General features: G+C 65.5%; 109 protein-coding genes and 1 riboswitch (2 of these 110 only partly in view). Of the genes, 37 read left to right on the forward strand and 72 right to left on the reverse strand.

What is annotated here, in order from left to right:
- On the reverse strand, window positions 1-1,122 hold the 5' portion of the coding sequence (locus ACTXG5_RS23270; protein ID WP_445164557.1) for an LGFP repeat-containing protein. Its footprint begins 1,245 nt before the window's first position; only the first 1,122 of its 2,367 coding nucleotides appear in the window; its start codon is at window positions 1,120-1,122; the stop codon falls past the left edge of the window.
- 594 nt (window positions 1,123-1,716) lie between these two features.
- On the reverse strand, window positions 1,717-2,877 hold the full coding sequence (locus tag ACTXG5_RS23275; protein ID WP_445161032.1) for an acyl-CoA dehydrogenase family protein: 1,161 nt from the start codon (window positions 2,875-2,877) through the stop codon (window positions 1,717-1,719).
- A 146-nt stretch (window positions 2,878-3,023) separates the two neighbouring features.
- On the opposite strand from ACTXG5_RS23275, the gene ACTXG5_RS23280 reads away from it, so the two are divergent.
- Together ACTXG5_RS23280 and ACTXG5_RS23285 are read left to right on the forward strand one after the other, a co-directional pair.
- Window positions 3,024-5,693, forward strand: a complete 2,670-nt coding sequence (locus ACTXG5_RS23280; RefSeq protein WP_445161033.1) for an adenylate/guanylate cyclase domain-containing protein — start codon at window positions 3,024-3,026, stop codon at window positions 5,691-5,693.
- Between the two features lie 353 nt (window positions 5,694-6,046).
- Window positions 6,047-6,379 (forward strand): hypothetical protein, encoded by a 333-nt coding sequence (locus ACTXG5_RS23285; protein WP_445161034.1) that lies wholly within the window; start codon window positions 6,047-6,049, stop codon window positions 6,377-6,379.
- A gap of 285 nt (window positions 6,380-6,664) precedes the next feature.
- On the opposite strand, the gene hflX is transcribed toward ACTXG5_RS23285, so the two are convergent.
- The 6 genes from hflX to ACTXG5_RS23315 form a co-directional block, all read right to left on the reverse strand.
- Window positions 6,665-8,104: a GTPase HflX gene (gene hflX, locus ACTXG5_RS23290; protein ID WP_445161035.1), complete on the reverse strand. Its 1,440-nt coding sequence runs from the start codon at window positions 8,102-8,104 to the stop codon at window positions 6,665-6,667.
- Between the two features lie 46 nt (window positions 8,105-8,150).
- Window positions 8,151-9,017, reverse strand: coding sequence for a diaminopimelate epimerase (gene dapF, locus ACTXG5_RS23295; RefSeq protein WP_445161036.1), 867 nt, complete (start codon window positions 9,015-9,017; stop codon window positions 8,151-8,153).
- A 57-nt stretch (window positions 9,018-9,074) separates the two neighbouring features.
- Window positions 9,075-10,016: a tRNA (adenosine(37)-N6)-dimethylallyltransferase MiaA gene (gene miaA, locus ACTXG5_RS23300; protein WP_445161037.1), complete on the reverse strand. Its 942-nt coding sequence runs from the start codon at window positions 10,014-10,016 to the stop codon at window positions 9,075-9,077.
- Window positions 10,013-10,708, reverse strand: a complete 696-nt coding sequence (locus ACTXG5_RS23305) for a hypothetical protein (RefSeq protein ID WP_445161038.1) — start codon at window positions 10,706-10,708, stop codon at window positions 10,013-10,015. The genes miaA and ACTXG5_RS23305 overlap by 4 nt, the downstream gene beginning before the upstream one ends.
- Before the next feature lie 80 nt (window positions 10,709-10,788).
- The gene (locus ACTXG5_RS23310) at window positions 10,789-11,745 is read right to left on the reverse strand and encodes a DMT family transporter (protein ID WP_445161039.1); all 957 of its coding nucleotides are present in this window, start codon (window positions 11,743-11,745) and stop codon (window positions 10,789-10,791) included.
- A 412-nt stretch (window positions 11,746-12,157) separates the two neighbouring features.
- Window positions 12,158-13,060, reverse strand: coding sequence for a DMT family transporter (locus ACTXG5_RS23315; RefSeq protein WP_445161040.1), 903 nt, complete (start codon window positions 13,058-13,060; stop codon window positions 12,158-12,160).
- A gap of 243 nt (window positions 13,061-13,303) precedes the next feature.
- Between ACTXG5_RS23315 and ACTXG5_RS23320 the strand changes: the two genes are divergently transcribed.
- Entirely contained in the window at window positions 13,304-14,662 is a 1,359-nt protein-coding gene (locus tag ACTXG5_RS23320; protein WP_445161041.1) for a DUF349 domain-containing protein, read from the forward strand.
- Here ACTXG5_RS23320 and ACTXG5_RS23325 read toward each other — a convergent pair.
- From ACTXG5_RS23325 to recA, 4 genes are read right to left on the reverse strand one after another with little or no spacing between them, the layout of a single operon-like run.
- Complete coding sequence (locus tag ACTXG5_RS23325; RefSeq protein WP_445161042.1) at window positions 14,659-15,288, reverse strand: Rv2732c family membrane protein; 630 nt, start codon at window positions 15,286-15,288, stop codon at window positions 14,659-14,661. The genes ACTXG5_RS23320 and ACTXG5_RS23325 overlap by 4 nt on opposite strands.
- Window positions 15,276-16,802 carry a tRNA (N6-isopentenyl adenosine(37)-C2)-methylthiotransferase MiaB gene (miaB, locus tag ACTXG5_RS23330; protein ID WP_445161043.1) on the reverse strand — a complete coding sequence of 509 codons (1,527 nt, stop codon included), beginning with the start codon at window positions 16,800-16,802 and terminating at the stop codon, window positions 15,276-15,278. The genes ACTXG5_RS23325 and miaB overlap by 13 nt, the downstream gene beginning before the upstream one ends.
- Before the next feature lie 44 nt (window positions 16,803-16,846).
- Window positions 16,847-17,368 carry a recombination regulator RecX gene (gene recX / locus ACTXG5_RS23335; RefSeq protein WP_445161044.1) on the reverse strand — a complete coding sequence of 174 codons (522 nt, stop codon included), beginning with the start codon at window positions 17,366-17,368 and terminating at the stop codon, window positions 16,847-16,849.
- Complete coding sequence (recA, locus tag ACTXG5_RS23340) at window positions 17,334-18,374, reverse strand: recombinase RecA (protein WP_445161045.1); 1,041 nt, start codon at window positions 18,372-18,374, stop codon at window positions 17,334-17,336. The genes recX and recA overlap by 35 nt, the downstream gene beginning before the upstream one ends.
- Before the next feature lie 165 nt (window positions 18,375-18,539).
- A riboswitch (cobalamin riboswitch) is annotated at window positions 18,540-18,677 on the forward strand.
- A 43-nt stretch (window positions 18,678-18,720) separates the two neighbouring features.
- Between recA and ACTXG5_RS23345 the strand changes: the two genes are divergently transcribed.
- The gene (locus ACTXG5_RS23345; RefSeq protein WP_445161046.1) at window positions 18,721-19,398 is read left to right on the forward strand and encodes a (2Fe-2S)-binding protein; all 678 of its coding nucleotides are present in this window, start codon (window positions 18,721-18,723) and stop codon (window positions 19,396-19,398) included.
- Window positions 19,399-19,505: 107 nt separating this feature from the next.
- Here the strand turns inward: ACTXG5_RS23345 and ACTXG5_RS23350 are convergent, their stop codons facing one another.
- The gene (locus tag ACTXG5_RS23350; RefSeq protein WP_445164558.1) at window positions 19,506-19,700 is read right to left on the reverse strand and encodes a DUF3046 domain-containing protein; all 195 of its coding nucleotides are present in this window, start codon (window positions 19,698-19,700) and stop codon (window positions 19,506-19,508) included.
- Between the two features lie 23 nt (window positions 19,701-19,723).
- Window positions 19,724-20,890, reverse strand: coding sequence for a glycosyltransferase (locus ACTXG5_RS23355; protein ID WP_445161047.1), 1,167 nt, complete (start codon window positions 20,888-20,890; stop codon window positions 19,724-19,726).
- Window positions 20,891-20,939: 49 nt separating this feature from the next.
- On the opposite strand from ACTXG5_RS23355, the gene ACTXG5_RS23360 reads away from it, so the two are divergent.
- Window positions 20,940-21,371, forward strand: a complete 432-nt coding sequence (locus ACTXG5_RS23360; RefSeq protein ID WP_445161048.1) for a limonene-1,2-epoxide hydrolase family protein — start codon at window positions 20,940-20,942, stop codon at window positions 21,369-21,371.
- A 47-nt stretch (window positions 21,372-21,418) separates the two neighbouring features.
- Here ACTXG5_RS23360 and pspM read toward each other — a convergent pair whose 3' ends face one another.
- The 4 genes from pspM to pgsA form a co-directional block, all read right to left on the reverse strand.
- Complete coding sequence (gene pspM, locus ACTXG5_RS23365) at window positions 21,419-22,237, reverse strand: phage shock envelope stress response protein PspM (protein ID WP_445161049.1); 819 nt, start codon at window positions 22,235-22,237, stop codon at window positions 21,419-21,421.
- A gap of 18 nt (window positions 22,238-22,255) precedes the next feature.
- Window positions 22,256-23,086 carry a phage shock protein PspA gene (gene pspA / locus ACTXG5_RS23370; RefSeq protein WP_445161050.1) on the reverse strand — a complete coding sequence of 277 codons (831 nt, stop codon included), beginning with the start codon at window positions 23,084-23,086 and terminating at the stop codon, window positions 22,256-22,258.
- Window positions 23,087-23,220: 134 nt separating this feature from the next.
- The gene (gene clgR, locus ACTXG5_RS23375; RefSeq protein WP_445161051.1) at window positions 23,221-23,559 is read right to left on the reverse strand and encodes a transcriptional regulator ClgR; all 339 of its coding nucleotides are present in this window, start codon (window positions 23,557-23,559) and stop codon (window positions 23,221-23,223) included.
- 57 nt (window positions 23,560-23,616) lie between these two features.
- Entirely contained in the window at window positions 23,617-24,207 is a 591-nt protein-coding gene (gene pgsA / locus ACTXG5_RS23380) for a CDP-diacylglycerol--glycerol-3-phosphate 3-phosphatidyltransferase (protein WP_445161052.1), read from the reverse strand.
- Window positions 24,208-24,263: 56 nt separating this feature from the next.
- Between pgsA and ACTXG5_RS23385 the strand changes: the two genes are divergently transcribed.
- Window positions 24,264-24,782 (forward strand): amino-acid N-acetyltransferase, encoded by a 519-nt coding sequence (locus ACTXG5_RS23385; protein ID WP_445161053.1) that lies wholly within the window; start codon window positions 24,264-24,266, stop codon window positions 24,780-24,782.
- A gap of 14 nt (window positions 24,783-24,796) precedes the next feature.
- Here ACTXG5_RS23385 and ACTXG5_RS23390 read toward each other — a convergent pair whose 3' ends face one another.
- Window positions 24,797-27,304 carry a DNA translocase FtsK 4TM domain-containing protein gene (locus tag ACTXG5_RS23390; RefSeq protein ID WP_445161054.1) on the reverse strand — a complete coding sequence of 836 codons (2,508 nt, stop codon included), beginning with the start codon at window positions 27,302-27,304 and terminating at the stop codon, window positions 24,797-24,799.
- Window positions 27,305-27,402: 98 nt separating this feature from the next.
- On the opposite strand from ACTXG5_RS23390, the gene ACTXG5_RS23395 reads away from it, so the two are divergent.
- From ACTXG5_RS23395 to ACTXG5_RS23410, 4 genes are all read left to right on the forward strand, one after another.
- The gene (locus ACTXG5_RS23395) at window positions 27,403-27,864 is read left to right on the forward strand and encodes a DUF2834 domain-containing protein (RefSeq protein ID WP_445161055.1); all 462 of its coding nucleotides are present in this window, start codon (window positions 27,403-27,405) and stop codon (window positions 27,862-27,864) included.
- A gap of 64 nt (window positions 27,865-27,928) precedes the next feature.
- Window positions 27,929-28,243, forward strand: a complete 315-nt coding sequence (locus tag ACTXG5_RS23400) for a putative quinol monooxygenase (protein WP_445161056.1) — start codon at window positions 27,929-27,931, stop codon at window positions 28,241-28,243.
- Entirely contained in the window at window positions 28,240-29,061 is an 822-nt protein-coding gene (locus ACTXG5_RS23405; protein WP_445161057.1) for a mycofactocin-coupled SDR family oxidoreductase, read from the forward strand. The genes ACTXG5_RS23400 and ACTXG5_RS23405 overlap by 4 nt, the downstream gene beginning before the upstream one ends.
- 5 nt (window positions 29,062-29,066) lie before the next feature.
- Window positions 29,067-29,939 (forward strand): SAM-dependent methyltransferase, encoded by an 873-nt coding sequence (locus ACTXG5_RS23410; protein ID WP_445161058.1) that lies wholly within the window; start codon window positions 29,067-29,069, stop codon window positions 29,937-29,939.
- Between the two features lie 18 nt (window positions 29,940-29,957).
- On the opposite strand, the gene ACTXG5_RS23415 is transcribed toward ACTXG5_RS23410, so the two are convergent.
- The 9 genes from ACTXG5_RS23415 to ACTXG5_RS23455 form a co-directional block, all read right to left on the reverse strand.
- A complete protein-coding gene (locus ACTXG5_RS23415; RefSeq protein ID WP_445161059.1) occupies window positions 29,958-31,634 on the reverse strand; it encodes a ribonuclease J in 1,677 nt (558 codons plus the stop codon).
- Between the two features lie 7 nt (window positions 31,635-31,641).
- Window positions 31,642-32,544 (reverse strand): 4-hydroxy-tetrahydrodipicolinate synthase, encoded by a 903-nt coding sequence (dapA, locus tag ACTXG5_RS23420; protein WP_445161060.1) that lies wholly within the window; start codon window positions 32,542-32,544, stop codon window positions 31,642-31,644.
- A 173-nt stretch (window positions 32,545-32,717) separates the two neighbouring features.
- On the reverse strand, window positions 32,718-33,473 hold the full coding sequence (gene thyX / locus ACTXG5_RS23425) for an FAD-dependent thymidylate synthase (RefSeq protein ID WP_445161061.1): 756 nt from the start codon (window positions 33,471-33,473) through the stop codon (window positions 32,718-32,720).
- 63 nt (window positions 33,474-33,536) lie between these two features.
- Window positions 33,537-34,589 (reverse strand): restriction endonuclease subunit S, encoded by a 1,053-nt coding sequence (locus ACTXG5_RS23430; RefSeq protein ID WP_445161062.1) that lies wholly within the window; start codon window positions 34,587-34,589, stop codon window positions 33,537-33,539.
- Window positions 34,586-35,983 (reverse strand): class I SAM-dependent DNA methyltransferase, encoded by a 1,398-nt coding sequence (locus ACTXG5_RS23435; RefSeq protein ID WP_445161063.1) that lies wholly within the window; start codon window positions 35,981-35,983, stop codon window positions 34,586-34,588. Before ACTXG5_RS23435 ends, ACTXG5_RS23430 begins: the two co-directional genes overlap by 4 nt.
- On the reverse strand, window positions 35,983-37,209 hold the full coding sequence (locus ACTXG5_RS23440) for a winged helix-turn-helix domain-containing protein (protein WP_445161064.1): 1,227 nt from the start codon (window positions 37,207-37,209) through the stop codon (window positions 35,983-35,985). Before ACTXG5_RS23440 ends, ACTXG5_RS23435 begins: the two co-directional genes overlap by 1 nt.
- A gap of 42 nt (window positions 37,210-37,251) precedes the next feature.
- Entirely contained in the window at window positions 37,252-37,953 is a 702-nt protein-coding gene (locus ACTXG5_RS23445) for a cell division protein DivIVA (RefSeq protein WP_445161065.1), read from the reverse strand.
- A gap of 101 nt (window positions 37,954-38,054) precedes the next feature.
- Window positions 38,055-38,540: a dihydrofolate reductase gene (locus ACTXG5_RS23450; protein WP_445161066.1), complete on the reverse strand. Its 486-nt coding sequence runs from the start codon at window positions 38,538-38,540 to the stop codon at window positions 38,055-38,057.
- Complete coding sequence (locus ACTXG5_RS23455) at window positions 38,537-39,337, reverse strand: thymidylate synthase (RefSeq protein WP_445161067.1); 801 nt, start codon at window positions 39,335-39,337, stop codon at window positions 38,537-38,539. The genes ACTXG5_RS23450 and ACTXG5_RS23455 overlap by 4 nt, the downstream gene beginning before the upstream one ends.
- 98 nt (window positions 39,338-39,435) lie before the next feature.
- On the opposite strand from ACTXG5_RS23455, the gene ACTXG5_RS23460 reads away from it, so the two are divergent.
- The gene (locus ACTXG5_RS23460; RefSeq protein WP_445161068.1) at window positions 39,436-40,185 is read left to right on the forward strand and encodes a dienelactone hydrolase family protein; all 750 of its coding nucleotides are present in this window, start codon (window positions 39,436-39,438) and stop codon (window positions 40,183-40,185) included.
- Here ACTXG5_RS23460 and ACTXG5_RS23465 read toward each other — a convergent pair.
- From ACTXG5_RS23465 to ACTXG5_RS23480, 4 genes are read right to left on the reverse strand one after another with little or no spacing between them, the layout of a single operon-like run.
- Window positions 40,182-41,411 (reverse strand): glycosyltransferase, encoded by a 1,230-nt coding sequence (locus ACTXG5_RS23465; protein ID WP_445161069.1) that lies wholly within the window; start codon window positions 41,409-41,411, stop codon window positions 40,182-40,184. The genes ACTXG5_RS23460 and ACTXG5_RS23465 overlap by 4 nt on opposite strands.
- Before the next feature lie 5 nt (window positions 41,412-41,416).
- Window positions 41,417-42,523 (reverse strand): acyl-CoA dehydrogenase family protein, encoded by a 1,107-nt coding sequence (locus ACTXG5_RS23470; RefSeq protein ID WP_445161070.1) that lies wholly within the window; start codon window positions 42,521-42,523, stop codon window positions 41,417-41,419.
- Entirely contained in the window at window positions 42,520-43,713 is a 1,194-nt protein-coding gene (locus ACTXG5_RS23475; RefSeq protein ID WP_445161071.1) for an acyl-CoA dehydrogenase family protein, read from the reverse strand. Before ACTXG5_RS23475 ends, ACTXG5_RS23470 begins: the two co-directional genes overlap by 4 nt.
- On the reverse strand, window positions 43,710-44,492 hold the full coding sequence (locus ACTXG5_RS23480) for an SDR family oxidoreductase (RefSeq protein WP_445161072.1): 783 nt from the start codon (window positions 44,490-44,492) through the stop codon (window positions 43,710-43,712). The genes ACTXG5_RS23475 and ACTXG5_RS23480 overlap by 4 nt, the downstream gene beginning before the upstream one ends.
- Before the next feature lie 135 nt (window positions 44,493-44,627).
- Here ACTXG5_RS23480 and ACTXG5_RS23485 point away from each other — a divergent pair, with 135 nt between their 5' ends.
- A complete protein-coding gene (locus ACTXG5_RS23485) occupies window positions 44,628-44,957 on the forward strand; it encodes a PE-PGRS family protein (protein ID WP_445161073.1) in 330 nt (109 codons plus the stop codon).
- 21 nt (window positions 44,958-44,978) lie between these two features.
- Here ACTXG5_RS23485 and ACTXG5_RS23490 read toward each other — a convergent pair whose 3' ends face one another.
- Both ACTXG5_RS23490 and ACTXG5_RS23495 read right to left on the reverse strand, forming a co-directional pair.
- Complete coding sequence (locus tag ACTXG5_RS23490; RefSeq protein ID WP_445161074.1) at window positions 44,979-48,206, reverse strand: carboxyl transferase domain-containing protein; 3,228 nt, start codon at window positions 48,204-48,206, stop codon at window positions 44,979-44,981.
- Window positions 48,203-49,726 (reverse strand): class I adenylate-forming enzyme family protein, encoded by a 1,524-nt coding sequence (locus ACTXG5_RS23495; protein ID WP_445164559.1) that lies wholly within the window; start codon window positions 49,724-49,726, stop codon window positions 48,203-48,205. Before ACTXG5_RS23495 ends, ACTXG5_RS23490 begins: the two co-directional genes overlap by 4 nt.
- Window positions 49,727-49,931: 205 nt before the next feature.
- Here ACTXG5_RS23495 and ACTXG5_RS23500 point away from each other — a divergent pair, with 205 nt between their 5' ends.
- Together ACTXG5_RS23500 and ACTXG5_RS23505 are read left to right on the forward strand one after the other, a co-directional pair.
- Window positions 49,932-50,756 (forward strand): alpha/beta fold hydrolase, encoded by an 825-nt coding sequence (locus ACTXG5_RS23500; protein ID WP_445161075.1) that lies wholly within the window; start codon window positions 49,932-49,934, stop codon window positions 50,754-50,756.
- A 48-nt stretch (window positions 50,757-50,804) separates the two neighbouring features.
- Window positions 50,805-51,638 carry a thioesterase family protein gene (locus ACTXG5_RS23505; protein ID WP_445161076.1) on the forward strand — a complete coding sequence of 278 codons (834 nt, stop codon included), beginning with the start codon at window positions 50,805-50,807 and terminating at the stop codon, window positions 51,636-51,638.
- Window positions 51,639-51,725: 87 nt separating this feature from the next.
- Here ACTXG5_RS23505 and ACTXG5_RS23510 read toward each other — a convergent pair whose 3' ends face one another.
- From ACTXG5_RS23510 to dapB, 4 genes are read right to left on the reverse strand one after another with little or no spacing between them, the layout of a single operon-like run.
- Complete coding sequence (locus tag ACTXG5_RS23510) at window positions 51,726-52,217, reverse strand: SRPBCC family protein (protein ID WP_445161077.1); 492 nt, start codon at window positions 52,215-52,217, stop codon at window positions 51,726-51,728.
- Between the two features lie 16 nt (window positions 52,218-52,233).
- A complete protein-coding gene (locus tag ACTXG5_RS23515) occupies window positions 52,234-52,635 on the reverse strand; it encodes a flavodoxin family protein (RefSeq protein ID WP_445164560.1) in 402 nt (133 codons plus the stop codon).
- Window positions 52,636-52,685: 50 nt separating this feature from the next.
- A complete protein-coding gene (locus ACTXG5_RS23520; RefSeq protein ID WP_445161078.1) occupies window positions 52,686-53,150 on the reverse strand; it encodes a hypothetical protein in 465 nt (154 codons plus the stop codon).
- Entirely contained in the window at window positions 53,147-53,884 is a 738-nt protein-coding gene (gene dapB / locus ACTXG5_RS23525) for a 4-hydroxy-tetrahydrodipicolinate reductase (protein ID WP_445161079.1), read from the reverse strand. The genes ACTXG5_RS23520 and dapB overlap by 4 nt, the downstream gene beginning before the upstream one ends.
- A gap of 112 nt (window positions 53,885-53,996) precedes the next feature.
- Here dapB and ACTXG5_RS23530 point away from each other — a divergent pair, with 112 nt between their 5' ends.
- Complete coding sequence (locus ACTXG5_RS23530; RefSeq protein WP_445161080.1) at window positions 53,997-55,355, forward strand: HNH endonuclease signature motif containing protein; 1,359 nt, start codon at window positions 53,997-53,999, stop codon at window positions 55,353-55,355.
- A 6-nt stretch (window positions 55,356-55,361) separates the two neighbouring features.
- Here ACTXG5_RS23530 and ACTXG5_RS23535 read toward each other — a convergent pair whose 3' ends face one another.
- The 3 genes from ACTXG5_RS23535 to ACTXG5_RS23545 form a co-directional block, all read right to left on the reverse strand.
- A complete protein-coding gene (locus ACTXG5_RS23535) occupies window positions 55,362-55,691 on the reverse strand; it encodes a DUF1330 domain-containing protein (protein ID WP_445161081.1) in 330 nt (109 codons plus the stop codon).
- The gene (locus ACTXG5_RS23540; RefSeq protein WP_445161082.1) at window positions 55,691-56,101 is read right to left on the reverse strand and encodes a hypothetical protein; all 411 of its coding nucleotides are present in this window, start codon (window positions 56,099-56,101) and stop codon (window positions 55,691-55,693) included. Before ACTXG5_RS23540 ends, ACTXG5_RS23535 begins: the two co-directional genes overlap by 1 nt.
- 191 nt (window positions 56,102-56,292) lie before the next feature.
- Entirely contained in the window at window positions 56,293-57,297 is a 1,005-nt protein-coding gene (locus tag ACTXG5_RS23545) for an AraC family transcriptional regulator (RefSeq protein ID WP_445161083.1), read from the reverse strand.
- Window positions 57,298-57,432: 135 nt separating this feature from the next.
- On the opposite strand from ACTXG5_RS23545, the gene ACTXG5_RS23550 reads away from it, so the two are divergent.
- Both ACTXG5_RS23550 and ACTXG5_RS23555 read left to right on the forward strand, forming a co-directional pair.
- A complete protein-coding gene (locus tag ACTXG5_RS23550; RefSeq protein WP_445164561.1) occupies window positions 57,433-58,041 on the forward strand; it encodes a TetR/AcrR family transcriptional regulator in 609 nt (202 codons plus the stop codon).
- A 217-nt stretch (window positions 58,042-58,258) separates the two neighbouring features.
- Window positions 58,259-58,597, forward strand: coding sequence for a hypothetical protein (locus ACTXG5_RS23555; RefSeq protein WP_445161084.1), 339 nt, complete (start codon window positions 58,259-58,261; stop codon window positions 58,595-58,597).
- A gap of 12 nt (window positions 58,598-58,609) precedes the next feature.
- Here ACTXG5_RS23555 and ACTXG5_RS23560 read toward each other — a convergent pair whose 3' ends face one another.
- Entirely contained in the window at window positions 58,610-59,698 is a 1,089-nt protein-coding gene (locus tag ACTXG5_RS23560) for an NAD(P)H-dependent amine dehydrogenase family protein (RefSeq protein WP_445161085.1), read from the reverse strand.
- 5 nt (window positions 59,699-59,703) lie between these two features.
- Entirely contained in the window at window positions 59,704-60,729 is a 1,026-nt protein-coding gene (locus ACTXG5_RS23565) for a Rieske 2Fe-2S domain-containing protein (protein ID WP_445161086.1), read from the reverse strand.
- A 204-nt stretch (window positions 60,730-60,933) separates the two neighbouring features.
- Here ACTXG5_RS23565 and ACTXG5_RS23570 point away from each other — a divergent pair, with 204 nt between their 5' ends.
- Window positions 60,934-61,512 carry a TetR/AcrR family transcriptional regulator gene (locus ACTXG5_RS23570; protein ID WP_445164562.1) on the forward strand — a complete coding sequence of 193 codons (579 nt, stop codon included), beginning with the start codon at window positions 60,934-60,936 and terminating at the stop codon, window positions 61,510-61,512.
- A gap of 52 nt (window positions 61,513-61,564) precedes the next feature.
- Here ACTXG5_RS23570 and ACTXG5_RS23575 read toward each other — a convergent pair whose 3' ends face one another.
- The 5 genes from ACTXG5_RS23575 to ACTXG5_RS23595 form a co-directional block, all read right to left on the reverse strand.
- Window positions 61,565-62,641, reverse strand: a complete 1,077-nt coding sequence (locus tag ACTXG5_RS23575) for a PDR/VanB family oxidoreductase (RefSeq protein ID WP_445161087.1) — start codon at window positions 62,639-62,641, stop codon at window positions 61,565-61,567.
- Window positions 62,642-62,661: 20 nt separating this feature from the next.
- Window positions 62,662-64,434, reverse strand: coding sequence for an SDR family oxidoreductase (locus ACTXG5_RS23580; RefSeq protein WP_445161088.1), 1,773 nt, complete (start codon window positions 64,432-64,434; stop codon window positions 62,662-62,664).
- A gap of 3 nt (window positions 64,435-64,437) precedes the next feature.
- Entirely contained in the window at window positions 64,438-65,358 is a 921-nt protein-coding gene (locus tag ACTXG5_RS23585; protein ID WP_445161089.1) for a metal-dependent hydrolase, read from the reverse strand.
- A 99-nt stretch (window positions 65,359-65,457) separates the two neighbouring features.
- Complete coding sequence (locus tag ACTXG5_RS23590) at window positions 65,458-66,921, reverse strand: flavin-containing monooxygenase (RefSeq protein WP_445161090.1); 1,464 nt, start codon at window positions 66,919-66,921, stop codon at window positions 65,458-65,460.
- Between the two features lie 59 nt (window positions 66,922-66,980).
- Complete coding sequence (locus ACTXG5_RS23595; RefSeq protein ID WP_445161091.1) at window positions 66,981-67,496, reverse strand: Lrp/AsnC family transcriptional regulator; 516 nt, start codon at window positions 67,494-67,496, stop codon at window positions 66,981-66,983.
- 67 nt (window positions 67,497-67,563) lie between these two features.
- Between ACTXG5_RS23595 and ald the strand changes: the two genes are divergently transcribed.
- Window positions 67,564-68,679 carry an alanine dehydrogenase gene (gene ald, locus ACTXG5_RS23600; RefSeq protein ID WP_445161092.1) on the forward strand — a complete coding sequence of 372 codons (1,116 nt, stop codon included), beginning with the start codon at window positions 67,564-67,566 and terminating at the stop codon, window positions 68,677-68,679.
- A gap of 3 nt (window positions 68,680-68,682) precedes the next feature.
- Here the strand turns inward: ald and bla are convergent, their stop codons facing one another.
- From bla to ACTXG5_RS23630, 6 genes are all read right to left on the reverse strand, one after another.
- Window positions 68,683-69,579, reverse strand: a complete 897-nt coding sequence (gene bla, locus ACTXG5_RS23605) for a class A beta-lactamase (protein WP_445161093.1) — start codon at window positions 69,577-69,579, stop codon at window positions 68,683-68,685.
- Between the two features lie 6 nt (window positions 69,580-69,585).
- The gene (locus ACTXG5_RS23610; protein WP_445161094.1) at window positions 69,586-70,614 is read right to left on the reverse strand and encodes a nitronate monooxygenase; all 1,029 of its coding nucleotides are present in this window, start codon (window positions 70,612-70,614) and stop codon (window positions 69,586-69,588) included.
- Window positions 70,615-70,618: 4 nt separating this feature from the next.
- Window positions 70,619-71,986 carry a M16 family metallopeptidase gene (locus ACTXG5_RS23615; protein ID WP_445161095.1) on the reverse strand — a complete coding sequence of 456 codons (1,368 nt, stop codon included), beginning with the start codon at window positions 71,984-71,986 and terminating at the stop codon, window positions 70,619-70,621.
- Window positions 71,967-74,243, reverse strand: coding sequence for a polyribonucleotide nucleotidyltransferase (locus ACTXG5_RS23620; RefSeq protein WP_445161096.1), 2,277 nt, complete (start codon window positions 74,241-74,243; stop codon window positions 71,967-71,969). Before ACTXG5_RS23620 ends, ACTXG5_RS23615 begins: the two co-directional genes overlap by 20 nt.
- Window positions 74,244-74,578: 335 nt before the next feature.
- Window positions 74,579-74,848 (reverse strand): 30S ribosomal protein S15, encoded by a 270-nt coding sequence (rpsO, locus tag ACTXG5_RS23625; RefSeq protein ID WP_313861104.1) that lies wholly within the window; start codon window positions 74,846-74,848, stop codon window positions 74,579-74,581.
- 129 nt (window positions 74,849-74,977) lie between these two features.
- The gene (locus ACTXG5_RS23630) at window positions 74,978-75,949 is read right to left on the reverse strand and encodes a bifunctional riboflavin kinase/FAD synthetase (RefSeq protein WP_445161097.1); all 972 of its coding nucleotides are present in this window, start codon (window positions 75,947-75,949) and stop codon (window positions 74,978-74,980) included.
- 142 nt (window positions 75,950-76,091) lie between these two features.
- On the opposite strand from ACTXG5_RS23630, the gene mntR reads away from it, so the two are divergent.
- Entirely contained in the window at window positions 76,092-76,784 is a 693-nt protein-coding gene (gene mntR / locus ACTXG5_RS23635) for a manganese-binding transcriptional regulator MntR (protein WP_445161098.1), read from the forward strand.
- A 5-nt stretch (window positions 76,785-76,789) separates the two neighbouring features.
- On the opposite strand, the gene ACTXG5_RS23640 is transcribed toward mntR, so the two are convergent.
- From ACTXG5_RS23640 to ACTXG5_RS23650, 3 genes are read right to left on the reverse strand one after another with little or no spacing between them, the layout of a single operon-like run.
- Window positions 76,790-76,957 carry a hypothetical protein gene (locus tag ACTXG5_RS23640; RefSeq protein ID WP_445161099.1) on the reverse strand — a complete coding sequence of 56 codons (168 nt, stop codon included), beginning with the start codon at window positions 76,955-76,957 and terminating at the stop codon, window positions 76,790-76,792.
- Window positions 76,958-76,960: 3 nt separating this feature from the next.
- On the reverse strand, window positions 76,961-78,214 hold the full coding sequence (locus ACTXG5_RS23645; protein ID WP_445161100.1) for an acyl-CoA dehydrogenase family protein: 1,254 nt from the start codon (window positions 78,212-78,214) through the stop codon (window positions 76,961-76,963).
- Between the two features lie 37 nt (window positions 78,215-78,251).
- Complete coding sequence (locus tag ACTXG5_RS23650; protein ID WP_445161101.1) at window positions 78,252-79,442, reverse strand: lipid-transfer protein; 1,191 nt, start codon at window positions 79,440-79,442, stop codon at window positions 78,252-78,254.
- Window positions 79,443-79,609: 167 nt separating this feature from the next.
- Between ACTXG5_RS23650 and ACTXG5_RS23655 the strand changes: the two genes are divergently transcribed.
- Window positions 79,610-80,443 carry an SHOCT domain-containing protein gene (locus ACTXG5_RS23655; RefSeq protein WP_445161102.1) on the forward strand — a complete coding sequence of 278 codons (834 nt, stop codon included), beginning with the start codon at window positions 79,610-79,612 and terminating at the stop codon, window positions 80,441-80,443.
- A gap of 9 nt (window positions 80,444-80,452) precedes the next feature.
- On the opposite strand, the gene truB is transcribed toward ACTXG5_RS23655, so the two are convergent.
- From truB to ACTXG5_RS23670, 3 genes are read right to left on the reverse strand one after another with little or no spacing between them, the layout of a single operon-like run.
- Window positions 80,453-81,349 carry a tRNA pseudouridine(55) synthase TruB gene (gene truB, locus ACTXG5_RS23660; RefSeq protein ID WP_445161103.1) on the reverse strand — a complete coding sequence of 299 codons (897 nt, stop codon included), beginning with the start codon at window positions 81,347-81,349 and terminating at the stop codon, window positions 80,453-80,455.
- Window positions 81,346-82,026, reverse strand: coding sequence for a 4'-phosphopantetheinyl transferase PptT (gene pptT, locus ACTXG5_RS23665; RefSeq protein WP_445161104.1), 681 nt, complete (start codon window positions 82,024-82,026; stop codon window positions 81,346-81,348). Before pptT ends, truB begins: the two co-directional genes overlap by 4 nt.
- Window positions 82,023-82,997 (reverse strand): metallophosphoesterase family protein, encoded by a 975-nt coding sequence (locus ACTXG5_RS23670; RefSeq protein WP_445164563.1) that lies wholly within the window; start codon window positions 82,995-82,997, stop codon window positions 82,023-82,025. The genes pptT and ACTXG5_RS23670 overlap by 4 nt, the downstream gene beginning before the upstream one ends.
- A gap of 151 nt (window positions 82,998-83,148) precedes the next feature.
- Between ACTXG5_RS23670 and ACTXG5_RS23675 the strand changes: the two genes are divergently transcribed.
- Window positions 83,149-83,733 (forward strand): DUF3558 domain-containing protein, encoded by a 585-nt coding sequence (locus tag ACTXG5_RS23675; RefSeq protein WP_445161105.1) that lies wholly within the window; start codon window positions 83,149-83,151, stop codon window positions 83,731-83,733.
- Between the two features lie 95 nt (window positions 83,734-83,828).
- Window positions 83,829-85,535, forward strand: a complete 1,707-nt coding sequence (locus ACTXG5_RS23680) for a CocE/NonD family hydrolase (RefSeq protein WP_445161106.1) — start codon at window positions 83,829-83,831, stop codon at window positions 85,533-85,535.
- On the opposite strand, the gene ACTXG5_RS23685 is transcribed toward ACTXG5_RS23680, so the two are convergent.
- Window positions 85,494-86,054, reverse strand: coding sequence for a DUF1802 family protein (locus ACTXG5_RS23685; protein WP_445161107.1), 561 nt, complete (start codon window positions 86,052-86,054; stop codon window positions 85,494-85,496). The two genes, ACTXG5_RS23680 and ACTXG5_RS23685, sit on opposite strands and share 42 nt — an antisense overlap.
- A complete protein-coding gene (locus ACTXG5_RS23690) occupies window positions 86,051-86,320 on the reverse strand; it encodes a DUF2277 domain-containing protein (protein WP_445161108.1) in 270 nt (89 codons plus the stop codon). Before ACTXG5_RS23690 ends, ACTXG5_RS23685 begins: the two co-directional genes overlap by 4 nt.
- A 241-nt stretch (window positions 86,321-86,561) precedes the next feature.
- Between ACTXG5_RS23690 and ACTXG5_RS23695 the strand changes: the two genes are divergently transcribed.
- Both ACTXG5_RS23695 and ACTXG5_RS23700 read left to right on the forward strand, forming a co-directional pair.
- Window positions 86,562-87,833 (forward strand): PPE family protein, encoded by a 1,272-nt coding sequence (locus tag ACTXG5_RS23695; protein WP_445161109.1) that lies wholly within the window; start codon window positions 86,562-86,564, stop codon window positions 87,831-87,833.
- 145 nt (window positions 87,834-87,978) lie between these two features.
- On the forward strand, window positions 87,979-88,401 hold the full coding sequence (locus ACTXG5_RS23700) for a hypothetical protein (protein WP_445161110.1): 423 nt from the start codon (window positions 87,979-87,981) through the stop codon (window positions 88,399-88,401).
- A gap of 16 nt (window positions 88,402-88,417) precedes the next feature.
- On the opposite strand, the gene ACTXG5_RS23705 is transcribed toward ACTXG5_RS23700, so the two are convergent.
- Together ACTXG5_RS23705 and ACTXG5_RS23710 are read right to left on the reverse strand one after the other, a co-directional pair.
- Complete coding sequence (locus tag ACTXG5_RS23705) at window positions 88,418-89,347, reverse strand: histone deacetylase family protein (protein ID WP_445161111.1); 930 nt, start codon at window positions 89,345-89,347, stop codon at window positions 88,418-88,420.
- A gap of 181 nt (window positions 89,348-89,528) precedes the next feature.
- Window positions 89,529-90,662 carry a glycerate kinase gene (locus tag ACTXG5_RS23710; RefSeq protein ID WP_445161112.1) on the reverse strand — a complete coding sequence of 378 codons (1,134 nt, stop codon included), beginning with the start codon at window positions 90,660-90,662 and terminating at the stop codon, window positions 89,529-89,531.
- A gap of 336 nt (window positions 90,663-90,998) precedes the next feature.
- Here ACTXG5_RS23710 and ACTXG5_RS23715 point away from each other — a divergent pair, with 336 nt between their 5' ends.
- From ACTXG5_RS23715 to ACTXG5_RS23730, 4 genes are all read left to right on the forward strand, one after another.
- A complete protein-coding gene (locus ACTXG5_RS23715) occupies window positions 90,999-91,859 on the forward strand; it encodes a hydroxypyruvate isomerase family protein (RefSeq protein ID WP_445161113.1) in 861 nt (286 codons plus the stop codon).
- Window positions 91,856-92,749, forward strand: a complete 894-nt coding sequence (locus ACTXG5_RS23720) for a 2-hydroxy-3-oxopropionate reductase (protein WP_445161114.1) — start codon at window positions 91,856-91,858, stop codon at window positions 92,747-92,749. The genes ACTXG5_RS23715 and ACTXG5_RS23720 overlap by 4 nt, the downstream gene beginning before the upstream one ends.
- The gene (gene gcl, locus ACTXG5_RS23725) at window positions 92,746-94,539 is read left to right on the forward strand and encodes a glyoxylate carboligase (RefSeq protein ID WP_445161115.1); all 1,794 of its coding nucleotides are present in this window, start codon (window positions 92,746-92,748) and stop codon (window positions 94,537-94,539) included. Before ACTXG5_RS23720 ends, gcl begins: the two co-directional genes overlap by 4 nt.
- Before the next feature lie 76 nt (window positions 94,540-94,615).
- Window positions 94,616-95,395: an IclR family transcriptional regulator gene (locus ACTXG5_RS23730; protein WP_445161116.1), complete on the forward strand. Its 780-nt coding sequence runs from the start codon at window positions 94,616-94,618 to the stop codon at window positions 95,393-95,395.
- Window positions 95,396-95,444: 49 nt separating this feature from the next.
- Here the strand turns inward: ACTXG5_RS23730 and ACTXG5_RS23735 are convergent, their stop codons facing one another.
- The 3 genes from ACTXG5_RS23735 to ACTXG5_RS23745 are packed head-to-tail and all read right to left on the reverse strand — an operon-like array spanning window position 95,445 to window position 98,050.
- Complete coding sequence (locus tag ACTXG5_RS23735) at window positions 95,445-95,750, reverse strand: PE family protein (RefSeq protein WP_445161117.1); 306 nt, start codon at window positions 95,748-95,750, stop codon at window positions 95,445-95,447.
- A gap of 21 nt (window positions 95,751-95,771) precedes the next feature.
- The gene (gene pyk / locus ACTXG5_RS23740; RefSeq protein WP_445161118.1) at window positions 95,772-97,007 is read right to left on the reverse strand and encodes a pyruvate kinase; all 1,236 of its coding nucleotides are present in this window, start codon (window positions 97,005-97,007) and stop codon (window positions 95,772-95,774) included.
- A gap of 17 nt (window positions 97,008-97,024) precedes the next feature.
- Window positions 97,025-98,050 (reverse strand): 2-dehydropantoate 2-reductase, encoded by a 1,026-nt coding sequence (locus ACTXG5_RS23745; protein WP_445161119.1) that lies wholly within the window; start codon window positions 98,048-98,050, stop codon window positions 97,025-97,027.
- Between the two features lie 187 nt (window positions 98,051-98,237).
- Here ACTXG5_RS23745 and ACTXG5_RS23750 point away from each other — a divergent pair, with 187 nt between their 5' ends.
- From ACTXG5_RS23750 to ACTXG5_RS23770, 5 genes are all read left to right on the forward strand, one after another.
- Window positions 98,238-99,329 carry a Re/Si-specific NAD(P)(+) transhydrogenase subunit alpha gene (locus ACTXG5_RS23750; RefSeq protein ID WP_445161120.1) on the forward strand — a complete coding sequence of 364 codons (1,092 nt, stop codon included), beginning with the start codon at window positions 98,238-98,240 and terminating at the stop codon, window positions 99,327-99,329.
- Complete coding sequence (locus ACTXG5_RS23755; protein WP_445161121.1) at window positions 99,326-99,640, forward strand: NAD(P) transhydrogenase subunit alpha; 315 nt, start codon at window positions 99,326-99,328, stop codon at window positions 99,638-99,640. The genes ACTXG5_RS23750 and ACTXG5_RS23755 overlap by 4 nt, the downstream gene beginning before the upstream one ends.
- Entirely contained in the window at window positions 99,637-101,025 is a 1,389-nt protein-coding gene (locus ACTXG5_RS23760; protein ID WP_445161122.1) for an NAD(P)(+) transhydrogenase (Re/Si-specific) subunit beta, read from the forward strand. The genes ACTXG5_RS23755 and ACTXG5_RS23760 overlap by 4 nt, the downstream gene beginning before the upstream one ends.
- A gap of 106 nt (window positions 101,026-101,131) precedes the next feature.
- Window positions 101,132-102,307 (forward strand): NAD-dependent formate dehydrogenase, encoded by a 1,176-nt coding sequence (locus ACTXG5_RS23765; RefSeq protein ID WP_445161123.1) that lies wholly within the window; start codon window positions 101,132-101,134, stop codon window positions 102,305-102,307.
- A gap of 327 nt (window positions 102,308-102,634) precedes the next feature.
- Window positions 102,635-103,345 (forward strand): GntR family transcriptional regulator, encoded by a 711-nt coding sequence (locus ACTXG5_RS23770; RefSeq protein ID WP_445161124.1) that lies wholly within the window; start codon window positions 102,635-102,637, stop codon window positions 103,343-103,345.
- Here ACTXG5_RS23770 and ACTXG5_RS23775 read toward each other — a convergent pair.
- Window positions 103,309-104,775 (reverse strand): OFA family MFS transporter, encoded by a 1,467-nt coding sequence (locus tag ACTXG5_RS23775; RefSeq protein WP_445161125.1) that lies wholly within the window; start codon window positions 104,773-104,775, stop codon window positions 103,309-103,311. The two genes, ACTXG5_RS23770 and ACTXG5_RS23775, sit on opposite strands and share 37 nt — an antisense overlap.
- 248 nt (window positions 104,776-105,023) lie before the next feature.
- On the reverse strand, window positions 105,024-106,253 hold the full coding sequence (gene frc / locus ACTXG5_RS23780; protein ID WP_445161126.1) for a formyl-CoA transferase: 1,230 nt from the start codon (window positions 106,251-106,253) through the stop codon (window positions 105,024-105,026).
- 563 nt (window positions 106,254-106,816) lie between these two features.
- Here frc (ACTXG5_RS23780) and ACTXG5_RS23785 point away from each other — a divergent pair.
- On the forward strand, window positions 106,817-108,031 hold the full coding sequence (locus ACTXG5_RS23785) for an OFA family MFS transporter (RefSeq protein ID WP_445161127.1): 1,215 nt from the start codon (window positions 106,817-106,819) through the stop codon (window positions 108,029-108,031).
- Window positions 108,032-108,356: 325 nt separating this feature from the next.
- Here the strand turns inward: ACTXG5_RS23785 and frc (ACTXG5_RS23790) are convergent, their stop codons facing one another.
- The 3 genes from frc (ACTXG5_RS23790) to ACTXG5_RS23800 form a co-directional block, all read right to left on the reverse strand.
- Window positions 108,357-109,613, reverse strand: coding sequence for a formyl-CoA transferase (gene frc, locus ACTXG5_RS23790; RefSeq protein WP_445161128.1), 1,257 nt, complete (start codon window positions 109,611-109,613; stop codon window positions 108,357-108,359).
- An 81-nt stretch (window positions 109,614-109,694) separates the two neighbouring features.
- The gene (gene oxc / locus ACTXG5_RS23795) at window positions 109,695-111,419 is read right to left on the reverse strand and encodes an oxalyl-CoA decarboxylase (RefSeq protein ID WP_445161129.1); all 1,725 of its coding nucleotides are present in this window, start codon (window positions 111,417-111,419) and stop codon (window positions 109,695-109,697) included.
- Window positions 111,420-111,590: 171 nt separating this feature from the next.
- Window positions 111,591-112,580: a LysR family transcriptional regulator gene (locus tag ACTXG5_RS23800; protein WP_445161130.1), complete on the reverse strand. Its 990-nt coding sequence runs from the start codon at window positions 112,578-112,580 to the stop codon at window positions 111,591-111,593.
- 170 nt (window positions 112,581-112,750) lie between these two features.
- On the opposite strand from ACTXG5_RS23800, the gene ACTXG5_RS23805 reads away from it, so the two are divergent.
- Together ACTXG5_RS23805 and ACTXG5_RS23810 are read left to right on the forward strand one after the other, a co-directional pair.
- Complete coding sequence (locus tag ACTXG5_RS23805; protein ID WP_445161131.1) at window positions 112,751-113,272, forward strand: PAS domain-containing protein; 522 nt, start codon at window positions 112,751-112,753, stop codon at window positions 113,270-113,272.
- 34 nt (window positions 113,273-113,306) lie between these two features.
- A protein-coding gene (locus tag ACTXG5_RS23810; RefSeq protein WP_445161132.1) for an enoyl-CoA hydratase crosses the window boundary here: on the forward strand, window positions 113,307-113,889 show its 5' portion. 167 nt of this gene lie beyond the right edge of the window; only the first 583 of its 750 coding nucleotides appear in the window; it begins with the start codon at window positions 113,307-113,309; its stop codon lies off the right edge, out of view.

Below are 113,889 nucleotides of genomic sequence, written 5' to 3' on the forward strand. Positions count from 1 at the left end.
CTTGGCGCGGTTCCACGAGATCTTGCCGCCGGTGAACTTCTGCGAGATCACGTCACCGTCGACGGCCTGATCGCCGACCGGCGCGCCCAGTTTTCCGGTGGGACCGCGCAGCTTGTCCCAGGCGGCCTTCATGGCGCCGCGCACGACGTAGGCGCCGTGGTCGGAGGTCCAGAAGATCACCGGCTTGTCGGCTGCCGAGAACGTGACGATCCGGCTGTTGGGAGCGATGCCGCCGTCGGACTCGTTGGCGATCGGGAAACCCAGTTCGCTGCTGACCGGGCCACCGAGGGCCTCGTACTTCGTCAGGATGTCGCTCTCGACGGCGTTCGCGCCGGTTGGCGGGCTGAAGAACACCTTGCCGCCGGCGAAGTTCTGGGCGAGTCCGTCGCCACCGATGGGGTATTGCCCGCCCTGTTTGGCGCCCAGCGGACCATTGACGCCGCCCGCCGCGCGCCACGCCATATTGATGGCAGCGGTGGGATCAATCGCTACCTGCAGGCCCTTCAGTTGTTCGGCCAATCCCGCTGGCTCAGTGGCGAATTCCTTGGTTTTCCGGTTCCAGGAGATCTGGCCGGCGCCGAACTTCTGCGAGGACACCTCGCCGTTGTAGGTTTCGTCTCCGACCGGGGCACCGAGCACACCACCCGAGCTGCCGAGCCTGTCCCAGGCGGCGTTCAGGGCGCCGCGCACCACGAACGCGCCATGGTCGGGCGTCCAGAAAATCACCGGTTTGTCGCTGGCGGAGAACGTCGCCACCCGGCTGTCGGGACCGGCCAGACCGGGCACCTCGTTGATGGTCGGAAATCCCAGATCGCTACCGGCCGGCCCGCCCAGCATGTCGTACTTTTCCAGGATCGGGCCGTAAACGAAGTTCGCACCGGTGGCCGTGGTGAAGAACATTTTGCCGCCGTCGAAATCGCACCCAAAGCCGTCGCTGACGGGATAGACGTCGCCCTTCCGGGCTCCGAGCGGTGACGTGTCGCCACCGGCCTTGCCCCAAGCGGCCATGATGGCGGCTTCGGCATCGCCGATCGGAGACGCTGAGGCGGTTGGCGCAAGCAGTACGACGGCCAACGCTGTGGTCGCCACGCTGATCAGCGCCCGCCCGGCGAGCCTGCGCAATTGACCCCTCTTCCCGTTCACCAAGCCTCCCAGCCGACGGATATGCCCTTATGTATGGCCATGCCCGTGCCCTGCGGACCCTGCGACGGTTGGTACCCCAAACGCGGGTTACGAACCCCACCAGGATTCGTATTATCGCCGGGCTCGCATAACTGTGCTCTAGCGAACAAGAAATGCGAAGGCAATTCGCGAATATTACGAGAACGGATACCGCTCTGATGTCGAAATGATGCCGGGCGACGACCGTGTCGCGACCAATCATGTCCTGGCTCGCGCGGTGTGGGGATTGCCCTGCAGCTCATGGCAGACCCGCTGCCGTCACACGCCGAGGGGTGAGTGATCACGCGCTCCACGTCACCGAAACACATGCGCCGACCGTACGCGAGGCCATCCGGTGGCCGGCTATCCACTCGAGCAAAGGAGCAATTCATGGGCATCGACTATTTTGCCGCAAACCCAAGCAATGACAGCGTAAGACGACTAGTTGCGCTTCGTTCGTGTCACGATCGCGCTTGTCACCACGATTCGATATTGCGTGACAGCAAGATTGGTTGACCACCGGCGGCGCCGGCCGATGAGGCTGCGATCCCGCGGCTAGACCCCGAGGCCGCGCCCGATGATCTCCTTCATGATCTCGGTTGTGCCACCGTAGATCGTCTGTACCCGGGCGTCGAGATAGGAACGAGCGACTGGGTATTCGCGCATATAGCCGTAGCCGCCGTGCAGCTGCAGACAACGGTCGATCAGGTGCACTTGCTTTTCGGTCGAGTACCACTTGGCCATTGCCGCTTGCTCGGCCGTCAGCTTCTTGTCCAGATGCAGCCGGAGGAACTCGTCGACCATGATCCGCACCACGGTGGCCTCGGTCGCCAGCTCGGCCAGCACGAATCGGCTGTTCTGAAAACTGCCGATCGGCTTGCCAAAGGCTTTGCGTTCCTTGGTGTATTGCACTGTTTCGTCGAGCACCTGCTGCATCGCCGCGACCGCCATGATGGCAATCGAGATCCGTTCCTGCGGCAGGTTCTGCATCAGGTAGATGAAGCCCTTGCCCTCGTCGCCCAGCAGGTTTTCGGCCGGAACCTTGACGTCGGTGAAGGACAACTCTGCCGTGTCTTGTGCGTCCAGCCCGATTTTGTCCAGATGGCGGCCGCGTTCGAAGCCCTCCATGCCGCGTTCGACAACGAGCAGCGAAAAGCCCTGCGAACCCTTTTCCGGATCCGTCTGGGCCACCACGATCACCAGGTCGGAGTTGATTCCGTTGGTAATGAAAGTCTTTGATCCGTTGAGCACATAGTGATCGCCCTGCTTGACCGCGCGGGTCTTGATGCCTTGCAAATCGCTGCCGGTGCCCGGTTCTGTCATAGCGATCGCGGTGATCAGCTCACCGCTGCAGAACTTGGGTAACCAGCGTTGCTTCTGCTCCTCGGTGGCCAACTCCAGCAGATACGGCGCCACGATGTCGTTGTGCAAACCGAAGCCGATCCCGCCGTAGCGCCCGGCGGCGGTTTCCTCGGTGATGATCGTGTTGTACCGGAAGTCGGAATTGCCGCCGCCGCCGTACTCCTCGGGCACCGCCATGCCAAGGAAGCCCTGCTTGCCGGCCTCGAGCCAGACACCACGGTCGACGATTTTCGCCTTCTCCCACTCGCCGTGGAAGGGCGCGACATGGCGATCGAGAAAGCCCCGGTAGGACTCGCGGAACAATTCGTGCTCGGGTTCAAATAGTGTGCGCTGGTACCTGATTGCACTGCTCATCAATAACCTCCGGCGAACGGGAACTCTGCGGCCCAACATATACCAACCAGACGGTTGGTCGGCACGTAGCCCCGGGTCGACCCAGGTCCAAGTCTTGAAAGTCAATCGCAGTTGGCCCCGTGGAAGAGGGCTCGGTGTGACATCCTGTGCGGGTGTCCGCAGAGGGCCCGCCTTCTGGGGTTGTGACGTTTCTGTTCACCGATGTCGAGGGTTCGACACGTCGGTGGGAGAACGACGCGAATGCCATGCGTGCAGCGTTGGCCGCCCATGACGAGGTGTTGCGCTCTGCGATTGAGACGCACGGCGGTTTCATGTTCAAGCACACCGGCGATGGGGTGTGCGCGGCGTTCAGCTCCCCGAAGTCGGCGGTGGACGCCGCTGTAGCCGCTCAGCGAGGGCTGGGGTTGCCGGTGCGGATGGGGCTGGCAACCGGCGAGGCCGAGCTGCGCGACGGGGATTACTTCGGTGCGGTGCTTAACCGCGCTGCGCGGGTGATGGCCGCCGGGCACGGCGGTCAGATCCTGTTGACCGAGTCGACGGCGGGTCTGCTCAGCGGCGTTGATCTGGTGGATTTGGGGCCGCGGCGGCTGCGGGACCTGCCCATCCCGGTCGAGATGTTCCAAGTCCGGACAGCAGGGCTACGCACAGACTTTCCGCCGTTGCGGGCGCTCGACACCAGTCCGGGGAACCTACGGCCTGCGACCACGAGCTTGATCGGGCGCGAGTCGGAAGTCACCGAGCTGCAAGCCGCGGTGAAAGCTCATCGGTTGGTCACGCTGACCGGGGTAGGTGGGGTCGGCAAGACCCGTCTGGCGTTGGAAGTCGCGGCGCGGCTGGCCGATGAGTTTCCCGATGGTGTTTGGTTTTTCGAGCTGGCCGCAGTCACCGACCCCGCAGCAGTGCCGGACGCGGTGGCCGCCGTGCTGGGCATCACGCAACAACCCGGCAAGACGGTAATCGAGTCGGTCGCCGCCGCACTGGAGGGCAGAGTCCGGCTGTTGGTGATCGACAACTGCGAGCACCTGCTCAATGCCGCAGCCGACCTGATCGAGGCCACCTTGATGCGTTCGGCGACCGTCCGTGTCTTGGCTACCAGCCGCGAAGGACTGGGTGTCGCCGAGGAGCAAGTACGCCCGGTGCGCTCGTTGGACTCGGCGGGAGTCAACTCTGCGGCGGTGAGCCTGTTCATCGAACGCGCGCAAAGCATTGCGCCCGGATTCTCTCTGGTCGACGGCGATGAGGCCGCTGCAGTCACCGAGATTTGTCAGCGCCTGGACGGGATTCCGTTGGCTATCGAACTGGCGTCCTCGCGGATGGCGTCGATGACCGTGAGCGAAGTGCGTGATCGCCTTGATCACCGGTTTCGGTTGCTGGTCGGTTCGCGGCGCGGGCTGGAGCGCCACCAAACGCTGCGCCACGCAGTGGCGTGGTCGTATGACCTGCTCGCTGATGCCGAAAAGTCTTTGTTGGCAGGGTGTTCGGTGTTCGCTGGTGGTTTCGATCTCGAAAGTGCTCGTGCGGTAGCCGGATACGATGATGATTACGCTGTTCTGGATCTACTCGACATGCTGGTGCGCAAGTCGCTTCTCGTCGTCGACCGGTCTTCGCGGCGGACCCGATTCTTCATGTTGGAGACAATCCGCCAATTCGCCGAAGAGCAATTGATTGCCTCCGGCGCAGCCGAAGAGGCCCGCGCCGCCCATGCCCGGTACTTCTCGCAGCGAGAAACCGACGTCGTGGCGCTGTGGGACAGTCCCCGACAACGCGAGGCCTACACCTGGTTCGCCACCGAACTGGCCAACCTGCGCACCGCGTTTCGCTGGGCCGCCGACCACCGCAACCTCGACGACGCCGCCACCATCGCCACCTACGCGGCATTCGTCGGGAACCTTGTCGAAAATTACGAGCCTGTCGCCTGGGCTGAAGAGTTGATCGACGCCGCCCGCGCTGCCGATCACAGCCGACTTATCTTTCTTTACGCCGTGGCGACACAGTGCTGGTTGGTGGGGCGTATCGAGGAGGCCGTCCGGTATAGCGACGCCGGACAGGCAGCGATGCTTGCGGGCCGCGGTGGGGGCCCTTTCGGCTTCGACGCCATGATGGCTAATCCGTATCTAGCTATCGGACGGCCCGATCGGGCGGTCGAGTGGTGCCGTGCCCAGTTCGATGGCGGGCGCAACCCGCACATCAACGTCACGGCGTTCCTGGTCATGGCATTGACGATCGCGGGTCACGAGGATCAGGCAATGGCCGCCGCGGACGGCCTACCCGAGGCCGCCGAAGCCACCAGCAACCCGCACGCACACTCGTTGGCGCTGATGGCCTACGGCTTCGCTTGGCGCAACGCCGATCCCGACCGCGCCCTGGAAGCGATGCACCGGGGCCTGGTGGTCGCCCAGGACAGCGGCAACAGATTCAACGAAAGCCACCTGACGGCCAACCTCGCCCAGCTAGAAGTCGAACGTGGCGATCCGCTGTCAGCGCTCGATCACATCGGTTTGGCGATGCGCCACTTGTACGATTCCGGCAACATCGTCACTGTCCGTTCGCCGCTGACAAACCTTGCAATCTTCCTCGACCGGCTCGGACGCCGCGAAGCGGCGGCCATCATTGCCGGTTTCGCGTTCAGTCCGCTGACCGCCGCGTCGTTTCCCAATATCAATACCGCGATCGCGCACCTGCGCCATGTGCTCGGCGAGGACGCTTACGCATCTCTCGCCCGGGAGGGTGAAGTGATGAGCACCGCGGCGATGGTGACCTATGCCTACGACCAAATCGACCAAACCCGAGCGCAACTGAAGGCTGTCTCGAAATAGACGACATTTGTGACTCGCGGAAGTTCGTCTCCAATACACGTCTATCGGGTGACCGGGTCTGATCCGCTGATGTACGAGGTGGGACTGCGCTGCGTGTGAAATCCTGTGAGGGTGTCCGCGGCAGCCGCCCCCTCGGGGGTGGTGACGTTTTTGTTCACCGACGTTGAGGGGTCGACCCGTCGGTGGGAGGCAGACGCGGATTTGATGCGGAAGGCCCTCGCCGCACATGACGAGGTGTCGCGCTCGGCGATCGAGGGCACGGGGGCTGGTTGTTCACGCACACGCTCTGGTCGCCCTGCGTATCGTCAAAGCAACCCATCCACGGTCCCAACCAATTACCGAAGGGGATCGCCGTGAAACAGCCCGAACTGACGCAACTCATCGGTCTGCAGGACGGCGACGGCGACCGAGTGTTCATCTCACGCCTAGACCGGCCCGACGGCTCCCGCGGCTACCTGCTCGCCATTAGGTCCGGAGAAGTGCACGGCGGTGTGTCTCTCACCGCCAGCGATCTGGACCGGCTGAGCGCTGTCATCCGGCGCGAAGTGGGCGAGAGGGATGGCGATCTAATGGCCGAATTCAGGTTCTTCGCCCGGGCGATCTGGCTCCTCATCTTTTGCGCACTGATGTCGCTCCTCTTATTTGCAGTCACCGGGCCATTGTTTGCATACCCCTGGTCGAACTGAGATAGGGGACGATCCGCAACTTCCACAATGCGGGCGACACCACGACGCTCCGCGTCCCGCTGGCTAGCCTCGCCGCTCTTTTCGACCGGCTCGGACGCTACGAACCGGCGGCCACTATCGCCGGGTTCGCGCTCAGTCCCCTCACCGTAACGGGGGTCCCCGAAATCACCACCGCGATCACCCACCTCCGCGATGTCACACGGCCGCTCTCCTGCCTGGCAGCTGCCCCCAGGCCGACCTAGCGTCACCTTCCGGCGGGTACGGAGACCTCGTCGCCCGCTGTAGCTAGTCCGCGGCGAATTGCCGCAGGCTCGCAGCCAGCGCCACCGGAACCCGGGCCCTGATCCGCGTCCCCTCCGAGTTGTGCTCGGCCTGCTGGACGCGACCGTCGGCGTGCACGCGGGCCACCAAATCGCCGCGGTCGTAGGGAATCACCACGTCCACCGCGGTGTCGGTGGGAGCGGCAAGCTCGGCCATCCGCCTGCGCAGTGCGTCGATACCGTCACCGGTACGCGCGGAGACAAACACCGCACCGGGCAGCCCGTGCCGAAGCTTGGCCAGCATCAGATCGCTTGCGGCGTCGACCTTGTTCACCACCAGCAGCTCGGGAGGCGGATCACCGTCATGGTCGGAGATCACTTGGGAGATCACCTTGCGCACCGCATCGATCTGGGCCGGCGGGTTGACGTCGGAGCCGTCGACGACGTGCACCAGCAGATCGGCGTCGACGACCTCCTCCAGCGTCGAGCGGAAAGCCTCGACCAGCTGGGTGGGCAGGTGCCGCACGAATCCGACGGTGTCGGTGAGCACAAACGGCCGGCCGTCGTCGAATTCAGCGCGCCGGGTGGCGGGTTCCAGGGTGGCGAACAATGCGTCCTGCACCAGCACCCCGGCTCCGGTGAGCGCGTTGAGCAAGCTGGACTTGCCGGAGTTGGTGTAGCCGACGATCGCGACCGATGGCATGTCACTGTGCAGCCGGCGACTGCGCTGAGTGTCGCGGGCCTGCTTCATGTCCTTGATCTCGCGGCGCAGCTTGGACATCCGCTCGCGGATGCGGCGCCGGTCGGTCTCGATCTTGGTCTCACCGGGCCCGCGCAGGCCGACCCCGCCGCCGCTGCCACCGGCACGGCCACCGGCCTGCCGGGACATCGACTCACCCCAGCCGCGCAGCCGCGGCAGCATGTACTGCATCTGGGCCAGTGACACCTGCGCCTTGCCCTCGCGGCTGGTGGCGTGCTGGGCGAAGATGTCCAGGATCAGCGCGGTGCGGTCGATGACCTTGACCTTCACCACCTTCTCCAACGAGGTCAGCTGGGCCGGGGACAGTTCGCCGTCACAGATGACGGTGTCGGCACCGGTCGCCAAGACGACTTCGCGTAGCTCCTGCGCCTTGCCGGAGCCGATGTAGGTGGACGTATCGGGCTTGTCGCGGCGCTGGATGAGCCCTTCGAGCACCTCGGACCCGGCCGTTTCGGCCAGGGCTGCCAGCTCGGCAAGGCTGGCCTGGTTGTCGGCCGCGCTGCCCTCGGTCCACACCCCCACCAACACCACGCGTTCCAGACGCAGCTGGCGATATTCGACCTCGGAGACGTCGGCGAGTTCGGTCGACAGCCCGGGAACGCGGCGCAGTGCCGATCGGTCTTCGAGAGCGAGTTCGCCGACGCTGGGCTCGGACGCGGGATGGCTAACCCGCAGATCGTGGAACGGATTTTCGGGATGTGTCATAGGCAATTACCAATAGTGCACGCGAAATCTGTGACGTGCATCCGAATTATTGGGCGTGCCACCATTGCTCGCTCACTTCCCCATGGGCCACCAGCACCGATGGCCCACGCAGGTAGCTGGTGGCGTCGGTGACGGTGACCTCGACGTCACCGCCGGGGACGCGCACGGTCAGCGTCCCGGTGTCGGCCCCGGCATTGGCGAGGGCGGCCACCGCGGCCGCGACCGTTCCGGTCCCGCACGACCGGGTTTCGCCCACCCCGCGCTCGTGGACCCGCATCTGAACCACTCCACCGGCGGCCGCGGTGAGCACTTCGACGTTGACCCCGTCCGGGAACTGCGCACGGTCAAAGTGCACCGGTGCGGCGACATCCAACCCCGCGAGCTCTTCGCCGCTCAGCTGCGGGTCGACGCACGCCAGGTGCGGGTTGCCCACGTCGATCGCCAGACCGGTGAACCGCCTGCCGCCGACCACCGCCTCCCCGGAGCCCAGCCGGTTGGCCTTGCCCATGTCGACGGTGACGTCGGCGTTGGTGGCGTCGGCGTGGTGCAAGGTGACTAGCCGCGGCCCCGCCACCGATCCGACGACGAACTCGTCGCGGGACTCCATGCCGCTAACACGCAGATAGTGCGCGAACACCCGCACCCCGTTGCCACACATCTGCGCGGTCGACCCGTCGGCGTTGCGGTAGTCCATGTACCACTCATTCGCGCCGACACCGTCGGGCAGCCGATCGAGCACGCCGGCCGACAGGGCGGCACCCGCGGTCGTAATCCGCAGCACCCCATCGGCACCCAACCCGCGGCGCCGGTCGCACAGCGCGGCGACTCGCTCGGCCGTGAGCGGCAGTTCGGCGTCGACGTCGGGCAGCAGCACGAAGTCGTTCTGGGTGCCGTTGCCCTTGGCAAAGATCATGTGCGCCGCTCCTCCTCATCGCTTCGTTCTGCATCGTCGACGGCGCGGATCACCTGTTCAGGGTACGTGTCGCCAGGCGTCCAGCGCCGCTGCGACGAGGCGGGCGCGATCCGGCGCTGCGCCGGCGCCCACGTCAAGCCAGTGCACCCGGTGGTCGCGGCGAAACCACGACCGTTGCCGTCGCACGTAGCGCCGGGTGCCGACATATGTCTGCTCCCGGGCGTCACGCAAAGCGTCGGGGTCGTCGGCATCGAGAGCGGCGAGCACCTGCGCGTAGCCGAGCGCGCGTGACGCGGTAACACCGTCGCGCAGGCCCCCGAGCAGCAGCGTGCGTACCTCGTCGACCAGGCCCTGCTCGAACATGATGTCGGTGCGGCGCGCCAGCCTTTCGTCGAGAATAGTTGTGTCACAGTCTAATCCGATGATCACGGTACCCCAGCGTGGAACCCCGATGCGGGGCGCGGATGCGGCGAAGGGCTGGCCGGTGAGCTCGACCACCTCGAGTGCGCGCACCGTGCGGCGGCCATCGGTGGGCAGGATCGCGGCGGCGGCGGTCGGGTCGCGGTGGGCCAGTTCGGCGTGCAGCCTGCCCACCCCGACCTCGGCGAGGCGCTGCTCCCAGCGCGCCCGGACCGCGGGATCAGTCGCGGGAAACGACCAGTCGTCGAGCAGCGACTGGACGTAGAGCATCGAGCCGCCCACGATGACCGGCACCGCGCCTCGGGCGGCGATCGCCTCGATCTCTGTGGCGGCGACCCGCTGATAGCGGGCGACGGTCGCGGTCTGCGTGACGTTCAGGACGTCGAGCTGGTGATGCGGGATGCCGCGGCGCTGTTCGACAGGCAGCTTGGCGGTCCCGATGTCCATGCCGCGGTAGAGCTGCATGGCGTCGGCGTTGACGATTTCGGCGCCCACTTCGCCGCTGAGTTGCTCGACGACGTCGAGGGCCAGCTGCGACTTGCCGGTTCCGGTGGGCCCGATGATCGCCAGTGGTCTCATGGCTGCCAGGCCCCGGCGAAGTACCCCACACCGTAGGGCGCTCCCCGGTAGAGCTCCTTGGCCGAACGCGGCCCGGGCTCGGTCAGCCCGGCCAGTACCTGGAATGCAACCCGCCCCAGGATCTGTTCCGGCAGCCCGGCCAGGGCGGCGGTGTTGCCGTTCGCCAGGGCGTCGTCGAGGGCCAGCTGCGCATCGGCGTTGCCGGGGTCGTAGCCGCCGGGTGCGCTGGGGGTCAGGGTGTTCGCACCGTCGGCGACGACCAGCACTCCGACCGGGTCGGGCGCCTGGTCGATCTCGGCGCGCAGCTGCCTGCCGATCCCCAGCGCGGTCTCGACGTGATGGTCGCCGCGGTAGACGCGAACCTGCGCGCTCGCGTCGGGCCGGGCCTGGCCGCGCAGCCAGCCCGCGATCAGCGCACAGAGCGGGAAGTCGGCGACCGGCTCGGATTGCTCGTCGGCCTGCGGCGAGAGCCGGACCCGCACGTCGGCGCCGTAGCCCGCAAAGCTGCCGATCCCGTTGGGCCCCAGAACGTCGTCGGCGCCGCCCGTTCCGATGACGATCCACCGCGACGGCAACAGGGCCGCGGCTGCCAGTACCGCGGTGGTCAGGTCGGCCACCTCCGCGGCCGCTGCCCCGACCAGCTCGGGAACGAGCACCGGTGTGGAAGGAACGATCGCGATGGCGCTCAGCACGCCACCAAACTAACTGACGGGTCGACGCCCGCCGGGCCAACCGGCCGCGCCCGTGCGGCCAACCGGTCCGGCCGTGGACGTCACCTGCACTCGGCCTCGGCCCGAAGCGCCGGCGTCTCCGCGAGCGGGATCTCCCCCGATTTGCGCAGGGCTTTTCTTGCCCGCTTCTCCGCGACCTTGCTCGACATGGTCGCGGCCTCGCCACGGGCCAGCGCCACGGTCGCGACGACCACCACCACGATCCCGGCGGCGAGTACCAGCCTCGCCGGCCCGGTGCAGTCCAAGTACTCACCAAGCACGGCCATGCCGAGGATCGAACCGACCACCGGCTTGGCCACGACGGATGTCGGCAGCGAGGCGGTCAGCGAGCCGGCACGGAACGACGACTGCTGGAAGATCATTCCCGCCAGCGCCGCGGCTATCCACGCGTAGAACTCGGGTGCCAGCAGTAATGCGCCGACGCCGTCTCCGACCACCTCGACGACGGCTTTGGTGAGCACCGCGAACAGTGCCAGCGACGAACCGGCGACGACGGCCAGGAGCACCGCGGACACCGTGCCCGACCAGAACCGCGCGCCCAGCACGCAGAACACCAGCGCCGGGCCCATGACCAAGGCCACCACCATCCAGGTTCCCACCGAGCCGCGCGACGCACCGCTATCCGGGTCGCCGACGGTGACCACGACAGCCAATGCGCCCGCCAGCAATAGCGCCCAGGTCCACTCCCAGCGGGTGACCGAGCGCCGGGTCATGTGCGCGTAGATCGGCAGCGCGAAAAGCAGGGCGGTGACCTGTAACGCCGTGACCATCATCACCGAGCCCAGCGTCAGCGCGGCGGCCTGCAGGGCATAGTTGGCGATGGCCCCGCCCGCCCCCAGCCACCACTTGCCGTCACGCACCGACATCCGGAAGAGCTCGAGGTGGCCGACCTGCTTGTCAGTGATCTCTTGTGCGGAACGCTGACGGACGACGTTGCCCAGTGCCGACGCGAAGGCGGCGAGCAGGGCGAGCAAAACGGCGATATCCCCTTTTGTCATCTGCGACCTCCTCCCCGGCGCGCGGCACGTGGCCCATTGTCGGCGGCGCGTATGCACTACCCGTTTCGAAACCGTTTCCGCTATGTGCGTGGTGCACTATCCGCGCTACTTCGGAAGAAACGGCCCTGCGCAATACCTAGTTCACGAACCTATGTAGAACCTGTGGCACAGCTATGCCTGGCGGGTGACGCCCGATAGGACCTGAGAACTCGCCCCAATGGTGTCACAGCCGGGCGCGCAGCCGCCTCCCCCGCGTCCAACCTAGTCGTCGATGACCCGTCCCCTCCAGCCCCACAAGCAACAACAACACCGCTTGTCATCGCCACGGTACCGGGCTACGCGAGGTCGCCATATGGCCCCGGCAACGGTGGAATCGAACTGTTACTCAGGGCGTGCGCGGGGACCGCGGGGCCTAGGCCGGTTGATCGGCGGCGCCGCCGAGCGCCGCCTGGACGCGCTTACCGGTCGCAACGGCATCGACGCGCGCTAGTTCGGCGGTCGCCGCCGCCATCACCAGCGCCGCCGCGATCAGCGCGACCATTCCGCCGCGGCCGGTGTTCAGCGTCTCGCCGAGGACGACAACACCCAGCAATGCCGCCACGACAGGCTGGGACACCTGCAGGGTCGGCATGGACGCGGTCAGCGCACCGGCCCGAAACGCCGACTGCTCCCACGCGAAACCCCCCACCGCGACCAGAAGCCAGGCATAGAGCTCGGGGCTGCCCAACACGGTCCATCCGCCTTCGCCCAGCCGATGGACGACTCCCTTGGTGAGCACCGCGAAGATCCCCCACAGCGAACCCGAGACAAAGGCGAACAGCACCGCGGCCAGCGCGCCGCCCCGGACGCGGGCGACGACGATGGACCCGATCAGCAGCGGCCCCAGCACCGCGGCCACGACGCCCCAAGTCTGCAGCGACGCGTTCGAATGACCGGCCTGCGGGTTACCAACCGTGACGATCACGCTCACCGCGGCAGTCAGCACGATGGCCCAGATCCACTCCCGGCCGGTTACCGAGCGCTGGGCCAATCGCGCGCTGATCGGCAGCGCGAACATTAGCGAAAGAACCAGCAACGCCTGCACCAGCAGCACCGAACCCCGGTCCAGCGCGACCGCTTGCAGCGCGATGCTCCCGATAAGGATCAGCACGCCCCAGCGCCACCGTTGATTGCGTGCCAGCTTCGCGAACAGCTGCAGCTGGCCCAGCGAGGTATCGGTGATCCGGTGCGTCGCACGCTGCTGGAGGACGTCGCCGATCGCGACGCACAGCGCGGAACTCAACGCGAGCGCAGCGGCGATATCCACCTTGTCCATGTGCGGTTTCTCTCCGAAGTCGAGGGCCGTTCACCGGTAAACATGCTGGGCGCACCACTGTTTCACAGTCAGCTGCCCAGACGGCGACCAGGAGGTTGCGGCATCCAGGCCGCCAAGCTGCTTGAATACTGGTGGAATCGGTGACGGAGCAGCTGCCAATACCAGCAGGTCTCCCGACCGTAGGTGCCGCTACGCGCGGCAGGTGCGCGGGACAGCGCCGCGCGAAGGGTAGGTGACGAGCGCATGACCGACGACGAGCCCCGCTCCGATGACGAGCCCATGACCGACGAGGCGCCCAAGCCGGCACCACGTCCGGGACCGCGTCCGGGCCCACGTCCTGGTCCAGGGCCGACGCCGCGACCCAGCGCTCACCCGGTGTTGCTGCCCCCGGCCAGCAATCCGCATCAGTTCGGACGCGTCGACGACGACGGCACGGTGTGGCTGATCAGCTCGGCCGGCGAACGCATCGTCGGCTCCTGGCAGGCCGGCGACCGTGAGGCCGCATTCACCCACTTCGGCAGGCGCTTCGACGACCTGAGCACCGAGGTCACGCTGATGGAGGAGCGGCTGGCCGCCGGGAGCGGCGACGCGCGAAAGATCAAAGCCAATGCCTCCGCGCTGGCCGAAACGCTGCCGACAGCCTCCGTGCTGGGCGACATCGACGCGCTCGCGGGCCGGCTGAGCAACCTGGTGGAGCACGCCGGCGCCACGGTCGCCGCCGATCGCTCCCGCCGCGACGAGCACCGCGCCGCACAGACCGCCCGCAAAGAGGCGTTGGCCGCCGAGGCCGAGGAGGTGGCCGCCAACTCGACGCATTGGAAGGTTGCCGGCGACCGGATGCGCGAGATCCTCGACGAATGGAAGACGATCACCGGTCTGGACCGCAAGGTCGACGACGCGTTGTGGAAGCGCTATTCCGCGGCGCGGGAAGCGTTCAACAGGCGGCGGGGTTCCCACTTCGCCGAGTTGGACCGCGAGCGCGCGGGTGTGCGTCAGTCCAAGGAACAGCTGTGCGAGCGGGCCGAGGCGATGTCCGATTCCACGGACTGGGCCGGCACCAGCGCCGAATTCCGCAAGCTGTTGACCGAATGGAAATCGGCGGGGCGTGCCACGCGGGAGGTCGACGACGCCCTGTGGCGACGCTTCAAGGCCGCCCAGGACGCCTTCTTCACCGCCCGCAACGCGCTGAGCGCGGAAAAGGACGCGGAGTTCCGGGACAACGCCAGCGCTAAAGAGGCGTTGCTGGCCGAAGCCGAGAAGATCGACACCAGCAATCACGAAGCCGCCCGAGCGGCGCTGCGATCCATCGCCGACAAATGGGACGCGATCGGCAAAGTGCCCCGAGAGCGGTCCGCCGACCTGGAGCGACGGCTGCGCGCCGTCGAGAAGAAGGTGCGCGACGCCGGCGAAGCGAATTGGGCTGACCCCGAGGCGCAGGCTCGGGCCGAACAGTTCGCAACCCGCGCCGAGCATTACGAGCAGCAGGCCCGCAAGGCGGCCGCGGCGGGCCGGACCAAAGAAGCGCAAGAGGCACAGGCCAACGCCGAACAATGGCGGCAGTGGGCCCAAGCAGCCGTTGCGGCGCTGACCCGCAGGTCCTAGCGGCCCGCTTGCCGATCCGGCGGCGCCCCGGCGTCCGGGCGATCGGGAGTGCCTGGGTCGCCCAGGGTTTCCAGCAGCGTCCTGGACTGTTGCTCGGCAATGACACGGCGCCGCTGTTCCTCGGCCGCGAGTTGCACGATCGTCCGCGACCACACCACGCGGGCCCAGTGGAACGTCAACAAGATCACGGTGATCCAGGCAACGATCAGGCCGATGCCGGGGCCGGGATGGCCGGCGGCCACGGTTTGGCGTGACCACACCGCCAACAGCCCGGTGGCACTTGCCAACGATGAGCCCGCCAGCGCGATCCAGGCCAGCGCCCAGCGACGGGTCAGCAATGCCAGCATCGAGAAACCGACGCCGAAAACCAGTGCCAGCCAAGAGAATACCTTCGAAGGCAGCGCCAACGCGGCCGCAGCGGCGCCGTGGCTGCTGAACAGCACGTCCCATCCCCGCACCTGGCCGGTGTGCGGCAAAATGAACGAGCCCAGCAGTACGAACACCAGGATGGCGACAATGAATGCCCTTGGGCCGGGGTCGATCTCGCGTGCGACGCGACGTTCTGCGGCCTCGATCTCGGCGCGCAGGGCGTCAAAATCCGTGTGTTCTTCGGTCATCCGGCACATCCAAGGGGTTCGACTGGTTCGGTGGCCGGCCCAATGCCGGGCATGCCCAAACCGGTACCGCGCGGGCGCTGCCCGGCAGCGTGCGCGTCACCGGCTCGGGTACGACGGTGGGTCAGGATGCCGGCATCGGCGATCAGGTGGTGCGGCGCGGCCTCGGTGATCGCCGTGGTGATGATGTCTCCGGGCCGCACCGGTGTGCCGGCGGTGAAGTGCACCAGCCGGCCGTCGCGCGCCCGCCCGGTCATGCGGGCCGTGCGAGCGTCTTTGCGGCCTTCGCCGGTGGCGACCAGCAATTCGACGGTCTGCCCGATCAGCTCGCGATTGCCCTCTAGAGAGATCTGCTCCTGCAGTTCGACCAGCCGCATATAGCGTTCCTGCACAACGGATTTCGGCAGCTGATCGTCGAGTTCAGCAGCGGGGGTTCCGGGCCGTTTGGAGTACTGGAAGGTGAACGCGGCCGCAAACCGGGCCTGACGCACCACATCGAGAGTGGCCGCGAAGTCCTCTTCGGTCTCACCGGGAAATCCGACGATGAGATCGGTGGTGATGGCCGCGTGCGGCATGGCCGCGCGAACCCGGTCGATGATGCCGAGGTAGCGCTCGGCGCGGTAGGACCGCCGCATCGCGCGCAGTATCCGATCGGATCCCGACTGCAGCGGCATATGCAGGGCGGGGCAGACATTCGGTGTCTGCGCCATCGCCTCGATGACATCGTCGGTGAATTCCGCCGGGTGTGGCGAGGTGAACCGCAGGCGTTCCAGTCCGTCGATGCGCCCGCAGGCCCGCAGCAGCTCGGCGAAGGCGCCGCGGTCGCGTGGCAGTGCCGGGTCGGCGAACGAGACGCCGTAGGCGTTGACGTTCTGCCCCAGCAGCGTGACTTCCACGACGCCGTCGTCCACCAGCGATTCCACCTCGGCCAGGATGTCTGCCGGGCTGCGGTCGACCTCCTTGCCCCGCAGCGACGGGACGATGCAGAACGTGCAGCTGTTGTTGCATCCGACGGAAATGGAAACCCAAGCGGCGTAGGCGGATTCGCGGGCGCTCGGCAGCGACGACGGAAACTCCTGCAGCGCCTCGACGATTTCCACCTGGGCGACTTTGTTGTGCCGGGCCCGGGCGAGCAGCGTCGGCAGCGATCCGATGTTATGCGTGCCGAACACGACGTCGACCCATGGCATCTTGCGCAGCAAGGACTCTCGGTCCTTCTGGGCCAGGCAGCCGCCGACCGCGATTTGGAAGTCGGGGTTGCCGCGTTTGCGCGGGGCCAGGTGGCTGAGGTTGCCGTACAGCTTGTTGTCGGCGTTTTCGCGCACCGCGCAGGTGTTGAAGACCACCACATCCGCGTCGGCGCCCTCGTCGGCGCGCTGGTAGCCGGCCGCCTCGAGCAGGCCCGCCAATCGCTCGGAGTCGTGGACGTTCATCTGGCAGCCGTAGGTGCGGACTTGGTAGGTGCGCACCGACTCTGCCGCGGGCCCGGTCAGGCTCGCGGCGTCCGGCGCCACTGTCGAAGTCACGGGGCCATGGTACGGCGACCGGGGCCTACCCGATTAACCCGCAGCTAGACGCGGCGGCGTTCCCGTTCGGCGGTCAGCTCGGCAAGGACAACCTCGCAGGCCAGGTTCTGGCTATAGCCGCGGCGCGCCAGCATTCCCACCAGCCTGCGGGTGATCCGCGCGTCGTCCCCGCTCAGCGTCTCCCGCCGCAGCTTGGCCTGGACCAGTTGCTCGGCCCGGTCTCGCTCGGCCCCGGCGTCGATACCGGCCAGCGCCGTGCTGATGACCTCGTTGTCGACGCCTTTGGTGCGCAACTCGGCAGCCAAGGCACGCCTGCTCTTTCCCGCCCTAGCTCGCCGGGACTGCACCCACTGCTCGGCGAAATCCCGGTCATCCACCAGGCCGACGGCGGCCAGCCGGTCGAGCACCGCAGCACTGACGTCGTCGGGGTATCCGCGTTTCGCGAGCTGGCCGGACAACTCGGCCCGGGTGCGCGATCTCCCGGTGAGCAGGCGCAGGCACAGTGCCCGCGCCTGCTCTTCGCGGGAGGGCTCAGAAGTCGACGGGGGCGGGCAGGATGTCGTCATCGGTAACCACCGCACCAATGCCAAGCTTTTCCTTGATCTTCTTCTCGATCTCGTTGCCGATATCGGGGTTCTCTATCAAGAAGGTGCGGGCGTTCTCCTTGCCCTGGCCGAGTTGCTCGCCCTCGTAGGTGAACCAGGACCCGGACTTGCGGATGAAGCCATGATCCACACCCATATCGATCAGCGAGCCCTCCCGGCTGATGCCATGGCCATAGAGGATGTCGAACTCGGCCTGCTTGAACGGCGGCGCCACCTTGTTCTTGACAACCTTGACCCGGGTGCGGTTACCGACCGCGTCGGTACCGTCCTTGAGCGTCTCGATCCGGCGCACATCCAGGCGCACCGACGCGTAGAACTTCAAAGCCTTTCCACCCGTGGTGGTTTCCGGGCTGCCGAACATCACCCCGATCTTCTCCCGAAGCTGGTTGATGAAGATCGCGGTAGTTTTCGAATTGCTCAGCGCGCCAGTCATTTTCCGCAGCGCCTGACTCATCAGCCGGGCCTGCAGACCGACGTGGCTGTCCCCCATCTCGCCTTCGAGCTCCGCGCGCGGCACCAGCGCGGCCACCGAGTCGATGACCAGGATGTCGAGCGCGCCGGAGCGGATCAGCATGTCGGCGATCTCCAGGGCCTGCTCCCCGGTGTCGGGCTGGCTGACCAGCAGGGAATCGGTGTCGACGCCGAGCTTGTGGGCGTAATCAGGATCCAGGGCGTGCTCGGCGTCGATGAACGCCGCAACGCCGCCGGCCGCCTGCGCATTGGCTACCGCGTGCAGCGCAACGGTGGTCTTACCCGAGGACTCCGGGCCGTAGATTTCCACGACCCGGCCACGCGGCAGGCCGCCGATACCCAAGGCCACATCCAGTGCGATGGACCCGGTCGGAATGACCGCAATCGGCTGACGAATCTCGTCGCCGAGACGCATCACCGAACCTTTGCCGTAACTCTTCTCGATCTGGGCCATCGCCAGCTCGAGGGCCTTCTCACGATCGGGGGCTTGCGCCATGGTGTCTCTCCTGTGGTCGGTGTTCCGTGACCGGTTTCGGTCGGTTGGCCGTGACACTAGAGAAGGCCACCGACAAGTCGTCCTCTTCGAGCGATCACCACAGTAGACGAACACCTGTTCGATTCAAGTTCGACACGCCGCGACGGCAATGTGTGGCAATATCGGCTGCCGAAAGGCGTCAACGGGGCCTTCACGGCAACCCGAGAAAGCCAGAGGAAACCGGTGCGAATCCGGTGCGGTCCCGCCACTGTGATCGGGCATTTGTCCCGAGAGCCAGATACTCGCCGTCGGCGCTTCCTCACTAGACGCTGGGGCGGACCTCCCCGGAGAGGGCGGTCGCGCAAGCATGGACATCTCCGGTCAGCTGGCCGAAATATCCTCCTACAAAGGATTTTTCGCGCTCACTGTGGGCGGCGGCGCGAGAGGATGGCACCCGGTCCACCAGGACTACACCGACGGCTTTGCCGGTTTGATCGACGCCACCGCCAAGCGCTACCACACGACGGACCTACGGATCGGGGCCTCGCTGGTTCATCTCGGCCACGCCACCCGGCTGTGGTCACCCGTGCTCGCGTGCGCATTGGCCCACGGCGTCGTTCCCGACCTCAAAGACCTGGAACGTGCCGACGACGGAGCGCAGCTCCGCATGCCTGAACCCACCGGAAGGGCCGTCCAGGAAGTCTCGGCGGAGGTGTTGTACCGCGCGGTGGTGCAACACCATATGCAGCCATTCGCGGCCGGTCTGCGGGTCAAGCTGGCACCTGCCCTGCTGACAGGCAACATCGCGTCCGCACTCGTCGGCGCATCCCGGGCGCTGCTCGCCGCGCGGCCCGACCTGCGCGGCGCGATCGTCGAGATCACCGACTCCCTGCTGGACACCGGGGTGCTGTCCGGATCCGGCGTGATCACCGACTCACATCTGGGCTTCCGGCGCGGCAGCTGCTGCCTCTTCTATCGCATCCCCGGCCGATCCGTGTGCGGAGACTGCGTGTTTCGCCGGGACCCACGGTCAAACCGGAGATGAGTGTGCGCTGGCGGCGTTGAGTGTGCGGTCAGGGCGGGAAACACGCCGAGATCACGCCGCCAATGCACACTGAACGCCGTCAGCGCACACGGAAGGCCGCGGCAGCCTCACCACTGCTCGCGGGGCACGTCGAAGTCGACGCACAACGCCCGCCAGACGTCGCGGGGGTCGACGCCGTCCTCGATCGCCTGCTCGGCGGTCCGGCCGTTGAAAACCCCCAGCACGTGATCTGCCAGCACCGATGCACCGTATGCGGTGCCAAACCGCAGCACCACTCGCTCGTTGAACTCCGTCAGCCGCACGCCAGCCAACATACCCAGCCCGGTCATTTCGCAAGCGCCAGCGCTTGATGGCATACCAGCACCGGGTCGGCGACGCGGTTGATCCCGGCCGCGGCCATCCGGGCGGCCTCGCGGTAGCGGGGCGACGACAACACCTCGTTGGCCGCGGTCACCAGCGCGTCGGCGGTCAACGGCCGAATCAGCCGCGCGCTCCCCTGGCGCATCACCCGATTGGCGATCTCCCACTGGTCCCCGCCACCGGGAACCACTACCAACGGCACCCCGGCCAGCAGCGTCTTGGCCACCATCCCATGACCGCCGCCGCAGATCACCAGATCGGCGTGCGCCAACAGCTCGTCCTGACGCCCCAGCCCGACCGCCGCCCACTCCGGCACCGTCAGATCCGCCCCGCTCAAGCGCGACACCAGCAGGCGCGATCCCGCCGGCAACGTGTCCCCCGGCGTCAAGCACCCCAACGCGACTTCGGCCAGACCTTCAGTCCCGATCAATGCGGTCGACGGCGCGACGACCACTACCGGTCCCGAGCCGGCGGGGACCTCGAGAACCCGATCGGTTGGCTCGAAGTGCAACGGACCCACCAGGACGGCCTCGGCCGGCCAGTCCGGACGCGCGACTTCCAGCGCGGGCAGCGTGGCGATCAGCCGGCGCAGCGGCCCTGGATCGCGAGCCGGCAGTCCGATCTCGACTCGAGCGTTCTCGCGCTGCCGCAGCCCGGCCCGCCACGATCGCGCCGTCAGCGCCCGCATCGTGGCATCGCGCAGCCGGCCGCGGATGCCGGTACCCGGTGCCAGCCCGCTGCCGATCGGCGGCAGTCCCTTCGATGGCAGGTACAGCGGATGCGGGGTGAGCTCGATCCACGGGATCCCCAGCAGCTCGGCAGCCATGCCGCCGCCGGCGGTGATGACATCGGACACCACCAGGTCGGGTGCCAGGTCGCGCAGCGCCGGCACATTGAGCACGGCCATCCGTGCCGCGCGCCGGTGGACGCGGGCCCCGGCGTCGAGGTCTTCGTCGGTGGCCGCGAGCCCGTCGAGCGCGAGAGCCTCGATGCCGGCGTCACGGGCGGCCTGGATCCATTCCTCACCGGTGAACAGCGTGGGTTCATCGCCCGCGTCCCGGAAGCGCTGACACAGCGCGATTGCGGGAAACGAGTGCCCGGGATCCGGCCCGGCGACCACGGCGACTCGCACCGCCTCACCCTGCCATAGCGCCCGGTCGGCACCCGCCTACGCTGGCACCATGACCGAGCTGACTGGGACAACCGACGCGAACACGCGCACGGTCGAGAATTTCCTGAATGCCTTGCAGGACGCGGACTACGAAACCGCAGACGCGGCATTGGACGACAACCTCGTGTATGAGAACGTCGGACTGCCGACGATCCGTGGCCGCGCCCGGGCCATCAAGTTGTTCCGCCAAATGGAAGGTCGCATGCGGTTCGAGGTGAAAATCCACCGCATTGCCGCCGACGGTGCCGCGGTGCTCACGGAGCGCAGCGATGCACTGATCTTCGGCCCGCTGCGGCTGCAATTCTGGGTTTGCGGTGTCTTCGAGGTGCACGACGGGCGAATCACGCTGTGGCGGGACTACTTTGACTTTTTCGACATGACCAAGGCATTGGTGCGCGGGCTGGTAGCGGTGGCGCTGCCGTCGCTCAAAGCGTCGTTCTAACCACAATCAATTACTGATCGCTGAACGCAGTGCGCCGGGCGAAACCACTAACGACGCGGTAATCCGCCGAGTGCGTCGAATGCCTGGGCCCAACCGACCAGACGATCGGTGGCCTCGACCAGCTCGGCCCGGTAGCGCTGATGTGCGGCCGCGAGCCCCGCGTCCGCATCGCCGTTCGCCGAAGAAACCAATTGCGCTGCAGCAGTGACCATTTCGTTGTATTGCCGAACGCCCGCGCTCAACTGCGCGGTGAACGCGTTAATGGTGGGCACCAGATACGACCGCGATGATTCCGAGTTATGCGCCGCCCGCTCCATCGACACCACCTCCGCGGCGGTGGCCGCCATCGCCGCCGACGTCGTGTTGGCCGCCGCGGTCAAGTCGCTGATCTCGGCGGGCGGCAACAGGGCGCCGCGCTCGATTACGCCCAACAACGAGAAGAATCCGCGTTCGGAAGCGCCGAGCGCATACATCGCGGGTCGCGCCGCGGAACCCGGTGGCGGCAGCCGGCGCACGTTAACGGGCCGGCTTACCGGCAGCGGCTCCGACTTCAGCCAGTGGTAGCGGAAGAACAACAATGTCGCGGGAATCACCTCGATGACCGCGATCCCGCCGGTGATCTGCAGCAACAACACGAACCAGCCCCACCACGCCAGCACCGCCGTGACCACGCCCCAGAACACGCTGCCGGCGGTGAAGATCCAGGCCCACCGCAGCGCGCGCCGGCGCCGGCGCAGCAGCCGTGCCCGCGGATCAGCGGCCGCACTGATCTTCTGGGCGACGAAGCCGGAAAGATCGGCGGCGGTGTCCAGCCCCTGCTGCAGCAGCCCGCGCCAGAGGCCGCGCTGAGTCGCCTTCACCGCCATGTCGCACCGACCGCCGGGCTACTGACCAAACGGCTTCTCGGCAACCTGTCCACCGGCGTTCTCGGCGGGCGCAGGGGTGGCCGGTGTGGCTCCCGGGGCCGCAGGTGTCCCGCCCGTCGGCAGGGCTTCGCCACGCATCGACGCACGGATCTGCTCGAGCCGGGAATGCCCGGCCATCTGCACGCCGGCCTGCTCGACCTCGAGCATGCGGCCCTGCACGGAGCCCTGCGCCAGCTCGGCCGAACCGACGGCGTTCGCGTACCGCCGCTCGATCTTGTCCCGCACCTCGTCGAGGCTGGGGGTGTTACCGGGCGCAGCGATCTCGGTCATCGACCGCAGCGACGCGCTGACCTGCTCCTGCATCTTGGCCTGCTCGAGCTGGCTGAGCAGCTTGGTGCGCTCGGCGATCTTCTGCTGCAGCACCATCGCGTTGCGTTCGACGGCCTTCTTGGCCTGACCCGCCGCCTGCAGGGCCTGGTCGTGCAGCGACTTGAGGTCTTCGACGCTCTGCTCGGCCGTCACCAGCTGGGCCGCGAAGGACTCGGCGGCGTTGGTGTACTCGGTGGCCTTGGCCGCATCTGCGGCGGCGGTGGCCTGGTCGGCCAGCGTCAGGGCCTGGCGGACGTTGACCTGGAGCTTCTCGATGTCGGCCAGCTGCCGGTTGAGCCGCATCTCGAGCTGCCGCTGGTTGCCGATCACCTGCGCCGCCTGTTGGGTCAGCGCCTGATGAGTGCGCTGCGCTTCCTCAATGGCTTGCTGAATCTGAATCTTCGGGTCGGCGTGCTCGTCAATTTTCGCGTTGAACAGCGCCATGACGTATTTCCACGCTTTGACGAACGGATTGGCCATGAGTGAGCTCCACCTTCGCTTGTTGTGTGCCGGAGGGCCCCTGATAGGCCCTAGCGATCACCCTGCCGCTCAATTTATCGGGTCGACGCCGATCGCCCCACCCCTGGCGGGGCGTTGCCCGGTGATCCTGACACTCAGGCCACCACGAGCGACACCACCGGCGGGATGACGACCTTGGTGCTCGCATCGATGGTGGTGGCGCTTGCCTCGCCGTTCGGCACGCTGTGCGCCGCGCGTTCCTCGTTCGCCATCCGCCCACCGGCGTCGGTGAGAACTGTCGACAGCGGGACGTCCAGCGCGTCGCAGATCGCATGGAGCAGCTCGCTGGAGGCCTCTTTGCGGCCGCGCTCCACCTCCGAGAGATATCCGAGGCTCACCCGCGCCGTATCCGACACCTCACGCAACGTCCGGCCCTGCGACGTTCGGGCCAGGCGCAGTACTTCGCCGATGACCTCGCGCACCAATGGCGACATGCTGCTCTCCTTCGTCCTGCCAAGCTTCTTCATCAGGTCAACGGCGGCAGCGGCCGTCTAGGTTCCCGTCCGCCGCACTTCCCTGACGGTCGAGGCGACATAGTCGATCCCGGTGACGATCGTCAGCACGATCGCGGCGGCCATCACCACCGAAGCCACCACCAGGAATGGTCCCGACAGCGGAAGCACGAACAACCCGATGGCCATTGCCTGGACCACGGTTTTGAGTTTGCCGCCCCAGCTAGCCGGTATGACCCCGCGGCGAATCACGGCCAACCGCAACACCGTCACCCCGACCTCGCGGACCAAAATCAGGACGGTGACCCACCACGGCAGGTCGCCGAGCATCGACAGCCCGACCAGCGCCGACCCGATCAGCATCTTGTCGGCGATCGGATCGACGAATGCGCCGAATTCGGTCGCCATGCCGTAGTTGCGGGCCAGCAGGCCGTCTAACCGGTCGGTGATGCACGCCACAGCGAATATCACGAAAGCCACGATCCGGCCCGCGGCTTCGTGGCCGCCGCCAGCGAACAATGCGAGCAGGAAGATTGGAACCAGTACCAGCCGCGATAGCGTCAGGACATTGGCGAGGTTGGCGATACGAACGCGTCTTGCCACGGGTCCTGTCTGCGGCTGCCCCGACACGGCAACAGAATAGCGGTTGACCAGCGGACCCGTACCGGATGTCAATACTGATACCCGTGACCGAACGTTCTCGGGATAACGGGCCAGTGCTCGTCCGGCGCGCGCGAACCTCCGATGTGCCCACGATCAAGCACCTCGTCGACACCTATGCGGGAAAGATTCTGCTGGAAAAGAACCTGGTGACGCTATACGAAGCCGTCCAGGAGTTCTGGGTGGCCGAACTCGCCGGCACCGTGGTGGGCTGCGGGGCATTGCACGTGTTTTGGGCCGATCTCGGCGAGATCCGGACCATCGCGGTCAACCCGGCCGCGACCGGGCACGGCATCGGCCACGCGATCGTCACGCGGCTGCTCGATGTCGCGCGCGAGCTACAGCTGGAGCGGATTTTCGTGTTGACCTTCGAGACCGAGTTCTTCGGCAGGCACGGGTTCACCGAGATCGAAGGCACGCCCGTCACCGCCGAGGTGTTCGAGGAGATGTGCCGCTCCTACGACATCGGTGTCGCCGAATTCCTGGACCTCAGCTACGTCAAGCCGAACATCCTGGGCAACACCCGGATGCTGCTGCTGCTCTAGTAGACGGCGCCGTCTTAGTCGGAATCGTCGTCGGACCCGTCGGCGTTGGCGCCGCCCCGAATCAACGCCAGCGTTCCGGCCAATTCGTCGGGCTTGACCAGCACCTCGCGCGCCTTGGAGCCCTCGCTGGGCCCGACGATGCTGCGGGTTTCCATCAGGTCCATCAGCCGGCCGGCTTTGGCGAAGCCGACCCGCAGCTTGCGTTGCAGCATCGAGGTGGAGCCGAACTGGCTGGACACCACCAGCTCGACGGCTTGTAGGAACACATCCATGTCGTCGCCGATGTCCGGATCGGCGTCGGTGCGCTCGCCGGTCGGCTTGGCGGTGGTGACGCCGTCGGTGTATTCGGGTTCGGCCTGGTCCTTGCACGCCGCGACGACGGCCTGAATCTCCTCGTCGGTGATGTAGGCGCCCTGCAACCGGATCGGCTTGTTCGACCCCATCGGCAGGAACAGGCCGTCGCCCATGCCGATCAGCTTTTCCGCACCCGCCTGATCCAGGATCACCCGGCTGTCGATCAGCGACGACGTCGCAAACGCCAGCCGGGACGGCACGTTGGTCTTGATCAGCCCGGTGACCACGTCGACGGACGGTCGCTGGGTGGCCAGCACCAGATGGATGCCGGCGGCACGCGCCTTCTGGGTGATGCGCACGATGGCGTCCTCGACGTCGCGCGGCGCGGTCATCATCAGGTCGGCGAGCTCGTCGACGATCGCGAGCACATACGGGTAGGGCCGGTACACGCGCTGGCTGCCCAGCGGCGCGGTGATCTCACCGGATCGCACCTTGGCGTTGAAGTCGTCGATGTGACGCACCCGCGAGGCCTGCATGTCCTGATAGCGCTGTTCCATCTCTTCGACCAGCCAGGCCAGCGCGGCCGCCGCCTTCTTCGGCTGGGTGATGATCGGGGTGATCAGATGCGGAATGCCTTCGTAGGGCGTCAGTTCCACCATCTTCGGGTCGATCAGGATCATCCTGACCTCTTCCGGGGTGGCCCGGGTCAGCAGTGAAATCAGCATGGAGTTGACGAAGCTGGACTTACCCGAACCGGTGGAGCCGGCGACCAGCAGGTGCGGCATCTTGGCCAGGTTGGCCGAGATGAAGTCGCCTTCGATGTCCTTGCCGAGCGCGATCACCAGCGGGTGGTGATCGCGGCGGGTCGACGGGTCGGTGAGCACGTCGGCCAACCGCACCATTTCCCGGTCGGTGTTGGGTACCTCGATGCCGACGGCGGACTTGCCGGGGATCGGGGCGAGCATCCGGACGCTCTCGGTGGCCACCGCATAGGCGATGTTCTTCTGCAGCGCCGTGATTTTCTCGACCTTGACGCCCGGCCCCAGCTCCACCTCGTAGCGGGTGACCGTGGGCCCCCGGGTGCAGCCGGTGACGGCCGCGTCGACCTTGAACTGGGTGAGCACCTCGCCGATGGCTTCGGCCATCTGGTTGTTGGCGGCACTGCGTTTCTTCGGCGGGTCGCCGGCCACCAGCAGCTCCAGCGACGGCAGCGTGTAGGGGCCTTCGACGACCCGGTCCAGCACCTGGGTGTCCTGCTTCTTGGCGGCGCGACGGCGGCCCTTGGTGATGGCGGGTTCTGGAACGGTGGGAGTTTCGTCCGGGATCGGGTCGTCCAGAGCGACAGGGACCTCGTCCGCCGATGGCCACGGCTTTGGCTCCTTGTCGACTGCGCCGTCGTCGTAGTAACCGTCCGAAAAGTCTTCGCCCGGTTGGCCATCGGCGTCGTCCGCATAGTCGTATTCGTCTTCGTCGGCGTAAAGGTCACTGACCAGCCGGGTGCCGAACATCGCTCGCATCATCTCGGGCAGCTCGCGGATCGTGGTGCCCGTCAGCAACAGCAGCCCGAACAGCGCGCCGATGAACAACAGCGGTGCCGCGATCCAGGGCGTCAAACCCTCCGACAACGGCCCGCCGATGGCAAAGCCGATGAATCCCGCTGCATGACGGCGTAATTCGGGATCTTCCGGCGAACCGGACCACAAGTGACGCAGCCCCAGCAGCGAAAAGCTGATCATGCTCGCGCCGAGGATCAACCGGGGCCGCGCATCGGGGTTGGGCTGGGTGCGCATCAGCACCACCGCCACCACGGCGAGACCTACCGGCAGGGCCAGAACGCCGGCGCCGACGAACGTGCGCAGCACCGCGTCGACCCACGCGCCGACCGGCCGCGCGGCGTCGAACCAGGAGCTCGCGGCGACCACGACGGCAATGCCGAGCAGAACCAGCGCGATTCCGTCGCGGCGGTGCCCGGGCTCGATGTCGCGGGCCCGCCCGATCGACCGTGCCGCGCCACCGGTGCCGCGTGCCGCCAGCAGCCAGGTGGCGTGCATGGCGCGCCCGCAGGTCAGCCCGGCGGCAACCAGCAGGGACTGGTGGTGCCGTTTGGCGGGCTTGCTTACCCTCTTGCGGGCAGGTGCCGGTCGCGGCCTGCGGGACCCGCTGGCGCGCGAAGTGGCCTTTGACCTGCTCGTTCGAGTTCCGGAGCGGGCAACGGTCTTACTAGCCATGGGGTCCAGCCTAGTCGCAATCGCCCCATATTCACCATCTGCCACACGGGTCACAAAAGCGTGACAGTTCGGTGATCGGCCGGCTTTACCATGCCGAAATGGCCGAAACCACTGCTTCTCCGCCCCCAGCGAGCTTGCCGACCACCAGCAAGGTCCTCTGCGCCGTTTACGCCGTCATCGCGATCGCCGCCTTGGTGGCCACCTGGAGCCAGAACGCCGCCTACTTCGACCGCCCCGCGCGACTCCTCGTCGCGTTCCTCAACGACTCGAAAATCACGCCCGCGTCACGGTCGCTGACGGTCGACATCCTGCTCTTTTTCCTTGCCGCCGCGGTACTGATGGTGATCGAGGCCAGAAAGCACGGCATCAGGTTCGTCTGGCTCTACATCGTGGGTGGGGCCGGCATCGCCATCAGCGTGACATTCCCCTTGTTCCTGATCGCCCGCGAAATGCGTATCGGCAGGACAGCTCCGTCGCGGTTGGGCCTGGCCGACAGGGCCGGTCTTGCGGCCTTCGCCGTCGCGATTGCGGCCCTCGTCATTTGGGTGGACGCAGCCTGACCGACGCCATTCGCGCGTGAGTAGGGTGACAGCCATCCCGCCTTACACACCCGAGGAGCCCTCCATGCCCGTCGTTGTCGTTGCCACCCTGACCGTGAAACCCGAGTCGGTCGACGCCGTCCGCGACATCCTCACCACCGCGGTCGAAGAAGTGCATGAAGAACCGGGCTGCCAGCTCTACTCGGTGCAGCAGAGCGGCGAAACCTTCGTTTTCATCGAGCAGTGGGCCGATGAAGACGCACTCAAGGTGCACAGCACCGCGCCCGCCATCGGCAAGCTGTTCTCGGCGGCCGGCGAGCACCTCGCTGGAGCGCCCGACATCAAGACCCTGCAGCCCATTCCCGCGGGCGACCCGGACAAAGGGCAACTGCGCCGGTGACCGAGCGGCCGCTCGAAGGAAAAGTCGCGCTGATCACCGGTGCGGCCCGCGGTCAGGGCCGCGCGCACGCGGTGCGACTGGCCACCGACGGCGCCGACATCATCGCCGTCGACCTGTGCGCGCAGATCGCCAGTGTCCCCTATGCATTGGCCACGCCGGAGGATTTGGCGGCCACCGTCAAACTCGTCGAGGACACCGGGGCGCGGATCGTGGCCAAGGAGGCCGACGTTCGTGATCGCGCCTCGCTGTCGGCCGCTGTGCAGGCGGGCATCGACGAGCTGGGCCGGCTCGACATCGTGGTGGCCAACGCCGGTATCGCGCCCATGCAATCCGGTGACGACGGCTGGCGCGACGTCATCGACGTCAACCTCACCGGCGTATACCACACCATCAAGGCCGCGATACCGACCATGGTCAAGCAGGGCGCCGGTGGGTCCATCGTGCTGATCAGCTCCGCCGCCGGTCTGGCCGGCGTGGGCAGCCCGGACGCCGGATCCGTCGGCTACGCGGCCGCCAAGCACGGGGTGGTCGGGCTGATGCGTGTTTACGCGAACCTGCTGGCACAGCAGATGATTCGAGTCAACTCGATCCACCCGACGGGCGTCGAAACCCCGATGATCAACAACGAGTTCACCCGCGGATGGCTGGCCCAGATGGCCGCCGCGACCGACACACCGGGAGCCATGGGCAATGCCATGCCGGTAGAGGTGCTGCAGCCCGAGGACATCGCCAACGCGGTGGCATGGCTGGTATCCGATCAGGCCAAATACATCACCGGAGTGACCTTGCCGGTGGACGCCGGCTTCTTGAACAAGTAATAGCAATGGCACGAAACCCCGCGGCGCAGACTGCTTTTGGCCCGATGGTGCTGGCCGCCGTCGAGCAAAACGAACCACCCGAGCGCCGCCTGGTGGACGACGACCTCGCGGACCTGTTCTTGCCGGCCCCGATGCGCTGGCTGGTCGCCGCGACCCGAGCCGCCCCGATCCGCCGCCTGATGATCCGCGGATCGGAGTGGGCGGGTCCCGGGCTGTGGGCGAACTTGGCCTGCCGCAAGCGTTTCATCGCCGACAAGATCACCGAATCGCTCGGTGAGATCAACGCGGTGGTCATCCTCGGCGCCGGACTGGACACCCGCGCCTACCTGCTGAACCGGCGGGCCCGCATCCCGGTCTTCGAAGTAGACCTGCCGCTCAACATCGCGAGAAAGGCCAAGACGGTCCGGCGGGTGCTGGGTGGCTCACCGCTGTCGGTTCGGTTGGTGGCCTTGGATTTCGAGCGTGATGACCTGCTCACCTCCTTGGCCGAGCACGGCTATCACACCGATTATCGGGCTTTCTTCATCTGCGAAGGCGTGACTCAGTACCTCACCGAGGGCGGCGTGCGGCGAACGCTGGACGGACTGCGCGTGGCCGCCCCGGGCAGCCGGCTGGTGTTCACCTATGTCCGCCGAAGCTTCATCGACGGAACGAATCGGTACGGCACCCGCACGTTGTACCGCAAGGTCCGTCAGCGCCAACAGCTTTGGCATTTCGGTCTAGAGCCCGACGATGTCGCCGACTTCATCGCCGAGTACGGTTGGCGGCTGGTCGAGCAGGCCGGACCGGATGAACTCGTTGCGCGCTACGTCGAGCCCACCGGCCGCAAACTCAAGGCGTCGCAGCTGGAATGGTCGGCATTCGCGGAAAAGATGTAGCCGAGGCTGGGCGGCGATTCAGATTTCGATGACGGTCGGCACGATCATCGGGTGCCGGCGATAGGCTTCGCCCACCCATTTGCCGACGCTGCGCCGCACGCCCTGCGCGATCCGGATCGGGTCGGTCACGTTGGCGGCGACGAGCGCTTCCAGCTCTTCCTCGACTTTGCGCACGGCGGGCTCGAGCGCCTTGGGATCCTCGGAAAATCCGCGTGAATGCAGGTGTGGCGTAACCGCCGAACGCCCGGTGCCGCGATTGAGCACCACCGTCACCGCGATAAAACCCTCGGACAAGATCAGGCGCTCGCCCAAAGTGATATCACCGACATCGCCGGTGATCAGCCCGTCGACAAACATCTTGCCGACCGGCACCGCCCCGGCGATCGACGCCCTGCCCCCGACCAGATCGACGCTGACGCCGTTCTCGGCCAACACGATTGACTCTTCGGCCACTCCGGTGCTGACGGCCAACTTGGCGTTGGCGCGCAGCATGCGCCAGGTGCCGTGCACCGGCATCACATTGCGGGGCCGCACCCCGTTGTACAAAAAGAGCAGCTCGCCGGCGTAGGCGTGGCCCGAGACATGCACGCGGGCTTGGGCATTGGTGACGACTCGGGCGCCGATCTTGGACAGCGCGTCGATGACGCCGAAGACGGCTTCCTCGTTTCCCGGGATCAGCGACGACGAGAGGACGACGAGGTCCCCCGCGGTCAGCGTGATACTGCGGTGCTCGCCGCGCGACATCCGGGACAGCGCCGCCATCGGCTCGCCCTGGGTGCCGGTGGTGACCAGCACCACCCGTTCGGGCGCCATCATCTCCGCGGCCCCGATATCGATCAGGTCGGAATCGTCGACGCGCAGGAAGCCCAGGTCCCGGGCGATTCCCATGTTGCGCACCATGGATCGCCCGACGAACGACACCCGCCGTCCCAATGCCACTGCGGCATCGATGATTTGCTGCACCCGGTCGACGTTGGAGGCGAAGCACGCCACGATGACGCGACCCTCGGCGCCCCGGATCAGCCGGTGCAGCGTCGGGCCGACTTCACTTTCCGACGGGCTGACACCGGGATGTTCGGAGTTGGTGGAATCGCACAGAAACAGGTCCACACCGGCGTCGCCGAGCCGGGACATCCCGGGCAGGTCGGTGGGCCGGCCGTCCAGCGGGGTTTGGTCGAGCTTGATGTCACCGGTATGCAAAACCGTTCCCGCGCCCGTGTACACCGCGATCGCCAGCGCGTCCGGAATGGAATGGTTGACCGCGAAGTATTCGCATTCGAACACACCGTGCCTGCTGCTCTGACCCTCTTTGACCTCGATGAACACCGGTTTGATGCGGTGCTCACGGCATTTGGCGGCAACCATCGCCAGGGTGAACTTGGATCCGACGACCGGGATGTCGGGCCGCAGCCTCAGCAGGAACGGGATCGCCCCGATGTGGTCCTCGTGCGCATGCGTCAGTACCAGCGCCTCGATGTCCTCGAGCCGGTCTTCGACGTGGCGCAAATCGGGCAGGATCAAGTCGACGCCGGGCTCGTCGTGGGTGGGAAACATCACCCCGCAGTCGATGATCAGCAGCCGGCCCAGGTGTTCGAAAACGGTCATGTTACGGCCGATTTCGCTGATGCCGCCCAACGCGGTCACCCGCAACCCACCCGCGGTGAGTGGACCTGGTGGACGGAGCTCTTCGTTCACTGCCAGCTCACCTGAGTACCGAGGCGGCGCGCATGTCGGCGGCTAAGGCCTCGATCTGCTGCGGGGTCGCCGGCATCTGCGGCAGCCGGGGATCCCCGACGTCAATGCCCTGCAGGCGCAGACCCGCCTTGGACATCGTCACCCCGCCCAGGCGGCCCATCGCATTGCACAGCGGAGCAACCGCGACGTTGATCTTGCGGGCGGTCGCTATATCCCCGGAATTGAAGGCGGACAACAACTCTCGCAGCTGACCAGCGGCCAGGTGAGAAATCACACTGATGAAGCCGATTCCACCCATCGCCAACCAGGGCAGATTCAGCGCGTCGTCCCCGGAGTAGTAGGCCAATCCGGTCTCGGCGATGATCTGGCCGCCGCTGTGCAGGTCGCCCTTGGCGTCTTTGATCCCGACGATGTTCGGGTGTGACGCCAGCGTGCGGATGGTGTCGGACTCGATCGGCACCACCGATCGTGGCGGAATGTCGTAGAGCAGCACCGGCAGCTCGGTCGCGTCGGCGACGGCGGTGAAATGTGCGATCAGCCCGCTCTGCGGTGGCCTGGAGTAGTACGGCGTGACCACGAGCAGACCGTGCGCACCCTCGGCCGCACAGGCCTTGGCCAGCTTGATGCTGTGCGCGGTGTCATAGGTGCCCGCACCGGCAATGACGCGAGCGCGGTCGCCCACCGCTTCCAGCACGGCGCTGAGTAACGTGAGCTTCTCGTCGTCGGTGGTGGTCGGCGACTCGCCGGTGGTTCCCGAGATGACCAGGCCGTCACAGCCGGCGTCTACCAGGTGGTTTGCCACGCGCGCCGCGGCGGCGGTGTCCAGCGAGCCATCGGCGCCAAACGGCGTCACCATTGCGGTCAGCAAGGTTCCCAAGCGCGCGGGGGCGTCGAATCCGACGGAACTCACGGTCTCAGATTACCTGGCGATGCCAAGCGGATTTCGCAGCCGCGCGGGTCCGGGCCGCGGGGCACGAGCACTCGATTGTGCGCTCAGGGTTTCGACTGTGCGCTCATGGTTGAGATTCGGTGAAATCTGCGCCCTCCACGCACGCTGGAAGCCCAGACCGCACCCTCGAAGATTCAGGCTTCGGTGGCTAACGGGCTGGTCGCGACCTCGGTCCCGTCGGCAAGGCTGGAGATCTCGAAATCGGCGAATATCGCCGGTGCCACCTCGATGAGCCGGCGCAGACATTCGATGGCCAGCCGCCGGATTTCCACGTCGGCATGCTCGCTGGCGCGCATCGCGATGAAGTGCCGCCAGGCCCGGTAGTTCCCGGTCACGACGATGCGGGTTTCGGTGGCGTTCGGCAGCACAGCCCGGGCGGCCTGCCGCGCTTGCTTGCGCCGCAGCACCGCGTTGGGCTGACTCGCCGCGAACTTGGCTTCGAGCTTGGCCAGCAGTTCGGTGTAGGTGGCACGGCCGGCGTCGGCGGCCGCGGCCAGAATCTGCCGCAGTTCGGGGTCGTCCTCTATGCCCGGCGGCACGACGATCTGCGAGTCGGCCTCCGGCACGTAGCGCTGCGAGAGCTGCGAGTAGGAGAAATGCCGGTGCCGGATCAGCTCATGAGTGCACGACCGCGAGATGCCGGTGATGTAGAACGACACACTGGCGTGCTCGAGCACCGAAAAATGTCCGACGTCGATGATGTGTTTGATGTAGCCGGCGTTGGTCGCTGTCTTGGGGTTGGGTTTCGACCAGCTCTGGTAGCAGGCCCGGCCGGCGAACTCGACCAGCGCCGGCCCACCGTCGGCATCGGTAGTCCACGGCACGTCCGGCGGCGCCAGGAACTCCGTCTTGGCAATCAGTTGCACGCGCAGCGGCGCGGTCTCGGCCACGGCGATTACCTTAGCCCGACGACGATGCGCGCCGCGGAGCGGCGGGATGAGGAGCCGGGCAATCTAACCCAGCTGGACGTTGCCCGACATCAGCAACGGCAGCAGGGCATCACGGAAACCCGACAGCCGCAGGGATTCGCTGCGCCGCGCATGACACAGCACACCCAGGCTGGTGATCGTCTGTGTCGCCTCGGCGCTCAGACGCCGGACGTCTCGCACCGCAACATCCATCAGGTCACCCGGCGCAATCCGTTGGTGGCTGCCGGAAGTTCCGGCAACCTGCTGCTGCAGGAGCTGCGCGATGTCGCGTTGTCTTAATGCCGACCACAGCACCGAGGTGTCGACACCAATCGGGCTCAGCACGACGAATTCCGGACTAGCCACTGCCATTTCGGAAGGAAGTTGCATCACATTCCAGATGCGCGGAATCCGGGGATTCAGCTTGGCGAACAACACGCATGGTGCGGACAGCAAGAACTTGCCGCTTTTGACGGTTGCCCGGTCGACAAGCTGCGGCATGGCGCCGTCATCGAACGCCGGAAGACTGAAAAGCGCGACCACGTCGTCGAATTCTTTCGGTCCGCGAGCCACCGTCGACCGTTTCGCCAGGCTGGACAGTGGCACGTACTCGGAGACCGACTCGGCGATGGCGACCATCAGCTTTTCGGCGGCCGCTATCACCCGTGCGTTGGCGGCGACCTTGTCGTCGAAAGCGCCGAGCAGCTGGGCAATCCGCTGCCGCTGACGTCCCGGGACCGTCCAGACCGGAACGTCGCGCAGAATCGCCTGATTCAGCAGGGGCTGCCCCGATCCGGCCCGGTGTTCGTTGAGCCTGCAGGTTTGCAGCGCGTAATACCAATATCGAGTCTCCGCGGGCTCTTTGGCCCGGCACACCAACGCGTTGTCGGTGACCCAAACATCGGAATCGCAATAACGCACGCTGCCGCAATACGATCCAACCCGACCGAGCACGATCAGCGGGCCACTCGCATTGTGTTGCGCCGTGTAGCCGATCGCGCCGTTGGCGCCGTAGACGGGAAACTGCCCCTGCGGCAACCGCACCGGCGAACTGCCTCCGGTGCTGAAGTCGAGATACTCGCCGAGCGTGGACTTCACCGCAATCGCCGCACCTGCTGCCGTACCACGGTCTCCCATCGAGCGGATTCGTCGAGCGCCGTCAGCAGGTCCTTGGTCAGCCGCGCGACCTTCTCGTCGGCTGGCTCCGCGTCATCCTCGGTCGCGGCAGCACCGACATACCGTCCCGGGGTGAGCAGGTAACCCGCGGCCGCGATGTCGTCCAGCGACACGGATTTGCAGAATCCCGGAATATCTTCGTAAACACTGCCTTTGGCGGACGCCGACCTCGAACCGCACCACGCGTGATAGGCGTCGCCAATACGGACGATCTCCTCGTCGGTCAATGCGCGTTCCGCTCGATCGACCAGGTAGCCGAGGGCGCGGGCGTCGATGAACAGCACCTGCCCGGACCGGTGCCCCTTATCCATCGCAAAGAACCACAGACACACCGGGATTCCGGTGCTGCGAAACAGCTGTGCGGGCAAGGCGACCATGCAAGACACCAGATCCGCGTCGACGATCCGCGCGCGAATATCGCCCTCTCCGAGCGCATTCGACGACATCGAACCGTTGGCCATCACGACGCCGGCCTTCCCGCCCGGGGCCAGCTTGGACAGGATGTGCTGAATCCAGGCGTAGTTGGCGTTGCCGGCGGGTGGGACACCGAAGCGCCACCGCGGGTCGTGTTCGTCGCGGGCCCAATCCTTGATGTTGAACGGCGGATTGGCCATCACGTAGTCCATGCAATCGCCGGCGTGCACGTCATCGACGAACGTGTCGCCCCGGGCCAGACCCGTGTTGTCGATACCGTGAATGGCCAGGTTCAGCTTCGCCATTCGCCAGGTCTGCTCGACGCTCTCCTGACCGAAGATCGAGACGTCCTTGGGGTCGCCGTCGTGCTCGGCAACGAAATTCTCGGTCTGCACGAACATCCCACCCGAGCCGCAGCACGGGTCGTACACTCGCCCGCCCGCCGGTTCCAGGACCTCCACGATCAACCGCACGACGCTGGGCGGTGTGAAGAATTCCCCGCCCCGCCTGCCTTCCGCACGAGCGAAATTGCCGAGGAAGTACTCGTACACCTCCCCCATCACGTCGCGCGGACGCCCGTCGTCCCGCAGGTGCAGTCGCGCACTGTCGAGCAGCCGCACCAGCTCACCGAGCCGACGCTGGTCGAGGTTTTCGTACAGCCGCGGCAGCATCCCGGCAAGCGCCGGGTTGGCCGCCATCACGGCGCTCATCGCATCGTCGATGAGCTGACCGATATTGTCGGCTGTTGCATTCTCCGCCAAGAGGTTCCAGTGCGAGGTGGACACGTGCTTCAAGAACACCAGTCCGAGCACCACGTCCTTGTACTGGCCGGCCGACAGGGAGCCGCGCAGCTTTTCGGCCGCCTTCCACAGAGTGGCCTTGAGCTCTTTGGACGGTTCCATCAGCTGACCCGCTTGGCGGCGGTGCGCAGCTCGGTGGCCAAATCACCCCGGCCGGACACGGTAAACCCGGCCAGGCCAAGCCATGTCGCCATCGACTGCAGCTCGCCGGCCAGCGCCGCGGCCGCCCGGGAGCGCGGCGCCTCGGGCTCGCCGAACGCGCCCACAACCCGCAGCGTGTCGGCGGCGCGGTCGGCCTTGAGGTCGACCCGCGCCATCAGCTGTCCGTCCACCAACAGCGGCCAGACGTAATAGCCGTACTGGCGCTTGGCCGCCGGGGTGTAAATCTCGATGCGGTAGTGGAAATTGAACAGCCGTTCCACCCGGGGCCGGAAGAAGATCAACGGGTCGAACGGACACAGCAGCGCGGTGCCGCGATCCACCCGGGGCACCGACCGGCCGGCAGGCAGATACGCGGGCGCCGACCAGCCGTCGACGCTGACCGCCTCGATCTCGCCGGTGGCCACCAGCTCGGCGATCGCCGGTTTGACCTGCTGAGCCGACAGCCGAAAGTAGTCGCGAATGTCGGCCTCGGTGCCCACGCCCAGCGCGGTGGCCGCCCGTACGGTGAGCTCACGGATGGCTTCGGCGTCGTCGACCTCGCGGGCCAGCACGCTCGCCGGCAACACCCGTTCCACCAGGTCGTAGTGGCGGGCGAAACCCACCCGGGTGGCCGTGGTGAGCACCCCGGAGGCAAACAGCGCCTCGGCGACCCACTTGGTGTCGCTGCGGGTCCACCAGGTCCCCTTCTTCCGGCGCGGCGTGGCGGCCAGGTGCGCCTCGATCTGCCCGGCGGTACTCGGCCCGAGTTCGGCGACGGCGGCGACGACGTCCTCGACGAGTTGCGGATTGGCCTTGACGATATGGGTGCCCCACCGGCCGTGCCGGTACTGGCGCATCCGCCAGCGCAACAGGGGCCAGTCGTCGACGGCCATCAGCGCGGCCTCGTGCGCCCAGTACTCGGCCAGCAGCCGCGACGAGCGCGGACCCCAGGCGGCGCGGTCCAGCACGTCGCGGTCGTAGGGGCCCAGGCGGCTGAACACCGGCGCGTAGTGGGCACGCACCGCCACGGAGACCGAATCCAGTTGCAGCACTTGAATTCTCGAGATCAGCCGACGCAGGTGGGCGCGGGTGATCTCGCCGCCGGGCCGCGGCTCGTTAAATCCTTGGGCCGCAACGGCTATCCGCCGGGCCTGCGCGGCGGATAACGTCCGGTTGCCGGTCGACACGGCGCCGAGAATACCGGTCTTTCGGCCGGCCTCAGCGAAGGCTCACCCCGTGCTGACTTTCTCGTCCACGCGCACCCCGGAGTTAGCCTCCTGCGGATTCTCGTGTTCTTGGTAGGCCGACTCGAGAGCGGACGGCACCGATTCCAGGTCGCGGTAGACACCCAACAGCTGTTCCAGCACCTTGATCCGTTGCTGGCTCGCCTCGTCGACCGCCCGCCGGGCCTCTTCACGATCCCGATCAACTCGTTGCTTAGCGTCGGCGAGGAGCTGCTCACGCGCCTGCTGGGCGTCGTCGCGCATGTTGGCCAGCTCGGCCTCGAGTGTTTCCCTGGTTTCGCGGTATTCGGCTTCCATGGCCTTTTGCTGCGAGGCCAGGTCGGCCAACACTTCTTTGTGCTTTCGCTGTTCGCCCTCGATCTCCGCCTCGGCGGCGGTGATCAGCGCCTCGGCCTCGGCGCGCGCCTCGGCCTGCATCTCCGAAATCTCGTCGACCGCGCGCCGCAGCATCTTCGCCATCCGCTGTTGCATCGCGTGCGGCGCGGGCGAGGTGTCGGTGAGTACGGCGACCTCCTTGCGCAGCGCGGCCGCTTCCTCACCGGATTCCTTCAGCCTGCCCCGCAGGCTCTCGACGTCGTTGAGCAGCAAATTCTGCTTGGTGGTCAACATCTCGATATGGGCGTCGACCGCAGCCGAGTTATAACCCATGAACTTGCGAGTGAACGCCATTGTGGGTTCGGTTATCACTGCCAATTTCCCCTCCCTGGAAATGCCGTAAACCCGTCACACGGACCCCACCGTCCACCGTCGAGTATGTCAGGTCAGCCCGTTGGGGCCGGTACGAGCGGTCAGGGCCGACGGTAGCTGTGAAAGCGATACCGCAGCCCGGAGCGGCTGACCTGCCATTCCCCCGTCTCGCCGAGCCATGTCTCGTCGAGCATCGGGGCCAGTGCGTCCTCGTCGTCGAGCACCAGGTCGATCTCGATCTCGGTGACCTCGCAGCGAGTGGCGTGCGGCAGCGCGAGCAGGTAGATCTGGGCACCGCCGATGACCCATGCTTCGGGGTCGGTCAGGGCGGTATCGAGCGAGCCGACCACCTCGGCTCCGTCGGCCGTGAAGTCGGTGTTGCGGCTGAGCACCACATTTCGGCGGCCGGGCAGCGGGCGCACCCTGGCCGGCAACGAGTCCCAGGTCCGCCGGCCCATGACCACGGTGTGGCCCACGGTCACCTGCTTGAAGCGGGCCAGGTCTTCGGGAACGTGCCAGGGGATGTCGCCATTGCGGCCGATGACACCGGATGTGGACTGAGCCCACACCAGACCGACTTCCGTCATACAGCGACGGGGGCTTTGATCGCCGGGTGCGGATCGTAGTTCTTCACCACGACGTCGTCGTAGGTGTAGTCGAAGATCGAATCACGTTGGGCCAGAAAGAGTTCTGGGTATGGCCGGGGATCACGACTAAGCTGGGTGCGCACCTGTTCGACGTGGTTGTCGTAGATGTGGCAGTCGCCGCCGGTCCAGACGAACTCGCCGACGCCCAGGCCGGCCTGGGCCGCCATCATGTGGGTAAGCAGCGCGTAGCTGGCGATGTTGAACGGCACACCAAGGAACAGGTCCGCGCTGCGCTGGTAGAGCTGGCAGCTCAGCCGCCCGTCGGCCACGTAGAACTGGAAGAACGCGTGACACGGCGGCAGTGCCATCTGCGGGATTTCGCCGACGTTCCACGCCGACACAATGTTGCGCCGGGAGTTCGGGTCGGTGCGCAGTAACTCCAGCGCGGCGCTGATCTGGTCGATGTGTTCACCCGACGGGGTCGGCCAGGACCGCCACTGAACGCCGTAGATTGGGCCGAGATCGCCTGTGTCGCTGGCCCATTCGTCCCAGATCGTGACGCCGTGCTCGTGTAGCCAGCCGACGTTGGAGTCGCCGCGCAAAAACCACAGCAACTCGTAGACCACCGATTTGAGATGGACCTTCTTGGTGGTCAGCAGCGGGAAGCCGGCCGACAGGTCGTAGCGCAACTGCTGGCCGAACAGGCTGCGGGTTCCGGTCCCGGTGCGATCCGATTTGGCCGAACCCGTCTCGAGGACCACACGTAGTAAGTCCTCGTAGGGGGTTGCGATCGGCACGCGGTCAGCTTAGCGGCGATCGCAAGCGCGGCGAAGCCGGGCGCGGCGGGTCGACGCCGAAAAATCTAGCGGCGATCGCGAGGAGTAGAACGAATGCCATGCCGAACATCACCGACACCATCACCACCGCCGACGGGACGTGCACCGTCCATCTGTTCACCCCGGGAGGTCCGGACACTCAAGTGCCCCACCCCGGCGTGGTCATGTTTCCCGATGCCGGCGGAACGCGCGAAACCTTCCAGCAAATGGCGGCCAAGCTGGCTGGATTCGGCTACACGGTGCTGTTGCCGGACGTGTACTACCGCAGCGGCGACTGGGCCCCGTTCAACATGGCCGACGTGTTCGGCGACGAAAAGGAACGTAAACGCCTGTTCTCGATGATCGGCAGCCTGACACCGGACAAAATCGCCAGCGACGCGACGGCGTTCTTCGACTACCTGGCCGCGCGCCCCGAGGTGGCTGGCGACCGTTTCGGCGTGTGCGGCTACTGCATGGGTGGGCGAATCTCGCTGCTGGTGGCCGGGCATCTTCCAGAGCGGGTCGCCGCCGCGGCGTCCTTCCACGGTGGCGGCCTGGTGACCGACACCGCGGACAGCCCGCACCTGCTGGCCGACCGGATGACCGCCGCGGTGTACGTGGGCGGCGCCGAGAACGACGCGTCCTTCACGGCCGACCACGCCGAGCAGCTCGACAAGGCGCTGACGGCCGCCGGTGTGCGGCACACCATCGAGTGGTACCAGGCAGCCCACGGCTTCGCGGTCCCGGACAACGCGCCCTATGACGCGGCCGCCGCCGAGCGGCATTGGGAAGCGATGACAGAGGTATTCGGTTCGGCGCTGCCCCGCTAACGCTTTTTGCGACTCACCGCGTCGACCAACAACTGGGCGGCCACCGCCGCGCCGTCGGCGCGCATCGTGGCCGCCACCGCGCTCGCCCGGGCGCGGGTCTCGTCGGTCAGGGTCGCCTCGAGCGCGGCGGGCAGGGAACCCGGGGGCGGAGTAGGACCGTCGCACGCGGTGCCGATGCCCAGTTCGACGACGCGGCAGGCCCAGTACACCTGGTCGGCCCCCTGCGGCACCACAAGCTGAGGCGCGCCGGCGCGGGCGGCCGTCGTCGTCGTGCCCGCCCCGCCGTGATGCACCACGGCAGCTACCCGCCCGAACAGCGCTTGCTGGTTGACCTCACCGACGCCCATGCAGTCGTCGCCGTCATCGCTGAGCGCCAGCTCGGCCCAGCCATGCGAAAGCAGCACGCGCCGGCCCTGGGCGCGGATCGCCTCGATCGCCATCGGCACGACCTCCTTGGCGCCCCACAGCGGCATGCTGCCGAAGCCCAGGTACACCGGCGGCGTGCCGGCATCCAGGAACTCCTCCAGCTCGGCCGGCAGCGGGCGTTCGTCGGGCACCAGCCACGCGCCGGTTTGCACGACGTGGAGGTCCGCCAGCTGCTGCCACGGGCTCAGGGTCGGGTCGGATGCCAGCCACGGGCGATCGGTGTAGGCGTACGCACGCACGTTGTCCACCGGCGGTAGGCCGATCGCCGCCCGGTGGCTGTTGAGCGTCGGGCCGAACAACGCATTGGCGGTGCGGGCGTTGTGGTCCCACATCATCCGGTTATCGATTTCGCTGGTCCCCACCCCGCGGCCCACATACTCCGGCGGCGGGTGATAGGGCGACGGCAAGTGGGTCGGGTGGTAGCTGGCGTACACGTAGTGGATGCCGAGTTTGTCGGCCACCGATCGTGCGCCGGCAGACGTCCACACCAGGGCGGTCGACACCAGCGCGTCGCATCCCTGCGCGGCGGCGGCGACGATGTCGAACTGCGCGGCGAGCAACCCGAGCACGTGCCCGCGCAGCTGCTCTTCTGACGAGTGCGCACCCCCGGTGATCACCTCGCGCACCGGCGGACCGAATCCCACCAACGGAACACCGAAACCGGCGGCCCGCTCTGCGAATTCGTCGTCCGGCGGCGCGCACACCAGCACCTCGGCGCCGAGTGCGCGCAGCTGCACCGCGAGTCCCAGCAGCGGTTCGACGCCGCCGCGCGAATCGTATGTCGACAGCAACACCCGCATGGTGATCAGCCGACCGGCAGATTCACCAGGTCGGCCAGCCGGGCTCGATGACGATAGGCGGTGCCGAAGGCCAGTTGATCGCTCTTGGCTCGCTTGAGGTACAGGTGGGCCGGATACTCCCAGGTCATGCCGATGCCGCCGTGTAGCTGCACGCACTCCTCGGCGGCATGCACCGCGATGCCGCTGCAGTAGGCCTGCGCGACGGCCGCGGCGATGCTCGCGTCTGGATCTTCCCGAGCGCACGTATCCGCCGCGTAGCGTGCCGCCGCTGTCGCCGAACCGACCTCAAACCACAGATCCGCCAACCGATGCTTGATCGCCTGATAGGAGCCGATCGCGCGGCCGAACTGCTTGCGCTGCTTGGCATAGGCCAGCGTGGTCTCGAAACACCACTGCGCCACCCCGAGCTGCTCGGATGCCAGCAACGCCGCACCCGTGTCCAGCGCGGCGGCCACGGCGGCCTGCGCGTTGGGGCCCGTACCGACCGCGGTTGACGATGCGGCTGAAAAATGCACATTCGCAAGGGGTCTCGTCATATCCAAGGCCAGCAGCGGTGCCACTTCCACACCCGGCGCGCTTCGCGAGACGGTGTGCAATTCGAGTCCGTCCTTCCCGGCGACCGGTACCACCAGCACATCGGCGTCGCCGGCGCCGGCGACGCTGCTGACCGTTCCGGTCAGGCCGTCGGCACCGATACCCACCCCGACGATCGAATCGCCGGGCGCGGTGGACAGCGGCACCACCAACGCGGCGGTGAGCTCGCCTTGTGCCAGCGCAGACAAGGTGTCGGTCTCGCCGGCACGCAATAGCGCAACCGTGGCGAGCACCGCGCTGGACAAGAACGGCACCGGCGCGACGGCGCGGCCGATCTCCTCCATCACGACCGCAGCCTCGCGGGCACTTGCCCCGGCACCGCCAAGCGATTCCGGCACCAGCAGACCCGCCACGCCCAGCTCGCCGGCCAGCCGCCGCCACACGTCGGAAAAGTCTTGCGGCGCCGGATCATAGGCCCGGGTCACCACCTCGGGTGAACATCGCTCGGCGAACAGGTGGCGAACGCTGTCGCGCAACGCCTCTTCGGTGTCGGAATAGAGCAAGTCCCCGATGCTCATCGGGCCAGGTCCTTCCAGGCAACATCCTTGTCGACGCGGTGTTCGCCCGGCAGTCCGAGAATCCGCTCGGAAATGGTGTTGCGCAGGATTTCCGACGTGCCGCCCTCGATCGAGTTGCCACGTGCCCGCAGGTAGCGGTACCCGGGTTCGCGTCCGACCAAGTCGACGACTTCCGTTCTGCGCATGGTCCAGTCGTCGTACTGCAGGCCGGACTCGGCGTGCAGTTCGATGTCGAAACCCGAGATGGCTTGCGCCAGCTTGGCGAAGGCCACCTTCATGCCGGCGCCTTCCGGTCCGGGCTGACCCGCGACCGCCTGCTGTCCCAGCCGTACCCCGGCCAGCCGAAGGACTTCCGCCTCGACCCACAGCCGCATCAGCTCGTCGTGCATCGCGCCATTGCGCAGCTCAGGTTCGCCCCGCCAGGCCCGGGCGACCTTCCCGATGATCCCGCCCTCCCGCGGAACGCCGGAGCCGGCACCGATCGCGACCCGTTCGTTGTTGAGCGTGGTGGTCGCGACGCGCCAGCCGCCACCCACCGGGCCGAGCCTATTGGCGTCCGGCACTCGGACATCGGTGAGGAACACCTCGTTGAACTCCGCCTCACCGGTGATCTGACGCAGCGGCCGGACATCCACACCCGGTTGCGTCATGTCGCACAGGAAGTAGGTCAAACCCGCATGCTTGGGCACGGTCGGGTCGGTGCGCGCAACCAGGATGGCCATCTGGGCGTGTTGCGCCATCGACGTCCACACCTTCTGCCCGTTGACAATCCAATCGTCGCCGTCGGGGACAGCGCGCGTGGCGACCCCGGCCAAGTCCGACCCCGCCCCCGGTTCGCTGAACAACTGGCAGTAGACCTGCTCGCCGGTGAACAACGGGCGCAAGAACTTTCGCTTCTGCTCGTCGGTGCCGAAGGCCGCGATGGTCGGGGCCGCCATGCCCATCCCGATGAAGTTCTTGACGGTGCCGCCCACCGGCGCGCCCGCGGCGGCAAGCGGCGCGTTCACCAGTTCCTGCGCTTTACGCGGCAGGTCCAGACCGCCGAAACCCTGCGGCAGGTGCACCCAGGCCAGCCCGGCATCGAATTGCGCGCCAAGAAAATCGCGCGGGTCCGTGGTCTCCGGGTCGTGCTTGTCCAGTAGCGCCTGCACCCGCGCGTTGACGTCGGCCGAGAAGTCTTGCGTGCTCACGGGTTGCCCTCGGGCCGCATCTGGTAACCCTGCGCGGCGCCTAGCAGGAGTCCGCCGTCGATGACCATCGTCTCACCGGTGATCCAGCTTGCCGCGTCGGAAACCAGGAAGGCCACCGCATTCGCCACATCGGTTGGCTCACCGATGCGCCCGAGCGCGATCGACGACCCGAGTGGATCTTCGTGGTCCTTCCACAGCGCCTCGGCCAATCTGGTCCGAACCACCCCCGGGGCGATGGCATTGACCCGGATGCGCGGTGAGAGTTCGAGGGCCAGTTGCTTGGTGACGTGGATCAGCGACGCCTTGGTGGCGTTGTACAGCCCCATCCCCGCGGACTGGTGCAGGCCGCCGATGGAGGCGGTATTGACGATCGCGCCACCGTGCTCACCCATCCATGCCTTGACAACCAGGGAAGTCCACAACAACGGAGCCCACAGATTGACGTCGAAGATCTTGGCGAACCGCGCGTGATCCTGCTCGATCAGCGGGCCGAATGCGGGATTGGTGCCCGCGTTGTTGATCAAAATGTCGACGCTGCCGAACCGTTCCACAGTGAGCTCCACGCAGCTGCGCGCCGCGTCCTCGTCGACCGCGTGCGCGCCCACGCCCAAGGCGTGTTCACCGACTTGCGCCGCGGCCGCCTCCGCCGCCTCCTGTTTGCGGGCGGTGAGTACGACATTGGCGCCGGCGGCCGCCAGCTGTTGCGCGATCGCCAATCCGATTCCGCGGGAAGCCCCGGTGATAATCGCCGTACGGCCGGTCAGATCCAGTGAGGTCATCTTGGTACGCCTTTTGTTGTGTAACGGGCCCGACTTCGCCAGCGGAGAGCGTCGATTGCAAACAATCTTTCGGGAGAGGTTTTGTACGCGCGCGTGCGTGGGTATGCGAGTCGCATGTTAGCGAAATTAACCTTCATGAAACCACTGATGGTCGGCGGAGCCGTTGCTGCGGCTATCGCCGCTGCCCCGTTGGCCGGTGCGGATAGTTTTGCGACCGGCTTGGCAATGACCGGCCCGACGCCCACCCACGTTGTCTTCAAGGACGACCCGGGTGGCGGGGGCTGCGACCCTAGCGGCAACTGTGGCTCCGGCGGCCAAAACAGCGGTCCGGGTGGCGGTCCGGGCGGTACCGGCTGTATCCCCGGCGTCGGCTGCGGCTCCGGTGGCCAGAACGCCGGCCCGGGTGGCATTCCGGGCGGTACCGGCTGTCTGCCGGGCGTTGGCTGCGGTTCCGGCCACGCCTGATCCCCCTTTCAACACGACCCTTCAGACTCCCGGCAACCTGGTGATCCAGGCCCGGGAGTCTGAGGGGTCGATTACGTCGTCGAGTTCGAACGTCGTGGCGGCCCGAAGAGCTTTGCCGTGTTGGTAGGCCGCCGCCACCAGCCGATCGAATAACTGCTCACGTTCTGCGGGATCGGCTGCGGCCGCCAGCTCCTTGCTGAAACCGAGCCGCACCGCGCCTTCCAGCCCCATGCCGCCGATCTCCCCCGTCGGCCAGGCCACGGTGAATTGCGGGGCGTGGAAGGAACCGCCGGCCATGGCCATCGCCCCCAACCCATAACCCTTGCGCAAGATGATCATCCCGAGCGGGACCGTCAACCGCGCGCCGAGCACGAACATCCGACCGAACCGGCGGACCGCGGCCTGCTTCTCCGCGTCCGGCCCGACCATGAATCCCGGCGTGTCGCATAACGAAATTACCGGCAGCCGAAACGATTGGCACAGCGTGAGAAAGTCACCGGCCTTGTCGGCGGCCTCGGCGTCGATCGCGCCACCGAGATGGTGACTACTGTTGGCTAACAGTCCATATGCCGTGCCCTGCACGCGGACGAGTGCGGTGACGATGCCGACGCCATAGTCGGGGCGCAGCTCGAGAACGGAGCCGACATCAACAATCGACTCGATCGCCCGGCGCACATCGTAGGCACGTAACCGGTTCTCCGGCACGACATGTCGGGCCAGCCGTGGATCGGGTGCTTCCCAATCGCCGATGCTGCCCTGAAAATACGACAGATACTGCTTCGCCAGGGACACCGCGTGCGCCTCGTCACGCGCGACCAGGCTCACCACCCCGTTGTGCCGCTGCACGTCGATCGGCCCGATCGCCTCGGGTGGGTACACCCCGAGCCCGCCGCCCTCGATCATTGCCGGCCCACCCATTCCGATGTTGGCATCCGGGGTCGCGATGATCACATCGCACACCCCGGCCAGCGCGGCGTTGCCGGCGAAGCACCGCCCGGAGACGATCGACACCAACGGCACCCGGCCACGCAGCCCGGCCAGTACCCGGAAGGTTGGCACGTCCAGCCCGGCCGCTCCGCCAACGTCGGTGTCGCCGGGCCGTCCACCACCACCCTCGGCAAACAGCACCACCGGCAGGCGTTTTCGGGCGGCCAACTCGAAGACACGGTCCGTCTTGGCGTGGTTGCGCATGCCCTGGGTCCCGGCGAGCACGGTGTAGTCGTAGGACACCACCACCGCCTCGGCCGCCGCCCGCCCAAATCGGTCGGCGCCGATGGTCGCCAGGCCGGCGACCAAGCCGTCGGCCGGGGTGTTGGCGATGAGATCGGCTTCCGAACGCCGGCTGCGTTGTGCGGCAATCGCCAGCGCGCCGTACTCGACGAAGCTGCCGGCATCGGTCAGGTCGGCGATGTTCTCGCGGGCGGTGCGGCGGCCCCGCTTGTGCCGCTTGGCCACTGCTGCTTCGCGGCCCTCGTCGAGAGTGAGCAGGTGGCGCTGCCGAACTTCGTCGAGGTCCACCCGGGATCGGTCGAGATCGATCGCAGCGATCGCGGACTCGCCGTCGCCGCTGGCCCCCGTGCGCGTGAAGACAACGAGTGGATCACCGGTTCCGACGACCTGACCGGGTGCCACGAGATTCCGGACAGTTCGCAGCGCATCCGGCGCTGTGAGCACATGCTGCATTTTCATCGCTTCGAGCACGACCAGTTGATCGCCGGGCCCAAGCTCGGTGCCCTCGGGCGCCACCTCGACCACGGTGCCGGCCAGCTGGGCACGTAGCGCTTCCTCACCTGGATACAGCTCGACGGATGCCACTCGCATGTCGTGTTCGTGGGTCAGCGCCGCAGCCGCCAGCTCCGGAAGCTTGGCATCGAGGAAGCCCGTCGTCACCATACCCGTCTGAATTTCGCTGTCGGACAACAGCTCTTGCAGGAGATTGATATTCGTCCGGACGCCCTCGACACCGAATTCGGCCAGCGCGGTTCGCGACTTGCGCAGCGCCGCCGAGAACGACGATCCGCGGACGTGGGTGATGACCTTGGCCAGCAGCGAGTCGTATCGCGCGCTCAAGGCCAGCCCGGTCCGGCCGTAGGTGTCGACGCGCACTCCGGGACCGCCCGGCGGCGAGAACACCGTCAAGGTGCCGGCCGCGGGAATGACGGTCCCGTCCGCGGCCAGGGTTTCCATGTTGACCCGCGCCTGTATCGCGATACCGCGCCGAGCGGCGGGCTCGCCGATGACCTCGTCGCCGTCGGAGGCGATTCCGGACGGCAGCCCCAGCTGGTAATACGACGCGCCGGCGGCGATGGCGAGTTGAGCGGCCACCAGGTCCACCCCGGTGGTCTCCTCCGTGATCGTATGTTCGACCTGAATGCGGGGGTTGACCTCGAGGAAGACGAACTTCTCACCGGCGACCAGGAATTCGACCGTGGCCAGCCCGCGCAGGCCGACTCTGCCGCACAAGCGGGCCGCCGCCAAATGCAGTTCGCGACGCAGCGAATCCGAAAGCCCTTGCGCCGGAGCTATTTCGACAAGCTTCTGATAGCGGCGCTGGATGCTGCAGTCACGGTCGCCAAGAGCGAGCGCATGCGTTCGGGGCCCGGCCGGCGCGGCGACGATCTGCACCTCGATATGCCGGGAGTCGTCGAGAAGCGCCTCGGCGAACAGCGCCGGATTGCCGAATCCCAGTTGTGCCTCCGCGGCGCACTGGCGGTAGGCGTTGTCGATCTGATCGGCGCTGTCCACTCTCCGCATGCCGCGGCCGCCCCCGCCCGCCAACGCCTTGATCATCACCGCTCCGCCTTGGGTGGCGAAGAATGCGCGGACGTCCTCGACGCTGCTCGGCCCAACGGTGGCGGGCAGCACCGGCACGCCGGCGGCGATCGCGGCGGCGCGCGCCGAGCTTTTATTTCCGATCGTGTCGAGCACGTCGGCGTCCGGCCCCACGAACGTGTACCCGGCGACGGCGCATGCGCGTGCGAAATCGGCGTTCTCGGACAGAAAGCCGTAGCCCGGATGAATCAGTTCGGCGCCGGCTTGTTTGGCTGCCGCCAGCATCGCCGGCTGGTCCAGGTAGGCGTCGGGACCGGCGCCCGGCAGACCGATTGCTTCGTCGGCCGCGTGCACGTGCGGGCTCTCGGCGTCGTCCTCGGCATAGACCGCGACCGTTTGCATATCCATTTCGGTTGCGGTGCGGATGATTCGGAGCGCGATCTCGCCGCGGTTGGCGATCAGCAGCGTCGCGCTCATCGGAGTGGGTCACCCCACTGGACTTCGTCGCGGAGCCTGGCTTTGAGCAGCTTGCCGCCGGCGTTGCGCGGCAGCGCTTCTGTCACCACCGTGACGTATTGCGGAACTTTGTAGTCGGCGAGCTGCCCCCGGCAGTGCTCGAGTACGGCCGACACGTCGATCTGCGCTTCGCCACCGAACAGCACGGCGCCGACCTTTTCTCCCATGACCTCGTCGGCGACGGCCAGCACGCAGGCATCCGCGACATGGGGCGCCGCCAAGAGCGCCGCCTCGACCTCAACGCTGGACACGTTCTCACCGCCGCGATTGATGATGTCTTTGAGCCGGTCGACGATGTACACCCGGCCCGCGTCGTCGACCCGAACCACGTCGCCGGTGTGCAACCAGCCGTCCACGATCGTGGCCTCGCTGGCTTGCGGCCGGTTCCAGTATCCCGCAGTAAGATTGGCTCCGCGTGCGACCAACTCGCCGACCGCGGGATCGTCGCCGCTGGGGATTACGCCGAGATCCACCGAAGGGGCCGCGTACCCCACCGAGTCGGCGTGTTCGACCGCATCCCGGTCGGGTAACACGGTCATCAGCGAGGCGGACTCGGTCATCCCGTAGCCGTTGAACACCGTGGCCTGCGGAAAGGCGTTCTTCACCGATCGCACCAACGACGGCGCGATGGGCGCGCCGCCGTAACCCACCCAGCGAACACCAGACACGTCTGTATTGGCGAATTCCTTGTGCCGCAGCAATAATGAGTAGATGGCGGGAACGGTCACCATCATCGAAATGCGTTCGGCGGTCAGTGTGGCGATCAACTCGTCCAGGTTGAGCGCCGGCATGATCACCGATGTTCCCCCGAGACGAATAGCCACTAAAAGCTGTGAGTTGCAACCGGTCACGTGAAACAGCGGCACCGAGATCAAGGTGCGCTGCCCCTCACCGCCGTCCCGTGGAAATCCCACACAACAAATCGCATTCTCGGTGTTGGTGACGAATGCCTCGTGGGTGGTCGGCACCCCCTTGGGGTGCCCCGTAGTCCCCGAGGTGTAGAACAGGGCGGCTGTGTCGGTACGCTCGAGGTCGTCGGCCACGTACGGTTGGCCGTCGGGCAGCGGGGCGTCCGCGGCCAGATCCACCCGCGCACCGGCGTCGGACAGCATGAAATCCACTTCCGGCTGCGCCGAGCGCGTATTGACCGCCACCGCAACGCCGCCGGCCATCACCGTGCCCCAAAATGCCAGTACCCAATTGATTCCCGCGGGGTAGCGCACCGCGACACGGTCACCAGGTTGCAGACCGGTCGCGCGTAACCCACCGGCGACCCGCGCGGCACGGTCCCACAGCTGCCGGTAGGTCAATCGGTCGCCACCGAGTTCGACGACAGCCTCACTGTTCGGGCGATGATCGATTTGCTCGGCAAGCATGTCCAACAGCGTGGCGGGCAACCGATCGTAGTGCGGCACGCCGTTGCCATCTCGAGAGATGCCCGTCGTCGCGAATGGATTGTTCTCGCGTGAAACTTCGATCACTGCACTCGGTTCCGGCACACCCAGTCCTTCGTCAGTACGGAAGCATCAAGCCCATTGAACCACTCCGGGTTTCATGACTACTTCGGGCTGCGGTCGTCCCGGCTGAGCGACGACGGCAGATTCTGTGGGATATATGGCAGATGAGACACCTGGGGAGGGATCGAAGTCGGCGTTGTACTGACTACATCTAACCGAGGAGTCAGCCATGATGCCCGTATCGCCAACAACAGCTGGCCCGAATAGCAGCACGACGACGGCCACTGCCGTTTCCGCCGACGGAACCGTGATCGGCTACGAATCAATCGGTACCGGGCCGCCCGTGCTACTGGTGCACGGAAGCACCGGCACGCGTATCCGGTGGTCTCCGGTGCGGGCCGCGTTGGAGCAGCACTACACCGTCCACTCGATGGACCGGCGCGGCCGGGGCCTGAGCGCCGTGGAGGCCGGACCCTACAGCTTGCGTCGCGAAGCCGAGGATGTCGCTGCGGTTGCCCAAGCCGTGGGCGGCGACGTCTATGTGGTCGGGCACTCCTACGGGGCATTGGCGGTCCTGGAAGCCGCGCTTCTCACTACGGCATTTCGCCGGGTCGTGCTGTACGAGCCGCCGCTGCCAGCGCCGGGCGTCGACATCATTTCGCCCGAGGGCTGGGCCCGGCTCAAGACGATGTCCGACCCGCGAGAAATTTTGAGCACCTTCTACCGGGAAACCTTGCACCTTCCTGAACCAGCGATCGAAAACCTCGCAGCCCGCGAGTTCTCCTCGGTTGCCGAATCGATCGCACATACCGCCGTCCGCGAGCTCGTGGCGATCGACGCCTTCCAGGCAACGGAACGGTTCGCCAACATCACCGTGCCGGTCCGGATGCTGCTCGGCACCCAGAGTCCAGCCTATTTTCGCGCCGCCACGGCCACTGTCGCCGCTCAAATCCCCGGCACCACCATCGTTGCGCTGCGGGGCCAGGGCCACCAGGCGATCGACTACGACCCGCAACAATTCGTGCGGGCGGTGGTTGACTTCGATACGCACTAGATGCTGGAGGCTGGGCCGCCTCGATCTTGCGTGCCCTATCGTGATGCGGTGACGATCGAGGATTCCGCCATCACGCCCGAGGCGTTCTTCACCGCCGACGGCGACTCCTACATACCGGGCCCGCTGACGCGAGGACCGTGGGGCGCGTCCATGGGCGGCCAGATCGTCGGTGGCATGTTGGGTTGGGGCATAGAACAATTGGGCACCGATCCGGGATTTCAGCCCGCCCGCCTGACCGTCGACCTGTTGCGGCCGGTGCTGCTGCAGCCGGTGCAGATTCAGACCTCGATACAGCGGGAAGGCCGCCGCATCAGACTGATCGACGCCACCCTGATTCAGCGCGGCACGATCGTCGCGCGGGCCAGTGCACTGTTCCTGCGACGCGGCGATCATCCCGACGGCACGGTGTGGACCTTTCCCGTGCAGATGCCGCCGCTGCCGACGTCCTCCGACGGCTTCCCGGCCGACATGCCGTTTCTCATCTGGGGCTACGGGGCGACATTCGAAGGCAGTCCCGGCATCGCCGCGGGCGAGTGGGAGCAGTCCCACGCCCAGAAGTTCGCCTGGGCCCGGGTGTTTCGTCCGATGGTGCACGGCCACCCGCTGACGCCGTTGACTCGCCTGGCCTTCGTCGGTGACATCACTAGTTCACTCACGCATTGGGGCACAAGCGGATTGCGCTACATCAATGCCGACTACACGGTCACCGCGAGCCGATTGCCCGACGGCGAATTCATCGGGTTGGCCGCCCAAAGCCATTACGGCACCGACGGTGTGGCCACCGGGGCGGCGACCCTGTTCGACCGTCACGGGCCGATCGGCACCAGCTCCGCACTGGCCGTCGTCCAGCCCGCCGACGCGTTCAAGCCGACCTACGCCTAGCTCTCCATCAGCTGGGCGAGGACGACGCCGAACGGTCGCCCCGCAGTGTGTCCAGCAGTTGGCAGTAGGCGCAGTCGAACGCATACTTCAGCGCGCCCGGCATTGCACTTCCTCCGCCAGCGCCTCCGCTATTCGCGCATACCTTGCATCGACCGTGGTTTGGAGTCGCTCTTCGAGGCGGCGGATACGCGATTTGCATGTCACCGTCCATACGATGAGGCTCCCGTTGGGACGCTCTTCGATCCTGATGTCGCCCCGGAAGTCTTTGATCGGCCAGAGCCACGGAAGCGACGCCGTGTAGGCGTGATGATGGGGCCGGGCGCCGCCGACGACCCGATCACGGGAGATAGTGATCCCACTCCTTACCCGCCTGACGCCGCCCAGGCCAGTATCGGACTCGCCCCGTCGCTCCCATGACGCGGCAGATACCGTCGGCATCCACATTGACCAACGCTCGACATCCATGAGCACGTCATATATGGCTGCAGGTTTCGCACTCGACAGCTGTTCCACCCGGCACGACACGCCACCGACCATGGTGTTCGAAGTTACTACAGGGCCGCCCGGCAGCGTGCGCATACGCACATACGTTGGGTCATTCCATCAGTGTCGCGGCGACCGTAGCGCCGAGGTTCCAGCATGCCTCCACGTCGGCCTTGGTCGGCTTGCCCATCACCACCACGGTCTCAGCGGCCCGCACCCAGCCGAGCCCGGCGGTGATGCCGTCGATGGCGCGCTCGGCGCCCTCGGTGCCCTCGTTACCGTGCAGCCACAGCCCGAACGGTCGCCCCGCAGTGGTGTCGAGCAGCTGGTAGTAGGCGCAGTCGAACGCATGCTTGAGAGCGCCGGAGATGTAGCCCAGGTTGGCCGGTGTGCCCAGCAGGTACCCGTCGGCCTCCAGCATCTCGACCGGCGACACGGTGAGCGCCGGTCGGCGCACCACCTCGACCCCCTGGATCTCCGGATCGGTCGCGCCGGCCAGCACAGCCTCGAACATCTCCTGACAATGCGGCGACGGTGTGTGGTGCACGATCAGCAGTGTCTTGCTCACGGGCGACCCTGTAGTTCGACGGCGGTCTTCATGGCTTCCCGGGCGCGGCGGCGATCCCCCGCATAGTCGTAGGCCCGGGCCAGCCGATACCAACGCCGCCAGTCGTCGGGATCGGTTTCCACCTCGGTGCGCACGGTGGCGAACAGCGCGTCTGCCGCGTCACGGTGGATGCGGCCAGATGGCCGCCGGGGCAGCGCACCCGCGTCGAGTTCCATCCCGTCCGCGGCGATCAGACGGGCCAGCTTCTGGTGAGCGAATCCGGCCCGCAGCGTGGTGATCATCGCCCACAGCCCGATGACCGGCATGATCAACACCGCCAGCCCGAGGCCAACGGCGGCGGGCCGCCCCGAGATGATCATCGCGACAGCCAAACGCCCCAACAGCACGAAATACGTCACCAGCGCCACGCACATCAATGCGATCAGCAATTGGATGCGCACCGCGCGCGCGGTGTCACTCATTGCAGGTTGAGCAGGGGCTCGAGCCCCACCGTCAGCCCGGGGTGTTCCCGAACGCGACGCACCGCCAGCAGCACACCCGGCACAAAAGACGTGCGGTCCAGGCTGTCGTGGCGGATGGTCAACGTCTCCCCCTCGGTGCCGAAGAGCACCTCCTGGTGGGCGACCAGCCCGGCCAGCCGCACCGAGTGAACCGGGATTCCGTCCACATCGGCGCCGCGGGCACCGGGCAGGCCGGTGCTGGTGGCATCGGGGTTGGGCGGCAGGCCTTTTCGAGATTCGGCGATCAACTTGGCGGTGCGAGTCGCGGTGCCCGACGGCGCGTCGGCCTTGTGCGGGTGATGCAGCTCGATGACCTCCGCGGAGTCGAAGAAGGGTGCGGCCTGCTTCGCGAAATGCATTGACAGCACCGCCCCTATCGCGAAGTTGGGCGCGATCAGCACCGACGTGTTGGGACTGTCGGCCAACCAGGCCTCGACCTGCTGCAGCCGCTCGTCGGTGAAGCCGGTGGTACCGACCACGGCGTGAATTCCCTTGCCGATGACGAACTCTAGATTGCCCATCACCACATCGGGGTGGGTGAAGTCGATGACGACCTCGGTGTTGTGATCGGTCAGCAGACTCATCGAATCGCCGGCGTCCACCTCGGCGGACAAGGTCAGATCCTCGGCGGCCAACACACCGGCCACCATCGCCGACCCAACCTTGCCTTTGGCTCCCAGCACTCCTACGCGCATGGCATTCACCCTAGACCGGGCGGTGGGGCCGGTTTTGTCCACAGTTCGGCCTTTGTCCACAGGTGGCGCTTGCGCAGTAGCCCGGACCCATGAACACTCATAAAATTCGAACATGCATTCGATCACAATTCCGGCGGAGGTGTCCGCCGCCCTGGCCGCGCAGGACGCCGCCGACGCCGCGATCCGCGGCCTGAACATCGATGCATTGAGTCCCGCCGTCCGGCTGCGAGTCCTCGAACAGATGGAGGCCTCACGCCGCCGGCAGATGGCGGCTAGCCATGACGTCATCGCGAGCCTGGCCAGGGAGGAGCCGGCCGACGTCGGCGGGCCCGTCCACAAGGTCATTGCCGACTGCCTACGGATTAGTTACGCCGAAGCCCGCCGACGGCTGAGGGACGCCGAACAGCTTTCTGCGCGCTTGACTCTCACCGGTCAACAGTTGCCACCGGAACTGCCGGCTACCGCGCAGGCCTGGCGAGACGGCGAACTCGACGCGCAGCACCTGCGGGTGATTCAAGCTTTCTTCCACGATCTCCCGGACGCAACGCCTGCCGATACCGTCGAGGACGCCGAGCGATTTCTTGCCGAGCAGGCCACCAAGCTGCGTCCCGATCAACTGGAACGGGCCGCGCACCGGATTGCGTTGCATATCAACCCCGATGGCAAATTCTCGGACTCCGACCGCGCGCGCCAGCGCGGCTTCACGTGGTGCGGTCAGCGCAGGGACGGGATGAGCATCGGAAAGCTCATCGCGTCCCCGGAATTGCGCGCCAACATCGACGCCTGGCTCGCGCGATTCGCCGCGCCGGGCATGTGCAACCCCGACGATGAATCCCCCTGTATCACCGACGAACTCGCCGAGGAGTCCGTTGGCCGGGATGCGCGTACGCCGGCCCAGCGTCAGCACGACGCACTCAATGCTTTGGTCCGAGGCCAGTTGGGCGATCCGAAGCTCGGTCAGCACAACGGATTGCCGGTGACCGTCATTGTGTCGACCACGCTGCAGGAGCTGACGACGGGCACGGGCCGGGCGGTGACGGGAGGCGGAACGCTGCTGCCCATGCATGACGTGATCCGGATGGCCAGCCACGCCTATCACTACTTGGCAGTGTTCGACGAGCATCAAAGTCGGCCACTGTATCTGGGTCGGTCACGCCGCGTTGCCTCACCGGATCAACGCGTGGTCCTGTATGCCAAGGATCGCGGCTGCACGCACCCGGGCTGCGATGCGCCCGGCTATTGGTGTGAAGTTCACCATGTCGACGACTGGGCCGCCGGCGGTTCGACCAATGTCGACGCACTGACGTTCGCGTGCAGGCCTCACCATAAACTCGCCGGAATAGGTTGGCGGACAAGGAAAGCAGCCAATGGCCGCACCGAGTGGATACCGCCGCCGCAGTTCGGCCTCGACGCGAGCACGAACGACTACCACCACCCGGAACGGCTTCTGGGTGATGACGAAGCGGGCTGACACCCGTTAGCGCATTTTTTCCAACAGGTCTGTGGCCTTGTACCCGGGCGGTACGCCATCAACCAAAATGACCGTGGTATCCCCATTTTGGGTACGCAGCGGCAAAATCTCTTGGTAGCCCGGGGAGTTGTACCACGCCCGAGCGTGCTCGAGGTCCGGAAATTCGAGGATGACCACGGCCCCTTCCCAGTTGCCCTCCAATACCTCGGCTTCGGCACCGTGGGCCAGGAAGCGGCCCCCGAATGGGGCCAGGGTCGAATCAATGCGTTGCAGATAGCGCGCAATGTCGGGCCCGATTGTCACGGAACGCACCTGTGCAATACCGAACGCTGGCACTAGACCACTCCGTTCAGCGTGGACTCGTCTGAACAACCAAATGCGGCCTGGCGGATCAATCGACGAAGACGCGGCTCATCGTCGTGGCAGGCGTAGGCATCCAGCCACGTCCACAACCGTGCCGCGAGCCGAGCCTCCACCCTGGTGTCCGCGCGGGTGATCGCGTCAAGAAGTAGGCAGATCGCGGCGAACGTTTCACCAATGCCGATCGCGATGAACACGTCGTTGCGCTCGGTGGTATCGAGAGCGAGCCTCGCTGCGTCGACAAGCGACCACGCTACTTCCGCTTCGCCGGAACCGCTTCCGGGTCTCGATGACCCCTTGCCGCCGTAACCCCGGCCACGACCATAACTTCGGCGTCCATGCGCGTCGCCGACACCCAAGACTGCCTCTAGAACGGGGTTGGTCATATCCACTCCATACATTCGTTGGGGGTGTGCTACCAACGAATGTATGGAGACTTCGGGCAGGGTTCCTTATCTTGGACGATCTGCGCACCAAGTCGTACGGTTTGCGAAGACCGATAGATCGACTTGACTGCTCATCGCACTAAAAGTGGTGTACTGCAGCATGTTCAGGCCGTCGATGTAGCGATGGTACTCTACGCCCATCGCAGGGCGCGCGCATATCGAGATCGCCGCAAGGTCTGTGCGGGGTTTTCGCCGTATCGAGCGGCATGTGCGGCAGCGAAACGGCCTGGATTGGTGAAACCCCAACGCAAGGCGATCGATTCAACAGTTTCCGATGATGGGTCGGATTCCAGTAGGTCCTGATGCGCCCGGCGTAACCGCACCTGCCGCAGGTAACTCATCGGCGACACACCCATATGACGCTGAAAACCCTGTTGCAAGGTGCGTGCGCTCACATGACTGCGGGCCGCCAACGAGGACACCCGCAATGGCAGGTGCGGCTCGGCTTCGATGATTTCGACCGCGGTCCGTATCGTTTGAGGCGCCGCGTGTTTGGCCTCATCCTCCAAGAATCCGCGGTATGGGTGATCGGCCGCGAGCAGCAACGCGTGGACGAAGCTTTCGATGAATGGGCCCGCGACGAGTGGTTGACAAAGTGCGTTGTCAGCCTTAAATAGTTCGTGATTGAGCATCAACACCATCTGCACCCAGCTGCGTGCCGCGCCCTGGGTGGTCGGCAGGGAGGGCCTAAACGCAATCTGCGATGTGATCTGCCGACCGACCGCATCACTCAGCGCGTCCTCGACGACATCGCGGTCAATCCGCAGTCCAATCGTTCGACCACCACCCGCCCATCGCGGCACCAAGAGCTCGCCCTCCGGCAGGCACAAGGCAGCACGACCGGGTCCCGCCGCGATTGGTGAATTCCTGTGCAACAGCTCGATTTGGCCCGCCACCGGAACGCTGACCATGTAATAGGGGCGTTCGTCGAGGCACCGGATCCAGGTATCGGTGCCGAATGCCAGGTCAAGGACGGTGACGGGACCCAGCCGCCCGACACGTTGGGTCAGCGAGAACCGCTGGTCGCTGTTGACCAGTCCCACGGATTCTTGAAACGGAAAGACGGTGCGCAGATGTTCAAGCGTATGAACGGTCGTCCAGTCGTGGGGTGGCTTGGCGGGGTTATGCGCAATCACTTCCGTCCCTTCGATTATGTCGTCAGCGCGTGAACGGTCGCCTGCGCCTAGCCGCTAAAGCCGTTGGCGAGCTCTGTGCGTTCAAGCCCTCGCGTAGGGTGGGAAAACATGACTCCGGAGTCTGAGTCGAAAAAATTGGACTTGCAAGTCCATAAATTGACTAGGAAAGGTACGGCCACCCGGCGCCGGATTATTGAGGGCGCCGCCGAGGAGATACGTGTCAACGGTGTCCTGGTGACCACCTTGGACCACATTCTGGCCCGTACCCGAACGTCGAAGAGCCAGCTGTTCCACTACTTTCCCGGCGGCCGGGACGACCTGCTGTTGGCGGTGGCTCATCATGAGGCCGATTTGGTCATGGCCGAGCAGCAGCCATACCTCGACGAGCTGACGTCATGGGCCGCATGGCAGCGGTGGCGTGACGTCGTTGTCGAGGGTTGCCGGCGTCAGGCGCGGTCGTGCCCGTTCGTGATACTCATATCCGACCTGTGTCGTTCCTCGCCGGACACCCGGGCAGTCACGGCGGAACTGATCCGGCAATGGCGTGACCAGATCGCCGTGGGCATCCGGTGCTTGCAAGGCCAGGGCAAGATCGATCGTCGCGTCGACGCCGACCGCAGCGCGTCGGCTCTGCTCGCCGGCATTCAGGGGGGAGCGGGAATCCTGGTGTCCACCGGCGACGCGAGCTTTCTGGAAGCCGCCATCGACGGCGCCATTAACGCGCTGCGAACGGCGGGCAAATAGCCGCCGACGGCACGATATCGGCCGAAGACCTTCGCAATCAGGACATTGCCGTGCCGAGTCTGTCCTAGCGGGTGAATAGCGGCCTCGGGTGGTTGTAGCTTCAGCTGTTGATGATTGGTCATGCGCCGCGATCAACGACGATCGGGCCCGACGAATCTGCTGGGGACCCAAAAGGTCGGGTAGATAGGAACGGTGGGCCGATACGTTGGATCCACCGATGAGAGACGGCCCGGCACCCCAATCCGCGGATTTGCGGATTTGGGCGTCGCTGCTCGAGGTTGCGACAACAGCGTCGATGGGCAAACATGCCGTCACGGCAGCGCTCATCGAGCGTTGGCACGATCAGATCGCCACCGCGATACGCAGCTTGCAACACGAAGGCAAGGTCGACGCGGAGCTCGATGTCGACCGCCGCGCCGCCGCGCTGCTCGCCGGCATCCAGGGCGGAGCCGGAATACTTTTAGCCACAGGCGATCCGAGTTATCTAGAAGCCGCCATTGACGACGGCATCAAAGCGCTTCGGACCACCCGCGAATGGGGCTGTTGGTGCTGCTGAAGCGTGCTGATGCTACTTCTTGAATCGTCCGGCAAATCCGCGCAGCGGCAGGTCGGCGCTGGTGATGAGTCCCGGAGGCGCCGCCACCACTGACCTGACCGAGGCGAGGGCGGGCATCCCCGTCACGGTCATACCGATGGAGGCGAAGTTGTCCGGATTGGACAGGTCCACGCCGGGCTTGGGAAAGATCATGTGTTTGTTGTAGACGCACGGGTCGCCCTTGATCTGGGTGATGTAGCAGCCCTTGATATCCCAGTGCGGATCGGTGTGCGGGGTCATCTGCCATTCCAGGTGCGTCTCGACCAGGGGCACCCCATCCACGATGCCCTGGTACTTGATGTAGTTGCCACCGAGCGAACCCTTGGGCAGGATGTACCAGCCCAGATCGACGTCCTTCGTGCAAGCGCCCAACTCGTAGCTGAACTTGACCTCGTCGAGTTTTACGTCGAAGCAGTCGGCCATCATCAGCACGCTGTCGGCGAAAACGCGGGTGTACTTCTCCAGTTTCGCCGGGATCTCAGGATCATCCACCGGCAGGCCGTAGCCCACCTCGATCCAGGTGTCCTTGGAGTGGTGACACGACACGTCGACGGACTCGATGGTGGTGACGTTTTCGATGTCGGCGACGTCGGCCGAGCACACCACGCCGAGGATCTGGTTCACGCCCGGGTTCATCCCGGTGCCGTAGAAGGTCGCACCACCCAAGGCGGCAGCTTCGGCCAAGACCTGACTCACCAGCTTGCCGGACGGGTGCGGGTGGTTGGTGTCGCGGTGCCACCCGGTGATCCAGTCGGCGGTGGTGACGATATTGATGCCCGCCTCAAGCACTTTGACGTAGAGGTCCTCGTCAGGGAACACACCGTGGAACGTCACCACGTCCGGCTTGGCGGCGATGATCTCCTCAATGGTGCCGGTGAACTTGACCCCGTTGGACGCCAGGCCGGCGAACTCGCCCGTGTCCTTGCCGACCTTCTCCGGCGAATAGCAGTGCACGCCAATGAGTTCGAGATCGGGCTGGGTGGCGATCCGCTTGATCATCTCCGAACCGACGTTTCCGCTTCCGACTTGGAAGACGCGAATCGGTCCAGCGGGTGCATTCATTCGATTCAGCCTTTCTGAGATGCTGCGTACACTTCGGCGGCGCTGCCACCGATGCCATCGGGATAGAACTGCTTGGCCCACTTGCGAATTGCCGTGAATCCCTCGTACTCGCTGGTGGCCAGCGCGGGCGGATCCGAGTAGCGCTGGTGCTGCCAGATTTCGACGTCCTGCTCGAACTGCCGGATGACTTCCCGGCCGAACTCCTGCGCCTTGGCTTCAGCGCGGACCGGTTCCTTGCCCGGCGTGCGGCCGATGTAGACGATGAACCGGACGTCCGAGGTGCACTCGTCGACCGGGGTGATCGCCGAGATGGTGCGGTTGTCGATCATGCCCCAGCTCTTGGTCACCGCGATCCCCAGCCCGCCGTTGATGGCCTGCACGCCGCTGTTGACGTCCTCGATCCGCTGCCCGTCGTCGCCTTCGAAGGTGATGGTGAAGTCGACGAAGGACACCGGCTCGTCGAAGTCATGACGAGTGAAGACCGGCACGATAGGCGTGTGGTGCACGTACTTGAAGTGCGCGAAGTCCACCCCGTTTTCCAGCACGTACTGCGGATGCAGCTCCAGGCCGGCCCGGTACAGCTGCTGCTGCGGGTAGTAGTCGTCCGCGCTGCTGCCGTCGCCGAAAGCGGCGAACACGTCCGGGGCATCGAAGAACGGCTCGCGACGCCCCACGTCGTGCCAGATGTAGACCGACTCGTTGCGTTCCACCACGGGATAGCTGCGCACCCGACGGCCACGGTTGGGGCGGTCCTGGTACGGGATACAGACGTTGCGGCCCTCATTACTCCACTGCCAGCCGTGGAATGGGCACTGCAGCACCTCGCCGACGACCTTGCCCCCGTAACCCAGGTGCGCGCCCAGGTGCTCGCAGTAGGCGTTCATGACGGTGAGCTGGCCGGACTCGGCCCGCCAGGCGACCATTTCCTGGTCGAAGTACTTCATCTTGTGGACGTCCCCGATGCCGATCTCCTCGGACCAAGCGACCTGGAACCATCCGGTCGGCTTCATCGACAACGGCGGCTTTGCCATCAGAGTTGTCCTCCTTGCGTACGAATGATAGCGGCGTCGCCCAACAATCACAGTACCCTCTATGAAAAGAGTAGTCCGCCCGGCTGCCGCGGGCAAGCAATCGACTAGGATCGGCCGATGGCGCAGCGGGCTACCCGGCACGTCTCCGAGGCCGGGATCGTGGGCCGGCGCCCTAACCGGCGCGGCAGCGCTACTCGCGAAAACATGCTCGAGGCCGCGTTGCGGTCGCTGGCCTCGGGCGCGCCGGGCTCGGTATCGGCCAATCGCATCGCCAAAGAGATCGGCGCCACCTGGGGAGCCGTGCAGTATCAGTTCGGCGACACCGACGGTTTCTGGGCGGCCGTCCTGCACCACACCGCCGAGCGACGCGAGGCGACGTTTTCGACGCTGTCGACACCGGATCAGCCGGATGCACCCCTGCGCGAGCGCGTCAGCGCCATCATCGAAACCCTCTATCGGGGCCTGGCATCGGCGGATTCACGCGCGATCGAAAATCTGCGTGCAGCCCTGCCGCGCGACCCCGACGAACTCGAACGCCTCTACCCGCGCACCGCCGCCGAGTTGTTCTCCTGGGGCAAGAGCTGGCTGGAAACCTGTCAGAACGCGTTCGCGGGCCTCGCCATCGACCCGGACCGAGTGCACGAGGTGGCCGCACTCATCCCGGGCGCGATGCGCGGCCTGGTGTCCGAGCGCCAGCTGGGCTCGTACGCCGACCTCGACATGGCCCGGCGCGGCCTGACCAACGCCTTGGTTGCTTATCTGGAGCACTCCCGGGGACCTTAAGTCAAGCTCCGCAGAGCCGGACCGGCCAGGGCCGCAGGCTGATCGGACACCCTCAGGCGTCGATGACGACCCGGTTGGCTTTGGCCCGCGAGACGCAGACCAGCATCTCGTCGTCACCCACCGCTGTGCGCCCGCGGTGATCAACCTGTCCGGCAAGCACTTTGACCTTGCACGTCCCGCAGAAACCCTGCTGACAGGAATACGGCGTTGTCGGGTCATGGTCACGCATCACGTCCAGCGCGGACCGATTGGCCGGAACACTGAGCAGTCGCCGTGACCGTTCCAGCTCGAGCTGGAACGGCACGCCGTCGATGACCGGCGGCGGGCTGAATCGCTCGTAATGCAATGGCGCGTCGGCGTATTCGTTACGGGCCAGGCGTACCGCCTCGAGCATGCCACTCGGGCCGCACACGTAGACGGCCGTCGTCGGCCCGGCGCCGGCCAATATGTCGTCGACGGCCGCACACCGGCCGTGCTCGTCGTCGGCCCATACGGTCACCCGGTCCGGCGCCACCGACACCACTTCGTCCAGCATCGGCATGTACTCCCGGCCGCGCCCGGCATAGATTGCACGCCAACCGATTCCGCGCTGCTGGGCCACCTGGATCATCGGCAGAATCGGAGTGACGCCGATGCCGCCGACCACGAACAACACGTCACGCTCGGCCGTGCCGAGATAGAAGGCGTTGCGCGGACCTTCGAACAGCAGCGTATCCCCCACGTCGAACACATCGTGCATTTCGATCGAACCGCCACCCCCGTCGGCGATCCGGCGGATGGCGATCCGGTAGTCCGTGCGCCGCCCGGGCGGACCGCACAGCGAGTACTGGCGTCGCCGGCCCGAGGGCAGCGCGACGTCGATATGCCCACCGGGTGTCCAGGACGGGAGCAACCCGCCGTTCGGGTCGGCCAAAGTCAAGGCGACGACATCGGGCGCGACGAGCTCGCGTTTGGTGACGACGGCGGATTGGGTGCGCCGCACCGGCTTCACCCGCGAAGGCGCCCACCGCGAGACCGAGGTGAATCCGTCGAACAACACCCGGATACCCCACAACACTGTGCCGAGACGGTCGCGCTCGCGCCGGCCGTAGAGGTCGGCGGGTCTACTCGTCCAGATGCTTTCCGGCATAGGCAACTCCCCCACAATGCTTACGTCGGCCGAATGTCCAACCGTGCGAGCAGCCGAATCATCGACGGGCTGATCCGGCGCATCGCGTAGCCGATCCTGGACTCGGCGGCGATCGGCAACACCGCCGGGCCGGTCTTGATGGCCTTGACGATCGCCTTGGCAGTGGCTTCCGGGGTGTAGTTGCGGCGCCGGTAGGCCGCGTCGGCCTTATCGCGGGCGCGTTCCTGCTGGTCGGCCGACATCCCGGCGTAGACGGTGCTTTTGGCGATATCGGTGTTGACGAACCCGGGGCACACCGCGGTGACCGCGATGCCCTCGTCGGCGAAGTCGGCCCGCAGCGATTCACTGAACGCCAGCACCGCCGCTTTCGTGGTGCTGTAGGCGACCATGGATTTCGACGGCAGGTAAGCCGACGCCGACGCCATGTTGATGATCGTCCCGCCCTCGCCACGCTCGACCATCTGCGCGCCGAATGCCCGGCTGCCGGAGATGACGCCGCGGACATTGACACCGATGATGTCTTCCCAGTTCGCCGGGCTCGTCTCCAGGAACCGGCCCGCCATCCCGATGCCGGCGTTGTTCACCAGGATGTCGACTACGCCATGGTCGTTACGTACTTGTGCGGCAAGGTTATTCATCGACTCTTCGTCGCTGACGTCGGCTTGGTACACCGCCGCCTCGGCGCAGGCGGCACGCACCGCATCCGCGGTTTCGTTGGCCGCGGCAAGGTCTCGATCGACGATGACCACCTTGCCGGCACCGTGACGGGCCAGTTCCACCGCGGTGGCCCTGCCGATGCCGGTGCCCGCGCCGGTGATCAATGCGAGTTTGCCCGCTATCGCGTGGGGACCGCCGGGCAGCGACGGCTCGCTTGCGGTGACCTGGCCGCCGGCGCTTTGGTCGATCCACTCGCTGGTCAGCCGGGCGATGACGTCGGGACGCGAGGTCACTACCCAGTGCCCGCCTTCGATCGAAACCACCCTGCCCCCAGCGGGAATCGCGCCGGTAAATCGCTGCAGGGCCGGTGTCACGAAGAGGTCCTTGCGCGGCACCAGCACCTGGACGGCGACGTTGGTCTTCGGCAGGTCGCGTCCCGGCGACAGCATCGGCGCAGGCATGTTGGCTCGGTACAGGTTCAACCCGTTGACGTAGTCGGCGATCGACCGTGGCGTCGCACGCCGTTGACTGCGCGTGCTCGATCGGCCGATACGTTCCACAGCTTCAACGACTTTCACCCCGATCCCGGAGCGAAACGCCGCTTCTGGCACGCCCGGGCACAGGAAAAAGCCGATGTAGGTCGAGGCCATCAGCTGCCCGGCGACCTGGGCCAGCGTCCGGGGAGTACGCGCCGACCGTAGAAACACGCCCGCGTACTGCAGATGCGGGCCCGAGATCGAGGTGAACGAGGCGATCTTGCCCATCACCGATTCGTCGGTGACGGCCGCCCAGGCCTGAATCGAGCCCCAGTCGTGCGCCAGCAGGTGGACTTGTTCGACTCCCAGGCTGTCGATGACCGCGCCGAGATCCGCCACCAGATGCGGGAAGGCATATCCGGATCGCTCTGCCGGACGCGATGATTCGCCGGCGCCGCGCACGTCGTAGGCGACGAAGTTGTATCGGCCTCCCAAATGGCCCTGGTAGCTCTGCGCGAACTCCTCGGCCACTGGATCCCACACGTGGTGGTTATCGGGCCAGCCGTGAATGGCCAGGATGGTCGGGCGCGCTGCGTCGACATCGGTATAACGATGGACGGCCAGTTCGACACCGTTGGATGCGGTGAATTTGATGGTCATAGATCAGTGAGATGCCCGCGCGGCAGGTGAGACGGCCAGATAGTCGACTGCCAGCCCGAGCCCGCCCAATTGTGAGGGGTGAAAACCGGGCCGGTAGTAATCGGAGATACCGCGCACGAATCTCATCGGGCCGGGCAACAGACCCCGGCGCGCCGCATCGACATAGTCGCGCCAGCGCGGCTTGGCGCCCGGCGGCAGCTGGGGATCCACCGAATAGAGGTATCGCACGCCGCGAATCCACAACAGCAGCATCGCCGGCGAGACGACCAGCTGCGCGCGGACCCGGCGCCAATACCCGGCGCTCAGATGCTTCATGGTGTCGAAGGCCACCGCCTTGTGTTCGACTTCTTCGGCGCCGTGCCAGCGCAGCATGTCCAGCATCACCGGATCGGTACCGATCCCGTCGTGCGCCGGGGTGTTGAGGATCCATTCGCCCAAGATGGCGGTGTAGTGCTCGATCGCGGAGATGAACGACACCTGCTCCAGCAGCCAGCTGTCCTGTCGTCGCCGGTTCCACCGAGGCCTGGGCCCCAACACCTTCTCGAAGATCCACCGGACCTGGCCGGTGTACGGCGTCACATCGATGCCCTGAGCGTCGAACCGAGCGAGCACGCCCGAGTGCGCCTGAGAGTGCACCGCCTCCTGACCGATGAATCCCTGCACATCCAGCCGCAGCTGGTCGTCTTTGATCAAAGGCAACGCTTTCTTGAACGCCTCGACGAAGAACTCTTCACCCGCGGGCAGCAGCAGGTGCAGGACGTTGAGCATGTGGGTGGTGAACGGCTCGTTGGGCACATAGTGAATCGGCAGTTTTGCCCAGTCGAATTCGACATCACGCGCCTCGAGCACCAGACGCTCGTGGTCCAGTGACGCCCCCGACCTTCCTGAGTGCGGACCCGCGGCCTGGTCGTCGACAGTGCACATCGTGGCCCCCTACCTCGGCGTTTACCCTGCGCGAGGCAAGTATAGTGGCCCGCCGAGATATACGGAACCGCTGGTACCGGGTTTCCCCCCGAGGTGTCCTCAGCGGTCCGCGGCCTGCCCGCGCAGGTCGTACTGGCCGGGGTCGGGATTCGCCAGCATCGCGCGGTGCCTGGCCGGCGTGAAGGGCCAGATCTCGGGAACACCGTCCTTGTTCAGATACCAGCTGTCGCAGCCCGTGGTCCACACGGTGTCGGGCATCGCGGCACGCAGCTCATCGTTGAATTCGTCGGTCGCCGACGCCGTCGGCTCGACCGTCTCGAATTCTCCGTGACGCCAACGCTGAATCCACTGCAGGATGTGGTCGGCCTGCGATTCGGCCACCGTCGTCAGCGCCAGGTTTCCCACTGGACTGTGTGGCCCGAGCATCATGAAGAAGTTGGGGAAACCCGGCAGCGCGACGGTGTGAAAGGCCCGTGGGCCGTCGCGCCACACCTCCTCGGCCGTGATCCCGTCGCGGCCGATTAGTTGCATCGGGCGAAAGAACGCGTGGGTGTCGAACCCGGTGGCCAGCACGATGATGTCCGCTTCGTGCAAGATGCCGTCCTCGGTGACGATGCCCCGCCGCTCCACATGGTCGATGCCGGCGGTGACCAGGTCAACGTCGTCGCGCTGGATCGCCCGGTAGAAGCGATTCGACATCACCAGTCGTTTGCACATCGGCGCGTAATCGGGAGTCAGGGCCCGACGCAGCCCGGGGTCACGCACCTCCCAGAGGGAGGCGCGGCACAGTGCTCCCATGATCTTTCGGCGCAAGCCCGGCTTGGTGAGCCCCACCGCGAACATGTCGTAGCCGAAGCTGTACACCCGGTAGGCCACTCGATCGAGCCACGGCAATGTGTTGCGGGTAATGCTGGTGAACCTGCTGTAGCGGGGGTTGGGCAAAAACAGCACCCATTGCGGGGTGCGCTGGAATAGCATGACTTTGCCCGCCACGCCGGCCAGACCGCAGACGAGCTGCGCACCCGTCGACCCGTTGCCGACAACCGCGATGCGGCGACCTTCCAGATCGACACCGTGATCCCAGCGTGCGGAGTGAAAAGTGTTGCCGCCGAACTCTTCCAAACCGGCGATCGATGGTATTCGCGGATGATGCAGCACACCGGTCGCCGAGATCAGGAAGTCCACCGTCGACTCCGCTCCGGCATTCGTGCGCAATCTCCAGCGGCCGTCCTCGAATCGCGCGTCGACGATTTCGGTGCCGAACCGGATCCGGTCACGGAGCCCGAATTGGTCGGCGATACCACGGAAGTAGGCCTGGATTTCACCGCCCGGCGAGAACATGTGCGACCATTTCGGATTTCGGGCGAAGGTGTATTGGTAGACCCGCGACGGTATGTCGCAGACCAGACCGGGGTAGGTGTTTTCGCGCCAGGTACCACCCACTTCGCCGGCTTTTTCGTAGAGGGTGACATCGGTAATACCGCTGCGCAGCAACGCAATTGCGACACACAATCCGGACATGCCCGCCCCGACGACGGCTACCGCGGGATCGCGTCCCGTCATCGGGAGTCTGCCGCGTCGGTGACCCACACACCCGGGTCGGTCATCCGAAGATCATAAGCCTAAATCGGCGCGGCTCCACGGAGATGTTCGAAGATCAATGAGGTCTGGGTTCCGGCGACGTCGGCGTCGGCGTTGAGGTTCTCGACCACGAAGGAACGCAGGTCCTCGGTGTCGCGGGCGGCGACGTGCAGGATGAAATCGTCTGCACCGGCGAGGAAGTAGACGTCCATCACCTGTCGCCTGCCCCGGATCTGGTGGATGAAGCTGCGGATCTTGCCACGCGCATTGGATTGCAGGTTGACCGAGATCATCGCTTGGAGCGGCATTCCCGCCGCGACCGGGTCGATGTCGGTGTAGAAACCACGGATGACACCGAGGTCCACCAGCCGCCGCACCCGGCCATGACACGTCGACGCCGCGATCCCGACGGCATCGGCGAGCGCGTTGTTGGTGATGCGCGCGTCGGCGTGCAGCAGACTCAGGATTCTGCGGTCGACGTTGTCGAGGTCGGCAGGCCGAACATCCTTCGGCGGCTCCGCCAGTTGGCCCCCGATATCCGTTGACTTATCGGTCATGCAGTCATCTTATAGAATTAACATCAGCCTGTTTGCCACTTAGGTGAACTTTCTTCACAATTGAAGCATGCGAGTCGGCATTCCCACCGAGACCAAAAACAACGAATTCAGGGTGGCCATCACCCCGGCAGGCGTCGCCGAATTGACGCACCGCGGCCACGAGGTGCTCGTCCAGGCCGGCGCCGGAGAAGGGTCGGCAATCGCCGACATGGAGTTCAAGGCGGCGGGCGCGCACCTGCTCAGCTCCGCCGACCAGGTGTGGGCCGATGCTGACCTGCTGCTCAAGGTCAAAGAACCGCTGCCGGCCGAGTATGCCCTGTTGCGACCCCAACAGGTCCTGTTCACCTACCTGCACTTGGCCGCGTCGCGTGCGTGCACCGGCGCGCTATTGACCTCCGGCACAACGTCGATCGCCTACGAGACCGTTCAGACAGCAGACGGCGCGCTTCCATTGTTGGCCCCGATGAGTGAAGTCGCCGGCCGGTTGTCCGCCCAGATCGGGGCTTACCACCTGATGCGGACGCAGGGCGGACGCGGTGTGCTGATGGGCGGCGTGCCGGGCGTCAAGCCCGCCGACGTCGTGGTCATCGGCGCCGGCACCGCCGGCTACAACGCGGCCCGGGTGGCCGGCGGCATGGGGGCCAGCGTCAGGGTGCTGGACCTCAACATCGACAAGCTCCGGCTCCTCGACGCCGAGTTCACCGGCCACATCCAGACCCGCCACTCGTCGGCTTACGAGCTCGAAGGTGCCGTCAGACACGCCGACCTGGTGATCGGGGCCGTCCTGGTGCCCGGTGCCAAGGCGCCGAAATTGATCACTAATTCGCTTGTTGCACAGATGAAACCGGGTGCCGTGCTGGTGGACATCTCCATCGACCAGGGCGGTTGCTTCGAAGATTCGCGACCGACGACCCACGACGATCCGACGTTCGCCGTGCACGACACGCTGTTCTACTGCGTGGCGAACATGCCGAGCGCGGTCCCGAAGACCTCGACCTACGCGCTGACCAACGCGACCATGCCGTACGTGCTCAGGCTCGCCGACCAGGGCTGGCAGGAGGCCTGCCGGTCGAATCCCGCTCTGGCTAAAGGACTCTCGACACATGAGGGCGCCCTGCTGTCCGAACGGGTGGCCGCCGACCTCAGCATGCCGTTCAGCGAACCGGCCAGCGTACTGACCTGACGCTCAGCCCTGCCCGGTCAGCCACGGCAGCACCGACCCCGCCACCTCGGCGATCAGCGGCCGCAACGCACCGGCGTCGGGGTTCGCGGACTGTGAGCGCGTCATCAGCGACAGCAGCACCCGCTGCCCGTTTGGCCCGTAGACCATGCCGATGTCGTTGGTGCTGCCGTAATCCCCGGTGCCGGTCTTGTCGGCGGTGGTCCAGCCCGGCGGCAGCGCCGCCCGCATGCTGGAGGTCACGTTGTCGCGCATCCACTGGTCCAGCTGACGGCGCTGTGGGTCGCCGAGAACCGTCCCGGTGAGCAGATTTCGGACTCCGATGCCCAGGGCCCGCGGGGTGCTGGTATCACGCGGGTCGCCGGGAATCGCGGTGTTCAATTCGATCTCCCAGCGGTCCAACCGGGTGCGCTCGTCGCCGATGGAACGAGCGAAGTCGGTGACGGCCGGCGGTCCGCCGATCTCGGCCAACAGCAGGTTGGCGGCGACGTTGTCGCTGTGCTGTAATGCCGCGGCGCACAATTGTGCGAGCGGCATGGTGTTGCCGGCCTGCGGTGCGGTCACCGGGGAGTTGGGCAGCAGCGCGGCGGGATCGATGAAAACCGCTTGCTGCAAATCTAATTCGCCGTGTTGCGCCTTCTGCAACACCCGCGCCGCGGCGTAGGTCTTGAACGTCGAGCACATCGCGAACGGGTCGTCGTCGCGATGCGCCAGGGTCCGCCCCGACCCGCCATCCGTTGCGAAAAGCCCGATGTACGCGTTGTATTGGCGTTCCAGCTCAGCCAAACGGTCGTGGATTCCCGCGGGATCCGCACCGGGTGCGGCCAGGGCGCGACCCGAGGCCGTCAGCGCCGGTACCGCCAACGCGGCCAACACCATCCGTCGGCGGGTTAGTTCTGGCACGATGCGCTAGTCGTTGGGCGTGAGACTCGCGACGATATCGGCCACCGGACCAGACTGCGCCTTGCGGAACGACGTTCCCGCCCACAGGTTCATCCCTTGCGGATCTTCCCGGTCGGCCGCGGCTTGCCGGATCGGCAGCGTCATCTGGTTGACCTCGGGATAGCCCAGCGGCGCCACGTTGTCGAAGAGACGAATGAATTCGTTCTCCAGACCGCGCGCGTACCGGCCCGAGAACGCGCGCGTGACGATGGTCTTGGCGAAGAGTTGGTTCATCATGGCGACCCGGTGCCCGGGACTGGTGCCGGCCTCGTCGCTGAGCAGCAGCGCGGTCCCCACCTGTGCGGCCACCGCTCCCCTGCGCAGTACGCCGGCGACATCCTCGGCGGTGCCCAGCCCGCCCGCTGCGATGATCGGGAGGTCGCGATGCGCCCGGTGGATCCGGTCGATCAGCTGAAACAGCGACTCGCTACCGGGGTCCATATCGGGCGCGAAGGTGGCGCGGTTCCCGCCGGCATTTGGGCCCTGGACCACCAGGCTGTCCGCACCGGCGGCGACGGCCACCCCGGCCTCGTAAAGCGATGTCACCGTAACCATCACCAGCAGCCCCAGCGCTCCCAACCGCCGGATCACATCCGGTGACGGCACGCCGTAGGTGAAGGACACCAGCTCCGGGCGGACGTCGGCCACCACCTCGAGCTTGCGCGCCCAGTCGTCGTCGTGCCCGTACTCGGGCCGGCCCACCTGGACCTGGTAGTGCTCGGCGACCCCTTCGAGTTCGTCCGCGTAGAAATCCAGTGCTACCCAGTCGGCGACACTGGGTTGCGGCACAAGCAGGTTCACGCCGAGCGGGCCGGTGGTGGCGGCGCGCGCCGCGGCGACGTCCTGCGCAAACTGATCCGCGCTCAAGTACCCGGCGGGGACGAAACCGAGTCCGCCCGCATTGGACACCGCCGCCGCCAATGCCGGGCTGCCGGGTCCGCCCGACATCGGCGCGCCCACGATGGGCACCGCGATATCCCAAAAGCCCAGTACCATCCGGCTAATTTACCATCGCCCGAAGTTGTTGCGGGAGAGATCGTTTCGAAGCATATGGCCCCAGAACAGCGGCACCGTAGCTCTTGGTCAGCAGCCGGCTGGCCACCGCATTGACCTCGTCGACGGTGACCTCGTCGATCCGCCGCAAGCTGTACTCGATACTGCGGTGCTTGCCATAGTTCAATTCGCTACGACCGATACGACTCATACGAGAACTGGAGTCTTCCAGGCCGAGAACGATCCCGCCACGCAAGGAACCCTTGGCGATGCGGCACTCCGCCTCGGTGATCCCGTCGCGGGCCACCGATTCGAGCACGTGACTGGTCACCCGCATGACCTCGGCGAACCGCTCGGGCAAACACGCCGCATACACCGACAGCGCACCGCTATCGGAAAACGTGTCGACCGACGAGTAGACCGAGTAGGCCAGCCCGCGTGATTCGCGAACCTCTTGGAACAGCCGGGAGCTCAGCCCGCCGCCCAGCGCGGCATGCAGCACCGACAACGCCCAGCGATGTTCCCAACCCCGTCCGGGGGTGCGCACACCGAGCAATACGTGGGTCTGCTCGGCGTCCCTCTTGGTTACCGACAATTGCGGGCTGCCGGCCACTCGTCCGGTGCCCTTGCGCGGCGAAACGGGCTGGCGCCCGCGCACCAAACGCGACCCGAAGTGCTCGCGCACCAGCGCGACCACCTCGTCGTGGTCGACATTGCCGGCCACCGCGACGACCATCCGTTCCGGCGTGTAGCGCCGCAGGTGGAATGAGTGCAGCTGGGCCCGGGTCATCGCCGATACGGATTGCGCGGTACCGATGACCGGGCGTCCCACCGGATGGTCACCAAAGAGCGCCGAGAGGAACGTGTCCCCCAGCGAGTCCTCCGGGTCGTCGTCGCGCATCGCGATTTCCTCGAGGACGACATCGCGTTCGACCTCGACGTCTTCGATGGCGCAGCGGCCGTTGAGGACCACGTCGGCAACCAGGTCGACGGCCAGCTCCAGGTCGCTGTCGAGCACGTGCGCGTAGTAGCAGGTGTGCTCCTTGGCGGTGAATGCGTTCAGCTCACCGCCGACGGCGTCCATCTCTTGGGCGATGCCCACCGCGGTCCGGGTCGGCGTCGACTTGAACAGCAGATGCTCGAGGAAGTGCGCCGCACCGGCGACGGTGGCGCCTTCATCGCGCGATCCGACTCCGACCCACACCCCGACCGACGCGGACCGGACCGCGGGTAGGTACTCGGTGACCACCCGCAGCCCGCCCGGCAACGTCGTGCGCCGAAGGGCGGCCTGGGGTTCGGGATTCGCTGCGGCGGCGTTCTTGCCCCGCCGCAGCGCGGGGTCAGCTGCTGGCTTTCTAGACTGAGCTGGCGGCATCGGCTGGCGCGGTCTCCGGGGAGTCGGCCGGGGCTTCGGGGGCGGACCCATTGTCGGCCCCGTCCTCTTCGGCCACCAGGACCAGCGAGATCTTGCCCCGCTTGTCGATGTCGGCGATCTCGACGCGCAGCTTGTCGCCGACGTTCACCACGTCCTCGACCTTCGCGATGCGCTTGCCCCTGCCGAGCTTGGAGATATGCACCAGACCGTCACGGCCGGGCAGCAGCGACACGAAAGCACCGAAATCCGTTGTCTTGACCACGGTTCCGAGGAATCGCTCCCCGACCGTCGGCAACTGCGGATTGGCGATGGCGTTGATCCTGTCGATCGCGGCCTGTGCCGAGGGGCCGTTGGTGGCGCCGACGTACACGGTGCCGTCGTCCTCGATGGAGATCTGTGCGCCGGTCTCCTCGGTGATGGAATTGATCATCTTGCCCTTGGGGCCGATGACCTCACCGATCTTGTCGATCGGCACCTTGATGGTGGTCACCACCGGCGCGTAGGGGCTCATCTGGTCGGGCGCGTCGATCGCCTCGGCCATCACCTCGAGAATCGTCAGTCGCGCGTCCTTGGCCTGCGCGAGCGCGCCCGCAAGCACGCTCGACGGGATCCCGTCGAGCTTGGTGTCCAACTGCAACGCCGTGACGAAGTCCTTGGTGCCCGCGCACTTGAAGTCCATGTCGCCGAACGCATCCTCGGCGCCGAGGATGTCGGTGAGGGTGACGAAGCGGCGCTCGGTCTTGCCGTCGACCTCAACGTCGTCGGAGACCAGGCCCATCGCGATGCCTGCGACCGGTGCCTTCAGCGGCACACCGGCGTTCAGCAGCGACAGCGTGGAGGCACAGACCGAGCCCATCGACGTGGAGCCGTTGGAGCTCAATGCTTCCGAGACCTGGCGGATGGCGTACGGGAATTCTTCGGTGCTGGGCAGCACCGGCATCAGGGCCCGCTCGGCCAGCGCGCCGTGCCCGATCTCGCGTCGCTTAGGCGAACCGACGCGGCCGGTCTCGCCGGTGGAGAACGGCGGGAAGTTGTAGTGGTGCATGTAGCGCTTGGAGGTTTCGGGTCCCAGCGAGTCGATCTGCTGGGCCATCTTGACCATGTCCAGCGTGGTGACACCCAGGATCTGGGTCTCGCCGCGCTCGAACAGCGCGCTGCCGTGTGCCCGCGGCACCACGGCGACCTCGGCCGACAGCGCGCGGATGTCGGTGATGCCGCGGCCGTCGATGCGGAAGTGGTCGGTCAGGATGCGCTGGCGGACCAGCTTCTTGGTCAGCGAGCGGAATGCGGCGCTGACCTCTTTCTCCCGGCCCTCGTAGGTCTCGGCGAGCCGCGCCAGCACCTCGGCCTTGAGCTCGTCGGTGCGCGCGTCGCGCTCGGCCTTGCCGCCGATAGTCAGCGCCTTGGCCAGCTCGTCGGTGGCCACCGAGGCGACCGAGTAGTACACGTCTTCCTGGTAGTCCGGGAATACCGGGTACTCGGCGGTTTCCTTGCCAGCAGCATCAGCCAGCTCCTGCTGCGCGGTACACAACGCGGCGATGAACGGCTTGGCCGCCTCAAGGCCTTCGGCCACAACGCTTTCGGTTGGTGCACCGGCGCCACCGTCGATCAAATCGATGACATTGTCGGTGGCTTCGGCCTCGACCATCATGATCGCGACGTCATCGCCAGCCTTGCGGCCGGCCACGACCATGTCGAACACCGCGCCTTCGAGCTGCTCGACGGTGGGGAACGCAACCCACTGGCCGTCGATCAGCGCAACCCGCACGCCGCCGACGGGGCCGGAGAACGGTAGCCCGGAAATCTGAGTCGACGCCGATGCGGCGTTGATGGCCAGCACGTCGTACAGATCCTTGGGATCCAGGCTCAAGATCGTGACGACGACCTGGATCTCGTTACGCAGGCCCGCGACGAACGTCGGGCGCAGTGGCCGGTCGATGAGCCGGCAGGTCAGGATCGCGTCGGTGGACGGCCTGCCCTCGCGCCGGAAGAACGATCCGGGGATACGGCCGGCGGCATACATCCGCTCCTCGACGTCGATCGTCAAGGGGAAGAAGTCGAAATGGTCTTTCGGGGTCTTGCTGGCGGTGGTCGCGCTCAGCAGCATGGTTTCGTCGTCGAGGTAGGCGACGACGGCGCCGGCGGCCTGTTGGGCCAGCCGGCCGGTCTCGAAACGGATGGTGCGGGTACCAAAGGTCCCGTTGTCGATTGTGGCGGTCGCTTCGTACACGCCTTCATCAATTTGAGCTACAGACATAGGTGTCCGTGCAGCCTCTCTGGGTTATTCAGCTTTTTTCGCGTGGTCACACGCAACCCGCAGAGGGGTTCGGAGCTTCCCTGAGAAACTAGAGTCTGAATGCGGCTACGGCCATCGATCGAAGCGGCCGACCTGCCCCAGATCCGGAGAGCCCGGCTGCCACTACCGAAGACCGCCCGATACAGACCGGGCTGCTTCCGTCGTGACACGCTGGAACGGAACACACGGATCTGCGTGCACCGCACCATTTGTTCAGGCCAGACTGGCCCAGAACGCTCCCACTCTACACCGGCGAACTCATTGGCCCGCCAGGGTGGCGTGGGACGGGCCAGACGTCAACGACGAAGGCCCAGCCGATCGATCAGCGAGCGGTAGCGCTCGACGTCGATCTGCGAGATGTATTTGATCAGCCGACGCCGACGTCCCACCAGCAGCAGCAATCCGCGCCGCGAGTGGTGGTCGTGCTTGTGGATCTTGAGGTGCTCGGTCAAGTCGGCGATCCGCTTGGTCAGCAGCGCGATCTGCGCCTCCGGCGATCCGGTGTCGGTGTCATGCAGGCCGTATTGGCCCAGAATTTCTTTTTTCTGCTCGGCAGTAAGCGCCACGAAATATCTCCATCAATTGGTCCGCGATCATCGGATATCAAGGCCCGGCCACCGCGAACTGCAGCACGCGCCGATGTCGTCGGGCAGTTTAGCAGTGAACAGGTGCCCGCCCCGAATCGTCGGATGCGGTCAGTCGGAGAGCAGCGAACGCGTCCGCTCGGTGTCGGTCGCGATCGCGTCCACCAGTTCCTTAATCGAATCGAACTTGTGCTGTCCGCGGATGCGGGTGACGAAGTCCAGGGCGACATGCTGTCCGTACAGGTCGGCGGTGGTATCGAGGACGAACGCTTCGACGGTGCGGGTGCGCCCGGAGAAGGTCGGGTTGGTACCGACGGAGACAGCGGCCTGGTAGCGCTCACCCGGGACGACGGTGCCGGTCACCGGCCCATGCCCGAGCACGGTGAACCAGGCGGCGTACACGCCGTCGGCCGGGATGGCCGAGTACATCGGCGGCGCGACATTGGCGGTCGGAAAGCCCAACTCGGCGCCACGCCCGTGGCCGCGGACCACGACGCCTTCGACGCGGTGCGGCCGGCCCAGCGCCTCGGTGGCCGCCCCCATGTCGCCGGCGTCCACACAGGAGCGGATGTAGGTGGACGAGAACGTCACGGTCTCGTTGCTGAGGTGCTCGGACAGCAGTGACATCGACTCCACTGCGAATCCGAACCGCTCACCGGCCTTGCGCAGGGTGTCAACACTGCCCATCGCCTTCTTGCCGAAGGTGAAGTTCTCCCCCACCACGACCTCAACGACGTGCAGGTTTTCCACCAGCAGCTCGTGGACGTAGCGCTCCGGCGTGAGTTTCATGAAATCCGTGGTGAACGGCATCACCAGGAAGACGTCGACACCCAACTCTTCGACGAGTTCGGCGCGGCGGGTCAGGGTGGTCAGCTGGGCCGGGTGACTGCCCGGATAGACCACTTCCATCGGGTGCGGGTCGAAGGTCATCAGCACGGCAGGCACGTTGCGCGCCCGCCCGGCTTTCACCGCGTGCGCAATCAATTCGGCGTGACCGCGGTGCACGCCGTCGAACACCCCGATGGTGAGCACACATCTGCCCCAGTCAGTGGGGATCTCGTCTTGGCCGCGCCACCGCTGCACGACCGCAAGCCTACGGTGCACAGTCGCCCGACGCGCCGAAGGATCCCGATTCCGCAGTACCGGCCCGGGCGTTTCGGCACAACCACGCCGACTGGGCCGGTCACCACACCACATCAGACGTCGAGTGCCTAAACTTCCGACTGTGAGGGCTGACGACGAGGCTGGCGGTCTCACCGCGGTTGGCCAGGACTATCTCAAGGTCATTTGGAATGCCCAAGAGTGGTCGGTGGAAAAGGTCAGCACCAAAATGCTCGCCGACCGGATCGGGGTGTCGGCCAGCACGGCCTCGGAGTCGATCCGCAAACTCGCCGAGCAGGGGCTGGTCGACCACGCGAAGTACGGTGCGGTGACGCTGACCGAAGCGGGCCGGCGAGCGGCGCTGGAGGTGGTGCGCCGGCACCGGCTGCTGGAGACCTTCCTGGTCAACGAGCTCGGCTACGGCTGGGACGAGGTCCACGACGAGGCCGAGGTGCTCGAACACGCGGTATCGGATCGCCTGGTCGCCCGCATCGACGCCAAGCTGGGGTTCCCGCAGCGCGACCCGCACGGTGACCCGATCCCGGCCTCCGACGGACAAGTGCCCACCCCGCCCGCCCGCCAGCTGTGGGCGTGCGGCGATGGCGAGACCGCGACGGTGGCCCGGATCTCCGATGCCGACCCCGAGATGCTGCGTTATTTCTCCAGCGTCGGGATCAGTCTCGACTCGCGGTTGCGGGTCCTGACCCGGCGCGAGTTCGCCGGCATGATCTCGGTCGCGATCGAATCAGCCGATGGCGCCGAGACCACCGTCGATCTGGGCAGTCCGGCCGCCCGGGCCGTCTGGGTCGTGGCTTAGCTGCTTCAGTCGGCGATCGCGAGCTCGGCGTAGCCGGGCGCGGCGGGTCGCCGCCCCAAGTCCCAGTCGGCGATCGCGAGCTCGGCGCAGCCGGGCGCGGCGGGTCGCCGCCCCAAGTCCCAGTCGGCGATCGCGAGCTCGGCGCAGCCGGGCGCGGCGGGCCGCCGCCCCAAGTTCTAGTCGGCGAGTAGCCCCTTGGCGATGTGGGTGACCTGAACCTCGTTACTGCCCGCGTAAATCATCAACGATTTCGCATCGCGGGCCAGCTGCTCCACCCGATACTCGGCCATATAGCCGTTACCGCCGAACAATTGCACGGCCTCCATCGCCACCTCGGTGGCCGCCTCCGACGAGTACAGCTTGACGGCCGACGCTTCGGCCAACGTCAGCGGTTTACCGGCCTGCTGGCGCTCGATCGTCTGAAACACCATGTTCTGCACGTTCATTCGCGCTATTTCCATCTTCGCCAGCTTGAGTTGGATCAGCTGGAATTGCCCGATGTTCTTGCCCCATAGTGTGCGGGCCTTCGCGTAATCCACGCACAGCCGGTGGCACTCGTTGATGATGCCCAGCGCCATCATCGCGATCCCGATCCGTTCGGCGGCGAAATTGTCGCGGGCGCTGTCCCGGCCGTCGCCGCTGGCGTGCTGTTCACTTTCGCCGAGCAACCGGTCCGGGCTCAGCCGCACGTTGTCGAAGAACAGTTCGCCGGTCGGCGAGGACATCATGCCCATCTTCTTGAAGGGCTTGCCCTGGGTGAGGCCTTCCATCCCCGAGTCGAGCACGAAAACCAGCACGGAGCGGTTCCGCTTGTCCACGGAAGCGTCGCCTTCGTCCAGTTTCGCGTACACGATTAGGACGTCGGCGTTAGGACCATTGGTGATGAACGTTTTCTGCCCGTTGAGGAGGTAATCCTCGCCGTCACGCTTGACGTAGGTTTTCATTCCGCCGAACGCGTCCGAACCGGAGTCCGGTTCGGTAATCGCCCACGCCGCAATCTTTTCCAGCGTCATCAGCTCGGGCAGCCAGCGTTCTTTTTGAGCCAGCGTGCCGCGACTCATGATGGTCGTTGCGCCCAGACCAAGGCTGACCGACGCGGTGCTCAGCAATCCGATGCTGACCCGCGCGATTTCGGAAACCAGTACCGCGACCATCGACCCCTGGACGCCCATGCCGCCCGAATCATCTGCGCTGTCCTGCTTTTCGCGCTTACTCTCGCCGTTGCTCTTGGCGCGCTCGCGATCCAGCATCTTTTTGACCGACTCGGCGGCCAGCACGTCCAGGCCGAACTGGCTGAAAAACTTGCGGGCGATCGGATAAGGCGACAGCGCACCGGTTTCCAGTTCGTCCAGATGCGGGCGGATCTCCTTGTCCACGAACTGACGAACGGCATCCCGCATCATCAGGTCGGTGTCGGACCACTCGATCATGGCTTCCCCTCTTGGCCCCCGGGGCCTGCTGCGCCGCTCAGCGCTCGGCCCGCTGGTACGCGGTGACGACGGCGGCTCCGCCGAGCCCGATGTTGTGTTGCAGTGCGGCGGTGACGTTGTCGACCTGACGCTTGTCGGCCTTGCCCCGCAGCTGCCAGGTCAGTTCGGCGCACTGCGCCAGCCCGGTCGCGCCCAGCGGGTGACCCTTGGAGATCAGGCCCCCGGACGGGTTGACCACCCACCGTCCGCCGTAGGTGGTGTCGCCGTTGTCGATCAGCTTGGGCGCCTCGCCCAGACCGCACAGACCGAGGGCCTCATAGAGCAGCAGCTCGTTGGCCGAGAAACAGTCGTGCAGTTCGATCACCTGGAAGTCGTCGGGGCCGAGACCGGACTGGTCGTAAACCCGTTGCGATGCTTGCACATTCATGTCGTAGCCGATGAGGCCCTTGGCGGTGCCGTCGTAGGTGGACTTGAAGTCGGTCGTCATGGCCTGGCCGACGATCTCCACCGCCTGACTAGCCAATCCGTGGCGGTCGACGAATCCCTCCGAGGCCAGGATCGCCGCGCCCGAACCATCCGACGTCGGCGAGCACTGCAGCTTGGTGAGCGGGTCATAGATCATCTTCGCCGCCAGGATGTCGTCGAGGGAGTACTCCTCCTGGAACTGTGCGAACGGGTTGTTCACCGAATGCTTGTGGTTCTTGTGGCCGATCTTGGCGAAGTGTTCGGCGGTGGACCCGTATTGCTTCATGTGCTCGCGACCGGCCGCGCCGAACATCCACGGCGCCGCCGGGAAGGCGAACTCGCTGATCTCGGCCATCGCCTTGACGTGCTTGTCCATCGGATTGGTGCGGTCTTCGTAGGTAGTCGCAAGCGAACCGGGCTTCATCTTCTCGAACCCGAGCGCGATCGTGCAGTCGGCCAGGCCGCCGCGAATGGCTTGCGCCGCCATGAACAGCGCGGTGGAGCCGGTCGAGCAGTTGTTGTTGACGTTCACGATGGGGATACCGGTCAATCCCAGTTCGTAGAGCGCCCGCTGCCCCGCTGTCGACTCGCCATAGACGTAGCCGACGTAGCCCTGTTCGATCTCGCTGTAGTCGATGCCGGCGTCGGCCAGGGCGTTGGTCCCCGACTCGCGCGCCATGTCCGGGTAATCCCAGCCCTCGCGGCGGCCCGGCTTCTCGAATTTCGTCATGCCGACGCCGATCACGTAAACCTTGTTGGACATAGCGCGCCCCTTTCGAACGGCTTGGGGTGTTGACACCCGTCTAGTCGGCAGCTTAACCGTGCGTGGTCACCGGCTGGAACCCCCGCCCGTCAGGTGGCCGTCTCATGCTCAGTAGCCCCTGACTTGCGTACGCTCGAATGCAGACCGACGACGAAAGACTCACGACTATGAAGGCAACGGTTACCCCGGAGGCCGCCGACGCCATCGCCGAGATCGCCCAGCGCCATGGGCTCTCTCAAGACGCGGTGCTGGCCATGCTGGTTGCGCTGCGCACCGGTGGGGGCACCATGGCCCAGTTCTCCATTCCCGAGCTCGGCGGAAGCGGGCAATGGATGCGGGGCGGCATGACGATGGTCGGCAACATGTTCGACAACGCGCTCAAGGCGCGCGTCGATGCGCTGTGCAACGAATTGGTTCAGCTGCTCGCCACCACCGCGGTATTTCCACCCGCGACCTCGCACATCGAGATGGGGTTGCTTCCATCGAACAACTGGTGGCCGGCCGACCTCGGGGCCCCGAGCGCGGCGGGCGGGCAGAACGATGTGCGCTACGCATTCTTTCCTGGCACCCGGCGTCTGGCGATCCAGATCAGCGGTGTCACAAGGATTTTCGATACCGGAGAGCATCACATCGGCGGCGTGCAACAGCAGCAGGGTGGTGGTTACGGCTCAGTGAGCTTCACCAGCCAGTTCGGCACCTTCGGCGTCGCGAGCTTGCGTGACCTCGGCGCGCAACCGGCGGCGCAAACTCCGGCCGCGACACCCGCCCCAGCTCCGGCTGCGGCCCAAGCCCCGCCGCACCAGCCGCCATCTCAGTCGCAGTACCAATCGAGCCCGCCGCCGCAATTTGCACCTCAGATACCCAAGCCCGCTTCCGGTCCCTCCGACGATGCTGCGGCCATCGTCGCGGCCATCGAATCGCTGGCCGGATTGCATCAGCGCGGCATCCTCTCCGACGAGGAGTTCGCCACGAAAAAGGCCGAACTGCTCAGCCGGCTCTGACCCGCCCGGCTAGAGCGTCGCGGGGCGGATTACCACCACCGACTTGGTCCGAGAACCCTCGTCGCGCAACAGCGCGATCACCCGGCCGTGCTCGTCGGCGGCGGCATAGACACCGTCGATACCGCCCGGCGGCAAGGACCGGCCGTGGCTGGTCGCCTCGGCCTCCTCGGGGTTCAGGTCGCGGCGCGGGAACACCAGCAGGCACGCGTCGTCCAGCGTCCAGTTCAGCCGCGGCTGTTCGGCCAGTTCGTCGAGTGAGCGCGCCTGGTCCAACTCGAAATGGCCGACGCGGGTGCGCCGCAACGACGTCAAATGGCCGCCCACTCCGAGCGCGGACCCGAGATCGCGGGCCAGCGCACGGATGTAGGTCCCCGACGAGCAGTCGACGTCGACGTCGAGATCGATCACGCCGCCGGCGTCCCGCCGGGTCGCCGACACCTCGAACCGGTCGATGCGCACCGGGCGGCCCTTGAGCTCGACGGGCTGGCCCTCGCGGACCAATTGATACGCGCGGCGGCCACCGACCTTGATCGCGCTGACCGCCGACGGCACCTGTTCGATATCTCCGCGCAGCGCGGCGACCGCGGCGGCGATCTCCTCGTCGGTCAGATGTTCGGCCGAGATGCTTTGCAGCAGTTCGCCTTCGGCGTCTTCGGTGGAGGTGGTCTGGCCCAGGCGGATGCTGCCGGCATATGACTTCTCCGACGCCGTCAACAGGCCGAGGATCTTGGTGGCACGGTCGATCCCGATCACCAGCACGCCGGTGGCCATCGGGTCCAGCGTCCCCGCGTGGCCCACGCGTCGGGTGGCGAAGATTCGACGGCAGCGCCCCACGACATCGTGGCTGGTCATTCCGGCCGGCTTGTCGACGACGACGATGCCTGGACCGGTAAGGCTTTGGGTCACAGCACGATCGCGGTCAACACCAGGCCGCGCTCGACCGCCCAACGGCCCCGCAGCGCGGTGAGCGGCGGACCTGTCAGCGCCTCGCCGTCGATCAGGATCCGCGAGACGAACCCACCGGTCGCCGACCCGGGGCCATCGGCCTCGAAGGTGATGTGGGCGTCTTCGAAACCCAGCCATCGCTTGGTCAGCGGAAACCACGCCTTGTACGTTGCTTCCTTGGCGCAGAACAGGATTCGATCCCAGTGCAGGTCAGCGGACATTACCTGGGGGATTTCGCCGCGCTCCTCGGGCAGGCTGATCGCATCCAGCACGCCGTTCGGCAACGTGTCGTGTGGTTCGGCGTCGATCCCCACCGAGCGCACCGCGGCACTGCGCCCCACCACCGCACCGCGATATCCGGTGCAGTGAGTGAGGCTGCCGACCACACCGTCGGGCCAGCAGGGTTCTCCCTTGTCGCCTTTGAGGATCGGCACCGGCGGCAGGCCCAGCTCACCCAGTGCGATCCGGGCGCAATACCGGACAGTGATGAACTCGTTGCGCCGCTTGGCAACCGACTTGGCGATCAGCGGCTCTTCTTCGGGCAACGGAACCAGGCCGGGCGGGTCCGAGTACAACTCCGAATAGGCCATACCCTGCGTCGCCGGCAACACCGACGACACGAGCAGGTCTGCGGTCATCGCGACTGCCGCTCTCGCAATCGTTCACGGAACTTCGCGGACTGTTCCCGCATCTCAGGCGTGATCTGGAAGTGGCCACCGAATTCGTTCAGAGAACCGGGCGGGTACTGCGGGTCCGGCAAGATCTGGCGCAGCCAGCTGGGGGGCTTGCGGCGCCGCCACTCCCGCGGATAGCCCACCGAGCATTCCTCGAAGCGCACGTCGTCATACCAGGTGGTTCGGGGAATATGTAAGTGGCCGTAAACCGAGCAGACAGCGTTGTAGCGGGTGTGCCAGTCGGCGGTCTTGGTGGTCCCGCACCACAGCGAGAATTCCGGATAGAACAACGCGTCGCAGGGGTCGCGCACCAGCGGGAAGTGGTTCACCAGGATGGTCGGCGTCATCCAGTCGAGTTGTTCGAGGCGGGCGCGGGTGATCTCCACCCGCTCGCGACACCAGGCGTCGCGGGTCGGGTACGGCTCCGCGGAGAGCAGGAATTCGTCGGTGGCCACCACGTTGCGCTGGCGCGCGATTTCCAGGCCTTCGGCTTTGCTCCGCGCCCCCTCTGGCAAGAAGGTGTAGTCGTAGAGCAAGAACATCGGCACGATCGTGGCCGGCCCGCCGCGTTCGGTCCACACCGGGAAGGGATGTTCCGGTGTGACCACGCCCATCTCGTCGCACATGTTGACCAGGTAGTCGTAACGCGACTTGCCGAAGACCTGCGCGGGATCGCGATTGGTGGTCCACAGCTCGTGGTTGCCCGGCACCCAGATCACCTTGGCGAACCGGCGTCGCAGCAGGTCGAGGGCCCAACGGATCTCGTCGGTGCGTTCGGCGACGTCACCGGCGACGATCAGCCAGTCATCCGGCGACGACGGGTAAAGCGATTCGGTGACCGGCTTGTTGCCCATGTGACCCGTGTGCAGGTCGGAGACCGCCCACAATGTCGGTTGGCCTGTCGGCTGTCCCCCGTTAGTCGAGTCACGCGTCACCACGAGTAACCAGCCTAACGACCCGGTGGGATAGGCCGGGTTCGGCTAGGGCCTTGCTTGCGGGATTAGAACGTGTTCTCGTTTCACTGTGACCCTGCAGCCACGACCTATACACTCCCGGCAAGGGACGGCCGCGAGGTCAGGGGGTTTCGTGTTCACCAAGATTCGTCTGATCGGTGCGGTTGCTGCGCTGATCACGGCGGTCATTGCGGGCACCGTGGGTTGGCAGAGCGCCCCTCCCGCGCCGACCGGAGGCGGCACGGTCGAGCTGCGGTCGACCGCGGCGCCGATGGAGACCACGATGAAGAGCCCGATCGTGGCCACCACCGATCCGAGCCCGTTCGATCCGTGCCGGGACATCCCGTTCGACGTCCTGCAGCGGCTCGGGCTGGCGTTCACCCCTCCCGAGCCCCAGGACGGGCTTCGCTGCCAATTCGACGCGGGTAACTATCAGCTGGCCGTCGAGCCCATCGTCTGGCGCACGTACGAGCAGTCCCTGCCTCCCGACGCCCTCGAGACCACGATCCAGGGACACCGTGCCGCAACGTACTGGGTGCTGAAGCCGACCTATCACAACAGCTACTGGTTCTTCTCCTGCATGGTGGCGTTCAAGACCAGCTACGGGGTGCTCCAGCAGGCGCTCTTCTACTCGACGGTCTACTCCAACCCCGAGGTCGACTGCCCGTCGACCAACCTGCAGCGGGCCAACGACCTCACCCCGTACTACAAGTTCTAGCCCGCGCAGGCGGCCGGCTGAGCGCGATGTGTTGTCGCTGAAACGGTTTCGCGTCGGAGCAAACACCGTTGTCGGTCGGGCTTAACCTGGTGGGCGTGAGTATGACATCGACTCGACCCGGGGAAGCCGCGCTGAACACCCTGACTCAGGCCGCCGACAACGCGTTGGGCCGGCTGTTGGGTCTGCGGCCGGCCACCACCGGTTACACCGTGAACCGGGTTGAAGTCCCGATGCGCGACGGCGTGCAGCTGGTGGCCGATCACTACGCACCGGCCACGTCCAGCCCCGCCGGCACTGTGTTGGTGCGCGGACCGTACGGGCGTGGATTTCCGTTCTCGTTGTTGTTCGCCAGGCCGTATGCGTCGCGCGGCTACCACGTCGTGCTGCAGAGCGTGCGCGGGACGTTCGGTTCCGGCGGCCTGTTCGAGCCGATGGTCAACGAAACCACCGACGGCGCCGACACGGTCGCGTGGCTGGTGGAGCAGCCCTGGTTCACCGGGCGGTTCGCCACCATCGGCCCGTCCTATCTGGGATTCACCCAGTGGGCGATATTGCAGGATCCCCCGCCACAGCTGGCAGCTGCCGTCGTCACCGCGGGCCCGCACGATTTTGCGGCGTCGGTGTGGGGTACCGGGTCGTTTGCGGCCAGCGACTTCCTGGGCTGGAGCGATCTCGTTGCCCGTCAGGAGGACCCCGGGCGCATCAAGGCCGGAATCCGCCAACTGCAGGCATCGCGCAAGGTCGCAAGCGCGGTCGCCGAGGCGCCCCTGGGTGCGGCGGCCCGACGGATGCTCGGCACCGGAGCACCATGGTTCGAGTCATGGCTGGAAAGCCCCGAGGCAAACGACCAGTTCTGGGAGCGGTTGCGGTTCGGCTCGTCGCTGGATCGCGTGCACGTTCCGGTGCTGTTGCTCGGCGGCTGGCAGGACGTCTTCCTGCGCCAGACGCTGCAGCAGTACCGGCACCTGCGCGGCCGGGGCGTCGACGTCGCGATGACGATCGGTCCCTGGGCGCACACCGAGTTGCTCACCAAGGGGCTGGCCACCTGCGCGCGCGAATCGTTGGACTGGCTGGACACCCATCTGGCGGGCGCCACGGCCCTGAGCCGGCCCAGCACGGTTCGCGTCTGCGTCACCGGCCAGGGCTGGCGCAACGTGGGCGACTGGCCGCCCGCCACCTCCCAACGTGCCCTGTACCTGCGGCCCGGCCGCTACCTGGACGACACGTCGCCGATCGACCCGGCGGAATTGCCGCCGGCGACGTTCCGCTACAACCCTGCCGACCCGACACCGACCACCGGCGGTGCGCTGCTGTCCCCGCTCGCCGGTTACCGCGACGACAGCCGCCTTGCACTGCGCGATGACGTGCTGACCTTCAACAGCGCGACCCTGCTGCACGATCTGTGCGTGTACGGGAACCCGGTCGTCGAGCTGGCGCACAGCTCGGACAATCCGCACGTCGACCTGTTCGTCCGGGTCAGCGAAGTCGACGCCAAGGGCCGGTCCCGCAACGTCAGCGACGGCTACCGGCGGCTGACCGCCCCGGCGCAGACCGTCAGCATCGAACTCGACGCGATCGCGCACCGCTTCCGCGCCGGCTCACGCATCCGGCTGCTGATCACCGGCAGCTGGTCCCCCCGCTACGCGCGCAACCTGGGCACCGAAGAACCGACGCTGACGGCCCGGCAATGGAAGCCGGCCACCCACGCCGTTCACTACGGGCGCTCCCGGCTGTTGCTGCCGGTCGGCCCGCTCGACCTGTCAGCCAACGGCGTCGCGGACCCGGGCGGCGATCTCGATTAGCGCGGCGTCGTCGTGGGTCGGCGCTGCCAAGGCCGGCCGCGCGGGTAGCTGCACCCAGCTGGTGCAGCCCCGGTGTTCGGGGGTACGGGTCAGGCGTATCGGCTCGACCAGTGGAATCACGGATACCACCAGCGCGGCAAGTTTGTGCTTGGGCCGGAAATCGAGCCGGTCGGCGCGCACCGATTCGGCGGTCCAGATATGCAAGTCCTCGATTATCTCGAGCCGCTCCGGCCGGTTAACCGCCAGTGCAGCAACCACTTTCGCCGCCGCGCGGATCACCAGCTGATCGTCGGTGCTGTCGGCCGCCGCGGGCCCCAGCAGGTCGCGATGCTCGGGCCGGACCCGCTCTTGGTGGCTGTGCGCCACCGTCGGAAACAACAAGAACTCCGGCGACGCCACGTCAAACCGCTTCTCCCCGATGCCGCCCTTGCGTAACAGCACATACTGCCGACCGTGCAGCAGTGCATGCACGGCGGCGCTCCACTCCTTGAGCGCGGGCGTCGTTGCGGTGAGCGTCATTTCGCCGCGGTCAGGCGGGCCACTACCTCGGGTCGACGCAACGGCGGGACGGTCTTCGGCGGTTGCCGGCGCGGTGGCAGGGACTGCAGCAATCGCGTCGTCGTCTGGGTGACCTCGGCGACCGCGACCTCGAACGCTTCGGCGTTCGCCTCCGACGGGTGCGTGATGCCGCTGACTTTGCGCACATATTGGCGCGCGGCCGCGGCGATCTCCTCGGCCGTGGCCTCGGGTTGCAAGCCGCGCAGTTCGGTGATGTTCCGGCACATGCCTACCACGATAGGCGGGGTTTGCCGCCCGGACCTCGCCAAGGTGGGCAGCCCTCGCCCGAGCAATCGGCGCCATGTTCGCCTTGGGTTGCAAGCCCGCCCGGCCAGCAACATATGAATTTCATATGAGCAGCGTTGACCCGAACTGAATACTGTATACAGTAGTCCTCCAAAAGCCGCTGAAACCGGCTACAGCAATCGGCGACGCACTGACCCGACGATGGCCGAGACGAGGATCAACATGGATTTTCAGACGCTGCCGCCCGAAGTGAATTCCGGCCGGATGTACGCGGGGCCCGGCCCCGCGACGCTGCTGGCCGCCTCCGCGGAATGGGAGGAACTGGCCGCAGAGATGCATCTCGCGGCCCGCAGGTGCGAGTCGGTGCTCGCCGAGTTGACCAGTGGTTCGTGGACGGGCCCATCGTCGATGGCGATGACTGCCGCAGTCCTGCCGTACGTCGAATGGGTGAGGACGACGGCCGCACAATGTGAGGACGCGGCCACCAAGGCCACCACCGCAGCGACCGCCTACGAAACGGCTTACGCGATGACGGTGCCACCGCCGCTGATCCTCGCCAACCGGGTCCGGTTGACGGCATTGATTGCCGGCAACCTGATCGGGCAGAACACGCCCGCCATCATGGCTGCTGAGGCCGAGTACAGCGAAATGTGGGCCAAAGACGCCGCGGCGATGTACGGCTATGCGGCCAATTCGGCTTCCGTCTCCACACTTTCAGCTTTTGCGCCTCCGCCAAGTACCACGAATCCGGGCGACCCCGCTGCCCAATCCGGTGGCACGGCGCAGGGGGGGTCGACAACCCTGCAGGGCCTCGCGGGCTCTGGCGCCCGCAGCGGCGTAGCGGCCGCGATGGGTGCGGGGGCGCCGTTGGCATCGTCGGGGATTTCCTCCTCTGTCACGTTGCTGTCGCGGCTGACCCACAACTCAGCCAAAAGCGTCACCAAGGGCACACATGCAGGGATGCAGGCCGGCTCGCGGCTGCTCTCCACCGCGATGACCAGCCTGGTTGACGTCGGCAGTACTGCTGCGCCCGAAATCGGTACCAATGCGATCGGGATCGGTTCAGACGGCTTCGGTTTGAGCACCGACATCAGCGGATTTGCCCTCGACCTGGCCGGTTCCGGCCTCGAATTGGTCGGTGGCGATTCGCTTTTGGACGCCGAGGAGGCAATCCCCGGTGAGCTCGGCGCTGTTGGGTCGCTGGCCGACCCCTGGTCGGCGGGATTGGACGGCGGACCCGCGGCCAACCTAGGTCAAGCGTCTCAACTGGGAACCTTGTCGGTACCGCCCGGCTGGGCCAATTCGCTTTCGGGAAACCCGGGCAACGCGCCCAGGCATGTCCCTTCGCCGCCCAGCCACCATGGGTCGGGGGCGCCACATCCCCACGCCGCCAACCAGCCCATGGGAGGCATAGTGGGCCGCGAGTCCGCAGGCGCGGGTTACCGAGTGGGCTCGCGCGCCTCCCTCATTCCACATTCGCCGATGGCGGGATAGCACTGCGTCGGTGCGTAAATCGCAGGGCACACCCATGGCGAGCGCTATCCGTCAAAGTGATGGGCTGCTTCACTTTCCGTCATGGCGGGCAGTCCCAAAGATCGGCGACAATAGATGCATTGGACTCACATCCCGAGCCGGATACATGGCTGGAGGAGATCTGTTGATTCGACCATCATTTGGTGACGCGTTGCGCGAATTGCTGTTTTGCTCGCACCGTACCGTCGACGACGTAGTGAACGCATTTTTCGCTCAGGACTACGAGCATCGCGACAATGGAAAGACATACACCCGAGACGAGTTCGCCTGCCTAGTCGCGATTGCACGCTCAAATGTCACGCACGGGAGCGTGTTCACCCTCGAAGAATTCCGCTTCTGGAACCGCTACGCCGCACGACTTGTCCTCAAGGTCACCAAAACTGACGGCGCTGATGAGTACGTAGAGCTATACGCGATCGGTCAGTACGCGATCGACGGCCGGTTCCTGCGGCTAAGTCAAGCTCGTTTCCCGGTGCCCAGCGTGGAATTCGCTGTGCAGGGCGAGCTCAGATCCCAACCTGTTGGCTAACGATCCGCGCCCCGGCCTAACCCTTCATCAGCTCGCCAACGTGAGCCGCGACGGAATCCGCCAGTCCCTGAAGGTCGTAACCCCCTTCTAATACCGCCACCAGTCGGCCGTCGCAATGTTTCTCGGCTGAGTTCATCAACTCGCGGGTGACCCAGCCGAAGTCGTCAGCAGTCATCATCAGCGAGCCAAGCGGGTCACGCTGGTGTGCATCGAATCCCGCAGACACAAGAATCAACTCCGGAGAGAACCCGTCGAGCGCGGGCAGTATTCGTTGCTGAAATGCCTCGCGTAACTCGACGCCGCCGTCGCCGGACTTCAGCGGTGAGTTGAAGATATTGCCGACCCCAGTTTCTACTGCTGCGCCCGTGCCCGGAAAGAGTGGCATCTGATGGGTGGAGGCATACAGCACATCGGAATCGGCATAGAAAATCTCCTGGGTGCCATTGCCATGGTGAACGTCGAAATCGACGATCGCGACCCGCGCCACGCCGTACTTCTGCTGCGCATGCCGCGCTCCGATGCTGATGTTGTTGAACAAGCAAAACCCCATAGCCCGCTCGGTTTCCGCGTGATGGCCCGGCGGCCGGCACGCCACGAACGCATTCTGGACCTGCCGAGTCAGAACATTGTCGATTGCCTGTAGCGTGCCGCCGACTCCGCGCAAAACCACTTCCCACGTCGATGGCTCCATCATGGTGTCGCCGCCATCGAGGTACACATAACCTTGCGCCGGGCGCGCGGCTTCGAGCTCGTCGACGTAACGGTTGGAGTGCACATAGCGTGTCGTCGCGAGGTCGGCCAGATCGGCTCGCTCGCGCACGAGCGTGTCGAATTGCGGCTGATTGAGTACCGCTTCCACCACGCGGTAGCGATCCGGCCGCTCCGGATGCCCCCCGCCGGTCTTGTGGTGAGCGAAACTCGGATGATCCAACAGCAAGGTGGCCATTGCGGCGGACCTCTTTTCGGGTCGTGAACTGCAGAACAGAAGGACAATCTGCTACCTGGATACTGTATGCATCAGCATGCTACCGCGTTGCGCCAACAGCGTCAGCCGCATGACGTCCCGAACCGACTGGCGGCACGACCCCCGTGTTGTCCTATCACGCAGGCGTGATCGATTTTTGGTATCAGCCCGACACCGGCGGGCTGTCGCGGATCAGCCGCTCGGTGACCAGGGTCAGCAGTTTGGCGGCGTACTTGGTGCAGCGCGCAAGATCGGGTTCGAGTTCATTGAGGGTACGTACCGCGAAGAAGCCTGCCCCCCGGACTTGGGCGCTCGTCAATGTCGATACCCCAGCGATGGCGAAGGTTGGTATGTCGTATGCGTGGGCATATCGAGAAACGCCCACGGGGGCTTTGCCGCGCAACGACTGGCAGTCCAGGGACCCTTCGCCGGTAATCACCATCTTGGCGCCCAACAGTTTTCGATCAAGCTCGATGAGGTTCAGGATCATGTCGATGCCGGGTCTCATTCGTGCGCGCAGTACGGCAAGCGCGGCAAATCCCACCCCGCCCGCGGCGCCGGCCCCGAGCGAGTCTCGGCAATCGGCGCCGATAACTTTCTCAACCAGGTCCGCCCATCTGATGAGGCCGCGGTCCAGTTCGCCGACTTGGCTTGCGGCGACTCCTTTTTGTGGTCCGTAGACCGCGGCCGCCCCAAGCGGCCCGCACAGCGGGCTATCCACGTCGGCGGCCAACGTGATGGTGGCTGTGCCCAGGCCCGGATGCAGCCGGCTGAGATCGAGCTGGGTGGCATCGGCAAGGCCTCGACCACCGAGAGCAATTGGATCGCCATGGCGATCAAGCACCTCGGCACCCAGCGCCATCAGCATCCCCGCGCCCCCGTCGGTACTTGCGCTTCCGCCAACCGTGATGACAATGTCGCGGCAGCCGTCGTCCAATGCTTGGGCGATCACGCGGCCCAGCCCGTAACTCGTCGCCGTTACCGGCGCCGGTGTTGCCGCCGGAAGCCGCTGCAGGCCACAGATATCAGCCATCTCGATGACCGCCCGCCTGCCCTTGCGGGCATACGCGGTGTGTACTGGTGCGCCAGTCGGGCCGCACGCCTGCGCGTCGACTTTTTCGAATCCGGCCGCCAAGACGGCATCCAGGGTGCCCTCTCCCCCGTCTGCGACCGGGCAGACGATCGGGGTCATCGTCGGGTCTGCTCGGCTCACCCCGTGTGCCATCGCCCGCCCAGCCTGCTCTGCTGTCAACGAGCCCTTGAACTTGTCCGGCGCCAGCACGATATTGCCACTCATGGGGAAACCATCCCGTCACGTCGTTGCGAGGGTTTGTCGGCGGACGGTGAAGGAACCGCACAACAAGCAGCAATTCCGTCATCCGGAATTCTGCTTCCGTCCAAATAACCTGACACGCGCAATGGATGACTGTCAACGATGTTCCGCGTGACACCCACCGTTGTCATCGAAATTGCTTATTAAATAGGGCTATTCGGCAATTGTGTGGCTGGCCGATCCTTGACAGAACCGGTGGATATCGCTTGACTCGTTTCGTATCTCGATGCAGTGATTCCGCTATACGGAACCGGGAGCACGCCGAGCCGGCTGCGGCCCAAGCGAAGAGGAAGGACAGCCATGGCTACTGCGACTTACACGGTGAACTGCTCGATCCTTTTCACCGATCTACCCGTGCTGGACCGACCGGCCGCGGCTCGAGCGGCAGGCTTTGAGGCGGTGGAGTTCTGGTGGCCGTTCATTGAAGCGACGCCCCCAGCGGCTGACGTCACGGCCTTCGTCCGTGCCATCCAAGAGGCGGGGGTGCAGTTGTCCGGACTGAACTTCTTCGCCGGCTACATGGCCGGCGGCGACCGGGGAGTTCTGTCCGACCCCGCGCTGACGACTGAGTTTCGCGACAATGTGCAAGTCGCCGTCGGCATTGCCGAAAGTCTGGGCACCCGGGCCTTTAACGCCCTGTATGGCAACCGCATCGAAGGCATACCGGACGCGGTGCAAGACGATGTGGCGGCCAAGAATCTTGCCTACGCAGCTCAAGCCGCCGAACGCATTGGCGCGACGGTGCTCATCGAACCGGTCAGTGGCGCGCCCCGCTATCCCCTCAAAACCGCGGCCGACGCCGTTGGCATTATCGACCGCGTCCATGCTGAGGCCGGTGTGACCAATCTGCGACTGCTGGCGGATCTGTATCACCTGTATGTCAATAACGACGATGTGGCCGCGGCCCTGCTTTCCCACTACGACCTGATCGGGCATATCCAGGTCGCCGATGCTCCCGGGCGCGGGGAGCCGGGGACCGGTGAGATCCCACTGGGCGACTACTTCGCCATACTTCTTGGCGGTAAATACAGCGGCTATATCGGGTTGGAATACAAGCCTTCTCGGCCCGACACCTTCGACTGGATACCGCAGGCCGAGCGAGGCCGCGGTGGGGTCAACATCGAATCGCTCGGGACATTGACAGGAACGAGGAATCAGTGAGCACGATCGGATTTATCGGCCTGGGCATCATGGGGAATCCGATGGCCTGCCATCTCGCCCGCGCCGGCCACACCGTGATCGGTTACAACCGATCGCCCGGTCGCGCCGCGGCGCTGATCGACGCCGGCGGAGCGGAGGCGGATTCCATCGCGGAGGCCGTGAAAGACGCCGACGTGGTGGCCGTCATGGTGCCCGACTCCCCCGATGTGCAAGACGTATTGCTTTCCGAAGGCGGTGTTTTCGCGCACGCGCAACCCGCGACGCTGGTGATCGACTTCTCCTCCATCCGCCCCGACGTCACCACTCAGCTGGCCGAGGAAGCCACCCAGCGCGGGTTGCGTCTCATCGACGCCCCAGTCTCCGGCGGTGAACCCGGCGCCAAGAACGCGTCGTTGTCGATCATGGTCGGGGCCACCGATGACGATTTCGCTGCCGCCAAACCGGTTCTCGAGATCGTCGGCAAGACAATCGTTCATGTCGGCCCCAACGGGGCGGGTCAGACCGTCAAGGCTGCCAACCAACTGATAGTCGCGGGCAACATCCAACTCCTCGCCGAAGCAATCGCGTTCCTGGATGCCTACGGCGTCGACCTGGACGCAGCGGTCAAGGTGCTCGGCGGCGGGCTGGCCGGCTCGGCGGTGCTCGAGCAAAAGGCCCCAAAGATGCTGGCCCACAACTTCGATCCGGGTTTCCGGATCGAACTGCACCACAAAGACCTGGGCATCGTCACCAGCGCGGCCCGTGAAGCCGGTGTGGTCATCCCGCTCGGCGCGGTCGTCGCGCAGCTGATGGCGTCCGCGCTGGCCAACGGGGACGGTTCCCTCGACCACTCCGGCCTGCTGCGGGGCGTCGAACGGCTGTCGGGACACAAGGAAGGTGGGACCCAATGACCCGGATGCGCACGGTCGACGCGGCCGTCCTAATCCTCGAAATCGAGGGTGCTACACAAGCATTCGGCTTGCCCGGTGCGGCCATCAATCCGTTCTACTCGGCGATGCGCGCCCACGGCGGAATTCGGCACGTGTTGGCCCGCCACGTCGAGGGCGCCAGCCACATGGCCGAAGGCTACACCCGCGCCGCACCGGGCAACATCGGTGTGTGCATCGGCACCTCAGGCCCAGCGGGCACCGACATGATTACCGGATTGTATTCAGCCAGCGCGGATTCCATTCCCATCCTGGCTATCACAGGCCAGGCTCCGGTCAACAAGCTGCACAAAGAAGACTTTCAGGCCGTCGACATCACCGCGATCGCGGCACCCGTGACGAAAATGGCCATGACAGTTCTCGAACCCGGGCAAGTTCCCGGCGCATTCGCCCAGGCGTTTCACCTGATGCGCTCAGGCCGGCCCGGCCCGGTGCTGATTGACCTGCCCATCGACGTTCAGCTGGCCGAAATCGACTTCGACCCCGCCACTTACGCTCCCCTACCGGTCTACAAGCCCACCGCCACGCCGGCCCAAATAGCCAAAGCGCTTGACATGCTGTTGACCGCGCAACGCCCACTCATCATCGCCGGTGGGGGCATCATCAACGCTGACGCCGCCGACTTACTCGTCGAGCTGGCCGAGCTGCTCAATGTCCCGGTAGTGCCCACGCTGATGGGCTGGGGCACCATTCCCGACGACCATCGGCTGGCCGCCGGCATGGTCGGGTTGCAGACCGCCCACCGTTACGGCAACGCCACCCTGCTTGAATCGGATTTCGTCATGGGGATCGGCAACCGGTGGGCTAACCGCCACACCGGCGGACTCGACACCTACCGGCGAGGTCGCCGCTTTGTTCACATCGACATCGAACCCACCCAGATCGGCAGGGTGTTCGCCCCCGACCTCGGCATTGTGTCTGATGCCAAGGCGGCGCTCGAACTGCTCGTCGCCGGGGCGTCGCAGCGGCGCTCGGCCGGCACACTGCCGGATTGGGCCGGCTGGGTGAGCGACTGCCTGGACCGCAAAAAGACAATGCACCGCAAGACCCACTTCGACGACATCCCGATCAAACCCCAACGCGTCTACGAAGAGATGAATCGGGTATTTGGCCGTAATGCACGCTACGTCACCGCGATTGGGCTCTCCCAGATCGCCGGCGGCCAATTCCTGCAGGTATTCAAACCGCGGCATTGGATCAACTGCGGCCAGGCCGGACCACTGGGATGGACGGTGCCCGCCGCACTCGGCGTGGTCGCCGCTGACCCAACCGCCACGGTGGTGGGATTGTCGGGTGACTATGACTTCCAATTCCTCGTCGAAGAACTCGCTGTCGGCGCGCAGTTCAACCTGCCCTACGTCCATGTCGTGGTCAACAACTCCTACCTCGGGCTGATCCGCCAAGCCCAGCTCAACTTCGACATGGACTACTTCGTCTCATTGGCCTTCGACAACATCAATGCCCAGGAATCGGGTGACACGGAATTGCCCAAGGGCTATGGTGTCGACCACCGGCTCGTGGCAGAGGGACTGGGCTGCAAGGCGATTCAAGTTACCGATCCCGAACTGATCGCTCCTGCACTCACCCGCGCCCAGCAACTGGCTCGCGAACACAAAGTGCCCGTGGTGGTCGAGATCTTCTTGGAACGCATCACCAATATCGCGATGGGCACCGAGATCGACAACATTGCCGAACACAACGAGTTGGCAACCACAATCGATGACTCACCCACCGCCGCAATGCTGTACGACTAGCCCATCACCCGCTACGCCTAACCCCGATGAGCGCAGTCTGGCTGGACCTCGTTGAGCAATCGGGACGGTGAGACCGATGGCTATGGCGCGCGAAGACGCCGACCGAACCGGCGGTGTTCAATCGGTGGAGCGAGCATTCGGGGTGCTGGAGATTTTGGCCGCCATGGGCGGCACAGGTGCGCTCGGTGAGCTCGCGGCACGGGCGGGTCTCCCGCTGCCGACGATGCATCGACTGGCACGAACGTTGCTGAGCATGGGCTATCTGCGGCAGCTTCCCAACCGGCACTACTCCTTGGGGCCCAGGCTGATCCGCTTGGGCGAGAGCGCGAGCCAGCTCATCGGCATGTGGTCCCGTCCTCATCTGCGCGAGCTGGTAGACCGAACCGGCGAGACGGCGAACATGGCCGTGATGGACAACGACATGGCCATCTATGTTGCTCAGGTCCCTTCGCCACATTCCATGCGAATGTTCACCGAGGTCGGCCGGCGGGTCTACCCGCATTGCACCGGAGTGGGCAAGGCGCTGCTCATGCAACTCCCGAACGAGGAGCTGTGTGCCCTGGTCGCACGAACCGGGATGCCCGCATCGACCGAGAATTCCCATACGACCGCCGAGGGATTGTTGCAGGACATCAAGTTGTGCCGGGCCCGTGGTTATGCGGTCGACGAAGGTGAGCAGGAAATCGGCGTGCGATGCTTCGCCGTGCCGGTGCCTGACGCGCCGTCACTGACGGCCATTTCGATCTCCGGCCCTGCGGTGCGCGTCACCTTGAAGTCCGCGCCAAACGTTGCGCCGCTGTTGAAGCGGGTCGCTCGCGACATCGCCTCGGAGTTCGACAAGGACACCGCCTTCTAGTCGCTCGGCGACCTCCGGTACGTGGACCGACCGGCATGGCCTAGTCCGCTTACTCCCACGCGGTGGCGGCGGCGTTGGCGGCCTCGGCCACGGCATACGAATTCGCGTTGGCCGCCATGGTTTTGACCAACATCTCGTGGACCGCTGTGGCTTGAGCGCTGACAGACTGATACATCCGAGCGTGCATGGTCAATTGCGCTGCGATAAGCGCAGAGACCTGGTCTGCGGCCGCGGGGACTACTGCGGTGGTGGGGCCCGCCGCGGCCGCATTCTGGGCATTCATGGAGTCGCCGATGGCACCAAACTCCGAGGCCGCTCCTGCCAGCGCTTCAGGGTGGACGTCGACGAATGACATGTGCTGTTCTCCTCGACACTTCTAAGCGCGACCGGTGCCGCTGATGCGTGATCCGCGGCGGCTGAACAGCGATCGCTGGGAACGGGCAGCCGACAGAGCCAACGCCGCGGTACCGCCCGCAATGGCGTAGCGCACCGCGACCGCTCTCAGTCGGCGCCGCACTAAACGGGCCGCCCCGAAGACAACATCACCCAAGAAGTCGCGGTGGCCGTCGTCACGACCGGCCCAGTATGGCGGTTCTCCGCGGTCGATCGCGGCCTCGGCTTCTTCGACGATGCGGGCCATCGTGGTCACGGTATGAGCCGGATACGCGCCGACGCTGGTTTCGGCCGACAGCATCACCGCGTCGGCGCCGTCGAGCACCGCGTTGGCCACGTCGGAGACCTCGGCTCGGGTCGGACGCCGATCGGAGACCATCGAGTCGAGCATGTGCGTGGCCACGATGACCGGCTTGTCAGCATCGCGGCACAGCCGGATGACTCGCTTTTGGACCATCGGTATTTGTTCCAACGGCATCTCCACACCGAGATCACCGCGGGCCACCATCATCCCGTCGAAGGCCGCGACGATCGCCGGTAAGCACAAGACAGCCTCTGGCTTTTCCAGTTTGGCGATCACGGGCACGCGCCGGCCGACCTCATCCATGATGGCGTGGGCCAGCTTGGCCTCGTCGGGTGCGCGCACGAACGACATGGCAACCATGTCCACACCGAGATTCAGGGCGAACTTCAGGTCCTCAATATCTTTGTCGGACAACGTCGGAGCGCTGACGGTGATTCCGGGCAATGAGATGCCCTTGTTGTCGCTGACCGGGCCGCCGTGCATCACCTCACAGCCGATGTCTGCGCCGTTGACTTCCACCACCGTCAGGTCGATCCTGCCGTCGTCGACAAGCAGCCGATCGCCGGTTTTCACATCCCCGGCCAGACCGCGGTAGGTGGTGGAGACCCGGTCATGATCGCCCGGGCAGGCGTCGGTGGTGATCGCGACTTTCTCGCCGGCGCTCCAGACCACCGGCCCGTTGGCGAACCGGCCCAGCCGTATTTTGGGGCCTTGCAGGTCGGCCAGCACTTGCACAGAGGGTCGGCGTCGAGCGGCGATGTGGCGGACCAGGTCGTAGAAGGCCGAATGCTCCGCGTGCGTGCCGTGACTGAAATTCAGTCGTGCGACATCCATTCCGGCGTCGATGAGTTCGGTCAGCCGCGGAGCGGTGGCGGTCGCGGGTCCCAGTGTGCAGACGATCTTCGTTGTGCGCATCTAAGGTGTCCTTTCCTCTAGCGCAGAGCCGCTTGAGGTTGTTGGTGCAAAATCCCGCCACGGTGTGGCGGCGCCACTCCGCTGGTACGGGCGAGGAGTTCGGTGGCAGCGTGGACTGTGCGAAGGGTCGGAGCGGTCGCTCCGGTCAGGTCGGCGAGCTCTACCACCGCGGAGACGATCGCATCGAGCTCGAGTTGCTTGCCTGCTTCAAGGTCTTGGAGCATGGAGGTCTTGTGGTGACCCACCTTTTCGGCGCCCCGCAGCCGCGTCTCAATCGAGATGTCCGGCGTACTACCCAATCTCGCGGCGATGTCCAGGGTCTCCTCCATCAGCTGTGTGACCACTCGCCGCGTGTTCGGGTCCTGGCACATCTGCACCATCGTCGCTCTGGTCAACGCGCTGAGCGGATTGAACGCCACGTTGCCCATCAGCTTGATCCAGATGTCGTTGCGCAGGTCAGCCTCCACCGGGCATTTCAGTTCGCCGGCGATCGTCGCGTCGCTCAGCGCCTTGCAGCGCTCGGAAAGCTCTCCAGAGGGCTCGCCGATAGAAAAGCGAGTCCCCTCGAGGTGGCGAACCACCCCGGGAGCCTCCAGGACTGTCGCCGGATACACCACGCAACCGATCGCTCGCTCGGGAGCCAACACGGCGCTGGTGGCACCGCCGGGATCGACCGCTTCGATCCGGTGTCCTTGATACGGACCCGGCAACTTGTGGAAATACCACCACGGAATGCCGTTCTGCGCAGCCACAATTGCCGTGCTCGGACCCAGCAGAGGCTCAATCAGGGGACCGCACGTTGGATAGCTGTGCGCTTTGAGGCCCAAAAAGACATAGTCGACCGGCCCGATCTCGGCCGCGGAGTCCGTCGCGTTGGGACGCGCTAGGAAGTCACCGCGCGGGCTGAGCACGCGGACACCATTTTCCCGGATCGCTCGCAGGTTGTCGTTTCGCGCGATCAGGTGAACGTCGGCACCGCCGCGGTGCAACGCCGCACCCCAATAGGCGCCGATCGCTCCGGCACCAACGACTGCAATCCTCATGAAGTCTCCTCTCGCTTCCCCCGTGCACTGAGCCGTTAGGCGACTAGGGCCAAGACGCCATTATTATTGCATACAGTATGCGATCCTTGTATGTTGAAGCCATCGCGTTCTCGACCAGACGTCGGGACTGTCACCAAATCCACACCGCGTTGCGCGTGTCTTCCGACCAAAGCCAAGGAAGAGGAATATGTCTGCGATCGGAGTGCCTCGCGAAATCGCCGCCGGCGAACGCCGAGTCGCCCTGGTACCCGGTGTTGTCGAGCGCTTACATGCCGCCGGCCACCATCTCGTCGTCGAGACGGGCGCGGGTGAGGGAGCTTTGATCCGCGACGAGGACTATAGAAAGGCCGGCGCCGTTACCGGTGACCCTTGGTCGGCCGATGTCGTGGTCAAGGTGAACCCGCCGACGGAGATGGAGGTCAGCCGGCTCAAGCGCGGAGCCCGCCTGATCGGCTTCCTCGCGCCGCGCACCCGACCCGAGCTCGGCGAGCAATTGCGACTAGCGGGTGTCACCGGCTTCGCTATGGAAGCCGTGCCCCGGATTTCGCGCGCCCAGACCATGGATGCGCTTTCTTCCCAGGCCAACGTCGCGGGATACAAGGCGGTGTTGTGTGCCGCGCAATGCTCGACCCGCTTTTTTCCCATGATGACCACGGCTGCTGGAACAGTGAAGCCGGCAACGGTTTTGGTGCTCGGTGTCGGTGTGGCCGGCCTTCAGGCGCTGGCCACGGCAAAACGGCTGGGCGCCCGCACCACCGGATTCGATGTTCGCCCCGAGGTCGCCGAGCAGGTCCGTTCCTTGGGCGCCAAGTGGCTCGACCTCGGTGTGACGGCGGCGGGCGAAGGTGGGTACGCCCGAGCTCTGACGCCGGCAGAACAGGCCGAGCAGCAGCGTCGTCTGACCGACGCAATCCCGGGCTTTGACGTGGTCATCACCACCGCTCTGGTACCGGGTCGTCCGGCACCGACACTGGTCACCGCTGATGCGGTACGCCGGATGCGGAGCGGCAGCGTGGTCGTCGACCTCGCCGGTGAGGCCGGCGGCAATTGCGAACTCACCGTGCCAGGAGAGACGCTGCTGCAACACGACGTCACGATCACCGCGCCGCTGAACCTGCCGGCCAGCATGCCCGAACACGCCAGCGAGCTCTACGCGCGCAACGTCGCGGCCCTGCTGGAACACATGCTCGATGGCGCGACCTCGCCCGATCTGTCTGACGAGATCCTCGACGCCTGCTGCGTGACCAAATCCAACAACCAGTTGACGGAGACCCGATGACGTTAGTGGCCAACCTGGCGATTCTTACGCTGGCCGGCTTTGTCGGCTTCACGGTGATCTCCAAGGTGCCCAACACCCTGCACACCCCACTGATGTCCGGTACCAACGCAATTCACGGCATCGTCCTGCTCGCCGGCCTGGTGCTCCTGGGCCGGTCGGCCACCGATGCCTTCGACCGGCTGTTACTGGTGGTCGCTATCGCCTTTGGTGCGATCAACGTCGTGGGTGGCTTCCTGGTGACTGACCGCATGCTCGGCATGTTCAAGAAAAAGCCCAGCGGCCCCGCCGGAAAGGTTGCGTCGGCGAAGTGAATGAGCTCATCGCGGTTCTCTACATCGTCGCCTTCGCACTGTTCATCTTTGGACTCACGGGACTGACCGGGCCGCGCACCGCAGCGCGCGGCAATCTGATTGCCGCCGTGGGCATGACGATCGCGATCGTGACCACCCTGCTGACTCCGGGTACGAGTAACTGGTTGCTGATCGCGCTCGGGCTACTCCTGGGGTCAGTGGTCGGTGTGCCCGCGGCACAGCGGGTCAAGATGACCGCAATCCCTCAGATGGTGGCGCTGTTCAACGGCGTGGGCGGCGGTGCGGTGGCCCTGGTCTCGTGGGTGGAATTCCGCGACAGTCAAGGCTTCGCCGCCTCCCCGGGTTATGTCGCGATCGCTTCGCTGTTCGCCGCGATTGTCGGGTCGGTGTCGTTCTGGGGATCGTTGATCGCCTTCGGGAAGCTGCAAGAAGTGTTGCCGGGCAGGCCTATCGGGCTGGGTCGAGCACAGCAGCCGGTCAACCTCCTACTGCTGGTCGCCACCGTCGCCTGCGCCGGCGCCGTCGGATGGGGACAGCGGTCGCCAATGCTTTTCGTAGGCGTGCTCGTCTTTGCGGCGGTGCTCGGCGTCATGGTGGTGCTGCCCATCGGCGGAGCCGACATGCCGGTGGTGATCTCGCTGCTCAATGCGCTCACCGGACTCTCGGCGGCAGCGACCGGACTAGCGCTGGACAACACGGCGATGATCGTCGCGGGCATGATCGTCGGAGCCTCGGGAACCATCTTGACCAACCTGATGGCGAAGGCGATGAATCGTTCGATCCCGGCCATCGTCGCCGGCGGATTCGGTGGCACCGGCACGAGCACCGGCGCCGGGGACGGGGCCGCCGACCAGACCGTGCGCCAGACCAGCGCCGCCGACGCGGCATTGCAGATGGGCTACGCCAGTCAGGTAATCATCGTGCCCGGCTATGGAATGGCCGTCGCGCAAGCCCAGCACGTGGTGCGCGAAATGGCCGGTCTGCTGGAGGGACGCGGCGTTGAGGTACGTCATGCCATCCATCCCGTGGCGGGTCGCATGCCCGGGCATATGAACGTCTTGCTCGCCGAGGCCGATGTCCCCTACGAGCAGCTCAAAGAGATGGACGAAATCAACGGCGAGTTCAGCCGCACCGACGTGGCCCTGGTCATCGGCGCCAACGACGTGACAAACCCTGCGGCACGGTCGAATCCAGCCTCGCCGATCTACGGCATGCCGATTCTGGACGTGGACCAGGCCAAGTCCGTCATCGTGCTGAAACGTTCGATGAATCCCGGATTCGCCGGCATCGAGAACGAGCTGTATTTCAACGAGAAGACCTCGATGCTGTTCGGTGACGCGAAAGCCTCGGTTGCCGAGATCAGCGAGGAGCTAAAGGTTTTGTGACGCCACGGCGTCACAAAACCGCGCGACCACACAGACTTGACCGCCACATCAGCGCGGCGGCAGGAAAAAGAGCCGATGATCGGCGGTAAGAAAGGAATTGAGATCTATGTCAAAAGTGGTGTGCGTCCTCTACGACGACCCGGTAACCGGATATCCCACCGACTTCCCGCGTGACGGCCTGCCGCACTTGGACCGCTACCCGGACGGGCAAACCCTGCCGACACCGTCGGCCATCGACTTCGCCCCGGGTGCGCTGCTGGGCAGTGTCTCCGGCGAACTGGGTCTGCGTTCATACCTCGAGGGCCTCGGTCACGAGTTGATCGTGACCTCGGACAAAGAAGGCGACAATTCGGTGTTCGACCAGCACCTGGCCGACGCGGAAGTGGTGATATCCCAACCATTTTGGCCGGCATATCTGACCGCCGACCGGATCGCGCGCGCTCCGAAACTCAAGTTGGCGGTGACGGCGGGCATTGGTTCGGATCACTACGACCTGGATGCCGCGATCGATCGCGGCATCACGGTCGCTGAGGTCACCTTCTGCAACAGCATCAGCGTCGCCGAGCACGTCGTCATGATGATTCTGTCGCAGGTCCGCAATTACCTGCCGTCTTATCGATGGGTCATTGACGGCGGTTGGAACATCGGCGACTGTGTGCAACGCTCCTATGACGTCGAGGGAATGCATATCGGCACGGTCGCTGCCGGGCGGATCGGGCTCGCCGTACTTCGCCGCCTAGCGCCGTTTGATGTGCACCTGCACTACACCGACAAGCACCGGCTGCCCGCCGAGCTCGAACAAGAACTGAACCTGACCTTCCACCCGAGTGTGCAGGACATGGTGCCTGCGCTGGATGTCGTGACCATCAACGCTCCTCTGCACCCGGAGACCCGCGGACTGTTCAACGACGAGCTGCTGTCAACGATGAAACGCGGTGCCTACCTGATTAATACAGCGCGGGCACTCATCTGTGACCAGCCTGCCATCGTCCGCGCGCTGGAAAGCGGTCAATTGGCGGGCTATGCCGGCGACGTGTGGTACCCACAGCCGGCGCCGGCCGACCACCCGTGGCGCACGATGCCCCATCACGGGATGACACCGCATATTTCGGGTTCTTCGCTCTCGGCGCAGGCTCGATATGCGGCCGGCACCAGAGAAATTCTGGAGTGCTACTTCGATGGAAAGCCGATCCGGGACGAGTACCTCATCGTGGATGGAGGCGCGCTGGCCGGTGTCGGGGCGCGGTCATACACCGCAAAAGCCAAATCCGGTGCGGCCTAGCGGCGGGTTGTTTCCAGCACTCACCTGACGCCGGCGACGCTTTCGTCGGGCGGCATTGTTCACGGGGTTGGCGAGCAGATCGGTTGTCCTGCTCGCCAACCCCGTTGCTTTTGTCTTGACCGTGTAAGTGCCACGAATCACGTCGGCGATATTTGCTATCTGGCTCCAAAGCGCCTGACCTGCCTGTATCCTGTATACAACCTTGAGAAAAGCTGCGGATTCCACAGTGTCGTAGCCACAGACTCCGACGTCGTGGGCGGTATGCTACGTGCGCAGTTTTCGGGGCAGCAACTGTCGTTAACCAGGACGAGAGTGAGGAAAGACTTCATGGTCACCACCGGCGCGCCGAGCGAGGCTGGATCGCGTATGCGGCTGGAGCGTCCGGCGCCGTTGCGCGAGGCCGCTTATGAGGCGCTGATGGAGTTGATCATCACCCGTGAGCTGCAGCCCGGCCAGCATTTGGTGGAGAACGAGTTGGCGGCGCAACTCGGCGTGAGCCGCCAACCCATTCGAGAGGCGTTGCAGCGCTTGCAAAGCGAGGGGTGGGTCGACCTGCGCCCGGCGTTGGGCGCATTTGTCCATGTGCCCACCGACGCCGAGGCCGATGAGCTGTTGGGCGTGCGTACCTTGCTGGAAGCCGAGTCGGCCAGATTGGCTGCCCGCGCGGCCAAACCGCCCCAGGTGGAACGTCTCTGGGAGCTGCACCGGACCGGAGAGAAGGCACTCGCCGGCGGCGACAAGGAGGGCCTTGTCACCGCCAACGATGCCTTTCACTCCTATATCGTTGCCATGTCCGCGAACAGCGTGCTGGCCAACCTCATCGGCCAGGTCGGCCGCCGGGTGCGTTGGTACTACGAGCCGATCGCATTAGCCCGCGGCAAGGACGCCTGGGACGAACATTCCGAGCTGATCATGGCCATCGCCGCGCGCAGCGGCAAGCGTGCCGGAGACCTGATGCGCCGCCACACCGAACGGACCCGCGAGATTTACCACGAGCGACGTCAAGAAGCCGCCGACGGTGCCGAGGGTGTGGCATGATCCACCGGCTGGGGGATCACCACATCCTTCGCCCGCCGTCCCGGCTGCCGCAACAATCCCGCAATGCCGGCCGAGAGCAGCGCGCATACTGCGGCCAGCCAATAGGCACCGGTGTAACCCCAGGCATCAATCACACTGGCGCCCACGCCAATTCCCATGATCGAGCCGACCAGCTTGGAGCTGTAGACGATGCCGTAGTTGCTGGCGTTGTTGTTTTCACCGAAGTAGTCGGTGGTCAGCGTGGCGAAGAGCGGATAGAAAGCACCGCCGCCGAACCCGACGAGGACGGCAAAAAAGATGAAGGCGATCTCGTTCTTGGCAAGCCCCGTGTAGAGCAGGCCGATCAGGGCGACGACCGACACCAGCAGCACCACCAGCAGCGTCTGCTTACGACCGATCCGGTCTGAGACATAGCCGGTCGCGGCGCGGCCGACGCCATTGATGATCGAAAGCACGCCTGCCGACGACGCCACGATCAACGCGCCGAAGCCGAGATGTTTGGCGAACGGAACCATGTAACTGATGCCGAACAGCGAGACGCCAGTGGTGATCCCCAACGACACCCACATCAACGGCAGCATGCCCGTCCTGATCGCCTCCACCGGACCGTATTGCCGGACGGCAGGCGGGTTCTTCTGAAGGCTTCTGATGTTGGAGTGGTCGGCAGCGTACTGCAGGGGGTCGACATCTGCCGGCCACCAGTTCTTGGGCGGGTCCTGGAAAAAGGAACCGCATACCGTGAGAACGATCAGCATGAACGCCCCCACCAGGTCAAGAACCCATACATAGGTGTTGGGATTCAGTGCATAACTGAAGATGAAGATGAAAGGTACGGCGCCGTAAGCGAATCCGCCGCAGACGAACCCCGTCTTGGCGCCTCGCCGCTCTGGATACCACTTACCGACGATGGTGATCCCCGTCGAGTACACCAAGCCGACGCCGCAACCGCCGCACACCGCGAATCCGAGGAAGGCCACAACCAAATTGCTGCTGTGAGCCACGGTGACGAAACCCACCGCCGACAATACGGCGGCGGCCAGCATGGTAGATCTAGCCGAGGTGATTCCCTTCTCCCGAAGGCGCCCGGCGGGATAGGCAGCGGCTGCTTGAAACACGGCCCAGACGGAGAGCAGCCAGAAGGTTTGGGACAGGCTCCAGCCATGGGCATGGCGCAGGGTGTCAGCGGCGGCGCCGTAGCCGTATTCAAAAACGCTGACTGCCATCATTGCGATCCACGGCAGCCAGACCATGGACGCTCGGGACCTGCCGAGCAAATCGCGATCACTTTCGCCGACGCGATAGATGCGACCATTCGCATCGATCACCTCGCGATAGCTTGCGAGAGTTGAAGACATCGTTGACTCACTTTCGGAAAATGGACAAGGGGGGTCGGCTCGAGAGCCGCTGGCGTCGAACGACGCGGCGGCCATCGGGTTCGTGGCTTGGTTCTGTATCGGGGAAATATCTGCCCCGCAGGACCTATGGCGGTGCACGGCCGGTGATTTCGGCAGTACAGCGCACCCTGTGAGCCACGCCTGACACCCGAAACCAGGGCCGGCCAGTCATGACCCACCTCGGTCTTGCACCGAGTTGCGCGCGGTCATCTCCCACAACCGGGTCCTTCTCCGCCGAGCCAGTCGATCTCTAGGTGCGTCTCATGCCCGTGTCGGCTCCGCGCTCAGATCACACCGGCGGTTTTGAAGCGCCGCAACTGCTCCGGCGAATAGCCGAGCTCCGCGCAGATTTCCTGGGTGTGCTCGCCCAGCAGCGGTGGACGCACGACATCGACCGGCGAATCAGAGAGCCTAAGCGGGCTGCCGACGGTCTTGAAGCTTCCGCGCTCGGGGTGCTCGACGGTGACGATCGCCTCCAGATCCGCCAGTGTCTGGTCCTCGATCAGCTCCTTGGTGCTCAGCACCGGACCGCAGGGAACATTGAGAGCAGTGAGCGCCTCCATGGCCTCCCACTTGGTATGCCGTTGACTCCAGTCCTCGATCAACGCGAAAACCTTGTCCAGCTTGGGTAGTCGATCTTCTGGCCGAGACCAGGCCGGATCATCGGCGAGGTCAGGCCGGCCGATGAGCTGCGTGAGCGGCGCCCACCCAACAGGCTGGACGATGACGTAGATGTAGTCGTTGGGACCGCCACCTTTGGTGCGAACGGCCCATCCGGGTTGGCCTCCACCGGACGCGTTGCCCGCCCGGGGCACCTCGTCGCCGAAGTGCTCGTTGGGGTATTCGTGCAGTGGACCATGCGCCAGGCGTTGCTGATCGCGCAGCTTCACCCGACAGAGGTTGAGCACGGCCGCTTGCATCGCAACCTCAACACGTTGCCCCCGGCCCGTGTTGGTGCGCTGTAACAGTGCAGCCAGGATCGCGGCGACGAGGTGAATCCCGGTGCCTGAGTCGCCGATCTGTGCACCCGTGGCGGTGGGCGGACCGTCCTCGAAACCCGTTGTGGCCATGGCACCGCCCATCGCCTGGGCGATGATTTCGTACGCTTTGAAGTTGAAGTACTTGCCCGGCCCGAATCCTTTGATCGATGCATAGACCAACCCCGGGTTGATCTCCTGCAGCCGTTCCCAACTGAATCCGAACCGGTCGACGACACCGGGACCGAAGTTCTCCACCAGAACGTCGGCGCGTTCCACGAGTCTGGTGAAGATCTCCTTGCCGTCATCGCTTTTCATGTTGACGGTCACACTGCGCTTGTTGCAGTTGAGCATCGTGAAATAAAGGCTGTCCACATCGGCAAGGTCGCGCAGTTGGCCCCGGGTGACGTCTCCGCCTCTCGGTGTTTCGAGCTTGATGACGTCGGCGCCTAGCCAGGCGAGCATCTGTGTAGCCGACGGGCCCGACTGGACGTGAGTCATATCGAGCACCCGAACTCCGTCTAATGCTTTACCCATGAGATCTCCGTGAGAGTTGTCGTTGCGGTTGAAAGCTCGTATCGCCTTGGGGGCCGAGTGCTCCGCTGCCCGGTCAATCCTGCGCACAGCAGGAGATTCCGAAGCAGTGAATTCGGCTGCAACGTCCGGGCGAGACTGGCTGTCTACTGCAGACTGTATACCGTATACGACAAGTGTTACTTAAATACCGGGCAATTGTCTAGCGGTGGTTTCCCCTGCGAACGCCGATCCCGGTCCCCCGCCACCGATTGAATGGACGCTGCCGGGCATCGGGGGCCAAGCATTAGTTAGCCAAAGTTGTTTGCCGAATAACGTTGCGCCGCGCGCTCTCACACGCCCCCAGGGCTCCTGGTCACGGAGCCGGGTACGCGCCACTAGACACGCGAGGTTAAACAGGAGTACAACATGTGCATACTGTATACACTAGGAGCATGATGCCTGGCGGTGATGGAATCTCGGTCCTGCAGATCCGAGCGCATGGGTGCTCGTATCGTATCGGCGAACAGCCGCACGACATCATGGCACGGTCGAGAAGCTGGATGCTTTGGCTGCCATGGGCGGCAATGGCGAGTATCAGTGTGCTCCAATACGGCTACGGGGTCGCCGTCGTCGCCGTGCAGCCCCCGCATGGCCCGGCTACCGTCGGCGCTTTCTGGGTGCTGGCTCTATGGGTGGTATTCCAAGCAGCTGCCACCGCCGCTACCCCAGTACTGCGGCGGCGCTTGGGGATCGGCCCCTCAACTGCGATGTCGATCGGCGCTCTGTTGTCCGCCATTGGCCCGTTGACGCTGTCGTGCACCGGCAATCTGGGACTCACATTGTTCGGTTACTCCGTGCTGTGTGGCACCGGCGCCGGGATCGTTTACGCCACTTGCCTGTCCACCGTGGCACATTGGTATCCCGAGCAGCGCGGCGCGAAAGTTTCGCTGGTATCGGGCGCGTTCGGTTGCGGTGGAGTCCCCTTTGTCGTCTTGTTTGCCTCCGTGCTCGACCCCCACAACCTCGGGCCTGTCTTCACCGCCGTCGGGCTTTGTGTTCTCGTCGTACTGACGTTGTGCGGGCCCTTTTTTCGTGATCCACCGTCCGACTGGTGGCCCGCCGAGATCGACCCAAGACTGTGGGTCTTCGACAAGCGCATGAATCGCAGCCTGCTGGGCAACGCCCCAGCGATACGGCAGTATTGGCCCAGCGAGACGGCACGGACATCGGCCTTTGTGTTTATCTACCTCATTGTGGTGGTGGCGACGACGGCGACGCTGCTGGCCATCGTTTACGTACCGAGCATCGCTGTTGCGCACGGCTTGCCGCTAGCTGTCGGAGCAGCCGCCGTTGGTGTACTGGCACTGGTGAGCGGTGGCGGACGCAGCATCGCCAGCCGGTTCTCCGATCGATTTGGCAGACGTCAGACTCTGGGTCTGGCGTTAGGGACCGAGGGCTTTGCGCTCTTGGGCCTGGCGTTCTCGGCTTCGGCAGGTTCTGCCGTCGTGTTCGTGGTGTTTGCTGCGCTCAGCGGGTTGGCAGGCGGAGCCTTCTATTCGCTGTTTATCAATCTGGTCGCCGACTATTTCGGAGAGCGCAGCGCGGTCGCCAACTTCGGACTGATCTACAGCGCCAAGATCTTCGGCGGTCTGATCGGGGTGGGACTGCCCGCGATGTTGATACCTTCTGGGCAGTTGGGAATGGCTTTCGTCGTCATCGGCTTGATCTGCCTGTGCACCGCCCTCGCGGCACGGCTGCTGCAGCGGCCAGGCTATCCCGTTTGCAATCTGCCGAATTGACCACGTGCGGCAACGCCGCGCGGCAAAGCCAATGTGAAGGATCACCGGAATCGGTCCAATTTTGGCCGGCGATGGTTGTCTTGGGTGATAGGCAATCGTCGTGCACCGGTGACGTTTCCGCCTTCTCCCCCGATCTCCGTAGGCACTAAGCCGCGGTTGGCGCCGGCGCGCCACCATGTTCGATCACGTCGATGTCGCACTCGACTGTGGCTGTGAATCCCGAGCGCCCTGTCACGCAACGCGAAATGGCCCCAGGGACCAAATCCCTGGGGCCATCCCCGCCGCCATCCGGCGATCGGGGCACGCAGGCGCGTTGCGTGCCCTGTTAGACGACTATCGCGTTCTGCCGCCATCCGGCGATGGTGTCGGCGTCATAACCCAATTCGGCCAACACCTCGTCGGTGTGCTCGCCGAGCAGCGGTGCACCCTTGATCTCGGGTTTGAAGGAGGAGAATTTGATCGGGCTGCCGACGGTCAGGAACGTGCCGCGGCCCTTCTGCTCCACCTCGACGATGGTCCCGCTCTTACGCAGATCCTTGTCGTCGGCGAGATCCTTCATCGACATGACAGGTGCGCACGGCACCTCCCACTCGCGCAGGATGTCGACCGCTTCCCACTTCGTCTTGTCCGCCAGCCACTTCTCGATCTCCGCGAAGATCTCGAAGATCTTGTCCTGACGGGCCCGAGCGTTGCTGTAGCCCGGATCCTCGACCCACTCGGGGCGACCGATGGCCTCGGCAGTGCGCTTCCAGTTCTGCTCCTGGATGGTGAAGTAGATGTAGGCGTTGGGGTCGGTCTCCCAGCCCTTGCACTTGACCACCCAGCCGGGCTGGCCACCGCCGCCGGCATTGCCGCCACGGGGCACGGCCTCGCCGAATTCGCCGTGGGGGTATTGCGGATACTCCTCCAAGTAGCCGATGCGCTCGAGGCGCTGTTGGTCGCGCAGCTTCACCCGGCACAGGTTCAGCACGGAGTCCTGCATCGATGCGGACACCTTCTGGCCCTTGCCGGTCTTGTCGCGGGCGATCAGTGCGGTCAAAATGCCGATCATCAGATGCATTCCGGTATTGGAGTCGCCCAAGGCGCCCCCGGCCACGGTCGGCGGGCCATCCCAGAAGCCGGTGGTGGACGCGTTGCCGCCGGCGCACTGCGCGACGTTCTCGTAGACCTTGAGGTCGTTCCACGACGAGTCGTCATTGAAGCCCTTGACCGAGCCAAAGATCAGGCGCGGGTTCCACTCCTGGATCTTGTCCCAGGACAGCCCCATGCGGTCCATCGCGCCGGGTGCGAAGTTCTCCACCAAGACGTCCGCCTCGCGGATCAACTTCTCCATCACCTCCAGGCCTTGCGGAGATTTCGTGTCGATCGCCAGGGAGCGCTTGTTGCTGTTAAGCATGGTGAAGTACAAGGCATCGACATCGGGTATGTCGCGCAATTGATTACGCGTCACATCACCGCCAGTCGTACGCTCAACCTTGAGGACGTCCGCTCCAAACCAGGCAAGCATCTGGGTGCAGGCTGGGCCCGCCTGAACCCCGGTGAAGTCGATGACTTTGATCCCGGACAACGGCAGTTCGGCCATAACAGATTTCCTTTCTCGTCGTTGATTTCTCGTCGTCTTGACTCGGTGTCTTGGCTGTTACGCCGATCCACCAAAGGCCTGTCAGCCCTTGTTGGTTATCCCCTTGGGATTGAGGTGGGCGATATTGCCGCTCTCGGTCCCATCGGACGGATCGATCAAGCAATCGATCAGTGCCGGCCGCCCGGATGCCAGGGCCTCCCGCAACGCCGCGGCGACTTCGTCGGGCGTCTCGGCACGGTATCCCGAACCGCCGAAGGCTTTGATCATGTACTCGTGATGGGCCTGCAACGCCGTCGGGGCCGGATCGTCAGACCCCGAGACGTCATCGCCGCGATACACGCCGCTGTTGTTGAGGATGACGGTGACGATGGGCAGCTTGTAGCGGCAGATTGTCTCCAATTCCATTCCGCTGAAACCAAAGGCGCTGTCACCTTCGATCGCCACGACAGGCTCGCCGGTCTCGACGGCGGCCGCGATCGCATATCCCATCCCGATGCCCATTACCCCCCAAGTCCCGCTATCCAACCGGCGACGGGGTCGATGCATGCCTATCGTGTTGCGGGCTAGATCAAGAGCGTTCGCGCCCTCGTTGACGAGGCATACCTGCGAATTGTCGTGCAGGACATCACGTATGGCCTGCAAGGCGCCGAGGAACTTCATCGGGTGGGCAGTGCGCGCGGCCGCGAGTCGGTCGGCCATTTTGGCGACATTTTGCGCCGCTTTGGCCGAGAGCTCCTCACGCCATTGTGTCGACGTGCTGATCAGGCCTAGTTTGGAGCGCTCCACCAGGGCCTGCATTACCGAGCCGATGTCACCGACAAGAGGAGCCGCAATCGGTTGGTTGCTGTCCATTTCGCTGGGCTCGATATCGACCTGAATGAACTTTGCATCGGGATTCCACTGCGGCGCATCGCCGTGACCGAGCAGCCAGTTCAACCGGGCACCCACCAAGAGGACGACATCGGCACGTCGCAGGGCCAGTGATCGCGACGTCGCCGCCGACTGCACGTGGTCATCGGGCAGCAGCCCCTTGGCCATCGACATCGGCAAGAACGGAACCCCAGTGCTTTCCACGAATTCTTTGATCTGCTCGTCGGCCTGGGCGTAAGCGGCACCCTTACCCAAAACGATCAAAGGTCGCTCGGCGGCGGCAAGCAGGTCGATTGCCGCATCTACCGCCTCGAGATCAGGCAGCTGCCGCGGCGCCGGATCGACCACCCGCCACAGCGTCTTGGCAGCAGCAGCCGCATCGACGACCTCGCCCAACACGGCCGCGGGGATGTCGAGGTAGACCCCGCCAGGACGCCCGGAAGCCGCGGTCCGAATTGCGCGCGCCACACCGCGGCCGATGTCCTGGGCCCGAGACACCCGGTAGGCCGCCTTAGCGAAGGGCCTGGCCGCGGCCAGCTGATCCATTTCCTCGTAGTCGCCACGCTGCAGATCAACGAGGTGACGTTCGCTGGAGCCCGAAATCTGAACCATGGGAAAGCAGTTGGTGGTCGCGTTGGCCAGTGCCACCAGTCCATTGAGAAAGCCGGGCGCCGACACCGTCAAGCAGATACCGGGTTTTTGGGTCAGGAAGCCGGCTGCTGCCGCGGCGTGCCCAGCGGCGCTCTCATGACGAAAACCTATGTAGCGGATCCCCGATGCCTGCGCGGTCCGCGCTAAGTCAGTGATCGGGATACCGACCAGCCCGTAGATGGTGTCGACATTATTGAGCCGAAGCGCGTCGACCACCAAATGAATTCCATCGGTGAGGGCCCCAGCGCCCTCGGTCTCGAAGTCTTCGATGGGAGCGGCGGTCATCGCGAGCACCCTTTCCGGCAGTTCATGCCTTTGTTGAATTGATTTCCTGCTCTTCACTTTTCCCTATGACTGGTCGGTCCGTCCAAGACCTAGCGGTACTCACGAGATAGACGGGAGTTATCACGGGCTCCACGACCCCGGCCGCGCCAGACGTCGTCGGCGATCGCGTCATCAGGCCACGAAAGTTCCCCTCACCGGCGTGCTCGCTACCACCATGTCCAAATCCGGATCGAACTCACCGCCTGCATCGCGGCCCCCGTAGCCAACGTCTTCGCCAAGGGGCGCGCCCACCGCCACGTTCAAAAACGCCCTTGCCGCAGCCGAACCCGGCGCTGAGGCATGGACGGCGATTGATATCGGCGCCCGTTGATCGGGCTCGACCAAGCGCAAACCCCGCATTGCACCGGTCATGGGCACCGCACGAAACCAGGTGTGCGGCACGATGCTTGCCCACGCTCCCGTCGCGACGTGAGCGTAAAGTGAAGCCACCGAATCGGTCTCAATTTGGGGCACGACCGCAGCACCGACTTTTGCAAACGCATCGTCGATGAACTGGCGAAAGCCGACTTCCGGGGCTAAAAGTGCGAGCGGCAGCGCAGCCGCCTCCGACCAGGTAATGCTGCCCGCCGCCGGCACGAGCTGCTTTCCCGACACAAGCAACACACACTGTTCCTCATAAAGCGGCACCAGCTCTAAGTCGGAGTTCTCGCGCACATCAAAATGGGCGATGGCGGCGTCGAGCTCGAAACAACGCACCCGGCGCACCAATTCCGTTGTCGGCAAATGGGAGTAGACCTTCACCCGCGCCAGCGGATGTAACGCGCAAAAGGCCGCGATCGGCAGTGCTGTCGTCGTCGATACCGTCGGCCCCGCCCCCAGCCGCAACACTCCAGAAATTCCAGACCTCAACGCGGCCGCTTCCGCTACCAGCCCGTCGTGTACCGCGAGAACTCTTTTCGCCCAAACGACAAGCCGGTCTCCTTCCACGGTGAGACCCTCGAAGTTGCGCCCACGATTGATCAACGTGACGTTGAGCTCGCGTTCCAGCTTGGCAATGGACGCCGACAGCGCAGGCTGGGACACGTAGCACGCTTCGGCCGCGCGCGCGAAGTGTCGTTCTCTCGCTACCGCAACGAAGTACTCCAGTTGACGTAGCAGCATGAAGACTCCTCCCTGCCTGCCCACTGCGCCGGATTGACTCTCGGCGCAATCACTTACTTTCGAGACTGTATGCAGTATGCATTATGCATTAGGCTACTCGCCAGTAGTAGGCACCGTTGATCTAGGGGCTCACCGATCGCCGGTGGCGTCACCACGAGGAAGGGAGATCAATGAACAGCCCAGACACAGACCCGGCGGCGCCGCAGGGTTACCCGGGCGCCATGGACGGCGACATGAGCGACGAATGGCTTGCCCAGGCTGTCCTCACGGCGACGCCCGAGGCGGTCGTGGTGTGCGACGCAGACGGGTTGATTCGGTTATGGAACGCCGGAGCGCAGCGCATGTTTGGCTACTCGCCGTCAGAGGCGACAGGGCAAAGCCTCGACATCATCATCCCGGCGAAGCTGCGGCAACGACATTGGGATGGCTATCACAAGACGATGGCCACCGGGGAGACCCGTTACGGAGACAAGTTATTGAGCGTGCCCGCAACTCACCGGGACGGGCACCGGCTGTCGGTCGAGTTCAGTGTCGCCCTGCTGGCGCACCACGACGGCCGGATCGTCGGAATATCTGCGGTCATGCGCGAGGTGACCGAGCGCCGGAACGACGAGCGAGCACTCCGTGGCCGGCTCGCCGAACTTGAGGGACGGCTCGCCGAGCTGGAGAGCACAGCCGATTTGAGGCGCTGACTTGGGGTCTATTGCGACCCTCTACGGTGATGCCATGAGCGACGACATCCTGCTGATCACCACCGACGAGCGGGTGCGCACCCTGACCCTCAACCGGCCGCAATCGCGCAATGCGCTGTCCTCGGCGCTACGGGATCGGTTCTTCGGGGCGCTGGCCGATGCCGAAACCGATGACGACGTCGACGTCGTCATCCTCACCGGCGCCGACCCGGTGTTCTGCGCCGGACTTGACCTCAAAGAGCTGGGTGACCAGGTGGCACTTCCCGACATCTCGCCGCGGTGGCCGTCGATGACCAAGCCGGTGATCGGCGCGATCAACGGCGCCGCGGTTACCGGCGGGCTGGAGCTGGTCCTGTACTGCGACATCGTGATCGCATCGGAGCAGGCACGCTTCGCCGACACCCATGCCCGGGTAGGCCTGCTGCCCACCTGGGGCCTCAGCGTGCGGCTGCCGCAAAAGGTGGGCATCGGCCTGGCCCGGCGGATGAGCCTCACGGGCGACTACCTGTCGGCCGCCGACGCGCTGCGGGCCGGGCTGGTGACCGAGGTGGTGGCGCACGACCAGCTGCTGGCGACCGCACGCCAGGTAGCCGCGTCCATCGTCGGCAATAACCAGA

Source organism: Mycobacterium sp. Dal123C01 (assembly GCF_052566995.1).

Coding starts and splice junctions, on each gene's coding strand:
- ACTXG5_RS23465 (WP_445161069.1), bottom strand. CDS start 41,411: ATGCGGGTGTTGCTGTCGACATACGATTCGCGCGGCGGCGTCGAACCG.
- ACTXG5_RS23315 (WP_445161040.1), bottom strand. CDS start 13,060: ATGGACAAGGTGGATATCGCCGCTGCGCTCGCGTTGAGTTCCGCGCTG.
- hflX (WP_445161035.1), bottom strand. CDS start 8,104: ATGACACATCCCGAAAATCCGTTCCACGATCTGCGGGTTAGCCATCCC.
- ACTXG5_RS23400 (WP_445161056.1), top strand. CDS start 27,929: ATGCCCGTCGTTGTCGTTGCCACCCTGACCGTGAAACCCGAGTCGGTC.
- recX (WP_445161044.1), bottom strand. CDS start 17,368: ATGACGACATCCTGCCCGCCCCCGTCGACTTCTGAGCCCTCCCGCGAA.
- ACTXG5_RS23320 (WP_445161041.1), top strand. CDS start 13,304: ATGACCGACGACGAGCCCCGCTCCGATGACGAGCCCATGACCGACGAG.
- ACTXG5_RS23735 (WP_445161117.1), bottom strand. CDS start 95,750: ATGTCATTCGTCGACGTCCACCCTGAAGCGCTGGCAGGAGCGGCCTCG.
- ACTXG5_RS23480 (WP_445161072.1), bottom strand. CDS start 44,492: ATGACCTCACTGGATCTGACCGGCCGTACGGCGATTATCACCGGGGCT.
- ACTXG5_RS23615 (WP_445161095.1), bottom strand. CDS start 71,986: ATGCCGCCAGCTCAGTCTAGAAAGCCAGCAGCTGACCCCGCGCTGCGG.
- ACTXG5_RS23715 (WP_445161113.1), top strand. CDS start 90,999: ATGGCTACTGCGACTTACACGGTGAACTGCTCGATCCTTTTCACCGAT.
- ACTXG5_RS23510 (WP_445161077.1), bottom strand. CDS start 52,217: ATGCGCACGCTGCCGGGCGGCCCTGTAGTAACTTCGAACACCATGGTC.
- miaA (WP_445161037.1), bottom strand. CDS start 10,016: ATGAGACCACTGGCGATCATCGGGCCCACCGGAACCGGCAAGTCGCAG.
- ACTXG5_RS23540 (WP_445161082.1), bottom strand. CDS start 56,101: ATGACCAACCCCGTTCTAGAGGCAGTCTTGGGTGTCGGCGACGCGCAT.
- ACTXG5_RS23345 (WP_445161046.1), top strand. CDS start 18,721: ATGGACATCTCCGGTCAGCTGGCCGAAATATCCTCCTACAAAGGATTT.
- ACTXG5_RS23595 (WP_445161091.1), bottom strand. CDS start 67,496: ATGACCGATAAGTCAACGGATATCGGGGGCCAACTGGCGGAGCCGCCG.
- ACTXG5_RS23395 (WP_445161055.1), top strand. CDS start 27,403: ATGGCCGAAACCACTGCTTCTCCGCCCCCAGCGAGCTTGCCGACCACC.
- frc (WP_445161128.1), bottom strand. CDS start 109,613: ATGGCCGAACTGCCGTTGTCCGGGATCAAAGTCATCGACTTCACCGGG.
- ACTXG5_RS23750 (WP_445161120.1), top strand. CDS start 98,238: ATGTCTGCGATCGGAGTGCCTCGCGAAATCGCCGCCGGCGAACGCCGA.
- ACTXG5_RS23785 (WP_445161127.1), top strand. CDS start 106,817: ATGGCGAGTATCAGTGTGCTCCAATACGGCTACGGGGTCGCCGTCGTC.
- ACTXG5_RS23460 (WP_445161068.1), top strand. CDS start 39,436: ATGCCGAACATCACCGACACCATCACCACCGCCGACGGGACGTGCACC.
- ACTXG5_RS23590 (WP_445161090.1), bottom strand. CDS start 66,921: ATGACGGGACGCGATCCCGCGGTAGCCGTCGTCGGGGCGGGCATGTCC.
- ACTXG5_RS23485 (WP_445161073.1), top strand. CDS start 44,628: ATGAAACCACTGATGGTCGGCGGAGCCGTTGCTGCGGCTATCGCCGCT.
- ACTXG5_RS23490 (WP_445161074.1), bottom strand. CDS start 48,206: ATGAGCGCGACGCTGCTGATCGCCAACCGCGGCGAGATCGCGCTCCGA.
- ACTXG5_RS23705 (WP_445161111.1), bottom strand. CDS start 89,347: ATGGCCACCTTGCTGTTGGATCATCCGAGTTTCGCTCACCACAAGACC.
- ACTXG5_RS23690 (WP_445161108.1), bottom strand. CDS start 86,320: ATGTGCCGGAACATCACCGAACTGCGCGGCTTGCAACCCGAGGCCACG.
- ACTXG5_RS23580 (WP_445161088.1), bottom strand. CDS start 64,434: ATGACCATCAAATTCACCGCATCCAACGGTGTCGAACTGGCCGTCCAT.
- ACTXG5_RS23610 (WP_445161094.1), bottom strand. CDS start 70,614: ATGGTACTGGGCTTTTGGGATATCGCGGTGCCCATCGTGGGCGCGCCG.
- ACTXG5_RS23730 (WP_445161116.1), top strand. CDS start 94,616: ATGGCTATGGCGCGCGAAGACGCCGACCGAACCGGCGGTGTTCAATCG.
- pyk (WP_445161118.1), bottom strand. CDS start 97,007: ATGCGCACAACGAAGATCGTCTGCACACTGGGACCCGCGACCGCCACC.
- ACTXG5_RS23645 (WP_445161100.1), bottom strand. CDS start 78,214: ATGATCGAGTGGTCCGACACCGACCTGATGATGCGGGATGCCGTTCGT.
- ACTXG5_RS23585 (WP_445161089.1), bottom strand. CDS start 65,358: ATGTGCACTGTCGACGACCAGGCCGCGGGTCCGCACTCAGGAAGGTCG.
- clgR (WP_445161051.1), bottom strand. CDS start 23,559: ATGTCGCCATTGGTGCGCGAGGTCATCGGCGAAGTACTGCGCCTGGCC.
- ACTXG5_RS23575 (WP_445161087.1), bottom strand. CDS start 62,641: ATGCCGGAAAGCATCTGGACGAGTAGACCCGCCGACCTCTACGGCCGG.
- pptT (WP_445161104.1), bottom strand. CDS start 82,026: ATGACCGCAGACCTGCTCGTGTCGTCGGTGTTGCCGGCGACGCAGGGT.
- ACTXG5_RS23700 (WP_445161110.1), top strand. CDS start 87,979: ATGGCTGGAGGAGATCTGTTGATTCGACCATCATTTGGTGACGCGTTG.
- ACTXG5_RS23685 (WP_445161107.1), bottom strand. CDS start 86,054: ATGACGCTCACCGCAACGACGCCCGCGCTCAAGGAGTGGAGCGCCGCC.
- ACTXG5_RS23620 (WP_445161096.1), bottom strand. CDS start 74,243: ATGTCTGTAGCTCAAATTGATGAAGGCGTGTACGAAGCGACCGCCACA.
- ACTXG5_RS23560 (WP_445161085.1), bottom strand. CDS start 59,698: ATGAATGCACCCGCTGGACCGATTCGCGTCTTCCAAGTCGGAAGCGGA.
- ACTXG5_RS23710 (WP_445161112.1), bottom strand. CDS start 90,662: ATGAGTGGCAATATCGTGCTGGCGCCGGACAAGTTCAAGGGCTCGTTG.
- ACTXG5_RS23800 (WP_445161130.1), bottom strand. CDS start 112,580: ATGCTGCTACGTCAACTGGAGTACTTCGTTGCGGTAGCGAGAGAACGA.
- ACTXG5_RS23770 (WP_445161124.1), top strand. CDS start 102,635: ATGGTCACCACCGGCGCGCCGAGCGAGGCTGGATCGCGTATGCGGCTG.
- ACTXG5_RS23470 (WP_445161070.1), bottom strand. CDS start 42,523: ATGAGCATCGGGGACTTGCTCTATTCCGACACCGAAGAGGCGTTGCGC.
- ald (WP_445161092.1), top strand. CDS start 67,564: ATGCGAGTCGGCATTCCCACCGAGACCAAAAACAACGAATTCAGGGTG.
- ACTXG5_RS23650 (WP_445161101.1), bottom strand. CDS start 79,442: ATGTCCAACAAGGTTTACGTGATCGGCGTCGGCATGACGAAATTCGAG.
- recA (WP_445161045.1), bottom strand. CDS start 18,374: ATGGCGCAAGCCCCCGATCGTGAGAAGGCCCTCGAGCTGGCGATGGCC.
- ACTXG5_RS23530 (WP_445161080.1), top strand. CDS start 53,997: ATGCATTCGATCACAATTCCGGCGGAGGTGTCCGCCGCCCTGGCCGCG.
- ACTXG5_RS23360 (WP_445161048.1), top strand. CDS start 20,940: ATGACCGAGCTGACTGGGACAACCGACGCGAACACGCGCACGGTCGAG.
- ACTXG5_RS23745 (WP_445161119.1), bottom strand. CDS start 98,050: ATGAGGATTGCAGTCGTTGGTGCCGGAGCGATCGGCGCCTATTGGGGT.
- ACTXG5_RS23450 (WP_445161066.1), bottom strand. CDS start 38,540: ATGACGGAAGTCGGTCTGGTGTGGGCTCAGTCCACATCCGGTGTCATC.
- ACTXG5_RS23275 (WP_445161032.1), bottom strand. CDS start 2,877: ATGAGCAGTGCAATCAGGTACCAGCGCACACTATTTGAACCCGAGCAC.
- dapF (WP_445161036.1), bottom strand. CDS start 9,017: ATGATCTTTGCCAAGGGCAACGGCACCCAGAACGACTTCGTGCTGCTG.
- gcl (WP_445161115.1), top strand. CDS start 92,746: ATGACCCGGATGCGCACGGTCGACGCGGCCGTCCTAATCCTCGAAATC.
- dapB (WP_445161079.1), bottom strand. CDS start 53,884: ATGCGCGTAGGAGTGCTGGGAGCCAAAGGCAAGGTTGGGTCGGCGATG.
- ACTXG5_RS23655 (WP_445161102.1), top strand. CDS start 79,610: ATGAAGGCAACGGTTACCCCGGAGGCCGCCGACGCCATCGCCGAGATC.
- ACTXG5_RS23695 (WP_445161109.1), top strand. CDS start 86,562: ATGGATTTTCAGACGCTGCCGCCCGAAGTGAATTCCGGCCGGATGTAC.
- ACTXG5_RS23515 (WP_445164560.1), bottom strand. CDS start 52,635: ATGTTCGAGGCTGTGCTGGCCGGCGCGACCGATCCGGAGATCCAGGGG.
- ACTXG5_RS23555 (WP_445161084.1), top strand. CDS start 58,259: ATGAGAGACGGCCCGGCACCCCAATCCGCGGATTTGCGGATTTGGGCG.
- ACTXG5_RS23765 (WP_445161123.1), top strand. CDS start 101,132: ATGTCAAAAGTGGTGTGCGTCCTCTACGACGACCCGGTAACCGGATAT.
- pspA (WP_445161050.1), bottom strand. CDS start 23,086: ATGGCCAATCCGTTCGTCAAAGCGTGGAAATACGTCATGGCGCTGTTC.
- ACTXG5_RS23805 (WP_445161131.1), top strand. CDS start 112,751: ATGAACAGCCCAGACACAGACCCGGCGGCGCCGCAGGGTTACCCGGGC.
- frc (WP_445161126.1), bottom strand. CDS start 106,253: ATGGGTAAAGCATTAGACGGAGTTCGGGTGCTCGATATGACTCACGTC.
- ACTXG5_RS23310 (WP_445161039.1), bottom strand. CDS start 11,745: ATGACAAAAGGGGATATCGCCGTTTTGCTCGCCCTGCTCGCCGCCTTC.
- ACTXG5_RS23520 (WP_445161078.1), bottom strand. CDS start 53,150: ATGAGTGACACCGCGCGCGCGGTGCGCATCCAATTGCTGATCGCATTG.
- ACTXG5_RS23565 (WP_445161086.1), bottom strand. CDS start 60,729: ATGGCAAAGCCGCCGTTGTCGATGAAGCCGACCGGATGGTTCCAGGTC.
- ACTXG5_RS23570 (WP_445164562.1), top strand. CDS start 60,934: ATGCTCGAGGCCGCGTTGCGGTCGCTGGCCTCGGGCGCGCCGGGCTCG.
- ACTXG5_RS23435 (WP_445161063.1), bottom strand. CDS start 35,983: ATGGAACCGTCCAAAGAGCTCAAGGCCACTCTGTGGAAGGCGGCCGAA.
- pspM (WP_445161049.1), bottom strand. CDS start 22,237: ATGGCGGTGAAGGCGACTCAGCGCGGCCTCTGGCGCGGGCTGCTGCAG.
- ACTXG5_RS23775 (WP_445161125.1), bottom strand. CDS start 104,775: ATGGCCGCCGCGTCGTTCGACGCCAGCGGCTCTCGAGCCGACCCCCCT.
- oxc (WP_445161129.1), bottom strand. CDS start 111,419: ATGACCGCCGCTCCCATCGAAGACTTCGAGACCGAGGGCGCTGGGGCC.
- ACTXG5_RS23410 (WP_445161058.1), top strand. CDS start 29,067: ATGGCACGAAACCCCGCGGCGCAGACTGCTTTTGGCCCGATGGTGCTG.
- ACTXG5_RS23325 (WP_445161042.1), bottom strand. CDS start 15,288: ATGTGCCGGATGACCGAAGAACACACGGATTTTGACGCCCTGCGCGCC.
- ACTXG5_RS23755 (WP_445161121.1), top strand. CDS start 99,326: ATGACGTTAGTGGCCAACCTGGCGATTCTTACGCTGGCCGGCTTTGTC.
- ACTXG5_RS23500 (WP_445161075.1), top strand. CDS start 49,932: ATGATGCCCGTATCGCCAACAACAGCTGGCCCGAATAGCAGCACGACG.
- ACTXG5_RS23390 (WP_445161054.1), bottom strand. CDS start 27,304: ATGGCTAGTAAGACCGTTGCCCGCTCCGGAACTCGAACGAGCAGGTCA.